Raw genomic sequence first — 114442 nt, forward strand, 5'->3', positions numbered from 1 at the left:
CATCCTCCGCTTCCGGCTGTCATCACGATGAACAAGAACAATTCATGCAGGGACAGTCGCGCGTCCCGGCCCCAGGCCTGGCTTGCCGCTTTCATGCTGGCCGCAAGCGTCCAGGTTCATGCCGAAGACAGCGTCTCGCTCGGCAGCATGCTGCTGTCGGAAAGAGCGCTGGCGCAGGCGACCGAGCGCGGCGAAGTGCTTGGCAGACGCGCGCCGGCTGCGCAAGCCGATGCGTCGGATACATCCGATGACCAAGCCTACAAGGCTTATCTGCCTGCAGCTCTGGAAATACTCGGCTTTCAGTTGCTGCTCAACCGTATCGACTACGCCTTCATCGGGCCGGCTTCGGACTACGACGTCAGCCTGCACTCGATACGCAAGAACCTGCACAGCAGCTGGCAGGTGGACCACGATCCCTTCGAAGTCAACCAGCTCGGCCATCCGTACCAGGGGTCGATCTACTACGGCATCGCGCGCAGCAACGGCCTGAACTTCTGGGAGTCCTTCGGCTATGCCTTCGCCGGCAGCGCGATCTGGGAAATCGCCGGCGAAACCACGCCGCCTTCGCGCAACGATCAGATCACCACGAGCATCGGCGGCAGCTTTCTCGGCGAATCGCTGTACCGCATGTCGAATCTGGTGCTGCAAAACGGCTACGGTCTGCCACCCGTATGGCGCGAGCTGGCGACCGCGGTACTGTCGCCGCCGGTGGCCTTCAATCGCCACTTCCGCCCGGCCAAGGGCTCGGACATCTTTGCCAGCAACGACCCGGCGCTGTACGCGCGACTGCGCATCGGCGTGGACGCTGTGCAGAACAATACGCCCGGTTCTTCGCTTTCACCGAAGCGCAACGACGTTGCCGCCGATTTCCGGCTCGACTACGGCTTGCCGGGCAAGCCCGGCTATCAATATCGCCGCCCGTTCGACTATTTCAGCTTTGCCCTGCGCGTGACGAATGTGCGCGGCATTGAAAGCCTGTCCACGCGCGGTCTGCTGCTCGGGAAGGATTTTGACGCGGGTGAACGCCTGCGCGGCATCTGGGGGCTTTACGGCAGTTACGATTTCCTTTCGCCACAGCTGTTCCAGGTTGCCAGTACCGGGCTGTCGCTTGGCAGCAATGCGCAATGGTGGCTCAGCGACAGCATTGCGCTCCTGGCTCATGCGTCGGCCGGTATCGGTTACACCTCGACCGGCACAGTGCGCAGCGCCTCCAATGAGGAATACCACTATGGTTTTGCTCCGCAGGCGGCGCTGTCGTTGCGGCTCATCGTCAATAACCGGTTCTCCGTCGATGTGAATGCGCGCGAATTCTTTGACGGCAAACTCACCATCCCGGAAGCCGGTGGCACCGACCGGGTGCTGCGCGGCTCGGCGGCGCTGACCTGGCGCATCCATCGCAACCACGCGCTCGCGCTGGAATACATCACTTCGCGCCGCAAATATGCTTTTCCCGACAGCGAAGCGCAGAAGCAGCGGGAAGACAGCATTGGCGTGTATTACACTTGGCAACCGGCGGACGGGTTTGGCGCGGTGCGCTGGTGAACTGAAGCGAATAGGCTCCAGGTCACGGCGAAATGATTGCAAACAGGAAATCTCTTGTGGGATACTGCTACAACTATTAAAACAATTACATCCCCGAAGACAATCACCATGGCGTTCAGACTGGACCCGGCGACGCTGATGTTCGCCACTGCGATGCTGGCGTTTCTGTCGAGTGGCTTTTCCTTCCTCTTCGCCAATGGCACGCCGGGCAGGCAGCGCGAGGGTGTCGAGTGGGGGCGGGCGATGCTGGCCCTGGGCGGTGCATGCATGCTGTGGTTCCTTCATCCCATGGCATCGATGCTGTTCACCTTCTTCTTTGCCAACGCGCTCGCTGTGCTGGCCGGAGTATTCGTCACACGCGCCTTTCTGCGTCTGGTTGAGCGGCCGTCTTCGCGCGCGGCCAGCATCGGCCTTGCGGCGCTGGGTATGTCGGGCATCATCGCCACCTATGATTTCGGCGCACCGCGTCTAGCCACGGTATTGAGCATCGCGCTTTGCCACCTGGCGATGGTGGCGATTTGCATGCGGCGGCTGATGCAGGGTCGGAACAAGCTGCCGCTCTCGTATTGCCGGGTCATGCTCGCAGTGCTGTTCCTGCTTGGCGTCACCATCGTCTGGCGCCTGTGGGTGGCGCTGTTCGGGGCCGGCGCGCTGGCGGTCTCGCCATTCGCTTCCACCGATGCGGTGCTCGCCACGATCGCGGCCTGCTGCCTGTTGATCGTTGCCGGCAGCTTCGGTTTCTTCGGCATGCTCAGCGACCGACAGCAGCAACTGCTGCTGGAGATGGCGCGTCGCGATGCGCTCACCGGTCTGTACAACCGCGGCGCGTTTTTCGAATTGGCGCAGCAGTCGCTGGAGAAGCCCGGCGCATCCTGCGCGCTGCTGATGATCGATCTCGATCATTTCAAGACCATCAACGATACCCATGGACATGCCGCCGGCGACGCGGTGATACGGCATGCGGCGCGCCTGGTGCAGCAGCACATACGGGTTCAAGATATCGCCGGACGTTACGGTGGCGAGGAGCTGTGCGTATTCCTGCCCGGCTGCGGCGCGGATGCCGCGCGCGACATCGCCGCACGCATCCATGCCGAGATCGCCAGGCAATCGGTGCGTCTGACTACCGGCGGCAATATCAGTTACACCGTATCGCTCGGCTATGTAGCGCAGGAAGCGAGGGCCACACAGGCAGAGGAGCGCGCGCCAACGCTCGCTGAGCTGCTTGGTTGGGCCGATGCGGCGCTGTATCAGGCCAAGCGGCTCGGCCGCAATCGCATTCATGCGGCGTCGACCGCCGAGCGCGGGCTGGCGTTCTGCCTGGCCGGACAGTGATGGATGTCGTTCAGCAGCGCGCAGCATGCTCCGCAGCTGCTGAACGCTGACTGCATGGAAGCGACCACGTGCCGTGCAGCGTGCTTAAACGCTGGTTGATCTCGACGCGTTGCGCTCGTTATCCGCGTCGTCGCAATACGCGCTAACGCTTGCCCATCGCATGCCGCCGCGCTTCATCGAAGCGCGCGCACAGCTGCGCAACGCCATCGATCATGCGCGGTCCGGCGCGATTGAGCAGGATGCCATCCACTGTCAGCAGATTGCCGAAGCGCACCGCGCGCATGCCGGGATAGGCGCGCCACATCGCCAGCGCGCCATCCGGCGCATCCGGCCCGGCGCTGCCGATGATCACGTCCGGATCGGCCGCCAGCACCGCTTCGATGCCGACCGCCGGCGCCGCCGCTCTTTCGCTGGCGAAGATGTTCTCGCCGCCGCATAACCGTATCGCATCGCTGACGATGTGCGCGCCGCCCAGCGTGTACAGCGGCTTGTTCCACACCTGGTAGAACACCCGCAAGCTGCGGCGCTCGCCATCATGGTCTGCGAGCGCGGCCAGCCGCGCGCGCAGCGCCGCGGCTGCCGCATTGGCGCTGGCATCGACGCCGGCGAGATGACCGAGACGCCCGATGCTGTCCGGGATATCGTCGAGCCGGCGCGGATCGTTGAAGTACAAGGGAATGCCGAGCCGGCGCAATTGTTCCACCTGGCGTTCCGGGCTGCCGTGGCTCCACACCACCACCAGATCCGGGCGCAGCGCCACGATGCGTTCCAGGTCCAGCTGCAGCGCATCGCTGACGCGCGGTATCGCCCTGGCTGCTTCGGGATAATCGCTGTAGGCGACGGCGCCGACGATCTGCGGGCCTGCGCCCGCGGCAAACAGCAGCTCGGTCACATGCGGCGCCATCGAGATGATGCGCTTCGCGGGTTGCGGCAGCGTGATGGTATGACCCGCGTCGTCGCGTGCGCTGACAGCGGCGCAGGCTGGAAGCGTGAGCATTGCGCACAGCAGTGCGGCGAGGACGTGGCGCATCTTCATACGCTTTGCCTTGCGCCGAACAGCGCCGCGGCAGCCGGCGGGCAGGAAGGAAACCAGGCATGGAAATACGAGGCTGCCAGCGTGCCGACCCGGTACAGCGCCGCGCCCGGCACGCCGGAAGGATGGGCAAGGGTGTGCGTGGCTGGCTCAAGCGCGGTTTCCAGGCGCGAGTAATGAAACGCATGGCCGCGCAGCTGGCCCTGCGGCAAGGGCAATGCCTGGGGGCCGAGCCCGCCCAGACGCGCTTGCATCATCGCTTCGCCCGGCAGCAGGCCTGCCATGGGCCAGCGTTGCGCCGCATGGTCGACGATGGCATCAGCCAGCGCCATCATGCCTCCGCATTCGGCCCAGATCGGCAGGCCGCGCGCATGGAAGTCGCGCACCGATGCCTGCCATCGCGTGGCAGCGGCCAGCGTTGCGCCATGCAGCTCGGGATAGCCGCCGGGCAGATACAGCGCATCGGCATGCGCCGGCACGGCTTCATTGGCCAGCGGTGAGAACGGGCACAGCGTCGCGCCGAGCGCGCGCAGGCAATCGAGGTTGTCCGGATAGAGAAAGCAGAATGCGGCATCCTGCGCGACCGCGATGGTTTTGCCGCGCAACGAGGGCGCCGGCGCCGTCGTGGCCGCGGCTTCGATGCGCACCTCGGGCAGCGCCTGCCAGATCGACGCATCGAGCGACAGATCTTGCGCAAGACGCTCGAGCCGGGCATCGAGATCGGGCAATTCCGTGGCGGGGACGAGGCCCAGATGCCGTTCGGGCAGCGCCGCGTCCTGCGCGGTCAGGCTGCCCAGGAGCGGGATGTCGCGCAGCGATGCTGCCACCATGGCCGCATGCGCCGGGCCCGCGACGCGATTGGCGATAACGCCGGCCAGCCGCACCGGGCCGTAATCGCGCAAGCCCATAGCCAGCGCGCCGGCGGTTTGCGCGAGCGCTGAGGCATCGATGACCGCGATCACCGGCACATGGAAAGCCCGCGCCAGGTCCGCGGATGAAGGAGAACCATCATAGAGACCCATCACGCCTTCGATCAGCACGATGTCGGCATCACTTGCCGCATCGGCCAGCGCGCGGCGGCATGCGGCTTCGCCATTGATCCACAGATCGAGATTGGACACCGGCGCGCCGCTGGCAACTTGCAGCAGCATCGGATCGAGGAAGTCGGCGCCAGTCTTGAACACGCGCACGCGCTTGCCTTCATTGCGCCAGCGCCGCGCCAGGGCAGCTACGACCGTGGTCTTGCCCTGGCCGGAAGCGGCGGCGGAAATCAGCGCGATGCGGGAAGGCATGGAGGGACGTGGTGGATGCGAAGAGCGCGATTATAAACACGTAGGGTGGGCGCAGCCCACGCGTTGCTCGCGATCCGGACATTCGACCTTGATCGTAAAAACGCGTGGGCTGTGCCCACCCTACGCAATGCAAGGCGGCACGCGAGACTTTTCGTCCCGCGCAACAGCCTTACAGCCGTTCCACCACCGCCGCAATACCTTGACCGCCGCCGATGCACATCGTGATCAGGCCATAGCGCTTGCCGGTGCGCATGAGCTCATAGATGCACTTGACGGTGATGATCGCGCCGGAAGCGCCGAGCGGATGGCCGAGCGCGATCGCGCCGCCGTTCGGATTGGTGCGGGCCGGATCGAGGTCCAGGCCACGGCAGACGCCCAGCGATTGCGCGGCGAAGGCTTCATTGGACTCGATCACATCCATTGCCGACAGCTCCAGGCCGGCGCGCTGCAATGCCAGCTTCACTGCCGGAATCGGGCCGGTGCCCATTACCGACGGGTCCACGCCAGCCACCGCATACGACACCAGCCGCGCCAGCGGCTTGACGCCAGCGCGCGCCGCGGCCGAGGCTTCCATCAGCACGCAGGCGGCCGCGCCGTCGTTCAGGCCCGAGGCATTGCCGGCGGTGACGGTGCCGTTTTCCTTCTTGAAGGCGGCGCGCAGTTTGGCCAGCGTTTCCATGGTGGTATCGGCCTTCGGATGCTCATCGGTGTCGAACAACACCGAGCCCTTCCTGCCCTTGATCTCGACCGGCACGATCTGCGACTTGAAGTAGCCGTTGGCGATGGCATTCAATGCCTTCTTCTGGCTTTCGACGGCGAAGGCGTCCTGCTCCTCGCGGGTAATGCTGTAGAGCTGCGCCACGTTTTCCGCAGTGATGCCCATGTGGCCGGCGCCGAAGGGATCGGACAGCGCGCCCAGCATCATGTCCACCAGTGAGAAGTCGCCCATGCGCGCGCCCCAGCGCGCGGTGGTGGAGGAATAGGGCGCGCGGCTCATGGTTTCCACGCCACCACCGATGGCTACATCGGTGTCGCCAAGCTGGATCGCGTTGGCGGCGCTGACGATGGCCTGCAGGCCCGAGCCGCACAGGCGATTGACCGTCAGCGCGGCCGATTCCTTGGCCATGCCGGCATTGATGCCGACCACGCGCGACACATACATGTCGCGCGGCTCGCACTGGATCACGTTGCCGAATACGATCTGGCCCGCCTGCGCCGGATCCAGGCCGGAGCGCTCCAGCGCCGCCTTGACCGCGACCGTGCCCAGGTCACAGGCCGCCACATCCTTCAGCGAGCCGCCGAAAGTGCCGATCGCGGTACGTGCCGCGCCGACAAAAACCACATCTCTTCCACTCATTCTTCATCTCCTCTGCGCTGTTGCGCCATGGCTTACATGCGTTAGGGGAAGACAGGGCTTCCCCGTGTCCGATGCTGCTTTCCGCGCGGAATAGTACGATCGTTTGCTTTCCGCGCAGGCGGCCATTGTGCACTGCATCGCAAGCGGATGCCAGAGCGTATTTTTACGTGGGGAAGGGGAAGCGGATGCGGTGCGGCAAATGCGCCCGCAGGCCAAGGGATGCGTAGGTTGGGCTGACGAAGGAAGCCCAACATGCTCACGGGCTGCGGGCGCTTGATGTTGGGCTTTCGGCCCAACCTACGAAGAAGCCCGACGGGAGTTTGCGCGGTATCGAGCTTTATGTTGGGCCTGGCAGCCCAACCTACCGAAGGAAGCCCTACAGAAGTCCGCACGGGATCGAACTTCATGTTGGGCTTGGCAGCCCAACCTACGCATTTTCCAGGCGGATGCGCCGTCTCAAATCGCCGCGGCGATCGCCTGGCCGACTTCGGTGGTATTGGCCGTGCCGCCCAGGTCCGGCGTTCTGAGGCCGGAAGTCAGCGACTTTTCGATGGCCGCAAGAATTGCGTCATGCGCCGCAGTGTAGTTGGCGTCGCCCCGGCCGAGGAAGTCGAGCATCATCGCGCCGGACCAGATCATCGCGATCGGGTTGGCAATGTTCTTGCCGTAGATGTCCGGCGCGGAACCATGCACCGGCTCGAACAGCGACGGGAACTTGCGCTCCGGATTCAGGTTCGCCGAAGGCGCGATGCCGATGGTGCCGGTGCAGGCCGGGCCGAGGTCGGACAGGATGTCGCCGAACAGATTCGATGCCACCACCACGTCGAAGCGCTCGGGGCTCATCACGAAGCGGGCGCACAGGATATCGATGTGGTACTTGTCCCAGCTCACGTCAGCGTAGGACTTCGCCACTTCTTCGACGCGCTCGTCCCAGTAAGGCATCGTGATCGAGATGCCGTTGGACTTGGTGGCCGAGGTCAGATGCTTCTTCGGACGCTTCTGCGCAAGCTCGAAGGCATACTTCAGCACGCGGTCGGTGCCATGGCGGCTGAACAGCGATTGCTGCACCGCGAATTCGCGTTCGGTGCCGGCGAACATGCGGCCGCCCACCGATGAATATTCGCCTTCGGTGTTTTCGCGCACCACGTAGAAATCGATGTCGCCGGGCTTCTTGTTGGCCAGTGGGCAGGGCACGCCGGGCATCAGGCGCACCGGGCGCAGGTTCACGTATTCATCGAAGTCGCGGCGGAACTTGATCAGCGAGCCCCACAGCGACACATGGTCGGGCACCGTCGCCGGCCAGCCCACCGCGCCGAAGTAGATGGCCTCGAAGCCGTTCAGTTGCTCGAACCAGTCGTCCGGCATCATCTGGCCGTGCTGCGCGTAGTAATCGCAGTTGGCCCATTCGAAGGTAGTGAACTCGAGATTGATCTGAAATTTGCGCGCTGCTGCCTGCACCGCGCGCAAGCCTTCGGGCATGACTTCCTTGCCGATGCCGTCGCCGGCGATAACCGCGATTCTGTGTGTCTTCATGAGTCGATAGCCTGTTGGAGTTGGGCAGGAGCATTGCCTGCGAACGGTGCGAGCCGATGGCTTTCACAGCGCGTCACTATAGGCCAAACCGTTCCATTTACAATACCGAAAATTGTGAATCGACCATGCACGCTCCGTGAACGACAGTCTCTCCAATGCCGACCTGCGCGTCTTCGTGCTCGTGGCCCGCAAGTCGAGCTTTGCCGGCGCCGCCCGCGAACTCGGCATGTCGGCCGCCTACATCAGCAAGCGCATCAACACCCTTGAAGCCGATCTTGGCGTCAAGCTGCTGCACCGTACCAGCCGCCGCGTCGTGATCACCGAAGAAGGCGAGCGCGTCTACGCCTGGGCGCAGACCATCCTCGACAATATCGACCGGCTTTACGACGATGTGTCTTCCTCGCAGCGCACGCCCAGCGGCGCGCTGCGCATCTGCAGCAGTTTCGGCTTTGGCCGCAAGCGGGTGGCGCCGGTGATTGCCGAGCTGGCGCAGGCGTATCCGGCGCTGCAGTTGCGCTTTGAAGTCTTCGACAGGCTCATCGACATCGACAGCGAAGGCTTTGATCTCGACATTCGCGTCGGCGACGAGATCGCCTCGCACCTGATCGCCAGGCCACTCTTTTCCAACCATCGTGTGCTGTGCGCGGCGCCGCAGTATCTCGAGCGCCGCGGCATGCCGCGCAGCGTGCAGGAACTGGCCAACCACGATTGCCTGGTCATCCGTGAACGCGACCATCCTTTCGGCGTATGGCGGCTGCGCAGCAATGCCGGCGAGGAAACGGTGAAGGTGACCGGCCCGCTGTCGTCCAACAATGGCGAGATCGTGCTGCAGTGGGCGCTGCAGGGCGGGGGCATCGTGCTGCGCTCGATGTGGGATGCCGGGCCGCGCATCGAGCGCGGCGAGCTGGTCGTCGTGCTGCCGGAATACCGGCAGGATGCCAATGTGTGGGCTGTCTATCCGCCGCGGCTGATGCGCTCGGCGAAGATACGCACCTGCGTGGACTTCCTGCGGCAAGGCTTGCAGCCGCGCTAATGCTCATCGTTGCGGTGAGTTTCGTATCGACATTGCCGCGCCCACCGGCCATGCGCTGGTCGGGACCAATCACTCGCGGCAAGCAGGCGGCAAGCAGGCGGCATGCTTCGGAACAAACCCTGCGTTGAACTCGCCCAGCCTCGCGCTTCTAAGCCATACCGGCAGCATCGTTTGCAGCGGCATGCCTGGTGTTTCCATCCTTTACAACCCGCATGGAGAGGTCGTGATGAACAAGCTATTGATAACCCTGCTGATGGCTGCAGTCGGCGCAGCAGGCAGCGCTTACGCGCAATCCTCGCCCGGTGGCGCCTCGGGAAGCTCGGGTGGTTCGAGCTCGATGAGCAGCGGCGATTCGGGCACGAGCGGCTCGACAGGAAGTGGCGACATGCACGGCAAGTCGTCGAAGTCGCATCGCCGCATGCCAGGCAACGATGCGAGCAACAGTTCCTCCGGCGGCTCATCGAGCAGCATGTCGGGCAGCGGCGGCGCAGGCGGATCCTCCAGCGGCATGTCGGGCGGCGGCATGTCGGGCGGCACTTCGGGAGGCACTTCAGGCGGATCATCAAGTGACATGGGCAGCGGCGCCGGCTCTTCGGGCGGCATGTCTGGCGGCGGCACCTCGGGAACATCCGGCGGCACGAGCCACTGAGCAGCGCATCCGAGCCTTCCTGGCAGCGCCCGAGCCGATGATGGTGCTCGCCACCTATCCGCGCAAGCCTGCCTGTCGGACCCCGCCATTTCGGCCGGTCAGGGCGGGCTCATGACTACGGGCGGCTGCCGTTGAGCCGCCTGCCTGAGCGGTTCGAAAAGGCATGCTGATGTGCGTGAGCCTGAGATGCGCGCATCGCCAGCCCCGGCCGGCGGCGTTACGCGCGGCTTGACGCCGTCGCCGGCATGGCAAAAATTTCGGTCTTTACAAGACTTTGCATGACTTTACGCGTGGCACCTGATATTTTTCGTCCCGCTTGCCGATAATCCACGCGCCCTCCGGCGTCGTATTGGCACAATCCAAGCCCGACTGACTTCCCAATTCACGGTGACATTGCTATGCGTTCCTCTCTGATTTCCTGCCTCGCGGCCGCGGCTGTACTCGCTGGCTGCGGCGGCAGTACCGACAATTCCGCCAGCGGTCTGCGTTGGCTGCCTCCGACGAAACTGGTCACCAATATCGTGAACGGCACCGATTTCCGTTTCGGCACCGGCGCTGTATTGGGCAACCGTTACTACCTCGCCGACCGCAACAATGCCGCGATCGATGTGTTCGATACGGCGACCAGCAATCTGCTATCCCAGATCAAGGGTTCGGGCGCGAATGCGTTCACGGGCCTGCGATCCACCAGCGGCGCGCCGGACGACACGATTTCGGGACCGAGTGGCGTTTATGCAGTAGGCAATCTGCTGTATGTAGGCGACGTCAATTCGGTGAAAATCGTCGATCCGGCCAGCCAGCAAGTCGTCAAGACGATACCGGTCGGCGCGCAGGGCAAGCGCGCGAACAAGGCTTGCGTAGACACGGCGCACAATCTGTTCGTCATCGCGACTCCCGAAGCGGCCACGCCTTATCTGACGATGATCGATACGACCACCCAGGTGGTGGTGGGCACGATCAGCTTTACCGATGCGAGCGGCGCGCGTTCCGCCGGACTGGGAGCCTGCCAGTTTGACGCGGCCGCGGACACGCTCTATGTCAACAATGCCGGCACCACCGCCAATCCGCATGGCGAGCTCGTCGCCCTGCCTGGCGCCTCCCTGCGCGCGATTCCGAGCGGCGGCACCGTGAATTACACCGATCTCGCCGGCCTGCGCGCCTATGCATTGGGCAACTGCGACCCGACCGGCCTGGCGCTTGGTCCGAGCAATCGCGTTGCCGTCGGCTGCCGTGAAACGACGAGTGGCGCATCGCTGCTGGTGCAGATCCTGGACCGTACGAATGGCAATCTGATTGCCTCGGTGAACGCCGGCGGCGGCGGCGACATCGTGTACGACGCTGCCACCAACCGCTACTACAACGCGGCGGGCCGCTGGACTTCGGGCGGCACCGCGGCGACAAGCGGTGTCTGCAGCTCCTCCTCGACGTGTAATCCGATGCTGGCCGTCATCGATGCCAACACCCATGCCATCGTGGCGACGCTGCAGACCGGGAACAGTGCGCATTCGGTAACCGTGGATCCGGTCACCGCGAAGGCTTTCGTGCCCGTGTCCTCGGGCGTTGCGCCGCAAGGCTGCGGCAACTGCGCGAACGCGACGCCGGGGCTGCTGAGCTTTGCCCTGAAGTAATCGCAGCAAGCCATGTCTGCGTCACGATGCGGCGGTGCCGGCTCTTCCTCGGCCGGCACCACTGCATTGCAAGCGCGCAGACATCATCGATCAGGCCCTGTTGCAGGCGATCTCATGCCGGACCTTGGGACGACGCGGCATACCAATCCGCGTAGGGCGTATTGGTGACGAGTCGGCGGTTGAAGTCCGGAGCGCCATCGGTCCACCACACCGGTCCGCGTTCTCCCAGCGAGCGCTTCGTTTCATCCACGGTGGCGCGCGCTCGCCGCTCGGCTTCGCCATCGCCAGCCTTCTTCGCCGCGGCTATCCTTCTGCGCGCATCCATCAGCCGATCAACCAGTTGTTGCCTGATCTCCGGATCAAGCGCGGGATCGCTCATGCGCCAGAGACGGCCCGCTACAACGAAGTAACGTCCGTCCGGTGTCACCGGATGAGGAGGCACAGGCGGTCTGAGCTTGCCGTGCTTGATGGACATGAGGCTGCGAGCTGCCGGGACATCAGGACTTCTGCGGGTCATGTCCCCAATTCATGAGCGAATAGCGCCAATCGCTCGTTGCCGGATCGCTCTTGGTCGGCCCTTGCGCCAGATGGCGATGGATATAGCCGATGACCTTGCGCATGTGCGCGAGGTCATCCTCGCTCAACTCCCTGTTGGGACGATGCAGCAGCTCGACAATGCGCCGACCTGAGTGGTGGCCAACCGATTCCGCATCGCCATGCTTTTGTCCCACGCGCCTGGAATCATCGCTGGCCAGCCATTTTTCGAGTTCGGCGGCGCTCATGTTGACGCACTCCCTGAAATCATGAATGGTCTGGCGACGCAGATCGTCGCTGTCTTCTGTCTTGCTGCTCATGTTCATCTCCGCTCGATGGTTACGAAGCCTGTCATTGGCATTGGACAGGTTTTGGCGGAAACGTTTCCAGGAATTCGCACCGGACATTTGCGCTTGCCGCGCTCATGCGGGAAACCGCAACGTAAGACATGCACGCAGAGCCCTGCGAATGACGGTTCCTTCGCAGCCGTGACTGCCTGCGTGCTTGTGCCCATGCCGCCACTGTCATGAAATGGCGGCTAATCAATGGCCTCTACTGCATGAACCAGCCATGGCTGACCACCAGCGATTGCCCGGTCAGCGCATTCGAGCCAAAGGCGGCAAACATCAGCGCGATTTCGGCGACGTCTTCCATGGTGGTGAACTCGCCATCCACGGTTTCCTTCAGCATCAGCTTCTTCACGACGTCTTCCTCGCTGATGCCCAGTTCCCTGGCTTGCTCGGGAATCTGCTTTTCCACCAGCGGCGTGCGCACGAAGCCCGGGCAAATCACATTGGCGCGTATGCCGTGCGGCGCGCCTTCCTTTGCCGCCGTCTTGGCCAGCCCGATCAGGCCATGCTTGGCGGTGACATAGGCAGACTTGAGCATCGAAGCTTCCTTGGAATGCACCGAGCCGATGTACAGAATGCTGCCGCCTCTTCCCGAGGCCTTCATGTGCGGCCAGCAGGCGCGGGTGGTAAGGAAAGCCCCATCCAGATGAATAGCCAGCATCCTTTTCCAGTCCGCAAAGGGAAAAGCTTCGATCGGATGAATGATCTGGATGCCCGCATTGCTCACCAGCACATCGACCCCGCCCCAGGCAGCGACGACTTCATCGACCGCGGCCTGCACCTGCTCCTCGTCGCCGACATCCATGCCGACCGCCATGGCCTTGCCATCGCCTCTTTTGATTTCATCGGCCGCGGCTTGCGCGGCTTCCCGGTTCAGGTCGGCAACGACGACCCGGCCGCCTGCGCCGGCATAGCGCGACGCGATCGCCTTGCCGATGCCGCTGGCCGCGCCCGTAATGAGGCAGATCCTGTCTTGCAGCTTCATGGTGAACTCCTTGTTTGCTGAAAAAAGTCAGCCTGACCGGTGGCTTCGAAATGAGGATAGAGTGCCTGCCGCGAAAGGGATATGCGCCCTTGGCCCGATCCGCCTGCCTGCTGCCGCATCGCATTCCTGAAGAGGCCATGGCCGGCGGACGCAGCATTGGACCAAGGTCCCATCGCAGCGGCGCTGTGCGCGGCATAACATGGCGCGCATCGTGGCGGTGTTACGGCTTTTGCGGCACCGCATCTCTGTCGGAAATGAAAACATTCGATGAACATCCAGAGGCTTATTGCCGTCAGCCTGCTGCCGCTTGCCCTGGCGCTTGCGCCACTCTGGTCGATGGCGCAGGCATCGCCGCAGGTAAGCGCCGCGCGCGCGAGCTTCTCGCCGCAGGAGATCGAAGCCTTGCTCGCGCCGATTGCGCTCTACCCGGATGCCTTGCTCGTGGGAGTGCTGATGGCCTCGACGTATCCGCTGGAAGTCGTGCAGGCCGAACGCTGGGTGAAGGCCAATCCTGGCCTGAAGGACAAGGCGCTCGAAGACGCGCTGCAGCCCTTGCCCTGGGATCCCGCGGTCAAGTCGCTCGCTGCCTTCCCTCAGGTGCTGCAGATGATGAGCGAGCAGATCGACTGGACCCAGAAACTGGGGGACGCGTTCCTCGCGCAGGAAAAGGAAGTGCTGGCTGCGGCGCAGCGACTGCGCAAGCGCGCAATGGACCAGGGCCAGCTTGTCAGCTCCAGCGAGCAGCTGGTCAAAACCGAGTCTGCCGCCGGTCAGACCGTGGTTCGCATCGAGCCGGCCAATCCGGAGGTAGTGTACGTGCCCACCTATAACCCGACCACGGTCTATGGCGGCTGGCCGTATCCCGCCTATCCGCCTTATGCGTACTACCCACCCGGCTATACCGCGGGCGCGATGTTCTTCGGCTTTGCCGCTGGCGCCATCGTCGGCAGCGCCTTGTGGGGCAACTGCGACTGGCATGGCGGCAGCGTCAACATCAACACCCAGCGCTACAACAGCTTCAACCGCAGCAATGTGCAGAACCGGACCTGGTCGCACAACGCCGCCCATCGCGGCGCGGTGCCGTATCGCAGCCAGCAGGTGGCGCAACGTTACGGCCGCACGCAGCCGCCCAGCGCCGCCGCGCGCGACCAGCGCTATCGCGGCCGCACGGACACGGCTCCAGGCGGGACACAGAGGCGCAACGCCGGCGGAGTTGGCGGTGTTGGCGGCGCGGGTGGCATAGGCGGCGTCGGTGGCGTCGGCAGCCCCGGTGGCGTCGGTGGACCTGGCGGCGTCGGTGGGCGCGGCAACGCCGTAGCAGGCGCTGACAGGCGCAGCGGCAGCAGCGCTGGCGGCAACTTCAGCAGCGGCATGCACAATGCCTCAGCTTTCGATACCAGGCGCGGCACGCAGACGCGCGATTACAGCAGCCGTGGCGCGTCGAGCCTGAACAGCGCGCGCGCCTCAGGCAACTTCGGCGGCTCACGCGCTGCCGGGAGCGGCGGTGGATTCGGAGGTGGCCGCGGCGGCGGCGGCCGGCGCTGATAGCGCGTTGGATAGGTAAGGAGGAGAACGCAATGGACGCCAGGCGTGGCAGCGACAACGCAAAACGCAAAGGCTGGCGGGGAATCGTAGCCCTCTGCGCATGCATCGCGCTGCTCGCGCATGCCGTCGATGCGCAGCGCAACTTCGCTTCGCCGCAGGAAGCGGCGCAGGCCTTGATCAAGGTGGCGAAGGCGAATGACCGCGATGCCGTGCTCTCGATATTGGGCCCGGATGCCGCAGAGTGGATGTCTTCCGGCGATGAAACCGCTGACCGCCAGGCTGTCGCACGCTTTGTCGCCCACTATGAGACGCAGCATGCCATCGAGCTTCACGAGGGCAGTGCTGACCTGGTGATCGGCAGCGAGCGTTTTCCCTTCGCCTTTCCGCTGGTGCGCGAGCAGGGGCGCTGGCGCTTCGATACCGCTGCGGGCAAGGAGGAAATGCTCAGGCGGCGCATCGGCGAAAACGAGTTGAGCACGATCCGGGTGTTGCGTGCGATCGTCGCGGCGCAGCAGGAGTACGCGGCAGAAGACCGCAATGGGGACGGACTGCGGGCCTATGCGCAGAAATTCGCGAGCAGCCCGGGGCGGCACGACGGACTCTATTGGCCAACGCAGCCTGGCGATACGCCGAGCCCGCTTGGCGAGCTGGTAGCGCAGGCGAGCAGCGAAGGATACGAGCGCAAGGGTGAAGGGCCATCGCCTTATCACGGCTATTTCTATCGCATGCTGCAAGGGCAGGGCAGCCATGCCGTTTCCGGCGCCTACGACTACGCGGTGAAAGGCAGAGCGATTGGCGGCTTCGCCGTCATTGCCTATCCGGCGCGCTATGGCAATTCGGGAATCATGAGTTTCATCGTCAACCAGGACGGCAAGATCTACCAGGCCGACCTCGGTCCGGAAACGCAGGAACGGGCACTGCAAACGCAGCGCTTCGATCCCGGTCCCGGATGGTTGGAAACCCATGTGCGCTGAGGCGGGTTTTTTGCATTACCGGTCCGGTAGCGGCGTGGTGCGGATCGCCGGATCGCAAAGTTCCGAAGCTGGATGGCCAGCGCAGTCGCGTCTGTCGTTCGAATGGATTGGCAAGGTGCTTGAGCCATACATGCGTTATTGGCGCGGCCGGATTAAAGGGATTACCGGCCCCCGACATGCTGGTGAGGAGATAGGCGATTTCGCTCCATTAACTGAGCATTGCATTTCGGTTCTGAAATGGTTTGACAAAATATGGCTGCCTTGGAAACGCCATGAATTCATACCGCAGAGCTCTTGATATTCGCTAAATACCTTCGGATTTCGAGTAGGAGAATATGTATTCGAATCGACATCTTATTGCACTGGCTTCTCAATGAAAGAAATATACGAGGCTAATGTGTATTGGTAATGGTTTCCTGCGGCAATGCTATTGGATATATCGAGCGATCATATATAGCGCGCTCCTTCGCTCCATTTGCGTCGCATTTCAAGTTCAACCTGTGCATCAAACGATAAAGCAGCGATTTCCACTTATATCAATAGAGGGGTATGCGGCATGAAAAATCGCAATCTGGTTTTCGTTATGGCAGCACTGGCCGCTACAGCAGTCGCAGCGCCAGCGACAGCGCAATCGCCAGGCTTCAGGCCTGGTTTCTACATTGGGGCCGGTCTTGGTCAATCCCGTATTAGCGGCGATCAGTCTGGCAGTGTAAGAGGTGTTCCCTATAGCACCACGGGATTTGACGACAGCGAAACCACCGGGCAGATAAATGGCGGTTATCAATTCACGGAAGTGTGGGGCGTCGAACTGCAATACACCGACCTTGGCAGCCGCAGCGGTACGGTGACATCGCGCGGCACTACGGTGAGAACGCCGGATATCAAAGCGTATCAATGGGGTATCTCCGGTACGGGCACTTACATGTTCGCCCCTACCTGGTTCCTGCGCGGCAAACTCGGCGTTTCAAGCAATCATATCGACAACACCGATGTCAATGTTCGCGGAACTACGTTCGAAATCGGTGGCAGCGACAAAACCGACGTGCTGGCGGGTCTCGCTATCGGCCATAAATGGACTGAAAATTTCTCGTCGCGGCTGGAATATGAATATTTCGGTAAATTCGAAGGGAGAAATGGAAATAGCTCAAATGGCTCGATCAGCAATATAGGATTGCGCATGCAGTATAAGTTCTGATCCGCTGTTTATGACTGACAGGGCTATTGAGCCCTCACGCTTTCACACAGTCTCGGCCATAACCGAATGTTCGAATGCTGATAAGGTCTATTAAATGTCCTCGCAATCGGACGTACAGCAAACATCCGGCGCGGCCGCTCGGAAGATCGGAAGGAATTCCTGTCGTCCCTCATGTTGGACTGAAGTCCAATAGTCGAAGTGTGCTTCAGGGGGCAAGCTGATTAATTTCCCAGACGCGGGGCTTTAATGCAGTTTCCGCCCGCCTTGCTCCATTCAAGAGTCGCGGCATGCAACCATGGACGCACAGCGATACTACGAAAAGGAACAATTGCGCAGCGGTCAGGAGGTGGTCATCAGGGCAGCGCATCCCGATGATATGGAACGTCTTGTCGAGGCATTTGGGAAACTGGAAGCCAACTCCATTTACATGCGCTTTTTTGGTCCAAAAAAGGAAATCACTGCTGCAGAACTCCAGCGCTTCAGGGATACCGATTTTGAAACCTGCGTCAGGCTACTCTGCACCATCATTCGAGATGGGCGGGAAATTGCGATCGCGTCCGGACTCTATGTCCGGGTGGCGCAAGATGCTGCTGAGGTGGCGATGATTGTGGAAGAAGATTACCAAAGGCAAGGTATCTCAAGCTGCCTGCTGAGCCATCTTGGAAAAATCGCGCGTGCCAAGGGAATCAGGAAATTCACTGCCGAAGTCCTTCCTCATAATTCCGCCATGCTCGGCGTGTTTCGGCGTTGTGGATGGCCAATGAAGGCGCGTACATCCGAAGGGACGGTCCATATAACACTTGTCCTCGAACCTGGATAAGTCCGAACGGTCTCCTGTGATTCGCCAAGCGCCTGCTTTCCTGACCTTTCTCAATCCGGTCGTGCTGCATCGGTAGCAGCGAGTACCTGGCCTGCGGCAGCGCGAATTTCCGTATTCTGCTGCCCACCTTTCCGCAGAAGAGCGGTGGAACGCGCCATGATCTCTCCAACGATGCCGCGCCGGAATGCCAGCACGCACACGATGAAGATAAAGCCGGTAACGATGGTGACGGAATCGCCCAGCGTGTTGAACCAATCGATTTTCGTCAGCCCGGCGAGGAAGCTGCCCAGATCGCCAAGCTTGTTTTCCAACGACACGATCAGGATCGCGCCAACGATCGGCCCCACTACGGTGCCCAGCCCGCCGACCAGCGTCATCAGCACCACCAGGCCCGACATCGCCCAGTGCGCATCGGTCAGGGTCTCGAAACCGAGTACCACCGACTTCGTCGAACCCGCCAGCCCGGACATCGCCGCAGACAGTACAAAGGCCAGCAGCTTGTACTTGTCTACGTCGTAACCCAGCGAAATCGCGCGCGGCTCGTTTTCCTTTACCGCCTTGAGCACTTGCCCGAATGGCGAATGAATGATACGCACGATCATCGCAAACGCCGCCACCAGCTGGACCAGCACGAAGAAGTACATCGTGATGTCGTTCTCCAGATTGATGAAGCCGAACAGCCTGCCGCGCGGTATGCCCTGCAATCCATCTTCCCCACCGGTGAACGGCGCCTGCAGAAACACGAAATACAGCATCTGCGCCAGCGCCAGCGTAATCATCGTGAAGTAGATGCCCTGGCGCCGGATCGCCAGCAAGCCCATCACATAACCGATGGCCGCAGCGAAGGCGGTACCGAGCAAAATGCCGACTTCCACCGGCAAGCCCATGTCGCGCAGCAGATAGCCGGTGAGATAGCCGGCGCCACCGAGAAACGCGGCGTGGCCGAAGGACAAGAGACCCGTGTAACCGATGAGCAAATTGAAGGCGCAGGCGAACAGCGAAAAGCACAGCACCTTCATCAGGAATACCGGGTACAGGAAAAAGGGCGCAACGATCGCCGCGATCAGCGCGATGCCATAGCCGACTTGCTTGTTCATCACAAAACTCCGATCACTTTTCTTTGCCGAACAGGCCGGCGGGACGGAACATCAGCACGATTGCCATGATGATGAAGACCACGGTTGCCGACAGCTGCGGATAAAACACGCGGGTAAATCCCTCAATGATGCCGAGCCCGAGACCGGTCAGGATGGAACCCATGATCGAACCCATGCCGCCGATGACGACCACGGCAAAGACGGTGATGATCAGGTTCGACCCCATCAGCGGCGACACCTGGATCACCGGCGCGGCCAGCACGCCGGCGAACGCGGCAAGCGCCACGCCGAAGCCGTAGGTCAGCGTCACCATCAGCGGCACATTCACGCCAAAGGCTTCCACCATCTTCGGGTTCTCGGTTCCGGCGCGCAGATAGGCGCCCAGCTTGGTTTTCTCGATCACGAACCAGGTGACGAAGCACACGGCAAGCGAGGCGACCACGACCCATGCACGGTAGTTCGGCAGGATCATGAAACCGAGATTGGTGGCGCCGCCCAAGCCGTCCGGCACCGAATACGGCTGCCCCGAGACACCGTAGAAGGAACGGAACAGGCCTTCAAGCATCAGCGTGATGCCGAAGGTCAGCAGCAGCCCGTACAGGTGATCCAGTTTGTACAACCAGCGCAGCATCGTTTTTTCGATCACGATGCCAAAGATGCCGACCAGGACGGGCGCCAGGATCAACATCACCCAGTAATTGATGCCGAAATAGTTCAGACCCATCCATGCGATGAATGCGCCCATCATGTACAGGGCGCCATGCGCGAAGTTGATGACGTTGAGCAGGCCGAAGATCACCGCCAGGCCCAGCGAGAGCATTGCATAGAATGATCCATTGACCAGGCCGAGCAACAGCTGGCTCAACAGCGCCTGCAGCGGTATGCCGAAAATTTCCATTGCGCTTCACATGCCCTGACGGCTCTGCAAGCGCGGACTTGCGATCACTGTTGTTGCCTTGAGATCCACTGTCTTCTCCTTTGATGAATGGTTTGATGCCATCTTCTGTGCGCTGCGTCAGACCCCGAGCAATTCGTTCAATACCGGCATCTTGGCTTGCAACTGCGATGCAGCGAAGGTTTCCACGATCTCCCCGTGCTCCACCACATAAAACCGGTCCGCCAGCGGCGCGGCGAAACGGAAATTCTGTTCCACCATCACGATGGTGTAGCCCTTCTCCTTCAGCGTGGTGATCATGCGCGCCAGCGTCTGCACGATCACCGGCGCCAGGCCTTCGGAAATCTCGTCGAGCAGCAGCAAGCGCGCGCCGGTGCGCAGGATGCGCGCCACCGCCAGCATCTGCTGCTCGCCACCGGACAGGCGTGTGCCCTGGCTGTGGCGCCGCTCAGCCAGATTCGGAAACATTTCGTAGATTTCCTCGATCGACATGCCGCGATCGGTCTTGGACACCATCGGCGGCAGCATCAGGTTTTCCTCCGTCGACAGCGAAGAAAAGATGCCGCGCTCTTCCGGGCAGTAACCCAGGCCGAGATGGGCGACCTTGTACGTGGGCAGGCCAATCGACTCGCGGCCGTTGATCTTGATCGACCCGCGACGTGCACCGGTCAAGCCCATGATCGCGCGCAGCGTCGTGGTGCGGCCAGCGCCATTTCGGCCCAGGAGCGTCACGACTTCGCCCTTGTCGACCGAAAAGCTGAGGCCATGCAGGATGTGCGACTCGCCGTACCAAGCGTGCAAGTCAGCGACTTCTAGCGCTTTTTCCATATCGATTCCAAAGGCGGCGAGCGGCCGCCAGGCTGTTGATCAATGCGCGCCTTCGAGCACGCCGCTGCTGGTGCCCATGTAGGCTTCCATGACCTGCGGATTGGCCGACACCTCCGCATAGGTGCCTTCGGCCAGCATGGCGCCGCGCTGCAGCACCGAGATGCGATCGCAGATGCCGGACACCACGTTCATGTTGTGTTCCACCATCAGGATCGTGCGGCCGGCCGATACCCGCTTGATCAGCTCGGTGACGCGGGACACGTCTTCGTGACCCATGCCCTGGGTCGGCTCGTCGAGCAGCATCAGCTCGGGCTCCATGCCCAGCGTGGTGGCAATCTCCAGCGCGCGCTTGCGGCCGTACGGCAGATCGACGGTCATCGTGTCGGCGAAGCTTTCCAGGTCCACCTGCGTGAGCAGTTCCATGGCGCGGTCGTTCAGGCGCGCCAGGCTACGTTCGCTCTTCCAGAAATGAAACGAGGTGCCGAGCGCACGCTGCAGGCCGATGCGTACGTTTTCCATCACGGTCATGTGCGGAAAGACGGCGGAAATCTGGAAGGAGCGGATGATGCCCTGACGGGAAATCTGTGCCGGCTTGGCCGCAGTAATATCGCGGTTGTTGAACAGGATTTGTCCCGCCGTGGGAACGAGGAATTTGGTAAGGAGATTGAAGCAGGTGGTTTTGCCGGCGCCGTTCGGGCCGATCAGGGCATGGATATGACCGCGTTGCACACGCAGGTTGACGTCATTGACGGCGGTGAAACCCTTGAACTCTTTCGTCAAGTGCTTCGTCTCCAATATCGTGTCGCTCATGATCTTCTCCGCCGATCCTTGTAGGCGGACCGATCCGTTATGTCTCCGGGGCTTCATGCAGCCATAAGGCCGCATGAGCGATGCGGATCATTGTAGAAGCGGATCGTGGGCGCCCAACTGTCTTTCGCGGCCAATCGAATGGCGAATCGAGCCATACGTCCCGTTCACGCGCCTCATGCCGCATGATTACGCGCACGCCGCTAGGAGCAGGCGCAGCAGAGCGCTATGATAGGGCTTGCATTTCGCCAACAGTCGCAGAGCCCCATCGGCAAACAGCATGTACATGCGCTGCGTATTCATGAGTTTCTATACGGCTGAACAATAACGAATCAAACGGGACAAGAACCGCCATGCATTCCATCGACCAGGCTTGCGGCGCATCCGAAGCGGAAAAATATCGACGGATCTTTCATGCGACGCCGGATTACGCAACGTTTTCAACGCTGGAGACGGGCATCTATCTCGACGTCAATCCGGGTTTCGAAAGGATGACGGGATACCGGCGCGATGAAGTCATCGGTCGCAGCTCCTCGGACATCGACCTCTGGGTGGATCCGGTCGACAGAAATTCCGCGGTAGCGCGCCTGCGCGAACAGGGCAGCCTGTTCATCACCACGCGCATGCGCATGAAGGATGGCGGTGTGTTGCTGGTCGAGGCGTCGCTTGCTGCCTTCGATGCCAATGGCGAGGAGCTGCTGATCGCCGTGGTGCGCGATATCACGGCGCGCGACGCGCTGGAGCGCGAGCTCGTCGGACACCGCCGCCACCTCGAGCGGCTCGTGGCGCAACGCACTGCCGAGCTCGAAGAGGCGATGCGCAGGCTGGAGGAATTGACCGTTACCGATGAGCTGACCGGCGCAGGAAACCGCAGGGCTTTCACGCGGCGGCTGCGCGCACGCTGCGCCGAGTCCGACCGGACCGGTATGCCCTTCTGCATGGCGGTGCTCGATCTGGATCACTTCAAGGCAGTCAACGATCGATACGGGCATGCGGTCGGCGACCAGGCCATCCAGGTGTTTGCCTCATTGGCGCTGCGTGAAATGCGGGCAGTGGATTATCTGGCCCGCTATGGTGGCGACGAATTCGTGCTGCTGCTGCAGGACGCCACGAGCGAGCAGGCCATTCAACCCGTTGAGCGCATCTGCCGCGCGGTCGCGCATTATCCATGGGCACGCATCGCGCCGGGCATGGAGCTGACTGCGTCAATCGGGGTGACTGCTTACCGAAGGGAGGAGGGTGACGACGCCGTGTTCCGCCGCGCCGACCACGCGCTCTACGAAGCGAAGCGGCGCGGAAGGAACCAGGCGCTCATTGCATGAGCGCCTGGTTCCTCAAGAGGGATGCCTTATTTCTTCACAAGCGGGCAGGTGCTCTGTGACAGCGGCTGGAAGGCCTGGTCGCCGGGAATGACTGCCTTGATGTTGTAGTAGTCCCAGGGTCCCTTCGACTCCGACGGCTTCTTGATCTGTACCAGGTACATGTCGTGGACCATGCGTCCATCAGCCCGGATCCTGCCGTTCTTCGCAAAGAAGTCATTCACCGGCATTTCCCGCATCTTCGCCATCACAGCGCCGGCTTCATCCGTGCCGGCGGCCTGCACCGCCTTCAGGTAGTGGATGGTGGACGAGTACACGCCGGCATGGATCATGTTGGGCATCTTGCGATTGTGCATTTTGGCGTAGAAGCGCTTGGACCAGGCGCGCGTCTCATCGTTGTAGTCCCAGTAGAACGCATCGGTGGCATACAGTCCCTGGGCTGTCTCCAAACCGACGCTATGCACATCGTTGATGGTCAGCAGCAGCGCCGCCAGGCTCTGCTTGCCGGACTTGGTAATGCCGAACTCGCGCGCCGCCTTGATCGCGTTGTCGGTGTCGCCGCCGGCATTGGCCAGCGCGATCACCTTCGCGCCCGATGTCTGCGCGCTCAGCAGAAAGGAAGAGAAGTCGGATGCATTGAGCGGATGGCGCGATGCGCCGAGCACCTTGCCGCCGTTGGCCTTCACCACGTTGCCCGCATCTTTCTCAAGCGACTGGCCGAAGGCGTAATCGGCGGTCAGGAAGTACCACGAGTCGCCGCCCTGCTTCACGACGGCATTGGCGGTGCCATTGGCCAGCGCATAGGTATCCCAGGAATACAGGATGCTGTTGGGCGTGCAGTTTTCATTGGTGAGCTTGCTTGATCCGGCGCCATTGACGATGGCGATGCGGTTCTTCTTGTGCGCGACGTCGACCACGGCTAGCGCGGTGCTGGACGTGACGAGATCCGTGATCATGTCGACCTTCTGGGCATCGAACCATTCGCGCGCGCGGGCGGCGGCGATGTCGGACTTGTTCTGGTGATCCGAGGAGATGACTTCGATCGGTTTGCCGAGCACCTTGCCGCCGAAGTCTTCGACCGCCATTTTCGCTGCGGTCACCGAGCCTTCGCCGCTGAGGTCGGAATACAGTCCCGACATGTCGGTGAGCACGCCGATCTTCACGACATCGTCGGAAATCTTGCCCTGTTGTGCCGCGGCGGGCAGGGCGGGCACGAGCGCGGCGATGGCGGCGAGCGCGATGGTTTTCAGCTTCATGGATGGGTTCCTCTTGATGGTAAGGCAGGGATGCGGCGGTCCTGCGCGGCGCCGGCTCTCGCCAGTCACCGCGGCCAGGATGCCGTCGGATGGATGGCGCCCCGCAATCGGGGGCGCCGGGAAGAATTACTGCGTGCTGATCTGACGCTTGGTCGGCGTCGCATCGAAGATCAGCTTGCGCGGCCAGGGTTGCCACGGCACGCCCAGCGTCGCGTTGTTCGGATCGCCATTCTTTGCGAAGGCCGCGATCGAGGCCATCATCGCATCGGACAATTCGAGGCGGCCGGGCTGATTGGCGCTGCTGTTCATCACATTCGAGAACAGCGAAGGGCCGAAGGTACGGAAGATGAAGGGCAGGTCGAAGGCATGCGCAGCACCGTACACCACGTTCCAGGGAGCGGGCTCCTGGGCCCAGTTGAACTGGTAGTACCAGATATTGGACTGCTGGCTCTTGAGCGCATTGAGCACATTGTCGCGGCTGGCGCCGAAGAAGTTCGTGGTGAAGAAGGCTGCGGTCGCGTTGTAACCGGTGGCCGCTGTGTCCGGCGGCAGATATGACGGGTCGATCAGGTCAGACAGGGCGACCGCCGGCGGGGCATCCGGTCGGTAATTCATCATCAGCGCGAAACGGTCGGCATCCGAGATGATGAATCCCGGCTTGTGCCCGGGCAGCAGGCCGAATAGCGATTGAAACAGTTTTCCCTCTTCCGCCGTATTGCTGGCCAATACCGGGATCCTGCGGTAATTGCCGGCCGAGATCGCCGCGACCGGGTCGGTCGGCAGCACTGCGCCATCGGGAATCGGGCCCGAGCTGTTGAGCCCCTTGCTCAGCACGGTGGTGAGTATCGTCTTCGCATCCTTGGAACGCAGGTAATCAGCGATCTGCGCATTGCCTTGCGTGGCCGCATAGGCCTGCGCCGATGCGGTGTCGGTGGCCTTGCCGTCGGCAATCAGCAGGTTGTAGAGCAGCGCATTGCCTTGTGCGGCATACGTCGATGCGGGGTTCAGCGTCGGCAGTGTTCCGGATGGCAGTTCCGAGGCGAGTGAGATGCCGCCGGATAGCGGCGCGGCTCGGTGCATCAGGCCTGTGGTCAATGGAGAGGTCAGCAGTGCCCATGTGTTGATGGCACCCGCAGACTGGCCCATGACAGTCACGTTGTTCTTGTCACCACCAAAGCCCGCGATGTTCGACTGGATGAATTTGAGCGCCTGCACATTGTCGAGCAGCGCGAAGTTGCCCGAATCCGCAATCGGGTCGGTGCCGTTCTTGAGCTGGGCGAGATTGAGGAAGCCGAACACGCCGACCCGGTAGTTCGCCGTCACCACGACCGCATTCGCCGTACGGGCCAGGTTGGCGCCGTCATACATCGGGTCTGCGGTGTAGCCGGAGATATTGCTGCCGCCATACAGGAACAGGATGACCGGCAGGCCGCTTGTGTCGGAAGCGGGCCGCCAGACATTCAGCGTCAGGCAGTCTTCGCTGCCAACCGGCGTGTTGAGCGTGGTGCCGATGCTCGCGTCATAGGTATTGTTCAGCCCGGGGCCGTAGACGCGGCCGTTCTGGATGCAGGCGTTGCCGAACTTGCTTGTTGCCAGCGGCTGGCTCCACGCATCGGGCTCCGCCGGGGGCTTCCAGCGCAGCGAGCCGACCGGCGGCTTGGCGAAGGGGATGCCCTTCCAGTAATAGGTGCCGGATACGCTTGCGTCATTGACGCCGACGATGGGGCCGTAGCTTGTCGTGCGCCCTTCGGGGGCATTATCGGCGTCGTTGCCGCCGCAGCCCGCGAGCAGGATTGCGGCGAGCGCCATGGCGCCAAGCCCGGTCAGATGGCGATGCTTCATTGCTGTCTCCTCCGATGTGATCAGATGTGTGGTCGGGCAAATGCCCGACCTTGTGTTTTGCTCCACTCTAATCAATGCGGATCATGGCGACAGTTGCGCAAGGGGCCAAAGTGCTGGCGTGCCGAGACAAAATGCGCGGCCCGGCAACGCAGGCCCACGATGGCTCGCGCTCAATCCAGCGTGAAAGCCTCCACTTTGTGCAGCAGGCTGCGGGACTGCTCCTGCATGCTCAGCGAAGCGGCTGCGGCCTGTTCCACCAGGGCGGCATTCTGCTGTGTCGATTGCTCCATTGCGCTGATGGCTTCATTGACGTCGGCAATGCCCTGCGCCTGCTCCCCGGAAGCACCTGCAATGTCCGAGACCAGTTCGCTGACCCGCGTGACGCTGGCGAGGATTTCTTCCATCGTCCTGCCGGCATCGCCAACGAGGCGGCTGCCCGCCCGTACCTGTGCGACCGAGCTTCCGATCAACTCCCTGATTTCCGTGGCAGCCGCGGATGAGCGCTGCGCCAGTTGCCTCACTTCGGCGGCGACCACCGCGAAGCCGCGGCCCTGTTCGCCTGCACGGGCCGCTTCCACCGCGGCATTGAGCGCAAGGATATTGGTCTGGAAGGCGATGCCATTGATGACGCCGATGATGTCGGCGATGCGATCGGAGCTGGAGCGTATCGCTTCCATCGTCGCGATGACATCCCTGACGACAGCGCCGCCATCACTGGCGACCATGTGTGCCTGCTGCGCAAGCTCGCGCGCATTCCCGGAGTTGCCGGAGTTGCGGTTCACGGCCGCGGTCAGCTCCTCCATCGTCGATGCAGTCGCTTCCAGGCTGGAGGACTGCTTTTCGGTACGCACGGAGAGATCGCTGTTGCCCTGCGCGATTTCCCGGCTCGCGGCATCGATGGAGGATGCGGAATCGCGGACTTCTCCAAGCAGCTGGCGCAACTCGCCGATCATTGCCTGCAGCTGAGACAGCAGGCTGCCGCGGTCGCCGCGTTTGAGCGCGATGCGCGCGGTGAGGTCACCCGAAGCGACCTGGCGCATCACTGCTGCCGCATAGGCGGGCTCGCCGCCGAGCTGCGCGACGATGCTGCGCGCGATCAGGGTCGCGGCCGTTCCGATCGCGCAGAGCACAGCCACCGCGATCAGGATGTCAATGCGCGCGGCCGACCAGAATGCCGCATCCACGTCGTCGACATAGACCCCGGTGCCCAGCATCCATTTCCACGCGGGGAAATAACGTATGAACGCGATTTTGGGCGCGAAGGCGGTCTGCCCGGGGCGCGGAAAGGTGTAATCAATGAAGCCGCTGCCCTGCGATACCGCGAGGTGGATCATCTCCTGCAACATCAGCTTGCCGCTGGCATCGGAAAGGTCCTTGTAAGGCTTTCCCTCGGTCTCGGGAGCGGGAGGCAGCATCACCCGCACATAGTCAGTGTCGTAGATGAAGATGTAATTCGATCCTTCATAGCGCAGTTGGCGCAGGCTGTCGACGGCGAGCTTTTTGGCCTGCGCTTCGGTGAGCTTGCCGTCGAGCTGCTGCTTGTGTGCGGCGGCGAGAATGCTGCTTGCACCATCGACCAGGCTCTGCACCTTGGCGCGCCGTTCAGCCATCATCTCTGTGCGCAGCTTGATCAGGGACATGGTTGTGACGGCGGCAAAACCGATCAGCACAAGCATCGTCAGCAGCAGCAGGCGCCGGCCCACGCTGGCGCGCACGGAAAATCTCTTGAACATCTTTCACCCTTCAGATTGCGGGCCCGAAAGCCCAATGGACGCGAGAAAGTCCGCGCGCCGCGCGGTGGCCGTCTCCATGGTTTTATTTATCGTCGGCTGCTGCCGTAATGTTTCAAATAGGAAATTTAATCCGTATGCCGATCGGCGTCACTTGCGCGGCGAGCCAAAATGCATGGCTTGGCAAGCCAGGCGGCGATATGCGCCGCCCGGCTGTGCCGCGGCGAGCTACTACCAGGCGCTGTCCGGGAAATGGAGCGCAAACGATGCGCCGGACATGATAGAGGCGGCCAGTCCCGGGATGCGGGAGAGCGCATGCTCGGCGAAATAGCCGGCTGACATGGCGCTGGCATCGGGCAGCGTGCCCGCGTCCGCGAGCGTCGTCGCAGCCAGCAGACGTCGCGCATGCATCCAGCCACCGCACAGCAAGCCCCAGCATTCGAGATACGGCACCGCGCCGGCATACACCGCGCGCGCATCGGTAGCCTGGGTTTCGCGCATCCAGAGCAGCGCCGCGCGCAAGGCCGCGCACGATTGCGCCAGCGCCGCACGCAGACTGGCTGCCGCGCGGCCGTCAACCGCTTCGAGCCTGCGCGCGTCCGTTTCGATGGCATCGAGCAGCGCCGCCGCCGTCGCGCCGTCATCGCGCAAGGTCTTGCGGCCGACCAGGTCGTTGGCCTGGATCGCGGTCGTGCCTTCATAGATGGTCAGGATGCGGGCGTCGCGCAGATACTGCGCCGCGCCGGTTTCTTCGATGAAGCCCATGCCGCCGAAGACCTGCAGCGCATCGCTGGTGATGTGCTGCGCATTCTCGGTGAACCAGCCTTTCACGATGGGAACGAGGAATTCCATGCGGCGCTGCGCTGCGTCGCGTTCGCCCGCGTCGTTGTCCGGCGCATGGGCGATGTCCTTTTGCATCGCGACGTAGACGGCCAGCGCGCGCATCGCATCGATATGGCTGCGCATGCCGAGCAGCATGCGTCGCACATCGGGATGGCGCAGGATGGACGTTCCCTGGCTGCCGTCTTCGCCGAGCGCTTTGCCCTGAACGCGCTCGCGCGCGTAGGCCAGGGCATGCTGGTAGGCCCGTTCCGAGATTGCCAGTCCCTGCAGCCCGACCGCGAAGCGGGCTTCGTTCATCATGATGAACATGGTTTCCAGGCCGCGGTTCTCTTCGCCGACGAGATAACCGATTGCGCCTTCGTGCTCGCCGAACAGCATCACCGCGGTCGGACTGCCATGGATGCCAAGCTTGTGCTCGATTGAAGCGCAGCGCACATCGTTGCGGGCACCGAGTCTGCCATCCGTACCAACCAGGAACTTCGGCACCACGAACAGCGAGATGCCCTTGACGCCGGCGGGCGCGTCCGGCGTGCGGGCCAGCACCAGGTGGATGATGTTCTCGGCCATGTCATGCTCGCCGTAGGTAATGAAGATCTTCTGGCCATGGATGCGATAGCTGCCGTCGGCTTGCGCAAGCGCCCGCGTTTTTACCGCGGCCAGATCGGACCCTGCCTGCGGCTCGGTCAGGTTCATGGTGCCGGTCCAGGCGCCGGACACCAGCTTCTCGAGGTAGGTCGCCTTCAGCGTATCGCTTGCCGCCGTGAGCAGGGCTTCGGCCGCGCCATTGGTCAGCATCGGGCACAGCGCGAAACTGATGCTGGCCGCATGCCACATTTCATCGACGACCGCGGATATCGCCATCGGCAAACCCTGGCCGCCATATTCCTCCGGAAAGCGCAGCGCACTCCAGCCGCCTTCGCGGAAGGCGCGCCAGGCATCGGCGAAACCCGGCGCGGTGCTGACTTCGCCGTCCTTCCAGCGGGCGCCGTGCACATCGCCGGCACGGTTGATTGGGTCGATCCGGTCGCTGGCGAGCCTGCCGGCTTCCTCGGCGATCGCCAGCGCCGTGTCCAGGTCCAGGCTGGCGCCGGTGGCGCGCGAGTGCGCATCGATGTCGAACACATGCTGCAGCAGGAAGCGGATATCGCTTAGGGGAGGGCGGTATTGGCTCATGGACGGTCTCCGTGGAATGGCGGTTGATGGAATGCATGGCTGGATCCGGCCGGCGCAATGCGCGCATGGCGGACTGTCGGCGCATTGTAGGTAGCGCGGATGCGCTTGTGAGCCGCTGCCGTGCATTCTGTCCCGCCAAGCCATCAAATTGGCTCGCCATGTCAGTGAGCGGCAAAGGCCGGCGCGTTACATTGCGGCCAAAGCGCGGCGCTCCCGTGGGCAGCGCGCGCGACATTCAAAGAGGAATCAAGGAGAAGACCATGCCGCAACTCGCAATGAGCCCGCTGATGGGACAAATGATGGACCAGCCGCTGCTGGTATCGAGCATCATCCGGCATGCAGACCGGCATTTCGGTGATATCGAGATCGTGTCCCGCCGCGTCGAAGGAGACATCCACCGCTACACCTATGCCGAGTGCCATGCGCGCGCGCGCAGGATGGCCAATGCCCTGAAGGCGCAAGGCGTACAGATGGGCGAGCGCGTGGCCACGCTGGCCTGGAACGGCTACCGCCACCTCGAGCTGTACTACGCGATCTCGGGTTCGGGCGCGGTGCTGCATACGGTGAATCCGCGCCTGCATCCGGACCAGGTCGCCTATATCGTGAACCATGCGGAAGACCAGCTGCTGTTCTTTGATCTGAGCTTCCTGCCTCTGGTGACGCAGATTGCGCCGCGCTGCAAGACCGTGCGCGCCTTCGTGCTGATGTGCGATCGAGCAGCGATGCCGGCGCAGACGGGCATCGCGAACCTGCTGTGCTACGAAGACCTGATCGACGCCAACGACGACAACTATGACTGGCCCGAGTTTGATGAGCGCTCCGCCTGCTCGCTGTGCTACACCTCGGGCACGACCGGCGACCCGAAGGGCGTGCTGTATTCCCATCGCTCCACGCTGTTGCACTCCTATGCAAGCGCGCTGCCCGACGCGCTCGGCGTGTCGGGACGGGATGCGGTATTGCCGGTAGTGCCGATGTTCCATGTGAACGCCTGGGGCCTGCCGTATTCGGCGCCGCTGGTCGGCGCAAAACTGGTGTTCCCGGGCCCGGCGTTCGATGGCCGCTCGCTCTATGAATTGATGGAAGCCGAGAAGGTGACGTTTTCCGCCGGCGTGCCCACGGTCTGGCGCAGCCTGCTCAACCATGTCAACGAGCACGGTCTCATCTTCACCAGTTTCGAACGCGCCATCGTCGGCGGCGCCGCTTGTCCGCCCGCGATGATCGAGGCGTTCCGCGACAGATACAAGATCGAGGTGGTGCATGCATGGGGCATGACCGAGATGTCGCCGCTAGGCACGACGGGCACGCTGCAGCGCCGCCATTTTGCGCTGTCGCCGGAGGAACAGATGGCGGTGCTGGTCAAGCAGGGGCATGCGCCTTTCGGCGTGGACATGAAGGTCGTGGATGACGCGGGCGAGGAACTGCCCTGGGACGGCAAGTCACCGGGACGCCTTCTGGTAAAGGGGCCATGGGTCATCGACAGCTATTTCAAGGGCGAGGGCGGAAACGTGCTCGAGGATGGCTGGTTCCCGACCGGCGACGTGGCCACCATCGATGCCGACGGCTACATGCAGATCACCGACCGCAGCAAGGATGTGATCAAGTCCGGCGGCGAATGGATAGGCTCGATCGACATCGAGAACATCGCGATGGCGCATCCGGCAGTGGAGCAGGCGGCCTGCATCGGCGTTTTTCATCCGAAGTGGGACGAGCGGCCGCTGCTGGTCGTGGTGCCGCGCCGCGACCAGCAGATCGACAAGGTCGAGCTGCTGCGCTTCTATGAAGGCAAGATCGCCAAATGGTGGACGCCCGACGATGTGGCGGTGGTGGATGCGCTGCCGCTCGGCGCCACCGGCAAGGTCCTGAAGAACGAGATACGCGCGCAGTTCCGGGACTATCGCCTGCCGACGGCCTGAGGTCGGCATGCCTGCCGCGGCGCGGCAGGCATGCCATCAGCGCGTGGCGCGAGTCTGCGCTAATGCAGATACTCCGATGCCGGCATCGGGTTGTTGCCGCCGGGCGCATCGGCGCAGACGAAGTTCGCGGCATCGTTCACATCGCCGCTGCCGGAATACTTCGCTACCTTCGGATACGGGCACAGCGGCCGGCTCATCTGCACGCCGAGCGCCGGTTGGTCCTGCACATACTTGGTGGCGATGATCCTTTGCGGCGGCACGCCGGCCTCGACCCATCGCTGCAGCGCGGTGAAGGCGTCATGATCGGCATCGTTCGAAGGCGGCGGCGGCGCGACGGCCTGGCCGCTGAAGAGATTGCCGAAGGCGTTCGGCCCGGGACCATAGGCGCAGTGGTACATGCCCGGCACCATGAACAGGCGGAAGAAGTTCTGCGTTTTCTGCAGCTGCACCTGCGCGCTGCCGTTCTGGGTCTGCATCGCGCGCAGGTAGTAGTCGATCGAATCCTGCGGCGTGATCAGCGGATCGGCCCAGCCGTGATAGGCGAGCAGCTTGCCGCCGGCGCTGTTGAAGCCGGACAGGTCGGCATTGTTCGCGTTCAGCATCGGGGCGAGCAACTGGTCGACCTGGGCCAGGTTCTGGTCGAAGTCGAAGCCTTGCCACAGCCAGGTCGGGCCGAATGTCCACTTGAACAGCGAGTCGAATGGTGGCTCGGGGTTGGCCTCGATGCCGAACCAGCCGAACTGGCTGTCGCTTTCGCCGCCCTTGACCGAACCGGGGAAGATCAGGTGCCCGGTAACCGGGTCATGCGCGCCGGCATAGATCTTCCGCGCCGCTACGATCTGGTCCGGTCCGAGGCAGCTCGTGCCGATGCCGGGCACGCCGCAGGCCAGCGCGGCCGGATCCCAGTCGCAGGAGCGCGGGTCGGTGAGGAAGGAGTCCGTCGCGAGGCCGCCGCTTTTCACCGCGCAGGCTTGCACTACCGCATTCGTAATCGCCTGCACCTGGTCGCTGGTGAACAGGCTCGTCGGCGTCGCATGCATCGCCGCGTAATTCCAGAGTGCAGCGGTATGCACATGGGTGCGGTTCGCCGCCGGGTCGCCGGACAGAATGCCGTTGTAATCCGATGGATAGCGCTGGGCCGTCACCATCGCCTGCTGGCCGCCGGTCGAGCAGCCGTTGAAATAGGAGTACTGCGGACCCTGGTCATAGTAGGACGCCATCAGCTGCTTCGAGATGGTCGTCATGAGGTGGGTCGCGCGGCTGCCGAAGTCGGTCCATTTCTCGGGGTGGCCGATCAGGGCATCGCCATCGTTATTGGTCGATGGCGCGGTGCCGAGGTCGGTGGTGGCGACCGAGAAACCCTGCTTCAGTCCCGCAATCATCGCCGGCACGCCGAGCGCGACCGTGCCCGCATAGCCGCCATTGCCCACGCCTTCGAAGCGTCCGTTCCAGGAAGCGGAGGGCATCCACAGCTCGATGTTGATCAGGGAGTCCGGCGTTGGCGTAGCGGTGACGCCGACGCGGCAGAATGCCGGCACGTCGGCGTAGGTATTGCCGTCGGGCGCCGTGAATGCGGGGCCGGGTACTGCGATGGACCAGGCGACGCGCGCGCCGTCGATCGCGATCGCTGTCATCCCGTCGCAGGGCGTGGCCGCATGCGCCGCGGACAGGGATGCCGCGCCACATGCCGCAAGCAAGGCATGCCGGATGAAGCGCCGCTTGCGCGGGGAAGAACGAAACGCTGTCATGGAATCTCCTCCTTTGATCTGCTGCGTGGTGTGGACGCTTGCCGATGGCCGAGATGCCGCGCCGCAAGGGGCAAGCGCATGGTTTCCATTCTTCCCGGGAAGAGACGCGATTCAATGGCTTTCGCGGCCAAGCCGCTGGCTTTGCGGGACAACGCGAATCGGATTTGTCCGGAATCGCCTCCTTCGGCGCGGGTTGCGCGACCGTGCCGGAGGATGTTGTTGAAGAAACCGCGTGCAGCTTGTATAAGGGCAGCACGGCTGCAAAGGCCGAAAAGCGTATCCGGGCTCCATCGTGCGGGACCCGGACGCCACCTATAAGCATGGAGACAGCCGGAGTTCCCGCAGGGGCATCCGGTGGACTGGAAGGGCGGGAAGCATGGAAGGCGTACGGACCGTTGGTCACGCATGGATGAAAGGCATCGTCGAGCTGTTCGAGGCGGTCGGCCTGGATGTGGCGGCGCTGTTCGCGCAGGCCGGGCTGGACATGACCCAGCTCACGGTGCGCGAGGCGCGCTTTGCTCCCCAAAAGATCAGCGCGCTGTGGGAATTGGCGGTGGAGCGCTCGGGCAATCCCTGTCTTGGGCTGGCAATGCCGGAGCTGGTGCATCCGGCCAGTTTCGACATGGTGGTCCATGTCATGATGACCAGCCTGAATCTGCTCAACGCGATCGAGCGCCTGTTGCGCTATATCCGCATCGTCAGTGATGCGGCGGATATCCGGCTGCAGGAGGAAGCCGATGGCTATGGGCTATCGATCGTGCTCGATGGCGGCGGCCAGCCGGTGCCGCGTGCCCGCGTGGAATACGTGGTCGTCACCATCTTCAACATCCTGCGCTGGTTGAGTGGACGCAGGTTGCGTCCGCTGTCCGTGGATTTTCCCTATCCGGCGCCCGCCGACCTGGAACCCTACCGTCAGGCATTCGGCGCTCCGCTGAATTTCGATGCGCAGGTGCATCAGCTCCATTTCGCCCGGGCGGACCTCGCTGCACCGCTTCCCATGGCCAACCCCGAACTGGCTGCCCTGCACGACCGGGTTGCCGGCGAATATCTGACGCGGCTGGACCGGGCAAAGACTTCGGCTCGCGTGCGGGAGCTGGTCATCCCGCGCCTCCCGGATGGAGACCCGCTGCGTGCCGATATCGCGCGCCAGCTATGCCTGAGCGAGCGCACTCTGCAACGCAGGCTGCAGGAAGAGGGCACTTCGTTCAATGAACTGGTGGACCAGATTCGGTGCGAACTCGCAAAGCAATACCTGAGTGAGCGCAGGCTCACCATGGCGCAGGCGGCATATCTGCTCGGCTTTTCGGATCAAAGTACCTTTTTCCGCGCGTGCAAGCGCTGGTTTGATACCTCTCCTGGAGAGTATCGGCAAAGGGCCGGGACCTGTATTTAGCGATGCCGTTCCAGGAAGTGTGCCTGCGGGAAAGCGCCTCTGGCCGTTCAGATCATCGAAACGCCAGTGACGAATTATCCAGAGGCCAGTGTTTCATGCATGAATGCGTTATGCCTGCGCCGCCAGTTTGTGTAGCGATGCAAGCAATTGCTCGCGGACTTTTTCAACGCAATCGGCCGACGGCGGGCGCTTGAGCGACTTTGGCGAATGAAAAATAGCTTCACACCGGCAAATGGCGCGAAACAGCCAGCATCGCCGGAGTCATTCTCATCGATAGACCGTTTGCGTTCCTTTTTATTGTGCATCCATATCCCGGAGCAGACTTTCCGGCGAAGCGATCACCTGTTGCCGCAGCCACTTCTGTGCCGAATCATTGTCGGCCCGCGGATGCCATCCCATCTGCACGGAAAAGGATCCAAGTTCGCACGGCGGCGCCACCAGGCTTATCGCCTCACCCGTAGCGCGTGCGAGGCGCGCCGGGACCGTACAAATCATGTCGGTCCGTGCCACCAGTGAAGGGGCGAGAAGAAAGCTGTTCAGCGATGCAACGACCCGCCGCTTGCGCCCCATCTGCGCGAGCGCTTCGTCGACAGCACCACGGAAGCCGCCTCCGGACGGCGAAACCAGGATGTGCTCCAGCTGGCAAAATGCATCCAGGTCGAGCGGCCGCTTGCTGTATGGATGATCCCGCCGTAAGAGGCAGAGGAAGCTTTCCTCGTAAAGCATGCGTGCTTTCACAGACGGCGGTAGGCTCTGCCGCGTTCCCAGCACCAGGTCCAGTTCGCCGCTCGCCAGCTTTTCTCCTACGGCCTCTCTGTCCGCGGAAAAGAGTGCCAGCCTGATGCCCGGCGCGTACAAGCGGATTTTCGTGATCAGGGGCACGCAGACCGCGGCATGGATCGAGTCGGTCGCCGCGATGCGGAAGGTATTGGTTGCCATCGCCGGGTCGAAGGCCTGCTGACCGGTGACGAGCCGATTCACCGAAGCGAGCAATTCACGCAATGCATCCTGCATCTCGATGGCCCGCAGCGTCGGCGTCATGCCGCGCGCAGCCGGGACGAGAAGAGGATCGTCGAACAGCTCGCGCAGTTGTCGCAGCTGCGCCGACAATGCCGGCTGTGACATCGACAGTCGGCGTGCTGCACGGGTGACATTTTTCTCGGCAAGCAGCATGTCCAGCGATACGAGCAGGTTCAGGTCGATACGATGCAGGTCCACAGCAATCCAAAATCAATATACGTGGAATAAGGATAATCCATTTGTTCAATGGAATACGCATCGCTACAGTGAAGCGACTCACTCAACCACATGGAGAACAGCATGTCGCTCGCACAACAACGCATCCTCATCATCGGCGGATCCAATGGCATGGGGCTTGCCGCAGCACGTCAGCTTGCCGCAATGCAGGCGGAAGTCCTCATCGTCGGCAGGTCACAGGAAAAGCTGGACAAGGCGCTGTCCGGCATTGAGGGCCGCGCATCCGGGTATGTCGCTGACTTCACTGATGCGGAGGCATTGAACGCATTGTTCCAGCGCATCGGTTACATCGATCACCTGGTGCTGGCCGCCTCGGCCAATGCCGCCTGGGGGCCGTTCTCTTCGATCACGACCTCCATGCTGCGATCCGCGCTGGAAGGGAAGCTGCTTGGATACTGGCAGGCCCTGCAAGCTGCGCTACCGCATCTGCGTCGCGACGGCTCGGTCGTGATGCTGTCCGGCGCGGCTTCCCGCACCGCGATGCCAGGCACAGCGGGTCTGTCGGCAGTGAATGGCGCCATCACGCAGATGGCGCAAACCCTGGCCAGGGAACTGGCGCCGTTGCGCGTGAATGTGGTCTCGCCCGGACTTGTCGATACGCCGGCCTACGATGCGTTGCCCGCCGATGCCAAGGCCGGCATGTTCGCTGGCGCCGCCAAGTCTTTGCCCGTAGGCCGCACGGGCACATCCGAAGACATTGCGCAGGCGATCGTCTATCTGCTCGCCAATGGCTTTACAACGGGCGCGGTCCTGGACGTCGATGGTGGCGCCCGGATGGCACTTTGATGGAGATGGAGAACAACAATCCATGAACATACTGATTGTGTTCGCGCACCCGGAACCGAAGAGCTTCAACGGCGCATTGTTCAACATTGCAGTCCGGGCGCTGGAGGAAGCGGGCCATACGGTTGCCACCAGCGACTTGTATCGCATGGGCTTCGATCCGGTCTCGGACCGTCACAATTTCACATCGGTCAAGGATGCAGACTATCTGAAGCTGCAGGTCGAGGAGACCCATGCAACGGAATGCGAGGGCTTCGCGCCGCAGATCGAGAACGAACTGCGCAAGCTGGAAGCATGCGATCTGCTCATATTGCAGTTCCCGATGTGGTGGTTCGGCATGCCCGCAATACTCAAGGGCTGGGTCGATCGCGTCATGGCCATGGGCCGCACCTATGGCTATGGCGCGATCTATGACACCGGCAAATTCCGGGGCAAGCGGGCGATGCTGTCGCTGACCACCGGAGGGCCGGAAGCGTCGTATCTGGAGGATGGTTTCAATGGTGATATCGCGGCCATTTTGCGCCCCATCCATCGCGGCATCCTGAGTTTCCTCGGATTCGACGTGCTTGCGCCGCAAATCCATTTCGGTCCGGTCCGGGCAAGCGAGGAAAGCCGCGAGCGTTGGCTTTCCAGCTATGCGCGCCGCCTGAGGGAAATCGGCAACGAAGCGCCCATCGAAGTCGGGCGATATTGATCGTCACGCGCTTTTACGTCTGTTGACGCCTCGCTAACCGGGTCGATTGCGGGATCCGAACCTGAAAAAACGGAAAGGCCAATCCGAAGATTGGCCTTTCCGTTTCGATTCTCTTGGTCGGGGCGGGGAGATTCGAACTCCCGACCCCTTGCACCCCATGCAAGTACGCTACCAGGCTGCGCTACGCCCCGACGAGCCAGCGATTATAGCAGAGGCTTATCGCTTCGCGTATCCTTGCGGCATGCAAATTCCTTATTTTTTCCAAGACCATGCCTATCCGAATCAGCCATCAATTCGATAGCGGCGCGATTGACCTTGTTCGTGCCGAACATCCCGCCGATATTGAGCTGCGCCTGCGCAGCGATAATGCGGCCGATTTCTCTCAATGGTTCCATTTCAGATTGCAGGGTGCGCGCAATCAGCAGTGCACGATGCGCATCGTGAACGCCGGTGGGAGCAGCTATCCCGACGGATGGCGCGGCTATCAGGCCGTGGCGAGTTATGACCGCGAACACTGGTTTCGCGTACCCACCAGCTTTGATGGCCAGACACTGACCATTGCACACCTGCCCGAGCGCGATAGCGTCTATTACGCTTATTTCGAGCCGTATTCCTGGGAGCGGCATCTGGCACTGCTGGGTCGTGCAGAGCGCAGCGACCTGGTCCGCATCGAAGATCTTGGCGCGACCGTGGATGGGCGCGATATGAACCTGGTGGTCGTCGGCAACCCAGACGCCGCAAGGAAAATCTGGGTCATCGCGCGTCAGCATCCAGGCGAGACCATGGCCGAATGGTTTGTCGAAGGCATGCTCGAGGCTTTGCTCGACGCCGCGAATCCGCATGCGCGCAAGCTGCTGCAGCGGGCAGTCTTCTATATCGTCCCAAACATGAATCCCGATGGCTCGATACGTGGCAATCTGCGCACCAATGCCGTCGGCGCCAATCTGAATCGTGAGTGGATGGCGCCTTCGCTGGAAAGCAGCCCCGAGGTCTTTCATGTACGTCGGCGCTTGCACGAAACCGGCTGCGATCTGTTCCTCGACGTGCATGGCGATGAGGGCTTGCCCTATGTGTTCGTGGCCGGCAGTGAGATGCTGGAAGGCTTCACCGAGCAACAGCGTGTTGAGCAGCAGGCTTTCGTCGATGCATTCAAGACCGCCAGTCCGGATTTCCAGGATGAGCACGGCTACCCGAGCGGCAAATATCGCGAAGAGATACTGAAGCTCGCGTCGAAGTATGTCGGCCACCATTTCAAGTGCGTGTCCCTGACGCTGGAGATGCCGTTCAAGGACAATGCGCAGCTGCCGGCGCCGGATGTCGGTTGGGATGGCAGGCGCAGTGCGCGGCTTGGCGCTGCGGCGCTGCAGGCAATGTGGGAGGCGGTGAAGGGAAAGGACTGATGCGACCGGAAGCGCCGCATCGTGCTGATGCGGCGCGCTTTTCGAGTCAACGCTGCGCTGATGCCGCAGGGCCCTGTGGCATCAACAACATCAGTGCCAACGACGATGCGCTTGCCGCCGGCAGAGCCTCAATGCAGATGCCCGGACATCTGCTCCGCGTCTTCCGGCATCTCCGCATGCACCAGTTCCGCTTCGCGGTCGCAGAACAGCGGAGCGCCGCAATCCTCGCAGAATTCCATTTCGAAGCGCTCGTGATGACGCACGATATCGGCAACGCCATTGGCGCGCAGGGCAAGCACCACCTGCGCAATCGGCGGCGCGCCTTCCAGTTCGGCGAACTGCGTTGGCAATGGGGCGCTGGCCAGCAACGTCACCGAGTCATCGCTGTCTTCTTCCTGGCCATACAGCGGCCACACGATGCCATAGATCACTTCGGGCTGACCTTGCAGCGTGAAGCTGATCCGGTATTCATCGATGCGGCCTTCGCCGCCTTCCTCGCCGAACGCGCCAATGATGGCGGCCAATCCGTTCGGTTCCACCGACAGCACATGCGTGAGGTAATGCACCGCGGCATGTACCGACATCGGCCGGATCGCGCGATCCGCTTCGCGGCAAGCCACGTAGTAGGCCTCGGGCATCATCAGCTCGACGCCGCAACCCGGCAACAGGCGCTCGATCGTTGGCTGCGCCTGGGCGCGCAACTGCTCCATCGTCGACTGGCGCAGCGCGACGATATCGAACGGCATCTCGGCCTGTTGCCAGCGAAACAGCGGGCCGCCTTCCGGCGCAACCACCGTGGCCAGCAGATAACGGGTATCCGCCAGAAAGGGCGCAGTTTCGGGAAGATGCGCGATCGGCTTGATGACCGGGCCGCCCAGCGCGGCGCGGCCGATACGCTGTGTTAATGCATAGGTTTCCGCATGGGTGCGCGGCAACTGATCGATCGAATACAGCGTGGGCGCGATCGCGATGCGAGCCTCATCCGCCAGCAGATGTCCATGCATCTGTGCAGCCAGGGTGATCAGCACGTCGCCGCCGATGTTGCCGGAGGCAATAGCGAAACGGGTCCAGGCCAGGATGGGGAAGGCGATCAGCAGGCCATCGTAACGCTTGCCGTCTTCTTCAATGACGCAGCTCGAGCTTATCGCTTCGACTGCTTCCATCAAGGTGTCATAAGCCGGGGGATCGGTGTTGAACAGCTTGTCCAGCGCGCTGTCCAGGGTGTTCTGATGATCGTTGCGCAGCAGTTTCTGGATCAGCGCATCCAGCTCTCGTTCCCAGGCACGTTCTTCCTGACGGCTGCTCGCAAGCGACATCGCCTGCGCCAGCGACGAGAGGCGTTGACTGTCCGGCGAGATACGCGGGGTACGGCTTTTCGAGGGACGACGCATCGTTGTGGCGGTTCGGAAAACAGGGAGAGGTATTGTAGTGGATTCGACCGGGCGTCACGGAAATAGTTTGGACAGCTGCGGGCCGGTTCCGGAAAGCGCAAAACGCCGAGTTGCCTCGGCGTTTCAATGCCGCATGTGCGGCTGGCAGCGCATGATGCTCACCGTCGCGTGCATCATGCGCATCGAACGCATCAGGCTGCCATGCGTTCGCCTTCGGCAGCCAGCAGCTGGCGCAGCACGAAAGGCAGGATGCCGCCGTGCTTGTAGTAATCGACCTCGATCGGCGTATCGATGCGCAACAGCACCGGCACCTGCTGGGTTTCACCGTTCTCACGGTGGATCACCAGCGTGGCCTGCTGCTGCGGCGTGATTTCACCCTCGATACCCTTGAGGTCATAGGTTTCCCTGCCCGTAATACCGAGCGATTGCACGCTGTCATCGCCCATGAACTGCAGGGGCAGTACGCCCATGCCGACCAAGTTGGAGCGGTGGATGCGTTCGTAGGAGCGGGCAAACACTGCCTTCACGCCGAGCAGTTGCGTGCCCTTGGCCGCCCAGTCGCGCGATGAGCCGGTGCCGTATTCTTCGCCGGCGAAGATGAATGTCGGCACGTTATCGGCGATGTACTTCATTGCGGCATCGTAGATCGGCATCTGTTCGCCGTCGGGCTGATGGATCGTCAATCCACCTTCGACGCGCGAACCGTCTTCCCGCGGCGGAATCATCAGGTTCTTGATGCGCACATTGGCGAAGGTGCCGCGCATCATGACCTCATGGTTGCCGCGGCGCGAGCCGTAGGAGTTGAAGTCGGCCTTCTGCACGCCATGCTCGAGCAGCCATTTGCCGGCCGGGCTGGTGTCCTTGATCGAGCCGGCCGGGGAGATGTGGTCGGTGGTGATCGAGTCGCCAAACACGCCGAGCGCGCGCGCGCCTTCGATGCCGCTGGCGGCGGCCTTCGGCTCCATGCCGAAGTCGGCAAAGAAGGGCGGCTCGGCAATGTAGGTCGATTCGGGCCAGTTGTAGACCTGGCCGCTGGCCACGCCGCTGATCTGCTTCCACAGCTTGCCGGGCGCGGCTTGCACATCGGCATAGTTGTCCTTGAACACCTTGGCATTCATCGCGAACTTCATCAGCTTGGCGATTTCCTTGCTCGAAGGCCAGATGTCGCCGAGATAGATGTCGCGGCCTTTTACGGTGCCGACCGGCTCGGTCATCAGGTCGCGCGTGATGTTGCCGGCGATGGCGTAGGCGACCACCAGCGGCGGCGACGCGAGGAAGTTCGCGCGAATGTTCGGGTGAATGCGCGCCTCGAAATTGCGGTTGCCCGACAGCACGGCGGCGGCGACGATGTCGTTCTGCACGATGGCTTCATTGAACGCTGGCGTAAGGTCGCCGGCATTGCCGATGCAGGTGGTGCAGCCATACGCAGCCACGCCGAAGCCGAGCTTTTCCAGATAGGGCAGGAGGCCCGCGGCTTCGAGATATTTCGTAACCACGCGCGAGCCCGGGGCCAGCGAAGTCTTGATGTGCGGCGCAACCTTCAGTCCTGCTTCGACCGCCTTCTTCGCCAGCAGACCTGCGGCGAGCAGCACGCTCGGGTTCGAGGTGTTGGTGCACGACGTGATTGCGGCGATCAGCACATCGCCGTTCCTGATCTTGATGCCGTCCGCGGTTTCGTAGGCGGTGTCGAGGTCTTCCGGCTTCTTGTTGAAGCCGTTCTGCGATACCGGCTTGGAGAAAAGATCCTGGAAGGTGTTCTTCACATGGCCGATCTCGATGCGGTCCTGCGGGCGCTTCGGGCCAGCCAGCGAAGGCGCGACCGAGCCAAGGTCGAGCGCGACCACGGTGGTGTAATCGATTTCGCCGGAGCGCGGCACGCCGAACAGGTTCTGCGCGCGGAAGTAGCCTTCGAAGGCATCGATCTCGGCGCGGCTGCGGCCGGTGCCGCGGAAGTACTCGATGGTCGCTTCATCGACCGGGAAGAAGCCCATGGTCGCGCCGTATTCGGGCGCCATGTTGGCGATGGTGGCGCGGTCGGTGGTGGACAGCGATTCGGTGCCATCGCCGAAGAACTCGACGAACTTGCCGACCACCTTCTCCTTGCGCAGCAATTCGGTGATAGTGAGCACCAGGTCGGTCGCGGTCACGCCTTCGCGCAGCGCACCGGTCAGGTTCACGCCGACGACATCGGGCGTGAGGAAGTACACCGGCTGGCCCAGCATCGCGGCTTCGGCTTCGATGCCGCCGACGCCCCAGCCGACTACGCCGATGCCGTTGATCATCGTGGTGTGGGAATCGGTGCCGACCAGCGTGTCGGGATAGTAGACGCCGTCGCGCTGATGCACGCCGCGCGCGAGATATTCAAGGTTGACCTGATGCACGATGCCGAAGCCCGGCGGCACCACGCCGAAGGTGTCGAAGGCTTGCATGCCCCATTTCATGAACTGGTAGCGCTCGTTGTTGCGCTCGAATTCCAGCCGCATGTTCAAATCCAGCGCCTTCTTGTCGCGGTAGTAATCGATCTGCACCGAGTGATCGACGACCAGATCCACCGGCACTAGCGGCTCGATGTTCTTCGGGTCCGCATCCATGCGCGAGGCGACGCCGCGCATCGCGGCCAGGTCGGCAAGCAGGGGCACGCCGGTAAAGTCCTGCAGCACCACGCGGGAAACCACGAAGGGAATCTCGCTGGTGCGCGCCGCGTTTGGCGCCCAGTTCGCAAGCTCGCGCACGTGCTCTTCGGTGACCTTCTTGCCGTCGCAGTTGCGCAGCACGGATTCCAGCACGATGCGTATCGAGACCGGCAGGCGCGACAGGTTCACGCCCAACGCCTGCTCGAGTGCGGGCAGCGAATGAAACTGCCCCTTCCTGCTATCCGAAATCCTGAAGTCCTTGAGCGTATTGAAGGTATTGCTGGACATTGCCTGTTCTCCTTGTATTCAGCGATTCAGCTTGCAAAACGAAACAGAGTCATCGCCCGGCGTCCTGAGCCGCGGGTGAAAAGAGGCTCAGGATACCAATTCGCCGTGCTTACTGCGTGATCAGCGTCGAACTCGGTGCCGGTGCGGCATTGACGGTCTTGGCCTGATCCGGGTTCTTGCAATCGTTGGCGAGCTGCTCACCCTTCTTCGAGTCGAGCAGGATGCCCTTGGCCGGGATGCCGATCCATACCAGGCCCTGGCGACGGTTCTCGAAGCGATGCGCGCCGGTGGTGGTGTCGACCTTGGTCAAATGATGCAGCTTGGATTTCCAGCGCAGTTCGATGTGCTTGTCGTCCTCGGCTTTCGCGAAGATGGTCAGCTTGTCGCCAAGGGCGCAGTCATAGTCGACGCCAGTGGCGCCGGCGATGTCGGAAGGGCGATCGTCTTCGTCATTGCCGGTCGCTGCCGCTGCGGCGGGTTTTTCCGATTTCTTTGCGGCGTGATGCGCGGCAGCCTTGTGGCTGGCTGCCTTTTTGGTGGTCTTGTGTTTCGGCTGGCTGTCGGCATCGGCCGCGTGCGCGGCGTTGGCGGACAGGAATGCGCCCATCAGGAACAGGGCGGTCAGGCTTTTCTTCATCGATGATTCTCCGTGGTGCGCCCGATGATGATGTCGAGCGTCTTATGAAAGGGATTGCGCATCTGCGGGCAGCGGCTGCCCGGCGAGCCGGGCGCGCTGCAACACGGTCCAGTAATAGCGATAACTGGCTCGGTCATGCAAATTGCCCGCGTATTGTATCGGACCCCAGTCGGCTGCCTGCGCTCGGGAAAGTATGGCGGCAGCTTCTTCGACTTCGCCGGATGCGGGCGCGTAGGCGGCGACGATGGAGGGAATCTGGTCCGGATGGATGCTCCACATCCGGCTATAGCCGAAATCGCGGAAGGCGCGCGCGGCATCTTCAGCGACGACACTCTTGTCGCGGATTTCGGTGGTGACGTTGTGCGACGGGCATTTGCCGTGCGCATGACAGGCTGCCGCGATCTCGAGCTTGGCGCGCGCAATCAGCGGATGGTTGAATTGCCCGGGCGAACGCATGGCTGTCGCCGGTATCGCGCCGTAGTGGTCGGAGACGAAATCCATGATGCCGAAGGACAGGCATTCGACCTGGGGCAGGGCGGCGATGTCATGCACCGCCTCCAGCGCGCCATGGGTTTCGATCAGCACATGCACTGGCAGGTCGTCGCGGCCGGCGGCGCGCGCATGGCGCTCGATCACGGCTATGGCCTGCTGCGTCTCGGCGAGGCTTTCCACCTTGGGCAGCACGAGATAAGCCAGGCTCTTTGCCGCGCCTTCGCAGATGATGGCGACGTCGCGCTCGAAATGCGGATGCTGTACATCGTGCACGCGCGCGCCGATGCGGCGGTGCGCGTTGTCGGCGCTGTCGAGCAGCGTGGCGACCAGGCGCGCATGCGCTTCCTCGTTGCCGGCTGCGGCGCCATCTTCGCAGTCAAAGGTAATGTCGAATATCGGGCCAAGCTGCTGCTGAAGCGCCATCGATTTGCGCATCAGCTTTTCGGAGCCGGCGTAGTGGTCGCAAACCGGAATCGCCACCGGCTGGCGCTTGCCCTGGAACAGGACTTCGGAAGGATGCATGACGGCGATGCTGTTGAATGCTTGCGGGGAACTTGCTGCTGGATGCCGGCGGGCGCAGGCCCGCCGGTGTGGTCATGGATGCGGAATCAGCCGACCAGGTGCTTGACGCCGTTGCGCTCTTCCATCAGCTCATTGAGAGTGACGTTGATGCGCTCCTGCGAGAAGGCGTCGATGTCCAGGCCCTGGACGATCTTGTACTCGCCATTCTCGGTCGTGACCGGGAAGCCGAACATGGTGCCTTCCGGAATGCCGTAGGAGCCGTCCGAAGGAATGCCCATCGTGGTCCATTTGCCGTTGGTGCCGAGCACCCAGTCGCGCACATGGTCGATTGCGGCATTGGCGGCGGAGGCTGCGGAGGACAGGCCGCGCGCTTCGATGATCGCGGCGCCGCGCTTGCCTACCGTCGGCAGGAAGGTGTCGCGGTTCCAGGCGTCGTCGTTGATCATTTCCTTGACCGATTTGCCGTCGATGGTGGCGTAGCGGTAGTCGGCGTACATCGTCGGCGAATGGTTGCCCCAGACGAACAGCTTCTCGATCGCGGACACCGGCTTGCCGGTCTTGGCGGCGATCTGCGACAGCGCGCGGTTATGGTCCAGGCGCAGCATTGCGGTGAAGTTCTTGGCCGGCAGGCTCGGCGCGGAACGCATGGCGATGTAGGCATTGGTGTTGGCCGGGTTGCCGACCACGAGCACCTTCACATTGCGCGAGCCGACGGCGTCCAGCGCCTTGCCCTGCACGGTGAAGATCTGCGCATTCGCTTCCAACAGGTCCTTGCGCTCCATGCCGGGGCCGCGCGGACGGGCGCCAACCAGCAGGGCGACATCGGCATCCTTGAACGCGGTCATCGGATCGCTGTGGGCGGTCATGCCGGCCAGCAGCGGGAAGGCGCAGTCGTCGATTTCCATCATGACGCCCTTCAGCGCCTTCTGGGCCTTCTCGTCCGGAATTTCCAGCAGTTGCAGAATGACCGGTTGATCCTTGCCGAGCATGTCGCCGTTGGCGATGCGGAAAAGCAGCGAGTAACCGATCTGGCCAGCGGCGCCGGTGACGGCAACGCGCATTGGGGCTTTAGCCATGTTGAATCTCCAAAGTGGTAGAGGAATTGGCGGGTAAGGCCGTGGAAGTGTGCGAGAAGGATGTCAAAATCGAAAGACCGTAATAATACCGTCGAATGTCAATGCCGTCAGCCGCGACGGCCAACTGCAGCGCATAATGCGCCCGCGTTCCGCCGGCAGCCTCGCCGCAAGTTTGCGAAGGCTCGAATGCGCTTTGTGTTGCGGTGCAAACTGATTCGCCGCGAGTGTAGGCTTGCATAATATCTATGTCAACGGTTAACTTATATCTTATATAAGACATATCAGTAGCATGGTTTTTCTGGACGGCAAACGAACTTTTATGGTGAAATAGCGTGTTATGAATTCCGCAACCTCCAACTCTTCCGGAAATGCCGCGCCCGGCGCGTCAGCGGGGGTTGCTTCCTCTGCCTCTCCCACCTTCAGCCCGCTGTATCAGCAAATCAAGGCGCTGATCACCCAAAGTCTGCAATCCGGCGAATGGAAGCCGGGTGAGCTGATTCCCAGCGAAGTCGAGCTTGCCGCCCGGTTCAAGGTCAGCCAGGGCACGGTGCGCAAGGCCATCGATGAGCTTTCCGCCGAAAACCTGGTCGTGCGTCGGCAAGGGAAGGGCACTTTTGTTGCTACGCATCACGAAGAGCGTGCCCATTACCGCTTCCTGCGCCTGATGCCTGACGCCGGCGAGCCGCGTCAGGCGGAAAGTCGTGTTGTCGAGGTCAAGCGCCTGCGTGCGCCTGCCGAGGTCGCGCGCATGCTCGAGCTGAAGGGTGGCGATTCCGTGATCATGATCAAGCGCGTGCAGTCCTTTGAGGGCGTGCCGGCGATTCTTGAGGAAATCTGGCTGCCCGGCGCGCTTTTCCGCGGGCTGACCGCAGAGCGACTGATTGAATACAAGGGCCCGATGTACGGTTTGTTCGAGACGGAATTCGGTACCCGCATGATCCGCGCCACCGAGCGCGTCAAGGCGGTGTCAACCGAAGCTGCCGTCGGTGAACTGCTCGCCGTGGCGTCGGGAACGCCGCTGCTCAGCGTGGAGCGCGTCTCCTTTACCTATGGAGACAAGCCGGTGGAAGTCAGGCGCGGGCTTTACCGCACCGATAGTCATCACTACCAGAATGAATTGAGTTGATCTGGGCAGTGCTGGCCGATGCCGGGCCGCAAACGCCGGCGCGGCGCGCGGAGCATAATGTGCGCTTTGGTGTGCTGCACAAAATCCGCGACAATTCGATGTTTATTTTGTAATGAGAGGTGTCGTATGTCAGAAGCGGCAAAGAAAAGCCGGCCCCAGTTCAGCAACATTCACGTCACGCAGATCATGAAGTACCGCATGCCGCTGGCGGCGTGGGTATCGATCCTGCACCGCATCAGCGGCGTGCTGATGTTCCTGCTGCTGCCCTTTGTGCTGTACCTGCTCGAGCAAAGTCTGACCTCGGAATCCACCTTCGCCACGCTGCACGGCATCGTCGCTCACCCGATCACCAAGCTCATCATCCTGGCGCTGTCCTGGGCCTACCTGCATCACTTCCTGGCCGGCATCCGCCACCTGTTCATGGACGTGCACATGTTCCTGTCCAAGGATGGCTCGCGCCATTCCGCCTTCAGCGTGCTGGCAGTCAGCCTGGTGCTGACGCTGGTGGTGGCCCTGAAACTGTTTGGAGCGTTCTGACATGGCAATCAGCAAGAACATCGGCGCCAAGCGCCTCGTCGTCGGCGCCCACTACGGCTTTCGCGACTGGCTCGCCCAGCGCGCCACGGCCATCATCATGGGCGTGTACACCATCATCCTGCTGGCGGTGTTCCTGGGCGGACGCAACTTCAGCTATGAAGGCTGGGCCGGCCTGTTCGCCCACGAGTGGTTCAAGATCGCCACCTTCGTCACCTTCGTATCCCTGGCCTATCACGTCTGGGTCGGCATGCGCGACGTGTGGATGGACTATGTGAAGCCGGTGGTGCTTCGGCTGTTGTTGCAAGTGGCCACGATTGCGTGGCTGATCGGCTGCGCCGGCTATGCCGCGCAGATCCTGTGGAGAATCTGAACGTGGCTGCAATCCAATCTTCCCTTCCTTCGCGCCGCTTCGACGTCATCATCGTCGGCGCCGGCGGCTCCGGCATGCGCGCGTCGCTGCAACTGGCCGAGGCCGGCCTGAACGTCGCGGTGCTGTCCAAGGTATTCCCGACGCGCTCGCACACCGTGGCCGCGCAGGGCGGCGTGGGCGCCTCGCTGGGCAACATGAGCGAGGACAACTGGTACTGGCATATGTTCGACACCGTCAAGGGCGGCGACTACCTCGGCGACCAGGACGCCATCGAATTCATGTGCCGCGAAGCGCCGAAGGTCGTCTACGAGCTCGAGCACTTCGGCATGCCCTTCGACCGCAACCCGGACGGCACCATTTACCAGCGCCCGTTCGGCGGCCACACCGCCAACTTCGGCGAAAAGCCGGTGCAGCGCGCCTGCGCCGCGGCTGACCGCACCGGCCACGCGATGCTGCACACGCTGTACCAGCGCAATGTGCGCGCCAAGACCCATTTCTTCGTCGAGTGGATGGCCATCGACCTGATTCGTGATGCCGACGGCGACGTGCTCGGCGTGGTGGCGCTGGAGATGGAAACCGGCGAAGTGATGATCCTGGAAGCCAAGACCACGGTATTCGCCACCGGCGGCGCGGGCCGCATCTGGGCTGCATCGACCAATGCCTTCATCAACACCGGCGACGGTATGGGCATGGCCGCGCGCGCCGGGCTCGGCCTGCAGGACATGGAGTTCTGGCAGTTCCACCCGACCGGCGTGGCCGGCGCGGGCGTGCTGATCACCGAAGGCGTGCGCGGCGAGGGCGGCATCCTGATCAACAGCCAGGGCGAACGCTTCATGGAGCGCTATGCGCCGACGCTGAAGGACCTGGCGCCGCGCGACTTCGTGTCGCGCTCGATGGACCAGGAAATCAAGGAAGGCCGCGGCTGCGGTCCGAACAAGGACCACGTGCTGCTGGACCTGCGCCACATCGGCGCGGACACCATCCGCAAGCGCCTGCCGTCGATTCTCGAGATCGGCCACAAGTTTGCCAACGTCGATGCGACCAAGGAACCGATCCCAGTGGTGCCGACGATCCACTACCAGATGGGCGGCATCTCCACCAACATCTATGGCCAGGTGGTCGCGCCGAAGAACGGCAATCCGAACGAAGTCGTCAACGGCCTGTACGCGGTGGGCGAATGCGCCTGCGTGTCGGTGCACGGCGCGAACCGCCTGGGCACGAACTCGCTCTTGGACCTGCTGGTGTTCGGCCGGGCCGCGGGCAACCACATCGTGCACAGCGCCCTGAAGAAGCAGCTGCACAAGCCGCTGCCGGCGGACGCGGCCGACCTGGCGCTGCATCGCCTGAACCATCTCGAGACGTCCACTGGCGGCGAGCGGGTGCAGGACGTGGCCAACGCGATCCGCGGCTCGATGCAGCACTTCTGCGGCGTGTTCCGCACCGACGAGTTGCTGCAGCAGGGCGTCAAAGCCATCATGGAACTGGACGAGCGGCGCAAGCATGTGTCGTTCAAGGACAAGTCGAAAGTGTTCAACACGGCGCGGGTGGAAGCGCTGGAGCTGGACAACCTGATCGAAACGGCCAAGGCAACGATCATCTCGGCGGCGGCGCGCAAGGAATCGCGCGGCGCGCATGCGCATCGCGACTATGAAAAGCGCGACGACGAGAACTGGATGAAGCACACGCTGTTCTTTTCCGAAGGCAACCGGCTGGAATACAAGCCGGTGAACCAGAAGCCGCTGACGGTGGAGACGTTCAAGCCCAAGGCCCGCACATTCTGAGAGAACCCGCAAAATGGCACGCACTCTGAAATTCAAGATATACCGCTACGACCCGGACAAGGACGCCAAGCCGTACATGCAGGACTACACGGTGGAGCTCAAGGACACCGACAAGATGCTGCTGGACGCGCTGCAGCGCATCAAGGCCGACGTGGACGATTCGCTGGCGCTGCGCCGCTCCTGCCGTGAAGGCGTGTGCGGCTCGGACGCGATGAACATCAACGGCAAGAACGGTCTGGCCTGCACCACGAACCTCAACGAGCTGAGCCAGCCGATCGTGCTGCGGCCGCTGCCGGGGCTGCCGGTGATCCGCGACCTGATCGTGGACATGACGAACTTCTTCAAGCAGTACCACTCGATCAAGCCGTACCTGGTGAACAATTCGATCCCGCCGGAGAAGGAGCGCATCCAGTACCCGGCCGAGCGCGAGGAGCTCGACGGCCTGTACGAATGCATCCTGTGCGCGTGCTGCTCGACGTCGTGCCCGTCGTTCTGGTGGAACCCGGACAAGTTCGTCGGCCCGGCCGGTCTGCTGCAGGCTTACCGCTTCATTGCCGACAGCCGCGACGAAGCGACCAACGAGCGCCTGGACAACCTGGAAGACCCATACCGGCTGTTCCGCTGCCATTCGATCATGAACTGCGTGGACGTGTGCCCGAAGGGCCTGAGCCCGAACGCAGCCATTGGCCGGATCAAGGAGCTTCTGGTCCGTCGCGCGGTCTAAGGCCGCAACCTGCCCGGATGGCAACATGCGTCCGGGAATCAACCAACCGAGTGCCATCATGTCCGTCAATCATCAAAGCGATCCAGTCAAACGCGCGCGTCTGCGCTGGCGCAGCCGTCGCGGCCTGCTGGAAAACGACCTGATCCTGACCCGCTTCCTCGACGCCAATGAAGAAGCGATGAGCGATGACGAGGTCGATGCCTATACCCGCCTGATGGAGCTGTCCGACAACGACTTGATGGGCCTCTTGCTTGGTCAGAAGGAACCCGAGGGCGAACTCGACATGCCACAGGTGCGCGCGCTGCTGGCGCGCCTGCGCGAGGCTTGATCGCCAGTCTGGAACATCGCGGCCCGTTCGCCACGAGCGAATGGGCCGCCTAGGCAAATTTTGAACACCCGCCCCCTGAAGGAAGAGACATGACCCAATCCGAAAACAAAGCTACGCTGTCGTTCTCCGATGGCACGACCCCGTCGATCGACTTCCCGATCTACAAGGGTACGATCGGTCCCGATGTCGTCGACATCCGCAAGCTGTACGGCGCCACCGGCACCTTCACCTATGACCCGGGCTTCATGTCGACCGCCTCGTGCAATTCGTCGATCACCTATATCGACGGCGACAAGGGCGAGCTGCTGTACCGCGGTTATCCGATCGAACAGCTCGCGGTGAATTGCGACTTCCTCGAAACCTGCTACCTGCTGCTCAACGGCGAGCTGCCGAACGCAAAGCAGAAGGAAGACTTCAGCGGCACCGTGACCCGTCACACGATGGTGCACGAGCAGATGCAGTTCTTCTATCGCGGTTTCCGCCGCGATGCGCATCCGATGTCGGTGCTGGTCGGCACCGTCGGCGCACTGTCCTCGTTCTACCATGACTCGCTGGACATCAATGATCCGCATCACCGCGAAGTGTCGGCAATCCGCCTGATCGCGAAGATGCCGACGCTGGTCGCCATGGCCTATAAGTATTCCGTTGGCCAGCCTTTCGTTTATCCGCGCAACGACCTGTCCTACAGCGCCAACTTCATGCGCATGATGTTCTCGAACCCGTGCGAGGAGTACAAGGTCAACGACGTGCTGGTGCGCGCGCTCGACCGTATCCTGATCCTGCATGCGGACCACGAGCAGAACGCTTCCACTTCCACCGTGCGCCTGGCAGGTTCTTCCGGCGCCAATCCGTTCGCCTGTATCGCTGCCGGCATCGCCTGCCTGTGGGGCCCGGCGCACGGCGGTGCAAACGAAGCGGCGCTGAACATGCTGCGCGAGATCGGTTCGGCCGACAAGATCGGCGAGTTCGTCAAGCAGGTGAAGGACAAGAGCTCGGGCGTGAAGCTGATGGGTTTCGGTCACCGCGTGTACAAGAATTACGATCCGCGCGCCAAGCTCATGCGCGAAACCTGCTACGAAGTGCTGAACGAACTCGGCCTGCAGAACGATCCGCTGTTCAAGCTGGCGATGGCCTTGGAGAAGGTTGCGCTGGAAGACGATTACTTCGTATCGCGCAAGCTGTACCCGAACGTCGACTTCTACTCGGGCATCGTGCAATCGGCACTGGGCATCCCGGTCTCGCTGTTCACCGGTATCTTCGCGATGGCCCGCACCATCGGCTGGATCGCGCAGTGGAACGAGATGATTTCGGATCCGGAACAGAAGATCGGCCGTCCGCGTCAGCTGTACGTCGGCCCGACCCGTCGCGACGTGCCGACGATGGATAAGCGCGCCTGAGTAAGTAGCGGCTTGCCGACGCTGCGACAGGTCGGCTTGATGACAAACGTCCCCTCCCATGAGGGGACGTTTTCTTTTGGCGCGTCGTATCGACGCGATGCGACATGTCAAACCGGCAGCCCGGCCGATGAAAACCACTGGTGACGAAGCCTATCAAGTCGCGCTGCCCGGATGATGTCGGTCAATCCAGGCATTGATCTTGACCAAGTTTGCCGAACTCCCGCCAGCAGCCTGCAACAGGCTGTCCTTGCTCACCGGAGAGGACAGGAAATGAACAACTTCCCGCAGAAACATGTTGCTAATGCCATGGTCTCGCAAAACATCTTCCAGGGGCTCAACGCGTCCGTACTGCGGCTCGTGGAATCCTTCCTGTCACAGCAGGATGCATGCAGCCTGCGCTTGAGTTCAAGATATGTGTATGCCCAGTTGGCGGCGATGGCTCCGGAAAATCCGTTCCTCGCCGCGTGCTCGCCTGTCCGGCTGACACAGGGTGTGAGCGTTGTCGCCGGCAGGGCGCGGAATTCGTCTGTCCATGCCACACAGCGGCGCACGCATGCAGCGTCACTGCCAGCAAATATTGAGGTGGAATTCAAGGCCTTATGCATGCCCGCGCACAAGGAGGGAAGCAGCAGTCACGCTATCCGCGGGATGCTGGTGAGGCTGTCACAGTTAGACGAGGTGAGCCGGGAGGAGGGCGTGCGCGTGATCTGTGAGCGTTTGTTTGAAGCGAGGCCTGGGGCGCGCCCGGAAATCGTATGGCAACTGCGTGAGCGCTTCGAGGACGCATTCGGCGATTCGAAGCTGTTCACGCGGATTCTTTCCTGGTTGACGCGCAGTCTCGATGCGCACATACGGGCGCTGGCAAGGCATCAGTCCGACGTCGAGGCGTCGGTGCTGGCGACGCAAACGGCGTCTCATGTAGAAATATGCATCTATGTGGTCCGCTTCTCGTCAGGGCTAGAGGATGAGGAGTGTGCTCGCACTCTGCGGGGCCTGCTGGGCGTCGCAGGCCGCTTGCCCGCCCAGGAGCGACCCAGGGTGTACGCATGGATCGTCGAGATTGCCAGAGTGCTTCCCGCCCGCTGCCTCGATGAGGCGTTGAACCAATGTATCCATGAATACTGAATCAAACATCGCCGGGCTCGGCAGTGGGCACCTTTTGCCGCCCCTGCTGATGAGCAGGTGCGCCGATATCAACGTCGCGCCTACTGCGTCCATGCGCGCATCTGGCGAGTGCCGACGACGCTTGTGAAAATGCGTAACAGCAAGCCGCTCATGCTGGGTTTGTATGTTATTCTTTCGCCCTTGATTTCCTCGGCTCAGGTCGAACAGGTCCTTCCCCACAACTTGATGTCTCGTAAGTGCAATCCGCTATCCGGTCAGGCCGTGTCGCGGAAGGTTTTGATAACCCGCCAATTTCGCGAAGCGCGAAGAAAGGTGAGCAAAAGATGATGCAGCAATACTCTTCCAATTCGTATCTGTTTGGAGGTAACGCGCCCTACGTTGAAGAACTGTACGAGGCCTACCTCAACAATCCCGGATCTGTTCCCGATAACTGGCGTGCGTATTTCGACGCCATGCAGCATGTTCCAGCCGTCGATGGTTCCAGCCGTCCCGACGTTCCCCACGCCCCCGTCATCGCATCCTTTGCCGAGCGCGCCAAGCAGGGTCCGATCCGTACCGTCACCGCCGGTGACGATGCCGACATGGGCCGCAAGCGCGTCGCCGTCACCCAGCTGATCGCCGCCTACCGCTTCCTCGGCCAACGCTGGGCCAATCTCGATCCGCTGCAACGCCAGGAACGTCCCGCCATCCCTGAACTCGAACCCTCGTTCTACGGCTTCTCCGATGCCGACATGGACACGGTGTTCAACATCAGCAATACCTACTTCGGCGGTGAAACCGCAAGCCTGCGCGATCTGCTCAACGCGCTGCGCGACACCTACTGCCGCTCGATCGGCGCCGAATTCATGTACGTGACCGACCCGACCGAGAAGCGCTGGATGCAGGAGCGCCTGGAATCGGGCCGCGCCACGCCGAGCTTCTCCGGCGAGAAGAAGCGTCACATCCTCGAGCGCCTCACCGCGGCCGAAGGCCTGGAGCGCTATCTGCACACCAAGTACGTCGGCCAGAAGCGCTTCTCGCTCGAAGGCGGCGAAAGCTTCATCGCCTCGCTCGATGAAACCGTGCAGCGCGCCGGCGAAAAGGGCGTGCAGGAAATCGTCATCGGCATGGCCCACCGCGGTCGCCTGAATGTGCTGGTCAACATCCTCGGCAAGATGCCGCAGGACCTGTTCGCCGAATTCGAAGGCAAGCATCCGGACGACCTGCCGGCCGGCGACGTGAAGTATCACCAGGGCTTCTCGTCCGACGTCACCACCCCGGGCGGCCCGGTCCACCTGTCGCTGGCCTTCAACCCGTCACACCTTGAAATCGTCAACCCGGTGGTCGAAGGTTCGGCCAAGGCGCGCATGGACCGTCGCGGCGACAAGGATGGCTCGCAGGTGCTGCCGGTGCTGGTGCACGGCGATGCTGCATTTGCTGGCCAGGGCGTCGTCATGGAAACCCTGAACCTGGCGCAGACTCGCGGCTACGGCACGGGCGGCACGGTGCACATCGTCATCAACAACCAGATCGGCTTCACCACTTCCGATCCGCGCGACACCCGCTCGACGCTGTACTGCTCGGACGTGGTCAAGATGATCGAGGCGCCCGTGCTGCACGTGAATGGCGACGATCCGGAAGCGGTTGTTTTCGCGACCCAGATCGCCATCGACTACCGCATGCAGTTCAAGAAGGACATCGTGGTCGACATCGTTTGCTACCGCAAGCTTGGCCACAATGAGCAGGACACCCCGGCGCTGACGCAGCCGCTGATGTACAAGAAGATCGCCAAGCACCCGGGCACCCGCAAGCTGTACGCCGACAAGCTGGCCACGCAAGGCATGATCCCGGCCGAGGCTGGCGACGAGCTGGTGCGTGCCTACCGCGACGCGATGGATGCCGGCCGCCACACGGTCGATCCGGTGATCTCGAACTTCAAGAGCAAGTACGCGGTCGACTGGATGCCGTTCCTGAACCGCAAGTGGACCGATGCCGCCGACACCGCGGTGCCGCTGGCCGAACTGAAGCGCCTGGCTACGCGCATCACCTCGGTGCCGGAAAACTTCAAGCCGCATCCGCTGGTTGAAAAGGTGCTGGCCGACCGCGCCGCAATGGGCCGCGGCGAGCTCAACCTCGACTGGGGCATGGGCGAGCATCTGGCGTATGCATCGCTGGTATCTTCCGGCTACAGCGTGCGCCTGACCGGCCAGGACGCCGGCCGCGGCACCTTCGTGCATCGCCATTCGGTGTTGCACGACCAGAACCGCGAGCGTTGGGATGCGGGCAGCTTTGTGCCGCTGCAGCATGTGTCCGAGCAGCAGGCGCCGTTCACCGTGATCGACTCGGTGTTGTCGGAAGAGGCAGTGCTCGGTTTCGAGTACGGCTATTCCACCGCCGAGCCGAACACGCTGACGATCTGGGAAGCGCAGTTCGGCGACTTCGCCAACGGCGCGCAGGTCGTTATTGACCAGTTCATCAGCTCCGGTGAAGTGAAGTGGGGCCGCGCTTCGGGCCTGGTCATGATGCTGCCGCATGGTTATGAAGGCCAGGGTCCGGAACACTCGTCCGCGCGCCTGGAGCGTTATCTGCAGCTGTGCGCCGACAACAACATGCAGGTGGTGCAGCCGACCACCGCGGCGCAGATCTTCCATCTGCTGCGCCGGCAGATGATCCGTCTGTTCCGCAAGCCGCTGGTCATCATGACGCCGAAGTCGCTGCTGCGTAACAAGGATGCGGGCTCGCCGCTGACCGATCTGGCCAAGGGCTCCTTCCAGACCGTGATCGGCGAAGTCGACGACAGCATCGACGTGCGCAAGGTCAAGCGCGTCGTCGCCTGCTCGGGCAAGGTGTATTACGACCTGGTGAATGCGCGCAAGGAGCGTGGCGCGGCCGATGTCGCCATCATACGCGTCGAGCAGCTGTATCCGTTCCCGCACAAGGCTTTCGCGACCGAGTTGAAGCGCTTCCCGAACTTCACCGAGCTGGTGTGGGCGCAGGATGAGCCGCAGAACCAGGGTCCGTGGTTCCAGATCCAGCACAACATCTTCGAGAACCTGGATGAAGGTCAGCGCCTGGCCTACGCCGGCCGTCCGGCCAGCGCTTCGCCGGCCGTCGGTTACTACGACAAGCACTATGCGCAGCAGAAGGCGCTGCTCGACACCGCCTTCTCCAAGCTCAAGGGCTTCATCCTGACCAAATAACCCTGCGATACAGCGCAAGTGGCGGGCATGCGACATGCCCGCCGCGCTTACCCGCTGCATTTACCCGATCTACACGGAGTCATACATGGCAATTCTCGAAGTCAAAGTCCCGCAACTGTCCGAATCCGTCGCCGAAGCGACGCTGCTGCAATGGCACAAGAAGCCCGGCGAAGCCGTGGCCCGCGATGAAAACCTGATCGACATCGAGACCGACAAGGTCGTGCTCGAGCTGCCGGCGCCGGACGCTGGCGTGATTACCGAAATCATCAAGGGCGATGGCAGCACCGTCGTCGCCGGCGAAGTGATCGCCAAGATCGATACCGAAGCCAAGGCCGGCGCTGCCGCTGCACCGGCTGCAGCCGCAGCGCCTGCGGCCGTCGCTCCCGCCGCGCAGGAAGCGACCGCCGCGATCGCCAGCGCAGCATCGAAGGCGTCTTCCGGCGTAGCGATGCCGGCCGCAGCCAAGATGCTGGCTGACAACAATCTCGCCGTGGCAGATGTCTCCGGCACCGGCCGCGACGGTCGCGTGACCAAGGGCGATGTGCTGGCCAAGCTGGAAAGCAAGCCGGCCGCAGCCCCGGCCGCCGCTCCGGCTCCGGCCGCCAAGCCGGCGCTGGCGCAAGTCGCCGCGCCGACGCAGCTGGCCCTGGGCGACCGCCCCGAGCAGCGCGTGCCGATGACCCGCCTGCGCGCGCGCATCGCCGAGCGCCTGCTGCAATCGCAATCGACCAACGCCATCCTCACCACCTTCAATGAAGTCAACATGAAGCCGGTGATGGACTTGCGCAACAAGTACAAGGACAAGTTCGAGAAAGAACACGGCGTCAAGCTTGGCTTCATGGGCTTCTTCGTCAAGGCCGCTGTTGCCGCGCTGAAGAAGTACCCGATCATCAACGCCTCGGTCGATGGCAATGACATCGTCTACCACGGCTACTTCGACATCGGCATCGCGGTCGGCTCGCCGCGCGGCCTGGTTGTGCCTATCCTGCGCGACTGCGATCAGATGTCGATCGCCGATATCGAGAAGAAGATCGGCGAATTCGCGACCAAGGCCCGCGACGGCAAGCTGACCCTGGACGAGCTGTCCGGCGGCACCTTCTCGATCTCGAATGGCGGCACCTTCGGCTCGATGCTGTCGACCCCGATCATCAACCCGCCGCAATCGGCCATCCTCGGCATCCATGCGACCAAGGACCGCGCGGTGGTGGAAAACGGCGAGATCGTGATCCGCCCGATGAACTACCTGGCGATGTCCTACGACCATCGCATCATCGACGGCCGCGAAGCGGTTCTCGGTCTGGTGGCGATGAAGGAAGCGCTGGAAGATCCGGCACGTCTGCTGCTCGACCTGTAAGCGTCGGGCAAAAAACGAATGGCGGCGCAAGGCCGCCATTCTTTTGTGTAAGAACAGAGGAAATCTATGTCCAAGAATTTTGATGTGGTGGTCATCGGCGGCGGTCCCGGCGGCTATATCGCGGCGATCCGCGCGGCGCAGCTCGGCTTTTCCGTCGCCTGTATCGATGAATGGAAGAACGAGAAGGGCGGCCCGGCTCCCGGCGGCACCTGCACCAACGTTGGCTGCATTCCGTCCAAGGCCTTGCTGCAATCGTCTGAAAACTATGAAATGGCCGGCCATGCCTTCGCCGATCACGGCATCGAGGTCAAGGGCCTGTCGCTGAACCTGCAGCAGATGCTGGGTCGCAAGAACACCGTGGTCAAGCAGAACAATGACGGCATCCTGTTCCTGTTCAAGAAGAACAAGGTCAGCTTCTTCCACGGCCGCGGCTCCTTCGCGAAGGCAGCGGAGGGCGGCTATGAGATCGCTGTTGCCGGCGCGGCCAATGAGTCGCTCGTGGCCAAGCACGTGATCATCGCCACCGGCTCGAATGCCCGAGCGCTGCCGGGTGCGCCCTTCGATGAAGAGCGCATCCTGTCCAACACCGGCGCGCTGGCGATCGGCGAAGTGCCGAAACGGCTGGGCGTGATTGGCGCCGGCGTCATCGGCCTGGAAATGGGCAGCGTGTGGCGTCGCCTCGGCGCGGAAGTCACCGTGCTCGAAGGTCTGCCGACCTTCCTGGGCGCAGTGGATGAGCAGATCGCCAAGGAAGCCTACAAGCTGTTTACCAAGCAGGGCCTGGCGATCAGCCTGGGTGTGAAGATCGCTTCGGTGACAAAGAGTGACAAGGGCGTGACCGTCGAGTACACCGATGACAAGGGCAATGCGCAGAAGGGCGAATTCGATCGCCTGATCGTCTCGATTGGCCGTGTGCCCAATACCATCGGCTTGGGTACCGATGCGGTTGGCCTGAAGCTCGACGAGCGCGGCGCCATTGTCGTCGACGACGAGTGCCGCACCAATCTGCCCAACGTCTGGGCCATCGGCGACGTCGTGCGCGGCCCGATGCTGGCGCACAAGGCCGAGGAAGAGGGCGTGGCTGTCGCGGAACGCATTGCCGGTCAACACGGTCATGTGAACTTCAACACCATTCCGTGGGTCATCTATACATCGCCGGAAATCGCGTGGGTCGGCAAGACCGAGCAGCAGTTGAAGGCCGAAGGCGTGGCCTACAAGGCCGGCACGTTCCCGTTCCTGGCCAACGGCCGCGCACGCGCTTTCGGCGACACCACCGGCATGGTGAAATTCCTGGCCGATGCCAAGACCGATGAGATCCTCGGTGTGCACATCATCGGCCACATGGCGTCCGAGCTGATTTCCGAGGCGGTGGTGGCGATGGAATTCCGCGCATCGTCGGAAGACATCGCGCGGATCTGCCATGCGCATCCTTCGCTGTCCGAAGCGACCAAGGAAGCGGCGCTGGCGGTGGAGAAGCGCTCGCTCAATTTCTGAACGAGCCGGCAGCGTTGACTGAGAGAGGCAAGCATGCGCAGGTTTTCGATGGCGGCAATCTCGGCAATGGCCGGACTGGCCGCCGTGCTGGAAGGCTGCGCAAGCGCCCCGATCAGTAACGATGTGATTTTCGAAGCCGTGAGCCGCGGCCAGCCCGTTCCTGACGTTAGCTGCCTGGTGCGGACCGTGGAAGGCAGCGCGCAGATCACCACGCCGGCGCGGCTGCCGGTACGCAACACCGCCGGCGATCTGCGCGTCGTGTGCGACAAGCCGGGCTTTCGAACTTCCGAAGTGATCTACCGTGCCGGCGTGTATGGCGGTCCGGCTAGCAGCGTCGGACTGGGCGTGGCCTCGGGTGGCTCGGTCGGCGTCGGGCTCGGCTTTGGCGTGCCCATCGGCGGCGCTTATCGTGGAAGCGGCGTGCCCGAACGTGTCGTGATTGAAATGAATCCGCTATAGGGCGCGCATGCGCCATCTGCGTTTATAAGTTATAGCAGCCTGCGTCTGCAGCACCCGCGAGATGGCGCAGGCGCGTGAATCCACGGGCGAGCAAGGTCTCGCCTTTTTTGTGAGCGCATGCGAAGCATGCGAGGGACCAGGAATATGGATGTCCGTGAATACTATGAACACGCGCTGAAGGAACGCGGCTTCCAGGCTGACCCTGCACAGCGCGCCGCGATCGAGCGCCTGCAGCGTGCCTATGAAGAGTGGGTTGCGTACAAGGGGCAGCGCTCGAATGCTTTCAAGCGCCTGGTCAGCCGTCCTCAGGTGCCACGCGGCGTCTACATGTGGGGAGGCGTCGGGCGCGGCAAGTCCTTTTTGATGGACAGCTTCTATCTGGTGGTGCCCGTGGTGCGCAAGACGCGGCTGCATTTCCATGAGTTCATGCGCGGCGTGCATCGCCAGCTCGATGAATTGAAGGGCGTGGCCGATCCGCTGGATGAAGTGGCGCGTCGGATTGCGAAGAAATACCGGCTGATCTGTTTCGATGAATTCCATGTGTCGGACATCGCCGACGCGATGATCCTGTACAACCTGCTCAAGGCGCTGTTCGACAATGGCGTGTCCTTCGTGATGACCTCTAACTACGAGCCGAGCACGTTGTATCCGAATGGTTTGCACCGCGATCGTATGCTGCCGACCATCGAGTTGCTGAAGGAGCGCATGGATGTGATGTGCGTCGATGCCGGCATCGATTACCGTAAGCGCGCGCTGGAACAAGTCGAGGCTTATCACACGCCGCTCGGACCCGAGGCGGACCGCGCGCTGCGTCATGCCTACGCCAGCGTTGCCGAGACCGAAGATGAGGAGCCGCGCATACGCATCGAATCGCGCGAGATCGTTTGCCTGCGCCGCGCCGGCGGCGTGATCTGGTTTGATTTCGCATCGCTGTGCGGCGGACCGCGCTCGCAGAACGACTATCTCGAAATCTCCAGCCGATTTCACACGGTGATACTGTCGGGCATACCGCGCATGTCGGCGGCAATGTCTTCTGAAGCGCGGCGCTTCACCTGGCTGATCGATGTGTTTTACGATCACAAGGTCAAGCTGTTGATGTCGGCCGAAGTGCCGCCCGAGGAGCTCTATACCGAGGGCATGCTGGCCAACGAATTCCACCGCACCGTTTCCCGCATCATCGAGATGCAGTCGCGTGAATACATGGACTCGGAACGGCGCAAAGTCTCGGAGTCGCTTTCCTGATGAATCATTCTTCGATGCCGCGCTCGCGCGCTGCGCAACTGCTCGCGGCATGTGCCGCGTTGACCACCACGTTGCTGTTGACGATGAGCAGCGCTTCTGCCACGCCGCAGGAATTGGCGCAGCGTTATCCGAAAGACGGCTTCAACACGGTCGAGCAGGCCGATCAGGCCTTGAACGAAGTACGGCAGGAGCGCGCGGCGGTGGAAGCCGAGTTCGCCGATGCGCAATACGCCTGTTACAGCAAGTTCTTTTCCAGTCCCTGCGTCGAGCATGCGAAGGAGCAGCGGCGTGATGCGCTGAAGACGATACGCGCGGTGGAAGTTGACGCCGAAGCGTACAAGCGCCGGCAGACCGTGGTTGAGCGCGACCGGGCACTGCAGCAGCAGGCCGAGCGCGACGCGGCAGAAGCGCCGGAACGCGCGGCCAGGGAAAAGGAAAACGCGGAAAGGGCGGCGCAACGGGAGGCGGATCGCGCTGCCCGTGCTTCGGCGCAGCCTCCTGGTACGGGAAATCCGCCAGCGACCGCAAAACCGGAACGCGCAGCGCCGGCTCCCGGACGGGACCGCGTTGCCGAGCACGAGGCCAAAGCGCGCGAACAGCAACGCGAATCCGAGGCGGGCGCAGGGCAGCGCGCGCAAAACATCGCCGATTACCAGCGCAAGCAGGAAGAAGCGAAAGAGCGTCAGCGCCACGTTGCCGAAAAGGTAGCCGAACGCGAGCAGAAGCTGAAGGAAAAGGCGGCGCAGGGCGGCGCGGCGACTACGCCAGCGCCGGCTGGAGCCAAGTAATCAGCGTCGCGCGGCGGGCGGGCTCAGTTTGACGATCGCCAGCGAGCAGTTGTCAGCGGACTTGCCGGCGCTGCGCTCGCGCGCCTTGCTGATCAGCATTTCCGATGCTTCGCGCGGCACACGTGTCGCCACTACCGCGCCGAGTTCGGCCGGAGTGAAATATTTCCACAGCCCGTCCGAGCACAGCACGAAGGCGTCGCCGGTTTTCAGCCCTTCATGCTGACCGAAGCTGAGAAAGCTGGACTCGGCGCCGCCGCCCAGCGTGTTGACCAGCATATTGCCCAGCTTGTCGCCAGCACGATCCCCGCGCGACATGCGGCCTTCGGCAATCAGGCGTTCCTGCAGGGTGTGATCGGCGGTACGTTGCGCCGGGTTCGGGCCGTCGAAGCGGTAGAGGCGCGAATTGCCGGCATGCGCCCAGTGGGCGATGCCATCCGGCGTGATAACCAGAGCGACCATCGTTGCGGCTGGCCGTACTTCGGAAGTGATTCGGTACAAGTTGATGACCGTGTGCGCTTCGCGCGCAATGCTTTCGAGCATCGATTGCACTGTGTCGGTCAGCGGAGAAAATCCCTCGAACATCTGGCGCGCGGTGCGCAATACCTGTTCGGCGGCATCGGCGCCGGCCTGGCCCGTGCCCCGGCCATCGGCCAGGATGGCCATCACGGTGCCCGGCGCCCGTGGGGCGGCGAACAGGGCGACGCGGTCCTGCTGTTCCTCCCGGTCGCCGATATGCTGGCCGGTTGCGGCTTCGATCTTGTATTGGCTCATGGTTCGGCTTCGATTACACTTGCGGGCTGTCGAGTTGCCACCGCATTATCACACGAAAGTGCCGCACGGAAACATTTTCCGCGCCGGTACGGAAAATATCATGACTCCCGAAGAAATCCGCAGACGCATCATCGAACTGGAAGTGGAACACCGCGATCTGGATTCCGTTATCGATATGCTGACCCGGGAGCCGTTTCATGAAGAATTGCAGCTGCGCCGGCTCAAGAAGCGAAAGCTGCAACTGAAGGACCACATCACGCTGCTGAAGATGCAGCTGGTGCCTGATATCCCCGCCTGATGCCTGGTGCCGTGCCGTTTCCGCGGCACGGAGCGCAAGTCAAGCTACGGTACAATGGCGGGTCCGACGCCGCTGCATTCGCGCGGCGTTCATTCTTGTACCGACTCCCTTTCTTCGCCTTGACTACCGAGATTTCCCAACACGAAACGCCGGACGCCACCGGCGCGCATGATGCCGAACTCGAGCAATTGTTCGGCACAACCGGTCCGCTTGGCGGCGCTGTTGGCGGTTTTCGCCCGCGCCGACCGCAGATCGAAATGGCGAAAGCGATCGCGGATGCGATTGCCAACCACAAGACGCTGATCGCCGAAGCCGGCACCGGCACCGGCAAAACCTTCGCCTACCTGGTTCCCGCGCTGCTGTGGGGCGGCAAGACTATTGTGTCGACCGGCACCAAGAATCTGCAGGACCAGCTGTATCTGCGCGACATTCCCACGGTGCGCAAGGCGCTGAACGTCCCGGTTTCCGTGGCCTTGCTGAAGGGGCGGGCGAACTACATCTGCCATTTCCATCTCGAGCGCACGCTGCAGAACGGCCGCCTGACTTCGCGCACCGATGTCGCCGACCTGCGTGAAATCTCGCGCTTCATCAAGATCACGTCGACCGGCGACAAGGCCGAGCTGTCGAAGGTGCCGGAAAACGCTTCCGTATGGAACCAGGTGACTTCCACCCGCGATACCTGCCTGGGTAGCGATTGCCAGTACTACAACGATTGCTTTGTAATGAAGGCGCGCAAGGAAGCGCAGCAGGCAGACGTGGTGGTGGTGAATCACCATCTGTTCTTTGCCGATGTGGCACTGCGCGACAACGGCGTGGCCGAGCTGCTGCCGTCAGCCAATACCGTGATTTTCGACGAAGCGCACCAGCTTCCAGAAACCGCAACGCTGTTTTTCGGTGAAACGGTGTCCACGTCGCAACTCATCGAGTTGTGCCGCGACACCCAGGCCGAAGGTTTGGCGCATGCGCGTGACGGCGCGGACTGGAGCCAGGTATGCGGCGCCGTGGAGCGCGCGGCACGTGATTTGCGGCTGGCATTTCCGCAGGATGCCATCCGGCTCGCCGCGCACCAGATCGCGTCCGACAGTCCGTTCTTCGAAGCGCTCGAAGCGGTGCAGGATCAGCTCGCCGAACTGATCGAGGTGCTGGACAGCCAGGCGCAGCGGGCCGAGACACTGGAACAATGCCGGGTGCGCGCGGTGGAACTGGCTGCGCGCATGGGTGCCTGGAGCGCTGCCGGTGGCGGCGAATCCACCTCGGCCAGTGATCCGGACAAGGTGCTGTGGGTCGAAGCCTTCGCCTCATCGCTGCAATTGCATCAGACCCCGCTGTCGATCGCGCCGATTTTCAGCCGGCAGCGTGAAGGCCCGCCACGCAGCTGGATCTTCGCTTCAGCGACTCTGGCCGTGAAGAATGACTTCACTCACTACGCGGCGCAGATGGGTTTGCTGAACGAACCGGCGCGCTCCTGGCCGAGTCCTTTCGATTACGGCAGCCAAGGCTTGCTGTATGTGCCGAACGGTTTGCCGCAGCCGAATTCGCCGGAATACAACGATGCGGTGATCGATGCCGCGCTGCCGGTGATCGAAGCGGCCGGCGGTCGCACCTTCCTGCTATGCACGACGATACGGGCGGTGAATCGCGCGGCCGAGCGGCTGCGTGAGGAGTTCGAGCGGCGCAAGCTGCCGTTTCCGCTGATGGTGCAGGGCGAAGCCGGGCGCACCGAATTGCTCGACCGTTTCCGTGCCGCCGGGAATGCGGTGCTGATCGGCAGTCAGAGTTTCTGGGAAGGCGTGGACGTGCGCGGCGAGGCGCTGTCACTGGTGATCATCGACAAGCTGCCGTTCGCGCCGCCGGACGACCCGGTGCTTGCTGCGCGCATTGCCGCGCTGGAAAAGAAAGGCATGAACGGCTTTGCGCATCACCAGTTGCCATCAGCGATCATCAACCTGAAGCAGGGCGCCGGGCGGCTGATTCGCGACGAAACCGATCGCGGCGTGCTGATGATTTGCGATCCGCGCCTCATCAACAAGCCGTATGGTCGTCGCATCTGGCAAAGCCTACCGCCGTTCAAGCGCACCCGCGAGCAGGACGACGTGTGTGCTTTCTTCGCGCAGGACCGCGAAGAAGATCCGCCGCTGGCCGTGGCCGCCGGCTGAGCGGCGGCGCCGTGCGGCTGTCCTCAGCGTTGCGGCTGGATCACGACCTTACCGGTGACCTTGCGCGCGGCCATGTCGTTCAGCGCTTTCGGCGTGTCGGCCAGCGCATAGCGTCCGGAAATGTGCGGGCGGATCTTGCCTTCGGCGAGCCAGCCCATCAATTCGGCCATCGCCGTCGCGTTGCCTTTCGGCTCCCGCCGCACAAATTCGCCCCAGAACACGCCAACGATCGAAGCGCCCTTCAGCAGGGGCAGATTCAAGGGGAGTTTCGGGATCTCGCCATTGGCAAACCCGATGACGAGGTAACGGCCGCGCCACGCGATCGATCGGAATGCCGGCTCAGCATACACGCCGCCGACCGGGTCGTAGATCACATCCGGACCCTTGCCGTCGGTCGCGGCCTTGATCGCTTCCCGCAAGTCCTGGGTAGAGTAATTGATCAGCGCGTCGGCCCCATGCTGGCGGCAGACTTCGAGCTTTTCATCCGAGGAGGCGGCAGCGATGACGCGTGCGCCGAGGGCCTTGCCGATCTCGATCGCCGCCAAGCCAACGCCACCGGCGGCGCCGAGCACCAGCATGGTTTCGCCGGCTTTGAGTTGCGCGCGGTCGACTACCGCGTGATGCGAAGTGCCATAAGTCAGCGTAATGGCAGCAGCGATGTCGAAATCCATACCGGGCGGCATCGGCATTACCGACTTCATGGGCACTGCGATCTGCTGCGCGAACGCGCCCTGGCCGACGAAGGCAATCACCCGGTCGCCCACCTTGTAGCGGTCGACGCCGGCGCCGACCGCAGTCACCGTGCCGGCCAGTTCGCCGCCCGGGGTAAACGGCAGTTCCGGTTTGAACTGGTACTTGTTCTGGATGATCAGCACGTCCGGGAAATTGACACCAGCGGCTTCGACCCGAATGGCAACCTGGCCTTCGCCGGGAACCACATCGGGCAATTCATCCACAACCAGCGTATCGGGCAGCCCCCAGGTTTTGCAGACGACAGCTTTCATCTTGTCTCCTCAAGTTATCAATCGCGTTATCAAAATAGTACGGTCGTTTGGTTTTCCGATTATGCCGTAAAAAATCCCCCACGGTGGGCGAATTCGGTCGAAGGGCTTCGGTTAGAATCTGCGCATGAAAATTCTCGTAAGCAACGATGACGGTTACCTCGCGCCCGGTATTCGGGCACTGGCCGAGGCAATGTCGACAATTGCCAGCATCACGGTGGTCGCTCCGGATAGCAATCGGTCCGGTTCGTCGAACTCGCTGACGCTGGACCGTCCACTGCGGGTGGTGCAGTCCGAGACGAATGTGTATTCGGTCAATGGCACACCATCGGACTGCGTGCATGTGGCTCTCACCGGCATTCTCGATTACCGACCGGACCTGATCGTTTCCGGCATCAACCAGGGGCAGAACATGGGTGACGACACCCTGTATTCGGGCACGGTTGCGGCGGCTACTGAAGGTTTCCTGTTCGGTATTCCTGCCATCGCTTTCTCTCAGGTCCATCACGGCTGGGCGCATCTGGACGCAGCGGCGCGAGTAGCGCGCGAAATTGTGTTGCGCCGCTTCGACGAATTGCAGAAACCCTGGCTGCTGAACGTGAACATCCCGAATCTGCCTTACGAAGACATCGGGCCGCTGACGCCGACGCGCCTCGGCAAGCGGCATCCATCCGCGCCAGTGATCCGCGCCAAGGATCCGCAAGGCAATGACATCTTCTGGATCGGCCCGCCCGGTGCGGCGCTTGATGCGGGGCCGGACACCGATTTCCATGCCACCGCAAATGGCAATATTTCCATCACGCCGCTGCGCATCGACCTCACCGATGCCGCCCAGCTTGCTGCGCTGAGAAGGGCATGCACATGAGCGAAGGCAAACGTTTTCCACTGTCGCTGGAGTCGCTTGCGTCCCGTGGCGAGCGCAATGGCGCGCAGCGTATGCAAACACCGCAGACCGCCACGCGTAACCGGGTGCAGACTGTCGAACAGCGTCCGCCAGGCGATGCCGCGCGACCGATGTCCATGGTGTCCGACGGGGTGCGCACCGCCATGGTCGGGCGGCTCGCGAAGCAGGGCATACGTGATGAGGCTGTCCTTGCCGCCATGAATGCAGTTCCGCGGCACCTGTTCCTGCAACCGGCGCTGGCGAGCCAGGCGTATATCGATGCCTCGTTGCCGATTGGGCACCATCAAACAATTTCTCAGCCTTACATCGTCGCGCGCATGATCGAAGTCATGCGTGCCAACACCCAGGGCGGCATGCTGAGCCGGGTACTGGAAATTGGCACCGGCTGCGGTTACCAAGCCGCGGTGCTGGCGCAACTGGCAGGCGAGGTCTACTCAGTGGAGCGCATCCGTTCACTGCACGAACTGGCGCGCACCAACCTGCGGCCCATGCGTATTGGAAACATCCGGCTGCACTATGGAGATGGTATGCTTGGCATCCCGCAAGCCGCGCCGTTCGATGGCATCATACTGGCGGCTGCTGGTCTGGAAGTTCCGCAAGCCCTGCTCGAACAACTCGCTGTGGGCGGTCGTCTGGTAGCACCGGTCGGCGCGCGTCACCAGGTTCTCCAGCTTATCGAGCGCGTCGGCGCACAGGCCTGGAAAACCTCAACACTGGAAAATTGTCACTTCGTGCCGCTGCGTCCTGGAACCGTCGGCTGAGTGGCTTTCTGATTGCAATGATTGAAACATGGTAAGAATGAAATTGAAGCGCCTGGCATGGATGGTTGTTCTGGCTGCGACGCTGGCTGCCTGCGGTACGACCAGAACAGTTGCGCCGGTTGTCGAACGTACGCCGGTACCACGCACCGCTTCCGTGCCCAAGCCGCGCCCGGTGGAAGCCGGCCCCGGGCAGTATGTCGTCAAGCGCGGCGATACGCTGCACAAGATCGCCCAGGAATACAACCAAAGCCTGCGCGATCTCGTAGTTTGGAACAATCTGTCCAGTCCGAATGACATCAAGGTGGACCAGGTGTTGCGGGTCGCGCCACCGGATGCCGCGCCTGTCGCTGCCGGTTCACAGGCCGGCGGCATTCCCCCTTCATCCGGCGTGGAAGTGCGTCCGCTGGGCACAAGCCCGGTGCCGACCGCTCCCGCGTCGACAAGCCCGACGGTAGCCAATTCCGCCAATAAGACCTGGCCGCATGGCGAGAAGCGTCCTTATTCCGATGCCGCGCTGGCGGAATTGCAGAAGCCGGACGCGCCACCCATGGTGCAGGCTACGCCGGTGGTGGCTGCCGCGCGCAGCGATGTAGCGCGCAATGCTGAGAAGACCGCGGACAAGACTGCGGAAAAAGCGCTGGAATCCAAGCCGGTGCCGGATAGCGCGGGCACGTGGATGTGGCCGGCGGATGGCAAGATCGTTGGCACCTTTGAAGGTGGTCGCAAGGGCATCGACATTGCCGGCAAGATGGGGCAGCCCGTGCTCGCAGCGGGCGCCGGCACCGTGTTGTACGCGAGCAGCGTGCGCGGCTATGGCAATCTCGTCATCGTCAAGCACAGCAGTAACCTGTTATCCGCCTATGCACACAACAAGGCGATCCTCGTCAAGGAAGGTCAAACTGTCACCAAGGGGCAGCGCATCGCGGAGATGGGGAATTCCGACAGCGACACCGTGAAGCTGCATTTCGAAATACGTCAGCAGGGCAAGCCTGTCGATCCGGCCAAGTTCCTGCCCGTCAGATAGGGTGAGCCATGAATTCCGACCCGCGCAATATGCTGGAAGATGAGGATCTCCCGGGCCCATTGCCGGAGTCGGTAGCCGACGCGGACACGGACGCGCCGGAAGGCCGCGAGCCGGCCGATGGCGAGACGCCGCCGCAACTCGACGAGCTCAAGCATGTGCTTGCCGCCGAGCTTTCCACCGATACAACCCAGCACTATCTGAACCGCATCGGCATGCATCCGCTGCTGAGCGTGCAGGACGAGGTGCGCTACGCAACCCTTGCGAAGGCAGGCGATTTCCCTGCGCGGCAAAAAATGATCGAGCACAACCTGCGGCTGGTGGTGTCGATCGCCAAGCATTACATCAACCGCGGCGTAGTGCTGCTCGATCTGATCGAGGAAGGCAATCTGGGCCTGATGCGCGCCATCGACAAGTTCGAACCCGAGCGCGGCTTTCGGTTTTCAACGTACGCCACCTGGTGGATACGGCAGAGCATAGAGCGGGCCATCATGAACCAGGCGCGCACGGTGCGTCTGCCGGTGCATATGGTGCGCGAACTCAATCAGGTCCTGCGCGCGAAATATCACCTTGAAGCGCAACACCACGACGGCAAGGAAGCGACTTGCGAAGACATCGCGCATCTGGTCGACCGGCCGGTCGATGATGTGCAGGACATTCTGGCGCTATCTGAACATGCGACCTCGCTCGATGCGCCGCTGGACAACGATCCGCAAGCCAGTCTGCTGGATATGCTGCCCGGGAATGCCGACGACGCGCCGGATTCGCGGGCGGAACATCAGGAAATAACGATACTTGTGCGGGAGTGGCTCAAGCATATGCCGGAAAAACAGCGCGTCGTGATCACGCGGCGCTTCGGGCTGGACAACGAGGATCCGGCAACTCTGGAAGAATTGGCGGTGGATATGGGCGTCACACGCGAGCGCGTGCGCCAGATTCAGCAGGAAGCATTGATCAAGCTGAAGCGCGCACTGGCCGCGCGCGGCGTCGGCAAGGATGCGCTGCTATGACGCCGGTGCTGGTGTTTGATATCGAGACCATTCCGGATGTGGCCGGTTTGAGAACGCTGAACGGGCATGATGCCGCGCTCTCGGATGAACAGGTCGCCGAACTTGCCTTTGCAGCACGCCGGGAGAAGGGCGGCTCGGATTTCCTGCCGCATCACATGCATCGTATCGCTGCGATTTCCTGCGTGTTCCGCGACGACGAGGGCTTTCGCGTACGCTCGCTCGGTAGCCTCGAGGATGGCGAAGGCAAGCTGGTGACGGATTTCTTCCGCATCATCGAGCGCTATACGCCGCAGCTGGTGTCATGGAATGGCGGCGGCTTCGATCTGCCGGTGCTGCATTACCGGGCGATGATCCATGGCGTGCAGGCGCCACGTTACTGGGACATGGGTGACGAGGATCGCGACTTCAAGTGGAACAACTACATCAGCCGCTACCACCACCGCCACCTCGACCTGATGGACCTGCTTGCGATGTTCACCGGTCGCGCAAATGCGCCGCTGGATGACCTCGCCAAGCTGTGCGGCTTTCCCGGCAAGCTCGGCGTCGACGGCTCGCAAGTCTGGCGGCTGTATTGCGAAGGCCGGCTCGATGAAATTCGCAATTACTGCGAAACGGATGTCGTCAACACCTACCTGGTCTATGCCCGCTTCCAGATGATGCGCGGCGCAATCTCGCGCGCGGACTATGGCGACGAGGTCGCGTTGGTGCGCTCGACGCTGGAGACGATGGATGCGCCGCACTGGCGCGAATACCTGGACGCTTGGCCGAAGCCGCAATTGCGTCCATAATCGTGCCCTTTTGCGCGGCAGCTACGGCTGCCCATCCATTTCCGAGCATGTCTCTACCCCTCATTACCATCGAATCCCTCGACATGGAGGCGCGCGGCGTCGGCCATCTGCAGAACGAGGATGGCACGCCCGGCAAGGTGATCTTCGTTGAAGGCGCGCTGCCCGGCGAACAAGTCAGTTTTCAGTCGTTTCGGCGCAAGGCGAAATGGGAAGCGGCGACCCTGGTCGAAGTGCATCGCGAAAGCGCGCTGCGGGTTAAGCCGCGCTGCGAGTATGTTGGCACTTGCGGCGGCTGTGCGATGCAGCATATCGATCCCGCCGCGCAGGTCGCGGCCAAGCAGCGGGTGCTGGAAGACAACCTGAAGCATATCGGCCGCGTGAGGCCTGAACTGATGCTGCGGCCCATCCATGGTCCCACTTGGGGCTATCGCTACCGCGCCCGGTTTTCGGTTCGCTACGTGGCCAAGAAGGGTGGCGTGCTGGTCGGCTTCCATGAAAAGAAGTCCGGGTTCATTACCGACATGCGCTCCTGCGAGGTCGTGCCGCGTCATGTTTCGGATCTCCTGGTACCGCTGCGCGCGCTGATCGCCTCGCTGTCGATTCGTGATCAGGTTCCACAACTCGAGCTTGCCGTCGGCGACAGCGAGAACGGCATGATCACCGCGCTGGTGATGCGCAACATGGCGCCACTGTCTGAAGCCGACGAGGCAGCGTTGCGCGCTTTCGCGGATCGACATGCGGTGCAGTGGTGGCTGCAACCGAAGGGTCCGGACACCGCCTACCAGTTTTACCCGACCGACAGCCGCCTGCAGTACACGCTGCCGGAGTTCGGCGTGGTGATGCCGTTCAAGCCCACCGATTTTACCCAGGTGAATCACCAGATCAACCGTGTGCTGGTGGCGCGCGCGCTGCGGCTTCTGGAAGTGCAGCCGGGCGACCGGGTGCTTGACCTCTTCTGCGGCCTGGGCAATTTCACGCTGCCGCTCGCGACCCAGGCGCGGGAAGTCGTCGGTATCGAAGGCAGTGCGGCCCTGACCACGCGTGCGATGGACAATGCCCGCGTCAACGGCCTGGCGGAAAAGCTTTCATTCCAGACGCGCAACCTGTTCGAGATGACGGCGCAGGATTTCATCGACCTTGGTCGTTTCGACCGGATGCTGATCGATCCGCCGCGCGACGGTGCGATGGCAGTGTGTGAGGCGCTGGCCACACTGAGGGAAGGTACGCCGGAGTTGCAGCCGCGACGCGTCGTCTATGTGTCTTGCAGTCCGTCAACGCTTGCACGCGATGCCGGCATCCTGGTTGCCGGCGGCTATGCGCTGAAGATGGCAGGCGTGGTCAACATGTTTCCGCATACCGCGCATGTGGAGTCGATCGCGGTGTTCGATCGTATCGACTGAACCTTCGGCTGGCCGGTTCGCCAAAGAAAAAGCCGGCTTGCGCCGGCTTTCGATTTTTCTGAAAACGGATCAGTCGCGCTGGCCGCCGAAAATGCCGAGCAGCGACAGCAGGTTGGCGAAGATGTTGTACAGGTCGAGATAGATCGCCAGGGTAGCGGAAATGTAATTGGTTTCGCCGCCGTTGATGACCTGCTGCACATCGAACAGGATATAGGCCGAAAAGATGGCAATCGCCAGCACCGACACTACCAGGTACAGCGCCGGCAGTTGCAGGAAGATGTTCGCCACGGCAGCCAGCAGGATCACCAGCACGCCGGCGAAGAGCCATTTTCCCAGGCCGGAAAAATCCCGACGCGACACGGTTGCCACGGTTGCCATCACCGCGAAGATTGCCGCGGTGCCGCCGAAAGCCATCATGATCAGCGCCGCGCCGTTGCTGTAGCCGAGCACATGGCCGATCAGGCGCGACAGCATCAGACCCATGAAGAAGGTGAAGCCCAGCAGTACTGCAACACCAAGGCCGGAATTCTTGGTGCGCTCGATCGCGTAGAAGAAGCCGAAGGCAATGGCCATGAAGGCGATGAAGCCGATGAAAGGCTGGCCGGTGAACAGGCTGAAATTGAGCTGCACGCCGAGCCATGCGCCGAGGATGGTCGGCACCATCGAGATCGCCAGAAGCCAGTAAGTGTTACGCAGCACGCGATGGCGGGCCAGTGACGCGCCGGCGGTGCCGGCATAGGTCGGTTGCATTCGGGTATCCATGCTGAATTCCTCCGTGGTCGTTGTACCTGTGACTGATGCAGCGGGCAGCATAGCATGCCTTGTCGTATTGGCACGTCTCTCTCGGCGGCGCTGGCGTCGCCTCGCAGAGAGGAGGGCTTTCGTGCTAGAATCACCGGTTCATCGTATTGACGAATCGTTTCTTTAACCCTTTATTTTCATTGGAGTTTTTTAACATGGCTCTCGAGCGCACCCTGTCGATCATCAAGCCGGACGCAGTCGCGAAAAACGTGATCGGTCAGATTTACACCCGTTTTGAAAACGCTGGCCTGAAAATCGTCGCCGCCCGCATGGTGCAACTGTCCCGCGCCGAAGCCGAAGGTTTCTACGCCGTGCACCGCGAGCGTCCCTTCTTCAAGGATCTGGTCGATTTCATGATTTCCGGCCCGGTGATGATCCAGGCGCTGGAAGGCGAGGGCGCGATCGCCAAGAACCGCGACCTGATGGGCGCCACCGATCCTAAGAAAGCTGACAAGGGCACCATCCGCGCCGATTTCGCCGACTCCATCGATGCCAACGCCGTGCACGGCTCCGACGCCGCTGAAACCGCCGTAGTTGAAATCGCGTATTTCTTCCCCAGCTTGAACGTCTACTCCCGTTAATCTCCCGACGGACCGACGTTAAACATGCGCATCGCCAGCGGCGGTGCGCCTCTTCCGGATAGACCCTGACCATGACGCAACTCACCAATCTGCTGGACCTCGATCCCGCGCAGCTCGTCGCCTATTGCGCCGAACTCGGTGAGAAGCCGTTTCGCGCCAAGCAGCTGCAGCGCTGGATACACCAGTTTGGCGCCAGCGACTTCAATGACATGACCGACCTTGCCAAGTCGCTGCGCGACAAGCTGGCAACGCGCGCGCATATCGTCGCACCGGCGGTCATCAGCGATCACACCTCGTCCGACGGCACCCGCAAGTGGCTGGTCGACGTCGGCAACGGCAATGCGGTCGAGACGGTGTTCATTCCGGAAGAAACCCGCGGCACGCTATGCATATCCACGCAGGCGGGCTGCGCGGTCAATTGCCGTTTCTGTTCCACCGGCAAGCAGGGCTTCAACCGCAATCTGACGGTTGGTGAAATCATCGGCCAGTTGTGGATGGCGGAATTCGCGCTGCGCAAGTCCAAGGGCGTCGCGCCCGGACCGAAGGGCGAACGCCAGATCACCAACGTCGTGATGATGGGCATGGGCGAGCCGCTGCTCAACTTCGAGCCGACAGTCACTGCGCTGAAGCTGATGCTCGACGACAATGCCTATGGCCTGTCGCGGCGCCGGGTCACGGTATCTACCAGCGGCGTAGTGCCGATGATCGACAAGCTCGCCGCCGAATGCCCGGTGGCCCTCGCCGTGTCGCTGCATGCGTCCAACGATGCGCTGCGTGACGAGCTGGTGCCGCTAAATCGCAAGTATCCGCTGGCCGAACTGATGGCGGCCTGCCAGCGCTATCTGGAATTTGCGCCGCGCGACTTCATCACTTTCGAATACTGCATGCTGGACGGCTACAACGATGGCGACCAGCATGCGCGCGAGCTCATCGAGCTGGTGCAGCGCGGTCCGCACCCGGTGCCGTGCAAGTTCAACCTGATTCCCTTCAATCCGTTTCCGGAATCCGGCCTGAAGCGTTCCAAATCGGAGCGCATCAAGTCCTTCGCGAAAATCCTGATGGATGCCGGCATCGTCACCACGGTGCGCAAGACCCGCGGCGATGACATTGATGCCGCTTGCGGCCAATTGGCCGGCGAAGTACAGGATCGCACCCGGGTGCAGGAAAGAATGCAGCGCATGGAGCAATACCAGAGCAAATTCGGCAAGAACTTCGGCCGCATCGTGGAGATCTCTTCGTGAGCGCTGGCTTGCGTGGCATCTCGTCCGCGTGTGCGGCCGCTTTGCTTTTCGTTCTGGCGGGTTGTTCCAACATGCCGCAAGCCCCGCAGCAGGACGTGCCGACAAGTTCGGACCGCACCGATGCGCAGAAACGGGCGCAGATACGGCTGCAGCTTGCGGTCGGTTACTTCGAAGCGGGACAGATCGCGACTGCGCTGGATGAAGTCAAGCAGGCGATCCAGATTGATCCGACGCTTGCCGATGCGCACAGCATGCGCGCGCTGATTTATATGGACATGGGCGAGACCGCCCTGGCCGAGGAAAGCTTCAAGCGTGCGATGCAGCTTGCGCCGAACAATCCGGATTTTTCCAATAATTACGGCTGGTTTTTGTGCCAAAACGGCCGCGTGCGTGAATCGATCAGTTATTTCGAGGCGGCTTCCAGGAACCGCAGCTACGCGTCGCCGGCGAAGGCACTGAACAACGCCGGCGTATGCAGTCTGAAGCTCGGCGACGCCGTCGCCGCCGAACGCTACTTCAATGAAGCGTTCAAGAGCAATCCTGGCAATCTGGACACCAGCCTGAATCTCGCCCGCCTGTATTACGGTCGCGGCGACTTTCAGCGTGCGCGCTTTTACATAGGCCGCGTCACGCGCAGCGACAACCCTGGTGCGGCAGCCCTGTGGATGGCGATCCGCGTGGAACGCAAGCTCGGCGACCGCGATGCGGAAGCCGGTCTCGTCACCGAGCTCAGGCGCCGCTATCCGGATTCCAGGGAATATGCAGCCCTGTCACGCGGGGCCTACGATGAGTGATTTAGCAATGACAGAACCGATGCAGGATGCAGCCGGCCAGCCGGACCCAGGCATTGCGCAGCCGTCGCCCGGCGCGCAGCTCGCAGCCAGGCGGCAGCAGTTCGGCTGGACCGTGGAGCAGGTGGCAAGCCAGATCAATCTGGCGCCACGCCAGATCGAGGCCATCGAAGCCGACAACTACGCCGCCTTGCCCGGCATGGCGGTGGCGCGCGGCTTCATCCGTGCTTATGCCAAGCTGCTGAAGATCGACGCTGCGCCGTTGATGGCGCAGATAGGCAATGCGCCGAGTGCCACCGAACATGCGATCCCGGAGCGGCGTACGGTAGCCGCGGCCAGTTTCACGCCGCACCGCCCGGCTACCCGTGCGCGCCGCGGCGGCACAGGCAAGCTGGTCGTCGGCGCGGTAATGATTGCCCTCATCGGGGCAGGCGCTTATGCGGCGATGCGCAGCGGCGTGGGCACAACGCTGGTGGACCGGATTGCGCAACATATGCCCGGGGCTAAAAAGAAGGATGCGCCTTCCGACGCATCCGCCGGCAACGCCGCGTCGGAATCGGTGGTGGAAACGCCGGCAGCGCCCGCAGTACCAGCGGTGGGTGAAACGAATGGACCGGCGTCGCCCGCGGCCGTCTCGCCGGCAGTGCTCGGTACGCAGTCGCCTGCTGCGGCGACCGCTCCCGCGCCTGCAGCGCCGGCCGCAAGCCTGACGCCATCCCCAAGCCTCGAAGCTGCGCCTGCGCCAGCCGCGGCCGACAAGGCATTGGTGCTGAATCTGCGCGAGGACTCCTGGGTTGAGATCCGTCGTGCCGATAACAGCACGGTAGTGTCGCGTGTCATGCGCGCCGGCAGCAGCGAGCGCTTCGACGTCGCTGGCCCGGTGACGCTCGTTGTCGGCAATGCGCGCGGCGTTGATGTCACCTATCGCGGCGAGCCGGTCAGCCTGAAATCCGGCGCAAAGAACAACGTCGCCCGCGTCCGGGTGCAGTAGGCGTTTGTCGTTCGAAGCGCTTGATTGGCGGTGGCGAGCATCGCAGTCCTGCCATCGTCAGTCTTTTAGCCACGGAGAAATTTCTCATGTCTCTACCCTGCGATCCCATCGCATCCGGCCCGCTCGCGCGGCACCGCACCCGCCGTGCGGTAATTCGTTACGGCAGTCGCGAAGTCATCATGGGCGGCGGGGCGCCGGTCGTCGTGCAATCGATGACCAACACCGATACCGCGGATGCGATCGGCACTGCGATTCAGGTCAAGGAACTGGCGCGCGCCGGTTCCGAGGTCGTGCGCATCACGGTCAATACGCCCGAAGCCGCCGCGGCGGTGCCGGCGATACGCGAGCAGCTCGACCGCATGGGAGTCGACGTGCCTCTGGTAGGCGACTTCCATTACAACGGCCACACGCTGCTGAAGGACTTCCCGGAATGCGCGCAGGCGCTGTCCAAGTACCGGATCAATCCCGGCAACGTCGGCCAAGGTGCCAAGCGCGACACCCAATTTGCGCAGATGATCGACATCGCTTGCCGGTACGACAAGCCAGTGCGCATCGGCGTGAACTGGGGCAGCCTGGATCAGGCGCTCCTGGCGCGCATCATGGATGAGAACGCGCAGCGCACGAATCCGTGGAGCGCGCAGGCGGTGATGTATGAAGCGCTGGTGACTTCTGCGATTGAAAATGCGCAGCGCGCCGAAGAGCTTGGCATGGCAGCCGATCGGATCATCCTGTCCTGCAAGGTGTCCGGCGTGCAGGATCTGATCGCCGTATATCGTGAACTCGCGCGCCGCTGCGACTACCCGCTGCATCTCGGTCTGACCGAGGCGGGCATGGGCAGCAAGGGCATCGTCGCCTCCACGGCGGCCCTGTCCGTGCTGCTGCAGGAAGGCATAGGCGATACGATCCGCATTTCACTGACGCCGGAGCCGGGCGGCGACCGAACCAGGGAAGTAATCGTCGGCCAGGAAATCCTGCAAACCATGGGCTTGCGCAAATTCACGCCGATGGTCATCGCCTGCCCGGGCTGCGGCCGCACCACCTCGACGGTATTTCAGGAGCTTGCCGACGATATCCAGACTTTCCTGCGTGAGCAGATGCCGGTCTGGAAGACGCAGTATCCGGGAGTCGAGGAAATGAACGTTGCGGTCATGGGCTGCATCGTCAATGGTCCCGGCGAGTCCAAGCATGCGAACATCGGCATCAGCCTGCCCGGCACTGGCGAATCGCCGGCCGCGCCGGTGTTTGTCGATGGCAAGAAAACCGTGACCTTGCGCGGTGAGCGCATCGCCGAAGAATTCCAGGCAATCGTGCTCGATTATGTGAAGACCCGCTACGGCCAGGCCGAAGCCGCGGGAATCGAAGCGCTTTGAGCGTACCCAATCCGAACCAGTCGTAGAAACCATGTCAGAAAGCAAAAAAACCGAGAAGATCGTCGGCGTAAAAGGAATGAACGATGTCCTGCCGGCCGATGCGCCGCTGTGGGAACTGTTCGAAAACACGGTGCAGAGCGTGTTGAAGAGCTATGGTTTCCAGCAGATCCGCACGCCCATCGTCGAGCCGACGGCCTTGTTCGCGCGCGGACTGGGCGCGGTCACCGATATCGTCGAAAAGGAGATGTATTCCTTCACCGACAGCATGAACGGCGACCAGCTTACGCTGCGTCCTGAGAGCACTGCCGGCGTGGTGCGCGCCGCGCTCGAGCACAATCTGACCTACGACGGTCCGAAGCGGCTGTGGTATGCGGGTCCGATGTTCCGCCATGAGCGGCCGCAGCGTGGCCGCTATCGCCAGTTCCACCAGGTCGGCGCCGAAGCGATCGGCTTTGCCGGCCCGGATATCGACGCCGAACTGATCATGCTGTGCCAGCGCCTGTGGGATGACCTCGGCCTGGAAGGCATACGCCTGGAAATCAACTCCATCGGTGACGCCGAGGAGCGCAAGCGGCATCGCGACGATCTGATTGCCTATTTCGAGCAGCATCGGGAACAACTTGATGCCGATGCACAGCGCCGCCTGTACTCGAATCCCTTGCGCATTCTGGATACGAAGAATCCGACGATGCAGGAACTGGTGAATGCCGCGCCCAAGCTGCTCGACTATCTGGGCGAGGAATCGCGCGCGCACTTCGAAGGCGTGCAGCGGATTTTGCGCAGCAGCAATATTCCGTTTACCATCAACCCCCGCCTGGTCCGGGGCATGGATTACTACAACCGCACCGTGTTCGAGTGGATTACCGATCAACTCGGCTCGCAAGGTACAGTCTGCGGCGGCGGCCGCTACGATCCGCTGGTCGAAATGTTTGGCGGCAAGCCGACGCCATCCTGTGGATTCGCGATCGGCGTCGAGCGTCTGCTGGAATTGATGAAGGCGTCCGGCGAACAGTTTCCGCCGTCGCAGTGTGACGTCTACCTGGTGCACCAGGGCGAGGCGGCGCAGCTTGAAGCCTTCGTGGTCGGCGAGCGTTTGCGCGATGCGGGTCTCGATGTGGTGATGCATTGCGCCACCGCGGCCGGCGCGGGCAGCTTCAAGTCGCAAATGAAGCGGGCTGACGCCAGCGGCGCGGCGTTTGCGGTGATCATCGGTGAAGATGAAATCGCTTCCGGCACCGCCAGCGTCAAGCTCATGCGCGCTGCCGAAGGCGAAGCCAACCAGCACAGCGTCGCGATCGACTCGGTCGTCGAATTCCTGGTCGAACAGATCGTCGGCGGTCACGACCACGATCATGACCACGAGCACGTCCATTACAAACATTAAGCAGGGATAGTCATGGCATACGATCTGGAAGAGCAGGAACAACTCGCGTCGCTGAAAGCCTGGTGGAATCAGTACGGCAATCTTCTGAGCTGGCTGGTGATCGCCGCACTGGCTGCGTACACCGCCTGGTCCGGCTGGAATTACTACCAGCGCAACCAGGCGGGTCAGGCCGCACAGCTGTACGAAGAATTGAACCGTGCGCTCGCCACCAAGGACGCGCCGAAGGTGCTGCGCGCGGCGACCGATCTGCGCGATCGTTATGGTCGTACTGCCTATGCCGAAATGGGCGCGCTCAATGCCGCAAGGGTAGCGTTCGATGCCAATGACCTGACCGGCGCGAAGGCGCAGCTGCAATGGGTAGTGGACCATGGCCGTGACGATGCTTTCCAGGCACTGGCCCGCATCCGTCTGGCAGGCGTGCTGATGGATGAGAAAGCGTATGAAGAAGGCCTGAAGGTGCTCAGCGGCGACATGCCGGCAGCCTATGCCGGGCTGGCCGCCGACCGTCGCGGCGATCTGCTGGTCGCGCAGAACAAGCTCGATGAAGCCCGTGCCGCGTACAAGCAGGCGCTGGAAAAATCTGATCCGAAGAGCCCGGACCGTCAGCTGATTCAGATCAAGCTTGACGCCATAGGCGGCACCAACGCCGCAGCATGATGCCTTCCACGTCGTTCCCCAGGGAGAAGAACAAGATGCACATTGCAGCAAGGATCGCGGCCGCCTGCGTCGCGCTGACGGTGCTGGGCGGATGCTCAACACTGCAGTCGATCAACCCGTTCTCCAGCAAGGTGCCACGCAATCCGCCGGCGCCGCTGGTGGACTTCAAGCCGCAGATGACGGTGCGCACCGCGTGGACTGCAAACATTGGCAAGGCTGGCAATGCGTTGTTCAATCCGGCAGCGGTCGGCAGCAGTGTCTATGTCGCCGCGGCCGACGGCACCATCGCGCGCTTCGACGCTGAGAGCGGGCGGCAGATCTGGCGCATCAATGCCGGCATGCCGCTGACAGCCGGCGTCGGCACCGATGGCGTGACGGTAGCCGTCGGCGCCGCGCGCGGCATGGTGCTGGCTTTCGATGCCGACGGCAAGCCGATCTGGAAGGCGCAGGCCAGTAGTGAAATCCTGAGCGCGCCCGCAGTCGGACAGGGACTCGTCATCGTGCGCAGTCTGGACAATCACATCGTCGCCTTTGACGCGCTCGGCGGCAGCCAGCGCTGGACGCTGGAACGCACCACGCCGGCGCTATCCCTGCGCAGCGCGCCCGGCATCGCGGTGGATGCACAGTCCGCCTACGTCGGCCTGCCCGGCGGTCGCCTGCTGGCGCTGACGCTGACGAATGGCGGTCCGCGCTGGGAAATCGCTGTCGGCGATCCGCGCGGCGCCACCGAACTCGAGCGTATTTCGGATGTCTCCGGATTGCCGGCCCTGGTCGGCAGCGCGGTGTGCGCGGTGGCGTACCAGGGGCGTATCGGCTGCGTCGATGCCGCCAGCGGCACGACGCGCTGGGCCAAGGAGTTCTCCAGCACGGTTGGCGTTGGCGCCGACGAGCGCTTCGTATTCGGCGCTGATGAGCGAGGCAACGTGACCGCGTTCACACTGGATAGCGGCGCCAATGTCTGGCGCAATACCCAGCTCGGCAATCGCGGTCTGGCTACGCCGGTGTCGTATGGCCGCGCGGTTGCCGTCGGTGATTTCCAGGGCTACATGCATTTCCTGTCGCGCGAAGACGGCGCGCTGCTCGCCCGCAGTGCCAGCGATGGCAGCCCGGTCATCGGCACGCCGGTGGTTGCGCGTGACAATCTCATTTATCAAACCCAAGCAGGTACTCTGGTCGCCTTGAAGGCCGAGTAAGACAACATCATGAAGCCGGTCATTGCACTTGTAGGTCGACCCAACGTCGGCAAATCCACGCTATTCAATCGCCTGACGCGTTCGCGTGATGCCCTGGTTGCCGACCTGCCGGGTCTGACCCGCGACCGGCACTACGGCGAAGGCCGCATCGGCGAGAGGCCTTTTCTCGTCATCGACACCGGCGGTTTCGAGCCGGTGGCCAAGGACGGCATCCTGCATGAAATGGCCAAGCAGACCAAGCAGGCGGTCGCCGAAGCGGATGTCGTGATCTTTCTGGTCGATGGTCGGCAAGGCATGACGCCGCACGACAAGACGATCACCGATTTCCTGCGGCGCTCAGGCCGCCCGGTATTGCTGGTGGTGAATAAGGCTGAGGGCATGAAGTACACCTCGGTGACGGCCGATTTCTATGAGCTCGGCCTTGGCGACCCCTATGTCATTTCCGCTGCCCATGGCGATGGCGTGATGGACCTCGTCGACGAAGCGCTGGACAGCGCGCTGGCGCGCCAGGAAGAGCCGGAAGAGGAGGTCGAGCCCGAGGGGCGCGACATTCGCATCGCCATTGTCGGCAGGCCGAACGTGGGCAAGTCAACGCTGGTGAATACCTTGCTCGGTGAAGAGCGGGTGATCGCTTTCGACATGCCGGGAACCACGCGCGATTCCATCGAAATTCCCTTCGAGCGTGATGGCAAGCGCTATTCGCTGATCGACACAGCCGGCATACGCCGTCGCGGCAAGGTATTCGAGGCGATCGAAAAATTTTCGGTGGTGAAGACGCTGCAGTCGATTTCCGAGGCGAATGTCGTGATCCTGCTGCTCGATGCGCAGCAGGATATTTCCGAGCAGGATGCACACATCGCCGGCTTCATCCTGGAAAGCGGGCGTGCGCTGGTGGTCGGCGTGAACAAGTGGGATGGCTTGCAGAGCGACCGCCGTGACGAGATCAAGATCGACCTCGAGCGCAAGCTCAGCTTCCTGTCCTTCGCCAAGTTCCATTTCATCTCGGCGCAAAAGGGCACCGGCATTCCGCAGCTGATGAAGTCGGTTGACGCCGCCTATGCCGCCGCGATGGTGAAACTGCCGACGCCGAAGCTCACCAGAGCGTTGCTGGATGCGGTGGAACATCAGCAGCCGCGCCGCAAAGGCACCTTCCGTCCGAAGCTGCGCTATGCGCATCAGGGCGGACAGAATCCGCCGATTATCGTTATCCATGGCAACGGGCTGGAAGGTATCGACGCCAACTACAAACGGTATCTGGAAAAGCACTTCCGCGAAACTTTTTCCCTGGTCGGCACTCCACTGCGTATCGAGCTCAGGTCAGGAAAAAACCCCTTTGCGCAAACCGGGTAATGCCGGTTAGCTGTTTGGCAAACCCTTTGGAAATCGATTACATTCTTGCTACACCTGCCGCCAGGGATACTTGAATCTGATCGAATCGCCTCCAACTCCCGATCACAACAACACAATGGAGCTTCCATGAGCAATAAAGGGCAACTTCTACAAGACCCCTTCCTTAACGCCTTGCGCAAAGAACATGTCCCGGTATCGATCTATCTGGTCAACGGGATCAAGCTTCAGGGACACATCGAATCTTTCGACCAATATGTGGTGCTGCTCCGTAACACAGTGACTCAGATGGTCTACAAGCATGCCATCTCCACCGTTGTGCCGGCCCGCGCGGTCAATCTCAATCTGGAGTCCGACGCTGAATAAGCTTTCCTCTTTTGGAGGTTCGATTGGCAGGTGCTGAAATGCGCGCCGCGCTCGTCGGCCTCGACTTCGGTAAAGGCGATTTCGCCGCGAGCCTCGAAGAACTCGGTTTGCTTGCGAAATCCGCCGGAGCCCTTCCGGTTGTCACCATCATCGGCAAACGCAGCAGTCCGGACCCGGCACTGTATGTCGGTTCGGGCAAGGCACAGGAAATCCTTCAGGCGGTCACCGATAACGGCATCGAGATCGTCATCTTCAACCATGCGCTGTCGCCGGCGCAGCAGCGTAACCTCGAGCGCGTGCTCAAGGTGCGCGTGGTAGATCGCACCAGCCTGATCCTCGACATCTTCGCCCAGCGCGCGCAAAGCCATGAAGGCAAGGTGCAGGTTGAGCTTGCTCAGTTGCAGCATCTCGCGACGCGGCTCATTCGTGGCTGGACTCACCTGGAAAGACAGAAAGGCGGTATCGGCTTGCGCGGCCCTGGCGAAACCCAGCTCGAAACCGACCGCCGACTCATCGGTGAGCGGGTCAAGATGCTGCGCGCCAAACTCGGTCGACTGCAACGGCAGCATGCGACGCAGCGCCGCGCACGTAATCGCAACAAGACACTGTCGATCTCGCTGGTCGGCTATACCAATGCCGGCAAGTCGACGCTGTTCAATACGATGACCAAGGCAAACGTCTATGCCGCGAACCAGTTGTTCGCGACGCTCGACACCACCTCGCGCCGCGTCTATCTCGGCGAGGTCGGCAGCGTGGTGCTGTCCGATACGGTCGGCTTCATCCGCGAGCTGCCGCACCAGTTGGTTGCCGCATTCCGCGCCACGCTTGAGGAAACCGTGCATGCGGACCTGTTGCTGCATGTGGTCGATGCCGCCAGTCCAACGCGCCTGGAGCAGATCGAGGAAGTGAACGCGGTGTTGCGGGAGATAGGCGCCGACCACATTCCGCAGATTCTGGTCTGGAACAAGATCGATGCAGCCGGCCTGGATCCCGCGGTCGAGCGTGATGAGTATGATAAAATCCGCCGCGTTTTCATCAGTGCCCAAACCGGCGAAGGCCTCGATCTTCTCAGAAGCGCCATCGCCGAGTTCGCGGAAAGCTCGCAGGCTGAAGAGCCGGATGATGCGCACGTCATGGATGGCGACGATCTGCGCTTCAATGCGTACCGGCAGCATACAAACCAATAACGATACTCCCGCCGGATCGCGACAGCATGGCACCACACCTTTTGAAAAAACTCGGCCTGAAGTTTTCGCTCAACGATCCGCGCTGGGGGCGCGGTTCGCAGAACGATGAGCAGTCGTCGAACCAGAATGGCAAACAGCCAAGCGACGGCCCTCCGGATCTGGACCAACTCTGGCGTGACTTCAATCAGCGCGTGAATCGCTTTTTCGGCCGACGCAGCAGCGGTGGCGGTGGCAGCAGTGGTGGCGGTTTCCGCCCCGATATGCGCGGCATGAAGATCGGCGCCGGGATCATCGTCATCATCGTTCTTCTGCTGTGGCTTCTGAGCGGTTTCTTTATCGTGCAGGAAGGCCAGACTGGCGTGGTAATGACCTTCGGTCGCTACAGCCACATGGCCAATGCCGGCTTCAACTGGCACTGGCCGGCGCCGATACAGAAGCACGAGATCGTCAATGTCTCTTCGGTTCGCACAGTGGAAGTCGGTTACCGCTCCAGCGTGCGCAACAAAGTGCCCCGTGAAGCGCTGATGCTCACCGAGGACGAAAACATCATCGACATCCAGTTTGCGGTGCAATACAAGCTCAAGGATGCGTCGGACTGGGTATTCAACAATCGCGACAAGCAGGACACGATCAAGCAGGTGGCGGAAAGCGCCATTCGCGAAGTTGTAGGTCGCTCGCAGATGGACTTCGTGCTCTACGAAGGCCGCGAAAAGGTGGCGCAGGAAGTCGCGCAACTGATGCAGCAAATTCTGGATCGCTACAGTTCCGGTGCGCAGATCACCAACGTGACGATGCAGGGTGTGCAGCCACCGGAGCAGGTGCAGGCGGCATTCGATGATGCGGTCAAGGCAGGCCAGGACCGTGAGCGGCTGAAGAACGAAGGCCAGGCGTATGCGAATGATGTCGTTCCCCGCGCGCGCGGTACTGCTTCGCGTTTGCTGCAGGAGGCTGACGGTTATCGCGCCAAGGTGATTGCCAACGCCGAGGGCGAGACTGCGCGCTTCAAGCAAATCCTCACGCAATACCAGAAAGCCCCCGCCGTGACCCGCGACCGGATGTATATCGACACCATGCAGCAGATTTTCTCCAGCACGACCAAGCTGATGGTCGATGCGCGCACCAACAACAGCTTGCTTTATTTGCCGTTGGACAAGCTGATCGCGCAATCCGCTGCCGCAGAAATTGCGCAACCGCACGCTGCTGCGCCTGCTGCAACCGCTGCGCCCGCCACGCCGGCTCCGGCATCTACAAATAGTGCCGCCTCGGAGAGCCAGCGTCAGATCGATGCGCGCAGCCGCGAGAGCCGCGATTCGCGTGACAGGGAGGGCCGCTAATGAACCGCCTGATTGCGATTCTGGTCGTCGTCGTCGCAGCGCTTGCCGTCCTGTCATCCACGCTGTTCATCGTCGATCAACGGCAGTTTGCAATCGTATTTGCGCTGGGTGAAGTCAAGCAGGTCATTGCCGAACCCGGCTTGCACGTCAAGTTGCCGCCGCCGTTCCAGAATGTGGTGTTCCTCGACAAACGCATATTGACGCTCGATACCCCCGAAGCCGACCGTTTCATCACCGCCGAGAAAAAGAACATTCTGGTGGATGCTTTCGTCAAATGGCGCATCACCAACCCGAAGCTGTATTTCATCAGCTTTGGCGGTGACGAACGCCGCGCCCAGGATCGCATGGCGCAAATCATCAAGGCTGCGCTGAATGACGAGATCACCAAGCGCACGGTACGGGAAGTCATCTCCGGTGAGCGCGGCAAGGTCATGGATGCGATTCGCAACAAGGTGGGCGCGGAAGCGAAACAGATCGGCGCCGACATCGTCGATGTTCGCCTGAAGCGCGTCGACTATGTGGAGCAGATCAACAACTCGGTCTACGACCGGATGAAATCCGAGCGGGCGAGGGTGGCGAATGAATTGCGTTCCACCGGCGCGGCAGAGTCGGAAAAAATCCGCGCCGATGCTGATCGGCAGCGTACCGTCATCCTCGCCGAAGCCTATCGCGAGGCAGAAACCGTGCGTGGCGACGGCGATGGTAAGGCATCGCAGATTTACGCCGACGCTTTTGGCCAGAATCCCGAATTCTTCCGCTTCTATCGCAGTCTGGAAGCGTATCGGGCCAGCTTCCACAATCGCAGCGACGTGCTGGTGGTCGATCCGAATTCAGAATTCTTCCGCTATTTCCGCGGGGCGGACGCCGGCGCGAAAAAGTAATGCTGGCAAGTTTTGCCAAGCTCGTGGAAAATAGTGCGTTTGTCGGCGCCGATTGAACGGCGCCGTTTCCGATTTATGGATGGCAACGGACGGCTGCCGAAGTATCGGAAAAACATGGCCGGCGACGGAAGCTCCGGGTCGCCGGCATTGTCATGATGGCAGGCCTTTTCAACGCGGCCGCCATTCTTCTATAGATCACGCTTTCTTTTCTCATGCCCAGTTGGCTTCTTCCTGAAAACATTGCCGACGTTTTGCCGTCCGAGGCGCGCAAGATTGAAGACTTGCGTCGTGCGATCCTCGACAATTTCCGGCTGTACGGCTACGAGCTTGTCACGCCGCCCATGCTCGAGTATCTCGATTCGCTGCTGCCGGTTGGCGGTCACGACATGGATCTGCGCATGTTCAAGCTGGTCGATCAGCTTTCCGGCCGCACGCTCGGCCTGCGCGCCGACATGACGACCCAGGTGGCGCGCATCGATGCGCATCTGCTGAACCGTCCCAGCGTTACCCGCCTTTGCTATGCCGGCAGTGTCCTCCACACCCGGCCGTCCGGTCTGCATGCGACCCGTGAGCCGCTACAGATCGGTGCGGAAATCTATGGCCATGCCGGTCTCGAAGCCGATGCGGAAATTCAGGAGCTGGCGCTGGCGTCTCTGGCGCTGGCTGGCTTCACCGAAGTGCGCCTCGATCTCTGCCATGCGGGCTTGCTGCGTGCGCTGATCAGCGCTGATGAAAATGCCCGTGAAGACGAGGCAGCCCTGATCGCGCTGCTTCGGGCCAAGGATATTCCCGCACTGTCCGTGCTGGTCGAAGACTATGCGCCGCTCATCCGCGATGCGTTACTGAAGCTGCCGGACCTTTACGGCGATGCGAGTGTGATCGCACGTGCGCGTGCCGTACTGCCGACATTGCCCGCTGTCGAAAAGGCATTGACCGACCTGGAAGTGTTGCTCGATCTGGCTGGCGATGCGCAGGTCACGGTCGATCTGGCCGATTTGTCCGGATATCAATATGAAAGCGGCGCGATGTTCGCGCTGTATGTGCCCGGCTTGCCGAACGCAGTTGCACGCGGTGGTCGCTACGACCATGTCGGCGAAGCTTTCGGCCGCGCCCGGCCCGCGACCGGCTTTTCCATGGATTTGCGCGAGCTGGCGCGTCTGTTGCCTGGCGCCGCGCCGAAGGCGGCGATCCGCGCACCGTGGAGTCGTGATCCGGAATTGCGCCGGCGCATTGCGGAATTGCGCAATGCCGGTGAAATCGTGATCCAGCATTTGCCCGGTCATGACACGGAACAGCAGGAATTTGAACATGATCGGGTGATCGTGTTCGAAGGCGGTAATTGGATACTCAAATCTCTAGGTTAGTGATGTCACAAAACAGCATGGCAAAAAACGTGGTGGTCATCGGCACCCAGTGGGGCGATGAAGGCAAGGGCAAGATCGTCGACTGGCTTACCGATCATGCCCAAGGCGTGGTTCGATTCCAGGGCGGTCACAATGCCGGCCATACCCTGGTCATCGGCGGCAAGAAGACCGCGCTGCAACTGATTCCGTCGGGCATCATGCGCGTAGGCGTGGCCTGCTACATCGGCAATGGCGTGGTGCTGTCCGTGCCCGACCTGCTGCGCGAAATCGACAAGCTGCAGAACGCTGGCGTCGAAGTGGTGTCGCGACTGAAAGTGTCCGAGGCTTGCCCGGTCATCCTGCCTTATCACACTGCTCTCGACGCAGCGCGCGAAGCAGCCCGCGGCGCGGCCAAGATCGGCACCACCGGCAAGGGCATCGGCCCGGCCTATGAAGACAAGGTGGCGCGCCGCGCGATTCGTGTCGCCGACCTGCTCAATGAAAAGCGCTTTGCCGAAAAGCTGAAGGAAAACCTCGACTTCCACAACTTTGTGCTGGTCAATTACCTCAAGGCTGCGCCGGTCGATTATCAGCAGACGCTGGACAATGCGCTGGCCGACGTGCCGCGCCTGGCGCCGATGGTCACCGACGTGTCGAGCGCGTTGCATGCGTCCTATCGCGATGGCGCGAAGTTGTTGTTCGAAGGAGCGCAGGGCAGTCTGCTGGACGTGGATCACGGCACCTATCCGTACGTCACCTCGAGCAATTGCGTTGCCGGCAATGCGGCGGCTGGTTCGGGCGTTGGTCCGGACATGCTGCATTACATCCTCGGCATCACCAAGGCTTACACCACCCGTGTCGGTTCGGGCCCGTTCCCGTCGGAGCTGGGCACGGATGAGGGCGTAGGCAAGCATCTGGCCAGCGTCGGCCATGAATTCGGCACGGTCACCGGACGCGCGCGTCGCTGCGGCTGGTTCGATGCCGCGCTGCTGAAACGCTCGGTGCAGATCAACGGCGTCTCCGGCATGTGCCTGACCAAGCTCGATGTGCTTGACGGCCTCGAATCGCTGAAGCTGTGCACCGGCTACAAGCTCGACGGGAAAACCGTCGACATCTTCCCATCTGGTGCCGAAGATGCGGCCCGCTGCGAACCGATCTACGAAGAGATGCCGGGTTGGAAGGAATCGACCGTGGGCGCGAAATCGCTGGACGCGCTGCCGGCTAACGCCCGTGCGTACATCCAACGCATCGAAGATCTCGTCGGCGTGCCGATCGACATGGTTTCCACCGGTCCGGACCGGGAAGAAACCATCGTCCTGCGCCATCCGTTTCAATAAGTCTGCAGTAAAGGAATGCAATGATGCCGGTATCAACGGACAAGGACCTCTGGGTATCGTGGGATGACTATCACCATGCGATCGAATCGCTGGCGCTGATGGTGCATGAGTCGGGCTGGAAGTTCGACCATGTGCTGTGCCTGGCGCGCGGTGGCATGCGTCCCGGCGACATCTTCTCGCGCATCTTCGATGTGCCGCTGGCGATCCTGTCGACCAGTTCCTACCGCGAGGAAGAGGGCACGGTGCGTGGCGACCTGGATATCGCCAAGTACATCACCATGACGCGCGGTACGCTGTCCGGCCGGGTGCTGCTGGTCGATGACCTGGTCGATTCGGGCGTCACGCTGGAGCGGGTACAGAGCCACCTGAAGACCAACTTCCCGGCGGTTCAGGAAGTGAAGTCGGCGGTGATCTGGTGCAAGGCCTGCTCATCGGTGCGGCCGGATTTCTATCTGCAGTATCTGGAGTCCAATCCGTGGATTCATCAGCCGTTCGAGGAATACGATGGATTGCGGCCGCATCAGCTGGCGGCAAGGCATCGGAGGAATCAGCAGGGGTGATTTGTTTGCCCGCTTGCGTATAGGACCCGCTAAGAAATTGGCGGGTTTTTTGTTGGGTGAGAGATTGAGGATGCGCTTTGCGCATTCTTGGGTTTGAGGTGAGGTTTTTAGTCGTGTTCGACTGAAGACTTGATTGTTGAACCACGGAGGGACTCGGTCACGTTCCGCGACCCCGCCCGGCCTTGCAAGGCCGGGCTTTCGATCGAAGCGGCTTGCAAGCCGCTTCGGTTCGGCCGGCGCGAGGCGGTGCCTCGGGAAACCCCGGCCTCACTCCCTCGCGCAAAGCCCGCAGGGGCTTTGCTCGTGGGCACCGCTTGAAGAATTCGCTTCGCGAATTCTTAGGTAGGAAAAGCGAAAGGCCGGTTGATTGCTCAACCGGCCTTCCTAATTTTGGTGCCCACGGAGGGACTCGAACCCCCACACCTCGCGGCACATGGACCTGAACCATGCGCGTCTACCAATTCCGCCACGTGGGCTACGCTGCTCGCTGCATTTGTTACATCGCAGCGCTTGCGAGAGCCAGAACTATATAGACAATCACCACCTCGGTCAATGCCTCGGCAATATTATTTCGAAGAATCTGTTTCGATGAACGAACGACGCACCAAGGGCACTGCCAGCTCATGGCCACCGGTCGGGTGAGTGAGGCGCGGGTAGGGCGGTTTCGGCCATTCCCATCGACCCGAGGGGAACAATGCGCGCATCGCGCGGATGTCGCAGTGGTAGGGTGGTCCTTCGATGATGCCGGTCGTAGCCGCTTCGCCGGGCGTCTGCATGAACATCGCGTAAAGCATGCCGCCCGGCCGCAGCCAGCGATGCAGCTGACTTGCATAAGCAAGCCAATGGTCCGGATGCAGCGCGCACAGGCAGGTCTGTTCCCAAATCGCATCCGCCGGCATTTCGGGCTGCCATCCCAGCACATCGGCCTGCACCAGCTCCGCCTCGAGACCGCGCTCGGCCAGCAGCGCCGCGCAGGCATCGATTGCGCCAGCTGCGTAATCGATGCCGGTCACGCGCATGCCGGCCGCCGTGAGTTCGGCGACTTCCCAGCCACGTCCGCAGCCCGGCACCAGGATGCGCGCGCCAGGTTCGATGGCATGCGTAGCAAGCCAGGCATGCAATTGCGGATTTGCTTCGCCACGATCCCAGGGAAGCTCCTTGCGCGCGAAACGGGTTTGCCAGAACTCCTGCGTTGGTCCAGCCATGATGGTGTTTTCCAGAGCGATCAATGACCCGGCGCATGATACATCGTCAATTCCCAGGCATCGATCGCATAGTCATGCCGCACGATGTAGGTCGCATCATCGGCCAGCAGCTTGAAATAGGTGTACTCGGCCGATGGCCAGCGGTCGATGATTTCCTGAACCGGTATACGCCGTTCGCCCAGCCAGAAGGCTTCCGGCTCGCGTGCGCCAGCATGGCCAATCACGGTCTCGACCCGTAACAACATCCGCCTTCCTCCCTTGACCGCAGCGAAAACGCAAGCGCTGCGTCTATTTTCGGCGAGCGGCGTTGAAGAGATCAGTCGCCATCAGCCCGAGCGCCAGCATGCCGTAGGTTGCCGCGAGCGATCTACCCGACAGACGCTTTTCCCAGCCCGGCGTAAAACGCTTGGGCACCAGGTAGTAATCGGTCAGGTAGGCGCCGGCGCTGACGACGACTGCGCCCAACACTGGCTTCATCAGCGTTTTTGTCGCGCCACGCGGCGTGCCACGGCGGCTGAACCAGGCTTCGTAAAAGCTTGCCCAGAATACGGCAGAGAAGTGGTTGAGCAGAAAGCCCGGCACCGTGTACTTCAGCGATGCCTTGTCCTGGCGGCCAGCGGCATCGCCCCAGAGGATGTGGCTGGTGGCATTCACCGGCCCCAGCGCGGAGCCGGCTTCGCATTTGCCCGCCACGGCGACTGCAGCCGTCGTCGCAAGCCCGGCCACGCTGCCTGAGGTCAGTGCGCGGACAAGCGTCCCGACCAGGGTATTAGCCAGTCTGTTGGCCATGAGGGACTCCGGTAATCGGCTGGCCGGTAGTATTGGCCGAGCCGTAGACAAGCGGCTGATCTTCCACCGAGAGGGCCGTGCGTATCGCAACGACCACCTCGTTCAGCGCTTCGTGATGCAGCATGTGCCCGGCACCCGGAACGACCTGGAGCGTGCTTGTGCGCAGCAGCCCGTGCAGCCTTTCAGTCTGTGACTGAGTCGTGACCAGACGGTCGGCTTCGCCAGCCAGAAGCGTTACCGGCACCTTCAGGCGCGCATACTGCTGCGTCAGTTCGCGCGCCGCGCCGATCATCATCATGCTTTCGCTGCCCGAAGCCTCGAGTTGCGTCGGACGCAGCGCCATCCAGGTTGGATATTCCCGCTCAAAGCGTTGTGGCGTCGCCGGTGGACCGAACAGTCGGCGCAGGATGGGGCGCCACATCAGCCGCGTAAGTACTGGCGAAAGACTGTAGCGCATCAGCGTGCCGATACCCGGAACGGCGGGGATAGACGCGAACGGCACATCGAGCCTCAGCGATGGATAGTAGTAGCCGGACATCAGCACCAGCCCTCGTACATCCGCTGGATTCATCAAACCCATCCACATCGCCACCATGGTGCCCCAGGAGTGGCCGACGATGACCGGCCGCGATATCCGTAGGCGCAGCAGTGCCTGACGCAACAGCGCGGCCTGCGCGCGCGGATCGTAATTGCGGTAATCGGGGCGATCGCTGTAGCCGTAGCCCGGGCGGTCAAACGCGATGACGCGGTTGGTCTTCGCCAGCGCATCGATCAGGCCGCTGCTCTCGAAGTCCTCGATCATGCTGCCATTGCCATGCAGCAGAACCACCGGCGGACCTTCACCGCGATCAATGTAATGCAGTCTCACCCGGTCGACTTCGATGAACTGACCATGCGGCGGATGCTGCCTTTCCGCCTGCCTGGTGCGCCACCTGGTGTACAAGGCCGAAGCGCCAAGAGCTGCGCCGGTTGCCAGGAATCCGATCGCGGCATTCCTGGCCGCGCGGCTGTGCTTCAGATTCGCCATGGAGTAACCCGTGTATGCAATGCCCATGTGACACTTGCGATATGAGCAAGTTCCTGATTGCCGGCGCCAGTCACGAAGCGCTCAAACCCTTGCCGTCGACTCGGTCGCGGATGCGCCGGCCTCCAGTTCAGGCGCATCGGCATTGCGCGCTACCAGCATTGCTACGCAGCTGAAAGCAGGCAGATCGCCTTCCTCGAGGCCCTGCAATGCACCGGGCGTTTCAAACACCAGGTCGGCGCCGCCATCGCGCGGATCTGGCGTGAAGGCGATCGGCTGCGCGCCGAGGTTGACGGCCAGTTCCAGGATGCTGCCGTCGCCCATGCGCCAGCGCGCCGCAACGGCATGATCGGACAACGCCCAGGCCCGTATCGCGCGACAGCCGGGCAGGCGCGGAACGATGGCCGCATGCCGGGTCCGGAGCAATTGCGCGATCCAGGCCAGCCAGTCTTGCGCTTCCGGCTTCATCGCCGCGTTACCAATCGCGGCCGGCACCGAGGCGGCGAAGGTATCCGGATGGTTCGGATCCGGTATGGCGTCCCGGCTGGATTGCTGTGCGAACTCGGCGAAGGCGGCGAACTCATTACGCCGTCCCTCCCGCACCGCGGCGGCGAGGTTCTCATCCTGGAAATCGGTGAAGTACAGAAACGGCTCGGTCGCGCCCGAAGGTTCCCCCATGAACAGCAGCGGAATCTGCGGCGACAGCAGCAACAGCGCCATCGCCGCGCGCAGGGCGGCCGGATCGGAAAGCGTTGTCAGGCGCTCGCCCAGCGCCCGGTTGCCGATCTGGTCATGGTTCTGCAGGAACAGCACGAAGGCCGACGGCGGCAGATGAGCGCTCGGTTCGCCGCGTGGCTTACCACCGCGATGCGCGGAAGGGTCGCCCTGGTAGATGAAGCCTTGCTCGAGGCAGCGGGCCAGGCGCTGTGCCGGCTTGTCCGCATAGTCGCTGTAATAGCCGTGCGCCTCGCCGGTCAGCAGCACATGCAGCGCATGATGGCCATCGTCGTTCCATTGCGCATCAAAAGCGTCGCCGAGCAGATTGGCCGCGTTGTCCTCGTGTTCCATCACCAGATGCGGCCGTCGATGCGCGCGAGCGCGGATTTGTGCCGCCATTTCAGACAGCCATTCCTGGTCGGCGATCGCATGCAGGGCGTCAAAGCGCAAGCCATCCAGGTGGAATTCATTGAGCCAGTACACCGCGTTCTGGATGAAGAATTCCCGGACTTGCGGCTTGCGAAAATCGATGGCCGCGCCCCAGGGCGTCTGTATATCGGTACGGAAGAAGTCACGCGCGTAACTGTTCAGGTAGTTGCCGTCGGGGCCGAAGTGGTTGTACACGACATCGAGGAACACCATGATTCCCTGCGCATGAGCGGCATCGACCAGCGCTTTCAGTTCGTCGACGGAGCCGTAGCTGTTATCGGGCGCATAGGGCAGCACGCCGTCATAGCCCCAGTTGTGTTTGCCGGGGAAGGCGGCGATCGGCATGAGCTCGATGGCGGTAATGCCGATGGCGGCCATCTCGGGCAGGCGCGCTGCCACGCCCTTGAAACCGCCGAAGGCGCCGACGTGCAATTCGTAAATCACCGCTTCTTCCCACGGCCGGCCCTGCCAGTGCTCGTCGTGCCAGGCGTAGCTTGCCGGATCGGTCACCATGCTCGGGCCGTGCGGATCGCCATGCTGTGCGTGCGAAGCCGGATCCGGAACCTGCATGCCATCCTCGAGCCGGTAACGGTAGAGCGTGCCGGCGCCGCAATCGGCTTGCGCTTCGAACCAGCCATCGTCCAGGCGCGTCATCGGCACGGTTCGCCTGCCTTCGTCGAGCACGACATCGATCGCATTCGCATTCGGCGCCCACAGGCGAAATTCCGTACGGTTGGGGCCGATCAGCGTGGCGCCGAATTCGGCCGTGCCCGGTTCCCGGCTGCGGCTACCCGCGTCTTGCGCTGCACTCATGAAATCTTCCTCTTCTGAAAACGCATTTGGCTCGGCTTAAAGACCGGCTTGTCCGGACCATCAGTCAGCCAAGGAGTGTAGCGAGCGCGTGGATGCGGGCCGCGCAATGTCGGAATCTCATCTCCGTTTTGATCAATCGTGGCGCAACTGTCACCAAGCACCAGTCTTGCACGATAAAAATCGTTTCAAGAAAGAAATGATACGGAGAAATGTTCCGTAAAATTGGCTATGATTGTTGCACTGGATTAATTAAGGGGGAATTCCATGTTCAAGACGGCGGTGTTGGCGGCACTGATCTGTTTGGCGAGTTCGGCGCATGCCGTCAATCTCGGCTCGAAGCATGCCTTGCTGATTGATGAAGACACCGGCGCCGTGATGCTGGAAAAGAATTCGAACGACATCGTGCCGATTGCTTCGCTGACGAAGCTGATGACGGCCATGGTGGTGCTGGATGCGCATCCGGACATGGATGAGAACATCACCATCACCGAGGACGACGTCGACATGCTCAAGCACAGTTCCTCGCGCGTGCCGGTGGGCACCAGCTTTACACGCGCAGCGCTGCTGGAATTGGCGTTGATGTCCTCGGATAATCGCGCCGCGCATGCGCTGGCACGCAGCTATCCCGGCGGCATGGATGCCTTTCTGAGCGGAGTGCGCACCAAGGCTATGGAGCTCGGCCTGCGTCGTACCAACATCGAAGAGCCTACCGGACTGTCGCCGCACAATACCTCGACCGCGGTCGACCTTTCCAGGATCGCGATGGCGGCTTCGCGTTATCCCGAGATCGCGCGCATCACCACGTCTTCGAACGATCTGATCGATGTCGATGGCGCGCCCACGCAGTACCGCAATACCAATCACCTCGTTGGTCATCACGGCTGGGACATCCTGTTGTCCAAAACCGGTTTCACCCGCGAAGCCGGCCGCTGCCTGGTCATGCGCGTGCAGGCGGCTGGCCGCCACGCGATCATGGTGTTGCTCAACGCCAGCGGCAGCGCCGCTCGCACGATGGATGCGATGAATCTGCAGCGTGTAATTACCGGCGAACCGATGATTGCTGCTGCTGTGCGCGTCAAGCATCGCAAGCCCGCAACCCGAGTCGCCCGCGCGACAGCACGTCGCGGACACGGCCACCGCCTGAGCTGATCAAGACGCCGCGGGCTCCGTCCGCCGGCGCAGCGCAGTCTGCGCCGGCTTCTCCTTTCCGGCGAGCGGCCGGGCATTACTCCTTGAAATACACCACCTGCTGGCTTACCGCGAGCAGCTTGCCGTCACCGCTCCAGATTTCCGCGCTCTGATCGAAGAAACCGTTGCCGAAATGACCGGCGCGCGCCACGCCGAGCACCGGCTGCGTGCCCTGTGCGGCAAGCTGTGCGGCATCCGCGTGGAACAGCGTGGTCAGCGCTACTGTGCCGACCGGCACCCAGGCCGGACGGCGCACGAAAATCCGCGGAAAGAAGGCGTCGCACAGCGAGGCGAGGGCGGGGTAGTCCAGCGCACGCGCGGGTTGGTCCCGCATCCAGACCTGTGTCAACGAATCCGGTTCGCGATTTGCTTCTGTTTCGCCGAGCGCTCCGGTGACGAAGCGCATCTCGTAGCGGCGCGTCCATGCGGCACGCGGATGTGCCGGCGCTACCGGCACCGTCTCTGCCGCTGGCGGCGCCGGAAAGCGCAGCTCAGTCGATGTCCAAGTGTCGCGCCTCGTGGCGAATACTGCAGTGGCGAACGCGGCAACCGCACCGGCCTGCGTCAATTCGATCAGCCAATGCTGGGTGCTGCGGTTGGTGCGCATAGGCCTTGCGCGAACATCAAAACCGCCGTCGGCGATCGGCGCTGCGTAATGCACCGTCAGCGACAAGGGATCGCCCAGCCGTTCCGGGTGCTGCATTGCACCGTTGAGCAGGGTGGCAGCAATCACGCCGCCGAAAGGGCCGACCATGTTGGCATAGTCAACGCTGGTCTGGCCGCGGTATTGGTGCGCTTCGGCTGGCTCGAGTGCGATCGCGGCATCGAGCGGATGCCCCTGTTCTGTCTCCATGTGATCCTCGTTCGTTTGTCGAATTGAGCAGAAATGCTGCCCCGGCATTCTATGCTCGCGAACGGGTTTTCTGCCGGCGTGCGCCGGCGGGGGAGTGTGGGCAGGTACGGAACCGGGCAACGCCGAACGCGAGCAAAACCGCTGTACCGAAAGCGGAGGGGCCCGCCTCAGACTGCGGCTTCAGCACCGATCGCGTCGCGCAGGAAGGCTTCGAAGTCCGGGACCGACAGCGGCTTGCTGCGCAAATACCCCTGGTATTCATCACAGTCGAGCGATTCGAGGAAAGCAAGCTGCTCCGAAGTCTCTACGCCTTCGGCGATGACGCCAAGCCGCAGGCTGTGCGCCAAAGCGATCACCGAACGTACGATGGCGGCATCGTCGGCATCGGAACTGATATCGCGTACGAAGGAACGGTCGATCTTCAGCGTATCAAGCCGGAACTGCTTCAGATAGCTCAGGCTGGAGTAGCCGGTGCCGAAATCGTCGATCGAGATGTGTATGCCCTGCGCATGCAGTTTTTCCAGGATCTGCGCGGCTTCCTTGGCGTTGTGCATTACCACGCTTTCGGTGACTTCCAGCTCCAGGCAGGAGGCGTCCAGGCCAACGTCCTTCAGCACGCCGGCGACGAATTCGGGCAGGTTCTGCTGCCGGAACTGCACCGCAGACAGGTTCACCGCCACGCGCAGCTTGGGCAAACCCTGCTGCTGCCAATCCCGGTTTTGCCGGCAAGCGGTTTCCAGCACCCACGCGCCGATAGGCCCGATCAGGCCAATTTCCTCGGCGAGTGGAATGAATTCCGCCGGCGGCACCAGGCCGCGCTCCGGATGACGCCAGCGCAGCAGCGCTTCCATGCCGAGCACCTGGCCGGATTTCACATCCACCTTCGGCTGGTAATGCAATTCGAACTCGCGCTGATCGAGCGCGCGGCGCAGCGCCTTTTCCAGAGCCAGGCGCGCGCTGGCCGCCGCATTCATCTCCGGCGTGAAGAACTGGTAATTGCCGCGGCCCATGCGCTTGGCGTGGTACATCGCGCTGTCGGCATTGCTCATCAGTTCGCGCAGTGTGCCGCCGTCTTCCGGGTAAAGGCTGATGCCGAGGCTGGCCAGGACATTCTGTTCCTGTCCATCGACTTCCACTGGCAAGGTTAGGGCCGACAAGATGTTCTGCGCAATCTGCGCCGCCGCCTGCGGATTGAGGATGTCGCCAGCCAGCACGACGAATTCATCGCCGCCGATGCGTGCGACCGTGTCGGTGTTGCGCAGGCTGGCGGAAAGCCGCGCGGCAACTGCCTGCAGCAGTTTGTCGCCGTAGTGATGACCAAGCGAATCGTTGATCGTCTTGAAGCGGTCCAGATCGAGAAACATCAGGGCAAAGCCACGGCCTGAGCGCGAGGAAGCGGCGATCGCCTGGCAAATGCGGTCTTCGAGCAGGCTGCGATTCGGCAACTGGGTCAGCGCATCATGCAGCGCCTGGTGATGCAGTTGCTGATTGGCGTCGGACAGCGATTTCACCAAGCCGGCGGTGCGCTGGGCGATACGCGAATCGAGCACGGCGAGCATCAGCGCAATCGACAGTACCGACAGCGAGCCGACGCCGACCGACAGCGCCAGCCAGCCGCTTTCGACGCCACCTGCGGCCATGCAGAAGCTGCCGGTCGGGAAACTGGCAGCCGCCATGCCGGTGTAATGCATGGCGGTGATCGCCAGGCCCATGACCACCGCGCTGCCGCCTTTCTTCAGGTTGGCCAGCATCGAATCATCGGCGCGCAGCGTAAAGGCGATCCACAGGGCGACAATCGATGCCGAAATCGCAATCGCCACCGAGGCCAGGAACAGGAGCGGATCGTACTGGATCGCCGGACTCATGCGCATGGCGGCCATGCCGGTGTAATGCATGCCGCAGATGCCGAAGCCCATCAGCGTGCCGGCCAGCACCAGACGCGCGATGCCGACCGTTTTACGGCTGACGATAAACAACGCGAAGGCCGAGACCATCACCGCGAACAACAGCGAAAGAAAGGTCAGACCCAGGTCATAGGACATGCGGATGGGCAGGCTGAAGGCCAGCATGCCGATGAAATGCATGGACCAGATGCCCACGCCCATCGCGATCGCTCCGCCAGCAAGCCAGAACGTGCTGACCTTGCCCTCGGTGGCACTGACTCGGGCCGCCAGGTTCAGGGCGGTGTACGAAGCCATCATCGCAACCAGGATGGACAGGCCGACAAGCTGATGATCGTAAATACCGGTCAGAAAGGACAAAGTGAGCTCGCTTGATTTTTAAGTTATTGTCTAACGGCAACATTCTCGCCGAATTTAGGGCTGGGCGGGGTGATGTTTGGTTCGTCGGGGAAAGCGCTGATTGGTTTTCTATCGATAACCTCCGGTTTTCCCCAGCCGTGCCTGCGGGAAACCTTGGTTCGGACCAGCGCTGCGAATGTTATAAAATCCAGCACGCAGTGCAGGCTGCGACGTTGACAATCACTCCAGGGGACAAGAATGAGGATCACAGTAGCCGGGGCCGGCATCGGCGGCCTCGTATTTGCGCTGATGCTGCACAAGCGCGGCATCGAAGTCGAGGTATGGGAATCGGTGCAGGAGATCCATCCGCTGGGCGTCGGTATCAACCTGTTGCCGCATGCGGTCAAGGAATTGGCCGAATTGGGACTCGAAGAGTCGATTGCCGAAATCGCGATCAAGACTTCGCAGCTCGCCTACTACAACAAGTTCGGCCAGCAGATCTGGGTCGAGCCGCGCGGCCGCGCCGCAGGCTACGACTATCCACAGTTCTCGATTCACCGCGGCGGGCTGCAGATGCTGTTGTTGCGCGCCGCGCAGCAGCGTCTGGGCGCCGACCGGGTGCATCTGGGCCATGCGCTGGAATCCTTCACCCAGGACGCGGACAGCGTCACCACCGTAATGCGCCGTCGCGCTGACGATACGCTGATCGAAACCCGTTCCGACATGCTGGTTGGCGCTGATGGCATCCACTCCGCGCTGCGCAAGCTGATGCATCCGATCGGTGATGCGCCGCGCTTCTCCGGGCGCATGCTGTGGCGTGCGATGACCGAAGGCCAAGCATTCATGGATGGCCGCACCATGTTCATGGCCGGCCATCAGGACCAGAAATTCGTCGCTTATCCGATTTCTGAACCGCTGCGCCAACAAGGACGTTCGCTGATCAACTGGATCGCCGAGCTGCGCGTGCCCGATGGCGCACTCGCCACGACCGACTGGAACCGCAAGGTCGACAAATCGGTCTTTGCGGATGCCTTCGCCTCCTGGAAGTGGGATTGGATCGACATTCCGGCGCTGATCGATGGCGCGCCGGTCATCTATGAATTTCCGCTGGTGGACCGCGATCCCTTGCCGCGCTGGACCGATGGCCGCGTCACGCTCATGGGCGACGCCGCGCACCCGATGTATCCGATCGGATCCAACGGCAGCGCCCAGGCCATCCTCGATGCGCGTTACCTGGCCGATTGCCTGGAAGACGCCAGAGCCAATCGCTGCAGCCTGCCTTACGCGCTGAAGGAATACGAAGCCGAGCGCCTGCCGAAGACCGCCGGCATCGTGCTGCGCAACCGCATGAATGGGCCAGAGCAGGTGATGCAACTGGCCGAAGAGCGCGCACCGAACGGTTTCGACGATATCAATGCCGTGTTGCCGCTGGCCGAGCGCGAAGCGATCTCACAGCGCTACAAGCGCCTGGCCGGCTTCGACAAGCAAACCCTGGCCGCGGCGCCGCAGCGTTGACTGGCGCCGCGATGACGATCTGGAAACGCGCGTTCACCCTGGCCGACCTGGACCGGCTGCATGCCGACACCGCGGTCGAGCGGCTCGGTATCGAATTTATCGGCGCGGGCGACGACTGGCTTGCCGCGCGCATGCCGGTGGACAGCCGCACGGTGCAGCCGTTCCGCATTCTGCATGGCGGCGCCTCGGCGCTGCTAGCGGAAACCGTCGGCAGCTGCGCCGGCAACCTGTGCCTGGCGCCGGAAACCGAATACTGCGTTGGCCTGGATATCAATGCCAACCACATGCGCGCGGCATCCGGCGGCTGGGTCATCGGCACGGCCCGGCCGCTGCATCTTGGACGCACCACCCAGGTCTGGGAAATCCGTATCACGGACGAGGAAGACAGGCTGGTCTGCATGTCGCGGCTGACGATGTCGGTGCTGCGGCGCGCAGGGCAGGTTGACAAGCAGAACTCACCATAACAAGCAAGCCGATAACCGGAGGAGACAAGCATGAACCGCAATCACCCCAATACCCCGATCCCGAAACTCGCTGCGCTGGCGGTGCTCAGCGCCACGCTCGGCATGAGCCTGCCGGCCTGGGCCGATATCACCGTCGGCATCTCGGTTTCGGCCACCGGCCCGGCGGCATCGCTGGGCATCCCGGAAAAGAACACCGTGGCGCTGTTGCCAACCACGATAGCCGGACAAAAGGTCCGTTACATCGTGCTCGACGACGCAACCAACCCGACCGAAGCCAACAAGAACGCCCGCAAGTTCGCCAGCGAAGACAGCGCCGACATCATCTTCGGATCCTCCGCCGTGCCGACCTCGCTGGCCATTGCCGAAGTCGCCGCCGAAACGAAGACGCCGCAGGTCGCGCTGGCGCCGGTCGAGATCAACGATGCCAAGAAGGCCTGGGTGTTCGTCGTGCCGCAACATAACGCGCTCATGGCGCGCGCGCTGGCCGATCACATGAAAGCCCATGGCGTGAAGACGCTCGGCTTCATCGGCTTTGCCGATGGCTACGGCGAAGGCTGGCTGAGGGAAATGACGCGCGCGGCCGAAGCGGCCGGAATCAAGATGGTCGCGGTCGAGCGCTACAACCGCACCGACACCAGCGTCACCGGTCAGACGGTAAAGCTGATTGCGGCCAAGCCGGACGCCATCCTGGTCGCCGGTTCCGGCACGCCGGCGGCCTTGCCGCAGATCGCGCTGGTGGACCGCGGCTACAAGGGTCCGATCTATCAGAGCCACGGCGCGGCGAACAAGGAATTCATCCGTGTCGGCGGCAAGGCGGTGGAAGGTGCGGTGCTGCCGGTCGGCCCGGTGGTGGTCGCTTCGCAGCTGCCGAGCAGCCATCCGTCCAAGGTGGTCGCTATGGAATACACCAAGGCCTATGAAGAGAAATACGGCGCCGGCACTGTCTCGCAATTCGGCGGCCATCTGTTCGACGCCTACAAGCTGCTCGAAGCTGCGGTGCCGACCGCCTTGAAGAAGGGCCAGCCCGGCACGCCAGCCTTCCGCCAGGCGCTGCGCGACGCGATCGAGACCGACCGCGAAGTTGTTGGCGCGCACGGCGTGTTCAACATGAGCCCGACCGACCACTATGGCCATGACGAGCGCGCGCGGGTGCTGGTGAAGATCACCAACGGCGACTGGAAGCTGATCGAGGCGGGCGCAAAGTAAGCAGCGCTGCCTGAAAATTCCCGGAAAACGAGGCGGCTTGCGGCAATGTTCGCAGGCCGTTTTCTTTTCCGGTCAGCGTATAGGCGGCGAATGATGGGGAACCGGGACTTTTCGATCGCTACACAGGCTTCTTTCATCGAAAAGGAGAGATGGTGATGGACGCAATCCGTTATAGCCAGCGAAGTACTGATGTGCCGGGCAGCGCACAGGATCCGGGGGTTTACACCTCGAAGTTGAGCGAATGGGCGCGGCACACCACATGCAGCCAGGCGCAGGAAGTCGTCAAACGCATACAGCAATGGCGCGGCGGCGACCCCTCGAGCCAGCTGGATCTGACGCACTGCGATCTTGACGAATGCCCGCCGCTTCCTTTCGATCTGCAGAATGTGAACCTGTCCTGGAATCCGCGCCTGAGCGCTTTGCCGCAAAGGCTGCCCGATTCCCTGGTATCCCTGGCTGTCATGTTCTGCAATCTGAGCGCCTTGCCTGCGCAATGGCCGCCGTGTCTTGAGAAGTTGATCATCGCAAGCAATTGCGTCGCTGCCTTACCTGAGAACTTGCCCGACAGCGTGCGCACGATTGGGGCCGCGAACAATCGCATCGAGCAGGTGCCCGCGCATTTGCCGGCGCGACTGGAGTCGCTGGGCATAGGCACCAATCGTATCGCGCACGTGCCCATGGGCCTTCTGTCGATGCCGAATCTGAAGGAACTGGCGTTGGCCAACAATCCCCTGACGCCAGCGTGCATACAGGAATTGCGACAGGCGAGCGCACTGCCTGACTATGCGGGACCGACGATAACGATAGGCGAGATAGGCGAATACTACGATGCCTCGGAAATCCTTCCGGCCAGTCGAGCTGCCGATACGGTGAGGATAGTGCCAGCGCATCCTGCGCGCGCGCAGGTAAATCGGCACTTGCAGCAAGGTGCGCAATATGTGGCGTGGTATGCGGACAGTGAACGCACCATCGTTCGGCCGTACTATCGCGACACTACGAACGTTTCGCTTGCCAGTGCGCTAATGGCATTGAATTTATCCGACGAGTCGTCCGAGGAATCCTGATAGGTGCAACGGCTTGCCGCAGTTACGGCAAGCCGTTGCACTTCCATGCACTCCTGTTGTGACGCGGTCCTTCAATCTAGTAAAAACTTTCCCATACCGGCCAATTCCATTTCGCCCGCAGAACGGGATCGCCCTGCGATGCCATCGCGCCTTCGTTGATCAGTTTCACGAACAGCAGGCGCTTGACGCCATTCCAGGTGGCGATTGCATAAAAGTCAGCTTGCACACCCTTGTTGCCGCAGTCTTCGCCGGGCTTGCAGCCGAAGGGCTGATAGTCGTAGACGCGCGAGGTCCAGCTCACGGCGCCCGGATAGCGGCCGCCGGATCGGTTCAGCATTGCCACCGGCCCGGATTGACCATGCCCCTGCTGATCGCCCAGCGATAGGAAGGGTTGAACGAAGTTGCGCCGGCTGCGGTCGTAGCGGCAGCGAAAATCATGTTGGCTGGCATTGATGATCAGGTGCGCGCGCTTGGCGCCGCCGGGCAAGCCTTCCATCGCCAGCTTGTACAGATTCGGCGTTGGATCTGCGATTGGATCGGTGATGCGATGCGAAAACCCGGGCGGACCATCATTGCATTGATTGAAGGAAGGTTCGCTGTTGGCCACCGCGACCCAGTATTGGTCGAGCGGGCGGTTCAGCGAGAAGAAGCGGCTGCTGGCGTAACTGATGCAGCCGATCCAGCTGTCGCCGATGAGCGTGCCATCGCCACCGCAGGATGGCTCGACTTGCAAATAGCCGCGCCATCGCCCCAGGTCGCGTCCATAGGGATCGCGCCAGGCCAGGCCGGGGCAGCCGAAAGGATTCAGCGGATCTCGCGCATCGAAGCGACAGCCGGCCACCGGTGTTTGATACCAAAGCGTGAGCCATTGCGCGCCGCTGCCGACGCCGGGCGCATAACTGCTGCGCACGCGGCCTGCGACAAGGCCGCGGTCATCGAAATCCGCGTGGGCCGATGGCGCCGCGGTCAGGCAGATAAGGCAGGCGAGGGCGGCAATGGGCAAAAGGCGGCGGAGGAAACGGAAGAAGGCGGATACGTTGTGCATGGCGTTCGGGCTCCTGATCCAGGAGAGCACGATGCTGACGCACGACGACGGCAGCGGCGAAAGAGAAGACAGCGCGCTTGGACTTATGGGTACATTGCCGAACCGAAGTGCTGTGACGGAATGACGCCACTGGATAAATCGACTGTCGATTCGGGCAGCGGATCCTCAAAAGCTGGCGGCGGATTGCGCCAGGGGCGCGGCGCAATCCGCAGATACACGCGCAGGACTATTTGCCCGCTGCCCGCTCCACCCCTGCGTTGGCGCCAGCCACCGCGATCGCCGTCATGTTGACGATGCGCCGCGAGGTCGCCGCCGGCGTCAGGATGTGCGCCGGCTTGGCCGCACCGAGCAGGATGGGACCGACGGTCACGCCCTGGCCGCCGGTAATCTTCAGCAGGTTGAATGCGATATTGGCCGCGTCCAGCGTCGGCATCACCATCAGGTTCGCGTAGCCGCTCATTGCGCTGCCTGGCAGGAAATGACGGCGTACTTCTTCGACCAGTGCAGCATCGCCCTGCATTTCGCCTTCGACGGCAAGCTCGGGATTATTGGCTGCCAGCAGATCGTGCGCCGCACGCATTTTCTTCGCGCTCGGGCGCATGGAAGAACCAAACATCGAGTGCGACAGCAGCGCCACCTTGGGCTGCAGGCCGAAGCGCCGCACTTCTTCGGCGGCAAGGCGCGCAATCTCGGCCAGTTGCTCCGCGCTCGGATCCTCATTCACATAGGTGTCGGTGATGAACAGCGTGAACTTTTCCAGCATCAGCGCGTTCAGCGCGGCAAAGGTGCTGGCGCCGGGAGCCATGCCGATTACATCGCGGATGTGCTCGAGATGATGCTCGAAGCGGCCGACCGTGCCGCACAGCATCGCATCCGCGTCGCCCAGGCGCAGCAGCATCGCGGCGATCAGCGTGTTCGAGCGCCGCAGTGCCGACTTCGCCATGTCCGGCGTGATGCCATTGCGGCCCATCAGCGCATGGTAGGCCTCGTGATAGCTGCGATAGCGCGGATCGTCTTCCGGGTTCACCGGGTCGAAATCCACGCCGGCCTTCAGGCGCAGGCCAGCCTTTTCGATGCGCATGGCGATCACATGCGGCCGGCCTATCAGTATCGGCCGCGCCAAGCCTTCATCCACCACCGTCTGCACCGCGCGCAGCACGTTCTCCTCCTCGCCCTCGGCATAGGCCACCCGCTTGGGAGCGCGCTTTGCGATCGAAAACACTGGCCGCATCATCAGCCCGGTGTGATAGACGAGGTTGTTGAGTTGCAGCCGGTAGGCGTCGAGATCCGCGATCGGCCTAGTCGCCACGCCGGACTCCGCAGCGGCCTCCGCCACCGCCGGTGCGATTCGCTCGATCAGCCGCTGATCGAAGGGCTTGGGAATGATGTAGTCCGGCCCGAAGCTCAGATCCTGTCCGGCATAGGCCGCGGCCACGGTGTCATTGACTTCGGCTTCCGCAAGCTCGGCAATCGCCTGCACGCAGGCCAGCTTCATTTCCTCGGTGATCTTGGTCGCGCCGCAATCGAGCGCGCCGCGAAAGATGTAGGGAAAGCACAGCACATTGTTGACCTGGTTCGGATAGTCCGAACGGCCGGTGGCGATGATGCAATCCGGCCGAGCGGCCTTTGCCACTTCGGGGCGGATCTCGGGCTCGGGATTGGCCAGCGCCAGGATGATGGGCTTGTCGGCCATGGTGGCGACCATCTCGCCGGTCAGCACGCCCGAGGTGGAGCAGCCAAGGAAGACATCGGCGCCGCGCACCACATCGGCCAGCGTGCGCGCATCAGTCTGCTGGGCATAGCGCGCCTTGTTGGCTTCCATGTTTGCGTCACGGCCTTCGAAGATCACGCCGCGCGAATCGACGACGAAGATGTTCTTGCGGTCCAGGCCCAGCCGCGTCATCAGATCCAGGCAGGCGATCGCCGCCGCGCCGGCGCCGGAGACCGCCATCTTCACCGTGGCAATGTCCTTGCTGACCACCTTCAGCGCATTGAGCAGGGCGGCGGCCGAGATGATGGCAGTGCCGTGCTGATCATCGTGAAAGACCGGGATGTTCATGCGCTCGCGCAGGCGCTTTTCGATGGCAAAGCATTCCGGCGCCTTGATGTCTTCGAGGTTGATGCCGCCGACCGTGGGCTCCAGCATGGCGATCGCATCGACGAGCTTGTCGACATCGTGTTCAGCAAGCTCGATGTCAAACACATTAATGCCGGCGAACTTCTTGAACAGGCAACCCTTGCCTTCCATCACCGGCTTGGCCGCGAGCGGGCCGATGTTGCCCAGGCCGAGCACGGCGGTGCCGTTGGTCACCACGGCGACGAGGTTGGCGCGGCTGGTGTATTCAGCCGCGAGGCTTGGGTCCTGATGAATCTCGGTGCAGGCATAGGCCACGCCCGGTGAATAGGCCAGCGACAGATCGCGCTGGTTCGACAACGGCTTGGTCGGATTGACCTGGATCTTGCCGTGAGTGGGGCTGCGGTGATAGTCGAGCGCGGCTGCGCGCAGCTCCTGTTCCTTGCTGGTGGTCTGGTCCATGGTGAAGGTCTCCGCGGTTGGACTGGGATGACGTCGATGGCTACGCGGCGCCGGGCAGAAGAGCGCTGGCTGTTAGGGGACCGGCTTGGCGGTTCAGCACTATACCGCCAAGCGACGAGCGGACGACAGCCTGTTTAGCCGCAAGCAGGCGTCATGTCGTTGCTGACGACGCGGCTTGCTATTCAAGTCGTGTGAACCTTGCATGCGCGTCTCGCAATTCCTGGCCTCTTTTTGCATGCAGGCGCACGACTTCGTTGCCCAACCAGGCTTGCAGAGTGTCAGGCATACCGTCAATCAGGATTTTCGTGAAACGCGAGGACTGCAATACTCGGGTGTCAATTTCGTCTTCGATTTGTCTACGCGCTTGACTCGGCGTCATCGATCCCGCATGAACTGCATCCTCGAGCTTGCTGATGTTGCACTGGTCACGCAGTCCGATACAGAAGGGGCGAAAAGCTTCATTGGCTTCGATCAGCGCGCCGGCCTGGGCTTTTGCCGCTACCTTGCTTCTGGCAACCTCAGAACTATCACCCGTTTTGGGCGCGAATAATCCTTTAACGTCGTTTGCAATGCTGTGAAGACGCTCGTTGTGGCTCACATCAATCGCAACGAACTGAGCCTCGATTAATGCCTCGTGATTTGGCTGCTGGAAATTAATGGGTGCACCGTATTCATCTTGAAGGCATAGACCGAGTTGGTCATCGTCAAGGATTTCCCGCAGGCGACTGACTAATTGTCCTTCCTCGCCGGGCATGGCAAGCAATGCCATCACGATGCCGCTCTGCCAATTGCCGAAAAACTCGTTGGCGTTTCCGCTGACAGCCAGTTTTGGCAGCGACTGCAGAAAACGTGCGACGGGATGGGCCGGACGGCGTCCCGGGTTTACTTCCAGACGCCATTGGTGCGTGTTCGGCTTGCGATTCTGCGGTGCACGTGGCGCTGTGGATTGCTCCATCCCTAGCGTTTTCCACGGATCGCGCAGACCAAGCGGGTTGTCGTCGTCCTGCGCCGGCGCCTCGAAACCGGCAACGACCAGAGGCGTTTCTTCATCCCAGAGCGCGTCCATGATAATTGCGCTGTTTGCCCGGTTATTTCCGCGCTCTAGCAAGGTTTTAAACCTTGAATCTACGACAAGCGATTTAATTTGCTCTGGCGTAGGTGAAATGCCCGCATTGAGCAGTGCTTGAACTTTGTATCCAAGCTTGGGGTGAGAAAATATGTTTGTGAAATGCTCCGGATCGGACAGCACCGTCTTGACTTTCCGTGCAACGAATTCGATCACGTCCGATTCCTTTGTTTCGACGGCCAGTCTCAGGATTTCCTTCGCGTCGTCGACTGATGGCTTAAAGTGTCTGGACAGGTCCGCGATGGCATTCCTGTTTTTGCTCTCAACGGCGTAATGAATGGCCTGCTTGTTCTGATTGTCCCGGAGCGAAATGTTCGCACCTTTCAAGATGAGAGCCTTCACTATCTCGTGCTGCCCGGCCTTGGCGGCGATCATCAATGGTGTGCTTCCATCTTCGGCTTGCTGATTCAACAGTTCTGGCGCGCCGCCGGCGATGTCCTCAACCAATTTTCCTATGGCGTCGCAGTATTGATGGGAACACAGCCAATGGAGGGCGTTGCGGCCTGCCCTATCCTTGATGCTTCCAACACGGGCGCCAGCCGCGCTTAGGATCTCGACCATTTCCATGCGTCCCTTTATTGCGGCACTCAAAAGCCATTCGTCAAGATTTTTGCTTTCTTTCGGAATTGCTGTACCCGCTTTTTTCGCGTGAAATAAGACTTTTTCAATATTGTTGTTATCTATCGCACCTAGAACATTCGGTTTTCCTTCCCGAATAAGTCTTTGCCCTTCATTGGAAAGCTGGAAAGACTTTATGAGGTTTTCCTTTTCCGATGGATTTAATTCAAGCCCGCCGTCAAGCAGGGCCTGAATCTGCTGTTCATTCCCTGCACGCAATACCACGCTGAAGAGTTCATGGCTTGATATTTTCCGACTGTTCGCCATGCTCGCTACTCGCGCCAAACGTTCTATGACATTCGTCATTTTTTTCGACGCAGCATCCTGAAGAAGCTCTTTTAGAGTGGCATTGTTGATATGCGGTTTCCAGTGTTTGAGGATCTCTTCGGCCAACTTGTCTTCTTCAAGTTCAATGGCATTTTTTAGCGCATCGTTACCTCTCATTTCATGTGCGCCCGTGAATATTTTTGCTCTGCGCACGAGCTCTATTGCACTTTCAGTCCAGCCTGTGGTCGTCTTGTCAACGACTATTGAAGAAATGAGATTTCGCAAAACGGAAGGATGTATTTTGATTTTCCCAGAGCTGATTAAGTCCTGGAGAATGTCTTCCATTTCCGCGTACACGATTCTATGCAAAAAATCACGGAGCCTGTTTGGGTCCGGATAGGCTTTTTGGTATATATCGGGAGCAATACTGCGCAGTGCTGCTTTTGAAAATTGTTGCATGCTGCCTTTGCTTCCGTAGTAGATCAATTTCCCCAGTATCGGCCGGTTTTTTTTATCTTTTTCGGTATAGAGAATTTCGGGCTTGCATTTATTTATTGCCTCGAACAACATTGCGACGTTTTGTGCATTTCGCATTTTCATTTCGGTTTGCAATGCTGCGCTAAAAGCCTTGGCAACCATCCCGCTTGTATTCGTTGCGTGAAGCATGGCTTCCAGCGCACCTGTGTCGTTTGCGCCGAGCAACTCGGTGATAAGGCTGGCGAGTTCTTTTTCTGTTGTTATCTTTTCGAGCACACCGCGATGAATCAGGCTGCTGGTGTGCTCGATTTTATTGAGCGTAATTGCGCACAGAAATGCGAGGTAAGCTACGTTCAATTTGAATCCGGACAACTTATTTGGTCCAGCTTGCTTCAGCAATCCATCCGATTTTGTACGTGACCACACATTCGGTAACGACGCAGTGTCGGTGTTGACCGAGCTGCTCGAACTTTGTGGCACGGGCAGCGTTTTCACAATCCCGGCGGCATCCAAATTGAGTTTATTGTTCACGCAAGAAGTCCTAAATTTTTGGTGGCAATGGAATGCGGGCTAGCTGTGGTGTACCTATGCCCGAGCTTCAACACGTTTCTACGTGGACTTCGCACGCAAAATGTTCCTTGATCGACCAGCACGTGCTGGCAAGGCTCGCATTTGATCGTTTTCCACCTGCCTTGCCGTTCCTGAAATCCGCAGGAACCTCCCTCACACACCTCCTGCCTAAACGTTTCCATTGCGGCGAGCCGTATTTCCGGCCGTCGCCGCAGCCACCGTCACCAATCATCCAACACTGGAGCCCGCAACATGAAAACATGGACCACCACCGCAGGAACCGCAACGACGCAGGCGAGCGCCATCGCGCAAAAGGCAAAGAACATGGTGCTGAACCGCTATGCGTCGCCGCTCACGAATTTCCTCGGCTGGTTTTCCATCGGTCTGGGGCTGACCCAGTTGCTTGCGCCGCGGCAGACCTGCGAAGCGATCGGCGTAGGGAATCACAGCACGCTGATGCGCACTCTCGGCCTGCGCGAGATGAGCGCCGGCGCCGGCATCCTGATGGCGGAAAAGCCGTCGTACTGGCTGTGGAGCCGGGTCGCCGGCGATGCGATGGATCTGTCCCTGCTTGGCGTGTCGCTCAAGGACGGTGGCGGGCGTGATCCGAGCCGCACGGCTTGGGCGAGCGCGGCGGTGGCGGGCATTGCCGCGCTGGACCTGTACGCCGCGGTGCGCCAGATGGGCGAGGAAAGGATCTGAGGCATGAGCGAACCATCCTCGCAGCAGGTGGACTGCCTCATCATCGGCGCCGGTCCGGCGGGCCTCACCGCGGCAATCTACCTGCGCCGCTTTCATCGCGACATCGCCATCTTCGACAAGGGTGAAAGCCGGCTGTCGCTGATCCCGGTCAGTCACAACTACCCCGGCTTTCCGGATGGCATACCGGGGGTGCAGCTTCTGGATAATCTGCGCCAGCAGCTCGGACGCGCGGGCGCCGAAGTCACACGCGGCGAAATCACCAGCCTGGAGCGAGACGGCGAGGAATTCCATGCCGCCTGGGAAGGCGGCGCAATTCGCGCGCGCCGCGTGATCCTCGCCACCGGCATCGTCGACTTCAGCCTGCCCACCGAGAACTGGCGCGCTGCGGTACGCGCCGGCGCGATCCGGCTATGCCCGATCTGCGATGGCTACGACGTCACCGACAGGCGCATTGCAGTCGTCTGCGGCAAGGACAACCGCGTGCCGCATGCGCGCTTCATGCGCACCTTCAGCCCGCGGGTGACGCTGATGCTGCCCGAGGACGCGCCGCCGCTGACGGTCGAGGAAAAGACCGAGCTGTCCGAATGCGGCATCGACTGGCTCGATGCGCCAGCCACCGATGTCTCCACCGCTGACCGGCGCACGCCGCTGGTCCACACCGCCGACGGCGGCTGCCATGCCTTCGATGTTCTGTATCCGATGCTTGGCGAAACCGCGCGTTCGCGCCTTGCAATCGGCCTGGGCGCGGAAACCGCCGATTGCGGCGAGATCGTGGTCGATGGGCATCTGCGCACCAGCGTGCCCGGGCTGTATGCGATAGGCGACGTGGTCTACGGCATCAACCAGATCAGCGTGGCGACCGGCCACGCGGCGGTGGCGGCCACCGATGTGCACAACAGCCTGCCGGCGCTGATGCGCGCCAGCTGAGGCAGGGCGCTTGTCAGCGCGCATGCGCGGCGGATCCGCGGTTCGACAAAGCCGTGCTTATCCGCTAAGGTTTCGCCGCGACAGATTTCCATTCCACCAAGGGAGAGCACAGATGAAGAAGCATGCCTTTCTGGCCGTTGCCGGCCTGTTCGCACTGTCGGGTTGCGCAATGATGCGGCCGGTGCCGATTGCGGTTGCCGATGTGCAGCCCACGCAGGGCAATAGCGCGCACGGCACCGTCACTTTCGTCGAGCGCTCGGGCAAGATCATGGCCGATGTCGAACTGCAGGGCTTGAGGCCCGGACAGCATGGCATCCATATCCATGAGAAGGGCGACTGCAGCGCGCCGGATGCCACGAGCGCCGGCGGCCATTACAACCCGACCAACGAACCGCACGGCGCGCCGGACGCGGACAAGCGCCACGCCGGCGACTTCGGCAATGTCACCGCCGACGCCAGCGGCAACGTGTCGCAGAAGATCACGGTCGACACCTGGCGCCTGGGCATGACCAAGGTCGCGCAAAACACCATCGCTGGCCGCGCGCTGGTGGTGCATGCCGATCCGGACGATCTCGCCAGCCAGCCGGCCGGCAATTCCGGCAAGCGCGTAGCCTGCGGCGTGATCACGATGCAATAAGCCTACGGCCGCCGGCATGCGCGCATGCACAGCTCTGCACCTGCCGGCGGCCATTTTTCTCCTTCTCTCCTACAGCATCATCGCCGTCTTTCCGACTGCGAAAGCGCATGGCGCAGGACTATGCTCAAAGCGTGGGACTTCTCAGCCAAGGAGAGATCATGAAACCCTTCCATACGCGCCTGCCCGGTTCGCGCAGAGAGCCGCCCGGTTTCGAGCGCATTCTGCTTCGCCGCCTGCCTGGGCTGCTCGTCGTCGGCACGCTGTTGCCGGCGCTGTATGCGCTGGCCGTGCAATGGCTCGCGCCGCACACCGCTGCAGGGTTGCACGACATGCAGACAGCGCAATACACCGCCATCGGCGTCGTCCTGTTTCACTGGATGGCGGTGATGATGACCTCGCTCATCTGCGCCATCGTGGTCGTGATGAAAGGCCACGCAGTGGTGGCCGATGCCTATCCGTTGCCGGACGCCGAGCGCTGCGAGCGCGACAGGCTGCGCCGCTAAAGCGGTCGAGCTGCCAGAGGTGAGCGACTCAGCGCGCGCCGAGCCGGCTGCACGCCCAGCACAGCATGCGTGACAGCAGCGGACTGACCAGCGCCACGGCGGCGCAGGTCAGCGCGAAGCCTTGCCAATCCGGCTGCGCGCGGGCGATCACGAACGGGAAGAGCAGCGCGATAAGAAGAATTGCGGCGATGACGTAGACGGTGTCGCAAACCGTTTGCTGTAACGCATTCATGTTGCCAACCTCATCGTTGAAACTTGTCCTGTTTTGTTGAAAGCTAAGCGCCTTGAATTTTATCGAATAGCCAACATTTGGCTTTGCGAGCACTCAAGGGCGCGGCGCGTCAGGACAGCGGGTGCATCGACTGTCATTGCTCCGCCGATGCGTTCAACCCATGCGGGAGGCTGATGCATGAAATACAAGGATTACTACGAGATTCTCGGGGTGGCGCGCGAGGCCGGCGCCGACGACATCAAGAAGGCGTATCGCAAGCTGGCCCACATGTACCACCCGGACGTGACCAAGGATCCGGCGGGCGAGGAAAAATTCAAGGAAATCCAGGAAGCCTACGCCACGCTGAAGGATCCGGAGAAGCGCACCGCGTATGACCAGCTTGGCCGCCGTGCGCCGGGCGAAAGCTTCGAGCCGCCGCCGGACTGGCAGGAGTTCTATCACACCGACACCTCGTTTTCGGACGTCGACCTGGCCGATCTGCTGGCGGCCTTCGCCGGTGCGCGCGGCGCAGGAGGCGCGGGCGGCACACGTGGCGCGCGCAGACCGCGTCATGGCCAGGACATCGAAGCCTCGGTGCCGGTGACGCTGGAGCAATTGCACGATGGCGCCGAGATCGAGGTCAGTCTCAATCTGCCGCAAGCCGATGCGCAAGGACTGGCGCACCATGCGCCAAAGACCTTCCGCGTGACGATTCCCAAGGGCGCCGCCGATGGCCAGCGCCTGCGCCTGGCCGGCAAGGGCGGTCCGGGCCTGCACGGCGGACAGCCGGGCGATTTGTACATCGTGCTGAAACTCGAGCCGCATGCGCTGTATCGCGTCAGCGGTCGCGATCTGTATCTGGATCTGCCGCTAACGCCATCCGAAGCGGTGCTGGGCGCAACGGTGGAAGTGCCGACGCCGCGCGGCAGGGTCGAGCTGAAGATTGCGCCCGGCACCGCGAGCGGCCGGCAGCTGCGCCTGGGCGGACGCGGCATGCCCGCGCCGGGCGGTGGCAATGGCGACCTGTATGCGGTGGTCCGCATCGAAGTGCCGAAGACGCCGAGCGAGCGCGAACGCGCGCTGTATGCCGAGCTGGCGCAGGCATCGAACTTCAATCCGCGCACGCATCTTCGTTAAGGGGCGACAACACATGATGCAGGAGACGATACACGCGGTCTGGCTGGATGAATCCGGGGTCTGCAGCCTGACGCATTTGAGCGAGGTATCCGGCCTGTCCGCGGCCGAAGTGCAGGAACTCATCGACAGCGGCGCGCTGGTGCCAGCGCGGCTCGAGGCCGGCGCGCCGGTGTTTGCCAGTGCGACGGTGGTCGTCGCACGCACCGCGCGTCGGCTGCGCGACGACTTCGAGCTCGACATGTCCGGCCTGTCGGTGGCGATGAGCCTGCTGCAGCGAATTGAGGCGCTGCAACGCGAACTCGATCATTTGCGCGCTCGGCACGGTTGAGCCGAACGCGTCCACCGCTGCGCTGTGCCGACTTATGCAGAATCAAATGCGATGCGAAATCGTGATCATTATTGAAACAATTTCGACATAGTCCAGTTACACTTCCGCCAAGCGGTTTTGAGGAGGGGGCGGAATGAAAATGCGTGGACTTGCGCTCGCGCTGTGCATGCTCGCGGCCGGTGCACAGGCGGCATCGCTGGGAGACATGGTTGGCATGCTGGCTGGCTATCCGAACAGCCGCGGCGATGACCGCGGCATAGACGAGGCGCTGGCCAACTTGAGCATGCACATGAACCGCAAGGTGCCGCTGATGGTGGATGCCGATACCCGGCTGGATCGGGTAACCGCCGAGCCTGGGCACAAGCTTTCGTATCACTACAGCTTGACCGCGCCGCCGAAGAACGCGATGAGCTCGAAGGAATTCGTCAAGCTGATTCGGCCTATGCTGCAGCAGCGGCTGTGCGCCAGCGGCGAGATGAAGGGATTCCTGGAGAATGGCGTGACGATCGCCTATGTCTACCGTGGCATCGATGGCAGACCGTTGGGCGCAACACAATTCCAGCCGTCCGACTGCGGTTATCCGAAGACCTGATTTCGCGCTGTGCCGGCCGCCGACGCGTCAGGGGAGAGGCTGCGGCGGCCATTATCCATATC

Annotated in this window: 102 protein-coding genes and 2 tRNA genes; 65 read left to right on the forward strand and 39 right to left on the reverse strand. The window is 62.1% G+C overall.

Translation table 11 applies throughout. The annotated features are described in order from the left end of the window. Positions 1-93: 93 nt before the first annotated feature. Together JJB74_RS07240 and JJB74_RS07245 are read left to right on the forward strand one after the other, a co-directional pair. A complete protein-coding gene (locus JJB74_RS07240) occupies positions 94-1542 on the forward strand; it encodes a DUF3943 domain-containing protein (RefSeq protein ID WP_200591142.1) in 1449 nt (482 codons plus the stop codon). Between the two features lie 108 nt (positions 1543-1650). Continuing rightward, positions 1651-2874 (forward strand): GGDEF domain-containing protein, encoded by a 1224-nt coding sequence (locus tag JJB74_RS07245; protein WP_200591143.1) that lies wholly within the window; start codon positions 1651-1653, stop codon positions 2872-2874. 142 nt (positions 2875-3016) lie between these two features. Here JJB74_RS07245 and JJB74_RS07250 read toward each other — a convergent pair whose 3' ends face one another. The 4 genes from JJB74_RS07250 to JJB74_RS07265 form a co-directional block, all read right to left on the reverse strand. Next, positions 3017-3910, reverse strand: a complete 894-nt coding sequence (locus tag JJB74_RS07250) for a cobalamin-binding protein (RefSeq protein WP_325170103.1) — start codon at positions 3908-3910, stop codon at positions 3017-3019. Further along, a complete protein-coding gene (locus JJB74_RS07255; protein ID WP_200591144.1) occupies positions 3907-5199 on the reverse strand; it encodes a cobyrinate a,c-diamide synthase in 1293 nt (430 codons plus the stop codon). Before JJB74_RS07255 ends, JJB74_RS07250 begins: the two co-directional genes overlap by 4 nt. 169 nt (positions 5200-5368) lie before the next feature. Continuing rightward, a complete protein-coding gene (locus JJB74_RS07260; protein ID WP_200591145.1) occupies positions 5369-6556 on the reverse strand; it encodes an acetyl-CoA C-acyltransferase family protein in 1188 nt (395 codons plus the stop codon). A gap of 456 nt (positions 6557-7012) precedes the next feature. Then, complete coding sequence (locus tag JJB74_RS07265; protein WP_200591146.1) at positions 7013-8089, reverse strand: tartrate dehydrogenase; 1077 nt, start codon at positions 8087-8089, stop codon at positions 7013-7015. A gap of 136 nt (positions 8090-8225) precedes the next feature. Here JJB74_RS07265 and JJB74_RS07270 point away from each other — a divergent pair, with 136 nt between their 5' ends. From JJB74_RS07270 to JJB74_RS07280, 3 genes are all read left to right on the forward strand, one after another. Continuing rightward, complete coding sequence (locus tag JJB74_RS07270; protein WP_200591147.1) at positions 8226-9122, forward strand: LysR substrate-binding domain-containing protein; 897 nt, start codon at positions 8226-8228, stop codon at positions 9120-9122. A 226-nt stretch (positions 9123-9348) separates the two neighbouring features. Beyond that, entirely contained in the window at positions 9349-9771 is a 423-nt protein-coding gene (locus JJB74_RS33650; protein ID WP_200591148.1) for a hypothetical protein, read from the forward strand. A 398-nt stretch (positions 9772-10169) separates the two neighbouring features. Continuing rightward, a complete protein-coding gene (locus tag JJB74_RS07280) occupies positions 10170-11399 on the forward strand; it encodes a YncE family protein (RefSeq protein WP_200591149.1) in 1230 nt (409 codons plus the stop codon). Positions 11400-11511: 112 nt separating this feature from the next. On the opposite strand, the gene JJB74_RS07285 is transcribed toward JJB74_RS07280, so the two are convergent. The 3 genes from JJB74_RS07285 to JJB74_RS07295 form a co-directional block, all read right to left on the reverse strand. Continuing rightward, on the reverse strand, positions 11512-11874 hold the full coding sequence (locus JJB74_RS07285) for a hypothetical protein (protein ID WP_234484022.1): 363 nt from the start codon (positions 11872-11874) through the stop codon (positions 11512-11514). 22 nt (positions 11875-11896) lie between these two features. Beyond that, a complete protein-coding gene (locus JJB74_RS07290; RefSeq protein WP_200591150.1) occupies positions 11897-12253 on the reverse strand; it encodes a DUF3140 domain-containing protein in 357 nt (118 codons plus the stop codon). A 232-nt stretch (positions 12254-12485) separates the two neighbouring features. After that, on the reverse strand, positions 12486-13268 hold the full coding sequence (locus JJB74_RS07295) for a 3-hydroxybutyrate dehydrogenase (protein ID WP_200591151.1): 783 nt from the start codon (positions 13266-13268) through the stop codon (positions 12486-12488). Positions 13269-13535: 267 nt separating this feature from the next. Here JJB74_RS07295 and JJB74_RS07300 point away from each other — a divergent pair, with 267 nt between their 5' ends. From JJB74_RS07300 to JJB74_RS07320, 4 genes are all read left to right on the forward strand, one after another. Next, on the forward strand, positions 13536-14813 hold the full coding sequence (locus tag JJB74_RS07300; RefSeq protein WP_200591152.1) for a DUF3300 domain-containing protein: 1278 nt from the start codon (positions 13536-13538) through the stop codon (positions 14811-14813). A gap of 32 nt (positions 14814-14845) precedes the next feature. Next, on the forward strand, positions 14846-15787 hold the full coding sequence (locus tag JJB74_RS07305) for a DUF2950 domain-containing protein (protein ID WP_200591153.1): 942 nt from the start codon (positions 14846-14848) through the stop codon (positions 15785-15787). Positions 15788-16343: 556 nt separating this feature from the next. After that, positions 16344-16982 (forward strand): outer membrane protein, encoded by a 639-nt coding sequence (locus JJB74_RS07315; RefSeq protein ID WP_200591155.1) that lies wholly within the window; start codon positions 16344-16346, stop codon positions 16980-16982. A gap of 295 nt (positions 16983-17277) precedes the next feature. After that, positions 17278-17802: a GNAT family N-acetyltransferase gene (locus JJB74_RS07320; RefSeq protein WP_200591156.1), complete on the forward strand. Its 525-nt coding sequence runs from the start codon at positions 17278-17280 to the stop codon at positions 17800-17802. Between the two features lie 50 nt (positions 17803-17852). On the opposite strand, the gene JJB74_RS07325 is transcribed toward JJB74_RS07320, so the two are convergent. From JJB74_RS07325 to JJB74_RS07340, 4 genes are all read right to left on the reverse strand, one after another. Beyond that, positions 17853-18899 (reverse strand): branched-chain amino acid ABC transporter permease, encoded by a 1047-nt coding sequence (locus JJB74_RS07325; protein ID WP_200591157.1) that lies wholly within the window; start codon positions 18897-18899, stop codon positions 17853-17855. A gap of 13 nt (positions 18900-18912) precedes the next feature. Beyond that, positions 18913-19797: a branched-chain amino acid ABC transporter permease gene (locus JJB74_RS07330; RefSeq protein WP_200591158.1), complete on the reverse strand. Its 885-nt coding sequence runs from the start codon at positions 19795-19797 to the stop codon at positions 18913-18915. 117 nt (positions 19798-19914) lie between these two features. Next, a complete protein-coding gene (locus tag JJB74_RS07335) occupies positions 19915-20622 on the reverse strand; it encodes an ABC transporter ATP-binding protein (RefSeq protein ID WP_200591159.1) in 708 nt (235 codons plus the stop codon). Positions 20623-20661: 39 nt separating this feature from the next. Further along, entirely contained in the window at positions 20662-21432 is a 771-nt protein-coding gene (locus JJB74_RS07340; protein ID WP_200591160.1) for an ABC transporter ATP-binding protein, read from the reverse strand. A 350-nt stretch (positions 21433-21782) separates the two neighbouring features. Here JJB74_RS07340 and JJB74_RS07345 point away from each other — a divergent pair, with 350 nt between their 5' ends. Then, on the forward strand, positions 21783-22751 hold the full coding sequence (locus tag JJB74_RS07345; protein WP_200591161.1) for a sensor domain-containing diguanylate cyclase: 969 nt from the start codon (positions 21783-21785) through the stop codon (positions 22749-22751). Between the two features lie 26 nt (positions 22752-22777). Here the strand turns inward: JJB74_RS07345 and JJB74_RS07350 are convergent, their stop codons facing one another. From JJB74_RS07350 to JJB74_RS07365, 4 genes are all read right to left on the reverse strand, one after another. Further along, the gene (locus JJB74_RS07350; protein ID WP_200591162.1) at positions 22778-24004 is read right to left on the reverse strand and encodes an ABC transporter substrate-binding protein; all 1227 of its coding nucleotides are present in this window, start codon (positions 24002-24004) and stop codon (positions 22778-22780) included. A 126-nt stretch (positions 24005-24130) separates the two neighbouring features. Continuing rightward, positions 24131-25846: a carboxylesterase/lipase family protein gene (locus tag JJB74_RS07355; protein WP_200591163.1), complete on the reverse strand. Its 1716-nt coding sequence runs from the start codon at positions 25844-25846 to the stop codon at positions 24131-24133. A gap of 170 nt (positions 25847-26016) precedes the next feature. After that, the gene (locus tag JJB74_RS07360) at positions 26017-27579 is read right to left on the reverse strand and encodes a methyl-accepting chemotaxis protein (RefSeq protein ID WP_200591164.1); all 1563 of its coding nucleotides are present in this window, start codon (positions 27577-27579) and stop codon (positions 26017-26019) included. Positions 27580-27807: 228 nt separating this feature from the next. Beyond that, on the reverse strand, positions 27808-29592 hold the full coding sequence (locus tag JJB74_RS07365) for an acyl-CoA dehydrogenase (RefSeq protein ID WP_200591165.1): 1785 nt from the start codon (positions 29590-29592) through the stop codon (positions 27808-27810). A gap of 260 nt (positions 29593-29852) precedes the next feature. Here JJB74_RS07365 and JJB74_RS07370 point away from each other — a divergent pair, with 260 nt between their 5' ends. After that, complete coding sequence (locus JJB74_RS07370) at positions 29853-31505, forward strand: 3-(methylthio)propionyl-CoA ligase (protein ID WP_325170104.1); 1653 nt, start codon at positions 29853-29855, stop codon at positions 31503-31505. A gap of 59 nt (positions 31506-31564) precedes the next feature. Here JJB74_RS07370 and JJB74_RS07375 read toward each other — a convergent pair whose 3' ends face one another. After that, a complete protein-coding gene (locus JJB74_RS07375) occupies positions 31565-33253 on the reverse strand; it encodes a tannase/feruloyl esterase family alpha/beta hydrolase (RefSeq protein ID WP_200591166.1) in 1689 nt (562 codons plus the stop codon). 376 nt (positions 33254-33629) lie between these two features. Between JJB74_RS07375 and JJB74_RS07380 the strand changes: the two genes are divergently transcribed. Beyond that, a complete protein-coding gene (locus JJB74_RS07380) occupies positions 33630-34646 on the forward strand; it encodes an AraC family transcriptional regulator (protein WP_200591167.1) in 1017 nt (338 codons plus the stop codon). 294 nt (positions 34647-34940) lie between these two features. On the opposite strand, the gene JJB74_RS07385 is transcribed toward JJB74_RS07380, so the two are convergent. Further along, on the reverse strand, positions 34941-35864 hold the full coding sequence (locus tag JJB74_RS07385) for a LysR family transcriptional regulator (RefSeq protein WP_325170105.1): 924 nt from the start codon (positions 35862-35864) through the stop codon (positions 34941-34943). A gap of 102 nt (positions 35865-35966) precedes the next feature. Between JJB74_RS07385 and JJB74_RS07390 the strand changes: the two genes are divergently transcribed. Next, the gene (locus tag JJB74_RS07390; RefSeq protein ID WP_200591169.1) at positions 35967-36689 is read left to right on the forward strand and encodes an SDR family oxidoreductase; all 723 of its coding nucleotides are present in this window, start codon (positions 35967-35969) and stop codon (positions 36687-36689) included. Positions 36690-36711: 22 nt separating this feature from the next. Next, on the forward strand, positions 36712-37380 hold the full coding sequence (locus JJB74_RS07395; protein ID WP_200591170.1) for an NAD(P)H-dependent oxidoreductase: 669 nt from the start codon (positions 36712-36714) through the stop codon (positions 37378-37380). A gap of 114 nt (positions 37381-37494) precedes the next feature. On the opposite strand, the gene JJB74_RS07400 is transcribed toward JJB74_RS07395, so the two are convergent. Next, positions 37495-37571 (reverse strand) — tRNA-Pro (locus JJB74_RS07400). Between the two features lie 12 nt (positions 37572-37583). Then, positions 37584-37775, reverse strand: a complete 192-nt coding sequence (locus JJB74_RS33890) for a hypothetical protein (RefSeq protein WP_325170112.1) — start codon at positions 37773-37775, stop codon at positions 37584-37586. Between JJB74_RS33890 and JJB74_RS07405 the strand changes: the two genes are divergently transcribed. Beyond that, on the forward strand, positions 37689-38780 hold the full coding sequence (locus tag JJB74_RS07405) for a M14 family metallopeptidase (RefSeq protein WP_325170110.1): 1092 nt from the start codon (positions 37689-37691) through the stop codon (positions 38778-38780). The genes JJB74_RS33890 and JJB74_RS07405 overlap by 87 nt on opposite strands. A gap of 128 nt (positions 38781-38908) precedes the next feature. Here the strand turns inward: JJB74_RS07405 and JJB74_RS07410 are convergent, their stop codons facing one another. The 5 genes from JJB74_RS07410 to JJB74_RS07430 all read right to left on the reverse strand — a co-directional run bounded on the left by JJB74_RS07410 (position 38909) and on the right by JJB74_RS07430 (position 45819). Then, positions 38909-40171: a DUF2863 family protein gene (locus tag JJB74_RS07410; RefSeq protein WP_200591172.1), complete on the reverse strand. Its 1263-nt coding sequence runs from the start codon at positions 40169-40171 to the stop codon at positions 38909-38911. 191 nt (positions 40172-40362) lie between these two features. Next, complete coding sequence (gene acnA / locus JJB74_RS07415) at positions 40363-43092, reverse strand: aconitate hydratase AcnA (RefSeq protein WP_200591173.1); 2730 nt, start codon at positions 43090-43092, stop codon at positions 40363-40365. Between the two features lie 109 nt (positions 43093-43201). Then, the gene (locus JJB74_RS07420) at positions 43202-43729 is read right to left on the reverse strand and encodes a hypothetical protein (RefSeq protein WP_200591174.1); all 528 of its coding nucleotides are present in this window, start codon (positions 43727-43729) and stop codon (positions 43202-43204) included. A 42-nt stretch (positions 43730-43771) separates the two neighbouring features. Further along, positions 43772-44743 carry an HpcH/HpaI aldolase/citrate lyase family protein gene (locus tag JJB74_RS07425; RefSeq protein WP_200591175.1) on the reverse strand — a complete coding sequence of 324 codons (972 nt, stop codon included), beginning with the start codon at positions 44741-44743 and terminating at the stop codon, positions 43772-43774. A gap of 86 nt (positions 44744-44829) precedes the next feature. After that, a complete protein-coding gene (locus JJB74_RS07430; RefSeq protein WP_200591176.1) occupies positions 44830-45819 on the reverse strand; it encodes a malate dehydrogenase in 990 nt (329 codons plus the stop codon). A gap of 337 nt (positions 45820-46156) precedes the next feature. Here JJB74_RS07430 and JJB74_RS07435 point away from each other — a divergent pair, with 337 nt between their 5' ends. The 14 genes from JJB74_RS07435 to JJB74_RS07500 all read left to right on the forward strand — a co-directional run bounded on the left by JJB74_RS07435 (position 46157) and on the right by JJB74_RS07500 (position 61723). Next, the gene (locus tag JJB74_RS07435) at positions 46157-46945 is read left to right on the forward strand and encodes a GntR family transcriptional regulator (protein ID WP_200591177.1); all 789 of its coding nucleotides are present in this window, start codon (positions 46157-46159) and stop codon (positions 46943-46945) included. A 126-nt stretch (positions 46946-47071) separates the two neighbouring features. Further along, positions 47072-47482 carry a succinate dehydrogenase, cytochrome b556 subunit gene (sdhC, locus tag JJB74_RS07440; RefSeq protein ID WP_200591178.1) on the forward strand — a complete coding sequence of 137 codons (411 nt, stop codon included), beginning with the start codon at positions 47072-47074 and terminating at the stop codon, positions 47480-47482. 1 nt (position 47483) lies between these two features. Further along, positions 47484-47852, forward strand: a complete 369-nt coding sequence (gene sdhD / locus JJB74_RS07445) for a succinate dehydrogenase, hydrophobic membrane anchor protein (protein WP_200591179.1) — start codon at positions 47484-47486, stop codon at positions 47850-47852. A 2-nt stretch (positions 47853-47854) separates the two neighbouring features. Then, on the forward strand, positions 47855-49633 hold the full coding sequence (gene sdhA / locus JJB74_RS07450) for a succinate dehydrogenase flavoprotein subunit (protein ID WP_200591180.1): 1779 nt from the start codon (positions 47855-47857) through the stop codon (positions 49631-49633). Positions 49634-49646: 13 nt separating this feature from the next. Continuing rightward, complete coding sequence (locus JJB74_RS07455) at positions 49647-50357, forward strand: succinate dehydrogenase iron-sulfur subunit (RefSeq protein ID WP_200591181.1); 711 nt, start codon at positions 49647-49649, stop codon at positions 50355-50357. Between the two features lie 58 nt (positions 50358-50415). After that, positions 50416-50685, forward strand: a complete 270-nt coding sequence (locus JJB74_RS07460) for an FAD assembly factor SdhE (protein ID WP_200591182.1) — start codon at positions 50416-50418, stop codon at positions 50683-50685. An 89-nt stretch (positions 50686-50774) separates the two neighbouring features. After that, on the forward strand, positions 50775-52082 hold the full coding sequence (gene gltA / locus JJB74_RS07465) for a citrate synthase (RefSeq protein ID WP_200591183.1): 1308 nt from the start codon (positions 50775-50777) through the stop codon (positions 52080-52082). 270 nt (positions 52083-52352) lie between these two features. Further along, the gene (locus tag JJB74_RS07470; RefSeq protein WP_200591184.1) at positions 52353-53207 is read left to right on the forward strand and encodes a hypothetical protein; all 855 of its coding nucleotides are present in this window, start codon (positions 52353-52355) and stop codon (positions 53205-53207) included. Positions 53208-53530: 323 nt separating this feature from the next. Next, entirely contained in the window at positions 53531-56386 is a 2856-nt protein-coding gene (locus JJB74_RS07475; protein ID WP_200591185.1) for a 2-oxoglutarate dehydrogenase E1 component, read from the forward strand. Between the two features lie 85 nt (positions 56387-56471). After that, complete coding sequence (gene odhB / locus JJB74_RS07480) at positions 56472-57740, forward strand: 2-oxoglutarate dehydrogenase complex dihydrolipoyllysine-residue succinyltransferase (RefSeq protein WP_200591186.1); 1269 nt, start codon at positions 56472-56474, stop codon at positions 57738-57740. A gap of 66 nt (positions 57741-57806) precedes the next feature. Continuing rightward, positions 57807-59234 (forward strand): dihydrolipoyl dehydrogenase, encoded by a 1428-nt coding sequence (gene lpdA / locus JJB74_RS07485; RefSeq protein ID WP_200591187.1) that lies wholly within the window; start codon positions 57807-57809, stop codon positions 59232-59234. Between the two features lie 33 nt (positions 59235-59267). Next, positions 59268-59693: a hypothetical protein gene (locus JJB74_RS07490; RefSeq protein ID WP_200591188.1), complete on the forward strand. Its 426-nt coding sequence runs from the start codon at positions 59268-59270 to the stop codon at positions 59691-59693. A 144-nt stretch (positions 59694-59837) separates the two neighbouring features. Further along, a complete protein-coding gene (gene zapE, locus JJB74_RS07495) occupies positions 59838-60935 on the forward strand; it encodes a cell division protein ZapE (RefSeq protein WP_200591189.1) in 1098 nt (365 codons plus the stop codon). Beyond that, entirely contained in the window at positions 60935-61723 is a 789-nt protein-coding gene (locus JJB74_RS07500) for a hypothetical protein (RefSeq protein ID WP_200591190.1), read from the forward strand. Before zapE ends, JJB74_RS07500 begins: the two co-directional genes overlap by 1 nt. Here JJB74_RS07500 and JJB74_RS07505 read toward each other — a convergent pair whose 3' ends face one another. Next, the gene (locus tag JJB74_RS07505) at positions 61724-62494 is read right to left on the reverse strand and encodes a PP2C family protein-serine/threonine phosphatase (protein ID WP_200591191.1); all 771 of its coding nucleotides are present in this window, start codon (positions 62492-62494) and stop codon (positions 61724-61726) included. A 100-nt stretch (positions 62495-62594) separates the two neighbouring features. On the opposite strand from JJB74_RS07505, the gene JJB74_RS07510 reads away from it, so the two are divergent. Then, a complete protein-coding gene (locus JJB74_RS07510) occupies positions 62595-62792 on the forward strand; it encodes a YdcH family protein (RefSeq protein WP_200591192.1) in 198 nt (65 codons plus the stop codon). A gap of 257 nt (positions 62793-63049) precedes the next feature. After that, positions 63050-64948 carry an ATP-dependent DNA helicase gene (locus tag JJB74_RS07515; RefSeq protein ID WP_234484056.1) on the forward strand — a complete coding sequence of 633 codons (1899 nt, stop codon included), beginning with the start codon at positions 63050-63052 and terminating at the stop codon, positions 64946-64948. 23 nt (positions 64949-64971) lie between these two features. Here the strand turns inward: JJB74_RS07515 and JJB74_RS07520 are convergent, their stop codons facing one another. Then, positions 64972-65952: an NADPH:quinone oxidoreductase family protein gene (locus tag JJB74_RS07520; RefSeq protein ID WP_200591194.1), complete on the reverse strand. Its 981-nt coding sequence runs from the start codon at positions 65950-65952 to the stop codon at positions 64972-64974. A 124-nt stretch (positions 65953-66076) separates the two neighbouring features. On the opposite strand from JJB74_RS07520, the gene surE reads away from it, so the two are divergent. Genes surE through rlmD form a run of 6 tightly spaced genes read left to right on the forward strand, consistent with a single transcriptional unit; the run spans position 66077 to position 71833 of the window. Continuing rightward, positions 66077-66814 carry a 5'/3'-nucleotidase SurE gene (surE, locus tag JJB74_RS07525; RefSeq protein ID WP_200591195.1) on the forward strand — a complete coding sequence of 246 codons (738 nt, stop codon included), beginning with the start codon at positions 66077-66079 and terminating at the stop codon, positions 66812-66814. Further along, entirely contained in the window at positions 66811-67614 is an 804-nt protein-coding gene (locus JJB74_RS07530; protein ID WP_200591390.1) for a protein-L-isoaspartate(D-aspartate) O-methyltransferase, read from the forward strand. The genes surE and JJB74_RS07530 overlap by 4 nt, the downstream gene beginning before the upstream one ends. Before the next feature lie 37 nt (positions 67615-67651). Continuing rightward, positions 67652-68638, forward strand: coding sequence for a peptidoglycan DD-metalloendopeptidase family protein (locus JJB74_RS07535; RefSeq protein ID WP_200591196.1), 987 nt, complete (start codon positions 67652-67654; stop codon positions 68636-68638). A gap of 8 nt (positions 68639-68646) precedes the next feature. Then, positions 68647-69645 (forward strand): RNA polymerase sigma factor RpoS, encoded by a 999-nt coding sequence (gene rpoS / locus JJB74_RS07540; RefSeq protein ID WP_200591197.1) that lies wholly within the window; start codon positions 68647-68649, stop codon positions 69643-69645. Beyond that, complete coding sequence (locus tag JJB74_RS07545; RefSeq protein ID WP_200591198.1) at positions 69642-70433, forward strand: 3'-5' exonuclease; 792 nt, start codon at positions 69642-69644, stop codon at positions 70431-70433. The genes rpoS and JJB74_RS07545 overlap by 4 nt, the downstream gene beginning before the upstream one ends. A 47-nt stretch (positions 70434-70480) precedes the next feature. Next, positions 70481-71833: a 23S rRNA (uracil(1939)-C(5))-methyltransferase RlmD gene (gene rlmD, locus JJB74_RS07550; protein WP_200591199.1), complete on the forward strand. Its 1353-nt coding sequence runs from the start codon at positions 70481-70483 to the stop codon at positions 71831-71833. A gap of 69 nt (positions 71834-71902) precedes the next feature. On the opposite strand, the gene JJB74_RS07555 is transcribed toward rlmD, so the two are convergent. Continuing rightward, on the reverse strand, positions 71903-72595 hold the full coding sequence (locus JJB74_RS07555) for a Bax inhibitor-1/YccA family protein (RefSeq protein ID WP_200591200.1): 693 nt from the start codon (positions 72593-72595) through the stop codon (positions 71903-71905). Between the two features lie 194 nt (positions 72596-72789). On the opposite strand from JJB74_RS07555, the gene ndk reads away from it, so the two are divergent. The 16 genes from ndk to JJB74_RS07635 all read left to right on the forward strand — a co-directional run bounded on the left by ndk (position 72790) and on the right by JJB74_RS07635 (position 89197). After that, positions 72790-73215 (forward strand): nucleoside-diphosphate kinase, encoded by a 426-nt coding sequence (gene ndk, locus JJB74_RS07560; RefSeq protein WP_200591201.1) that lies wholly within the window; start codon positions 72790-72792, stop codon positions 73213-73215. A gap of 71 nt (positions 73216-73286) precedes the next feature. Continuing rightward, positions 73287-74456 carry a 23S rRNA (adenine(2503)-C(2))-methyltransferase RlmN gene (gene rlmN / locus JJB74_RS07565; RefSeq protein WP_200591202.1) on the forward strand — a complete coding sequence of 390 codons (1170 nt, stop codon included), beginning with the start codon at positions 73287-73289 and terminating at the stop codon, positions 74454-74456. Then, a complete protein-coding gene (gene pilW / locus JJB74_RS07570) occupies positions 74453-75250 on the forward strand; it encodes a type IV pilus biogenesis/stability protein PilW (protein ID WP_325170106.1) in 798 nt (265 codons plus the stop codon). Before rlmN ends, pilW begins: the two co-directional genes overlap by 4 nt. A 7-nt stretch (positions 75251-75257) precedes the next feature. Then, the gene (locus JJB74_RS07575) at positions 75258-76238 is read left to right on the forward strand and encodes a helix-turn-helix domain-containing protein (RefSeq protein WP_200591204.1); all 981 of its coding nucleotides are present in this window, start codon (positions 75258-75260) and stop codon (positions 76236-76238) included. A gap of 86 nt (positions 76239-76324) precedes the next feature. Continuing rightward, positions 76325-77608 (forward strand): flavodoxin-dependent (E)-4-hydroxy-3-methylbut-2-enyl-diphosphate synthase, encoded by a 1284-nt coding sequence (ispG, locus tag JJB74_RS07580; RefSeq protein ID WP_200591205.1) that lies wholly within the window; start codon positions 76325-76327, stop codon positions 77606-77608. Positions 77609-77639: 31 nt separating this feature from the next. Then, on the forward strand, positions 77640-78992 hold the full coding sequence (gene hisS, locus JJB74_RS07585; protein WP_200591206.1) for a histidine--tRNA ligase: 1353 nt from the start codon (positions 77640-77642) through the stop codon (positions 78990-78992). A gap of 12 nt (positions 78993-79004) precedes the next feature. Then, complete coding sequence (locus JJB74_RS07590; RefSeq protein WP_200591207.1) at positions 79005-79649, forward strand: YfgM family protein; 645 nt, start codon at positions 79005-79007, stop codon at positions 79647-79649. 35 nt (positions 79650-79684) lie between these two features. Beyond that, positions 79685-80842 (forward strand): outer membrane protein assembly factor BamB, encoded by a 1158-nt coding sequence (gene bamB, locus JJB74_RS07595; RefSeq protein ID WP_200591208.1) that lies wholly within the window; start codon positions 79685-79687, stop codon positions 80840-80842. A gap of 9 nt (positions 80843-80851) precedes the next feature. After that, positions 80852-82192, forward strand: a complete 1341-nt coding sequence (gene der / locus JJB74_RS07600) for a ribosome biogenesis GTPase Der (RefSeq protein ID WP_200591209.1) — start codon at positions 80852-80854, stop codon at positions 82190-82192. A 126-nt stretch (positions 82193-82318) separates the two neighbouring features. Then, the gene (hfq, locus tag JJB74_RS07605) at positions 82319-82555 is read left to right on the forward strand and encodes an RNA chaperone Hfq (RefSeq protein WP_136418236.1); all 237 of its coding nucleotides are present in this window, start codon (positions 82319-82321) and stop codon (positions 82553-82555) included. A gap of 38 nt (positions 82556-82593) precedes the next feature. Beyond that, on the forward strand, positions 82594-83742 hold the full coding sequence (gene hflX / locus JJB74_RS07610; RefSeq protein WP_200591391.1) for a GTPase HflX: 1149 nt from the start codon (positions 82594-82596) through the stop codon (positions 83740-83742). A gap of 26 nt (positions 83743-83768) precedes the next feature. Continuing rightward, the gene (gene hflK / locus JJB74_RS07615) at positions 83769-85076 is read left to right on the forward strand and encodes an FtsH protease activity modulator HflK (RefSeq protein WP_200591210.1); all 1308 of its coding nucleotides are present in this window, start codon (positions 83769-83771) and stop codon (positions 85074-85076) included. Continuing rightward, the gene (gene hflC / locus JJB74_RS07620) at positions 85076-85957 is read left to right on the forward strand and encodes a protease modulator HflC (protein WP_200591211.1); all 882 of its coding nucleotides are present in this window, start codon (positions 85076-85078) and stop codon (positions 85955-85957) included. The genes hflK and hflC overlap by 1 nt, the downstream gene beginning before the upstream one ends. A 212-nt stretch (positions 85958-86169) precedes the next feature. Then, entirely contained in the window at positions 86170-87321 is a 1152-nt protein-coding gene (locus tag JJB74_RS07625; RefSeq protein ID WP_200591212.1) for an ATP phosphoribosyltransferase regulatory subunit, read from the forward strand. A 2-nt stretch (positions 87322-87323) separates the two neighbouring features. Beyond that, on the forward strand, positions 87324-88637 hold the full coding sequence (locus JJB74_RS07630) for an adenylosuccinate synthase (RefSeq protein ID WP_200591213.1): 1314 nt from the start codon (positions 87324-87326) through the stop codon (positions 88635-88637). Between the two features lie 23 nt (positions 88638-88660). Continuing rightward, on the forward strand, positions 88661-89197 hold the full coding sequence (locus tag JJB74_RS07635) for a phosphoribosyltransferase (RefSeq protein ID WP_200591392.1): 537 nt from the start codon (positions 88661-88663) through the stop codon (positions 89195-89197). A 391-nt stretch (positions 89198-89588) separates the two neighbouring features. Here JJB74_RS07635 and JJB74_RS07640 read toward each other — a convergent pair. From JJB74_RS07640 to treZ, 6 genes are all read right to left on the reverse strand, one after another. Then, a tRNA-Leu gene (locus JJB74_RS07640) sits at positions 89589-89673 on the reverse strand. A 90-nt stretch (positions 89674-89763) separates the two neighbouring features. After that, a complete protein-coding gene (locus JJB74_RS07645) occupies positions 89764-90402 on the reverse strand; it encodes a methyltransferase domain-containing protein (RefSeq protein ID WP_200591214.1) in 639 nt (212 codons plus the stop codon). Between the two features lie 20 nt (positions 90403-90422). Further along, a complete protein-coding gene (locus JJB74_RS07650; RefSeq protein WP_200591215.1) occupies positions 90423-90647 on the reverse strand; it encodes a hypothetical protein in 225 nt (74 codons plus the stop codon). A 43-nt stretch (positions 90648-90690) separates the two neighbouring features. Further along, positions 90691-91191: a hypothetical protein gene (locus tag JJB74_RS07655; protein ID WP_200591216.1), complete on the reverse strand. Its 501-nt coding sequence runs from the start codon at positions 91189-91191 to the stop codon at positions 90691-90693. After that, a complete protein-coding gene (locus tag JJB74_RS07660; protein WP_200591217.1) occupies positions 91172-92218 on the reverse strand; it encodes an alpha/beta fold hydrolase in 1047 nt (348 codons plus the stop codon). Before JJB74_RS07660 ends, JJB74_RS07655 begins: the two co-directional genes overlap by 20 nt. A gap of 81 nt (positions 92219-92299) precedes the next feature. Then, the gene (gene treZ / locus JJB74_RS07665; protein ID WP_200591218.1) at positions 92300-94174 is read right to left on the reverse strand and encodes a malto-oligosyltrehalose trehalohydrolase; all 1875 of its coding nucleotides are present in this window, start codon (positions 94172-94174) and stop codon (positions 92300-92302) included. Between the two features lie 264 nt (positions 94175-94438). Between treZ and JJB74_RS07670 the strand changes: the two genes are divergently transcribed. After that, a complete protein-coding gene (locus tag JJB74_RS07670; protein ID WP_200591219.1) occupies positions 94439-95323 on the forward strand; it encodes a D-alanyl-D-alanine carboxypeptidase family protein in 885 nt (294 codons plus the stop codon). 76 nt (positions 95324-95399) lie between these two features. Here the strand turns inward: JJB74_RS07670 and JJB74_RS07675 are convergent, their stop codons facing one another. After that, the gene (locus tag JJB74_RS07675; RefSeq protein ID WP_200591220.1) at positions 95400-96215 is read right to left on the reverse strand and encodes an acyl-CoA thioesterase; all 816 of its coding nucleotides are present in this window, start codon (positions 96213-96215) and stop codon (positions 95400-95402) included. Positions 96216-96382: 167 nt separating this feature from the next. Continuing rightward, positions 96383-98476: a putative bifunctional diguanylate cyclase/phosphodiesterase gene (locus JJB74_RS07680; RefSeq protein WP_234484023.1), complete on the reverse strand. Its 2094-nt coding sequence runs from the start codon at positions 98474-98476 to the stop codon at positions 96383-96385. Positions 98477-98713: 237 nt separating this feature from the next. Between JJB74_RS07680 and JJB74_RS07685 the strand changes: the two genes are divergently transcribed. The 4 genes from JJB74_RS07685 (at position 98714) to JJB74_RS07700 (ending at position 102704) form a co-directional block, all read left to right on the forward strand. Then, complete coding sequence (locus tag JJB74_RS07685; protein ID WP_200591221.1) at positions 98714-99970, forward strand: flavin-dependent oxidoreductase; 1257 nt, start codon at positions 98714-98716, stop codon at positions 99968-99970. 11 nt (positions 99971-99981) lie between these two features. Further along, positions 99982-100434, forward strand: coding sequence for a hotdog fold thioesterase (locus JJB74_RS07690; RefSeq protein WP_200591222.1), 453 nt, complete (start codon positions 99982-99984; stop codon positions 100432-100434). 102 nt (positions 100435-100536) lie between these two features. Further along, positions 100537-101640 (forward strand): ABC transporter substrate-binding protein, encoded by a 1104-nt coding sequence (locus tag JJB74_RS07695; protein ID WP_234484057.1) that lies wholly within the window; start codon positions 100537-100539, stop codon positions 101638-101640. A 155-nt stretch (positions 101641-101795) separates the two neighbouring features. Next, on the forward strand, positions 101796-102704 hold the full coding sequence (locus tag JJB74_RS07700) for a leucine-rich repeat domain-containing protein (protein WP_200591224.1): 909 nt from the start codon (positions 101796-101798) through the stop codon (positions 102702-102704). A gap of 76 nt (positions 102705-102780) precedes the next feature. Here the strand turns inward: JJB74_RS07700 and JJB74_RS07705 are convergent, their stop codons facing one another. From JJB74_RS07705 to JJB74_RS33895, 3 genes are all read right to left on the reverse strand, one after another. Next, positions 102781-103749 (reverse strand): hypothetical protein, encoded by a 969-nt coding sequence (locus tag JJB74_RS07705; protein WP_200591225.1) that lies wholly within the window; start codon positions 103747-103749, stop codon positions 102781-102783. 226 nt (positions 103750-103975) lie between these two features. Beyond that, positions 103976-106285, reverse strand: a complete 2310-nt coding sequence (locus tag JJB74_RS07710) for an NADP-dependent malic enzyme (RefSeq protein ID WP_200591226.1) — start codon at positions 106283-106285, stop codon at positions 103976-103978. A gap of 178 nt (positions 106286-106463) precedes the next feature. Beyond that, positions 106464-109304 (reverse strand): ankyrin repeat domain-containing protein, encoded by a 2841-nt coding sequence (locus JJB74_RS33895; protein WP_200591227.1) that lies wholly within the window; start codon positions 109302-109304, stop codon positions 106464-106466. Between the two features lie 291 nt (positions 109305-109595). On the opposite strand from JJB74_RS33895, the gene JJB74_RS07720 reads away from it, so the two are divergent. The 4 genes from JJB74_RS07720 (at position 109596) to JJB74_RS07735 (ending at position 112112) form a co-directional block, all read left to right on the forward strand. Next, complete coding sequence (locus JJB74_RS07720) at positions 109596-110045, forward strand: hypothetical protein (RefSeq protein WP_200591228.1); 450 nt, start codon at positions 109596-109598, stop codon at positions 110043-110045. 3 nt (positions 110046-110048) lie between these two features. After that, complete coding sequence (locus JJB74_RS07725; protein ID WP_200591229.1) at positions 110049-110972, forward strand: NAD(P)/FAD-dependent oxidoreductase; 924 nt, start codon at positions 110049-110051, stop codon at positions 110970-110972. Between the two features lie 112 nt (positions 110973-111084). Further along, complete coding sequence (locus JJB74_RS07730) at positions 111085-111609, forward strand: superoxide dismutase family protein (protein WP_200591230.1); 525 nt, start codon at positions 111085-111087, stop codon at positions 111607-111609. 158 nt (positions 111610-111767) lie between these two features. Then, on the forward strand, positions 111768-112112 hold the full coding sequence (locus JJB74_RS07735; RefSeq protein ID WP_200591231.1) for a hypothetical protein: 345 nt from the start codon (positions 111768-111770) through the stop codon (positions 112110-112112). 28 nt (positions 112113-112140) lie between these two features. Here JJB74_RS07735 and JJB74_RS07740 read toward each other — a convergent pair whose 3' ends face one another. Further along, on the reverse strand, positions 112141-112344 hold the full coding sequence (locus JJB74_RS07740; protein ID WP_200591232.1) for a hypothetical protein: 204 nt from the start codon (positions 112342-112344) through the stop codon (positions 112141-112143). 177 nt (positions 112345-112521) lie between these two features. Between JJB74_RS07740 and JJB74_RS07745 the strand changes: the two genes are divergently transcribed. From JJB74_RS07745 to JJB74_RS07755, 3 genes are all read left to right on the forward strand, one after another. Further along, on the forward strand, positions 112522-113460 hold the full coding sequence (locus JJB74_RS07745; protein WP_200591233.1) for a DnaJ C-terminal domain-containing protein: 939 nt from the start codon (positions 112522-112524) through the stop codon (positions 113458-113460). 13 nt (positions 113461-113473) lie between these two features. Continuing rightward, positions 113474-113788, forward strand: a complete 315-nt coding sequence (locus tag JJB74_RS07750; RefSeq protein WP_200591234.1) for a chaperone modulator CbpM — start codon at positions 113474-113476, stop codon at positions 113786-113788. Between the two features lie 133 nt (positions 113789-113921). Beyond that, positions 113922-114380 (forward strand): hypothetical protein, encoded by a 459-nt coding sequence (locus JJB74_RS07755; RefSeq protein WP_200591235.1) that lies wholly within the window; start codon positions 113922-113924, stop codon positions 114378-114380. Positions 114381-114442: the final 62 nt, after the last annotated feature.

The organism is Noviherbaspirillum pedocola (assembly GCF_016632335.1).
GTDB lineage: Bacteria > Pseudomonadota > Gammaproteobacteria > Burkholderiales > Burkholderiaceae_D > Noviherbaspirillum_A > Noviherbaspirillum_A pedocola.

Coding starts and splice junctions, on each gene's coding strand:
- JJB74_RS07240 (WP_200591142.1), top strand. CDS start 94: ATGCTGGCCGCAAGCGTCCAGGTTCATGCCGAAGACAGCGTCTCGCTC.
- JJB74_RS07245 (WP_200591143.1), top strand. CDS start 1,651: ATGGCGTTCAGACTGGACCCGGCGACGCTGATGTTCGCCACTGCGATG.
- JJB74_RS07250 (WP_325170103.1), bottom strand. CDS start 3,910: ATGAAGATGCGCCACGTCCTCGCCGCACTGCTGTGCGCAATGCTCACG.
- JJB74_RS07255 (WP_200591144.1), bottom strand. CDS start 5,199: ATGCCTTCCCGCATCGCGCTGATTTCCGCCGCCGCTTCCGGCCAGGGC.
- JJB74_RS07260 (WP_200591145.1), bottom strand. CDS start 6,556: ATGAGTGGAAGAGATGTGGTTTTTGTCGGCGCGGCACGTACCGCGATC.
- JJB74_RS07265 (WP_200591146.1), bottom strand. CDS start 8,089: ATGAAGACACACAGAATCGCGGTTATCGCCGGCGACGGCATCGGCAAG.
- JJB74_RS33650 (WP_200591148.1), top strand. CDS start 9,349: ATGAACAAGCTATTGATAACCCTGCTGATGGCTGCAGTCGGCGCAGCA.
- JJB74_RS07280 (WP_200591149.1), top strand. CDS start 10,170: ATGCGTTCCTCTCTGATTTCCTGCCTCGCGGCCGCGGCTGTACTCGCT.
- JJB74_RS07285 (WP_234484022.1), bottom strand. CDS start 11,874: ATGTCCATCAAGCACGGCAAGCTCAGACCGCCTGTGCCTCCTCATCCG.
- JJB74_RS07290 (WP_200591150.1), bottom strand. CDS start 12,253: ATGAGCAGCAAGACAGAAGACAGCGACGATCTGCGTCGCCAGACCATT.
- JJB74_RS07295 (WP_200591151.1), bottom strand. CDS start 13,268: ATGAAGCTGCAAGACAGGATCTGCCTCATTACGGGCGCGGCCAGCGGC.
- JJB74_RS07300 (WP_200591152.1), top strand. CDS start 13,536: ATGAACATCCAGAGGCTTATTGCCGTCAGCCTGCTGCCGCTTGCCCTG.
- JJB74_RS07305 (WP_200591153.1), top strand. CDS start 14,846: ATGGACGCCAGGCGTGGCAGCGACAACGCAAAACGCAAAGGCTGGCGG.
- JJB74_RS07315 (WP_200591155.1), top strand. CDS start 16,344: ATGAAAAATCGCAATCTGGTTTTCGTTATGGCAGCACTGGCCGCTACA.
- JJB74_RS07320 (WP_200591156.1), top strand. CDS start 17,278: ATGGACGCACAGCGATACTACGAAAAGGAACAATTGCGCAGCGGTCAG.
- JJB74_RS07325 (WP_200591157.1), bottom strand. CDS start 18,899: ATGAACAAGCAAGTCGGCTATGGCATCGCGCTGATCGCGGCGATCGTT.
- JJB74_RS07330 (WP_200591158.1), bottom strand. CDS start 19,797: ATGGAAATTTTCGGCATACCGCTGCAGGCGCTGTTGAGCCAGCTGTTG.
- JJB74_RS07335 (WP_200591159.1), bottom strand. CDS start 20,622: ATGGAAAAAGCGCTAGAAGTCGCTGACTTGCACGCTTGGTACGGCGAG.
- JJB74_RS07340 (WP_200591160.1), bottom strand. CDS start 21,432: ATGAGCGACACGATATTGGAGACGAAGCACTTGACGAAAGAGTTCAAG.
- JJB74_RS07345 (WP_200591161.1), top strand. CDS start 21,783: ATGCATTCCATCGACCAGGCTTGCGGCGCATCCGAAGCGGAAAAATAT.
- JJB74_RS07350 (WP_200591162.1), bottom strand. CDS start 24,004: ATGAAGCTGAAAACCATCGCGCTCGCCGCCATCGCCGCGCTCGTGCCC.
- JJB74_RS07355 (WP_200591163.1), bottom strand. CDS start 25,846: ATGAAGCATCGCCATCTGACCGGGCTTGGCGCCATGGCGCTCGCCGCA.
- JJB74_RS07360 (WP_200591164.1), bottom strand. CDS start 27,579: ATGTTCAAGAGATTTTCCGTGCGCGCCAGCGTGGGCCGGCGCCTGCTG.
- JJB74_RS07365 (WP_200591165.1), bottom strand. CDS start 29,592: ATGAGCCAATACCGCCCTCCCCTAAGCGATATCCGCTTCCTGCTGCAG.
- JJB74_RS07370 (WP_325170104.1), top strand. CDS start 29,853: ATGCCGCAACTCGCAATGAGCCCGCTGATGGGACAAATGATGGACCAG.
- JJB74_RS07375 (WP_200591166.1), bottom strand. CDS start 33,253: ATGACAGCGTTTCGTTCTTCCCCGCGCAAGCGGCGCTTCATCCGGCAT.
- JJB74_RS07380 (WP_200591167.1), top strand. CDS start 33,630: ATGGAAGGCGTACGGACCGTTGGTCACGCATGGATGAAAGGCATCGTC.
- JJB74_RS07390 (WP_200591169.1), top strand. CDS start 35,967: ATGTCGCTCGCACAACAACGCATCCTCATCATCGGCGGATCCAATGGC.
- JJB74_RS07395 (WP_200591170.1), top strand. CDS start 36,712: ATGAACATACTGATTGTGTTCGCGCACCCGGAACCGAAGAGCTTCAAC.
- JJB74_RS33890 (WP_325170112.1), bottom strand. CDS start 37,775: ATGGAACCATTGAGAGAAATCGGCCGCATTATCGCTGCGCAGGCGCAG.
- JJB74_RS07410 (WP_200591172.1), bottom strand. CDS start 40,171: ATGCGTCGTCCCTCGAAAAGCCGTACCCCGCGTATCTCGCCGGACAGT.
- acnA (WP_200591173.1), bottom strand. CDS start 43,092: ATGTCCAGCAATACCTTCAATACGCTCAAGGACTTCAGGATTTCGGAT.
- JJB74_RS07420 (WP_200591174.1), bottom strand. CDS start 43,729: ATGAAGAAAAGCCTGACCGCCCTGTTCCTGATGGGCGCATTCCTGTCC.
- JJB74_RS07425 (WP_200591175.1), bottom strand. CDS start 44,743: ATGCATCCTTCCGAAGTCCTGTTCCAGGGCAAGCGCCAGCCGGTGGCG.
- JJB74_RS07430 (WP_200591176.1), bottom strand. CDS start 45,819: ATGGCTAAAGCCCCAATGCGCGTTGCCGTCACCGGCGCCGCTGGCCAG.
- JJB74_RS07435 (WP_200591177.1), top strand. CDS start 46,157: ATGAATTCCGCAACCTCCAACTCTTCCGGAAATGCCGCGCCCGGCGCG.
- sdhC (WP_200591178.1), top strand. CDS start 47,072: ATGTCAGAAGCGGCAAAGAAAAGCCGGCCCCAGTTCAGCAACATTCAC.
- sdhD (WP_200591179.1), top strand. CDS start 47,484: ATGGCAATCAGCAAGAACATCGGCGCCAAGCGCCTCGTCGTCGGCGCC.
- JJB74_RS07455 (WP_200591181.1), top strand. CDS start 49,647: ATGGCACGCACTCTGAAATTCAAGATATACCGCTACGACCCGGACAAG.
- JJB74_RS07460 (WP_200591182.1), top strand. CDS start 50,416: ATGTCCGTCAATCATCAAAGCGATCCAGTCAAACGCGCGCGTCTGCGC.
- gltA (WP_200591183.1), top strand. CDS start 50,775: ATGACCCAATCCGAAAACAAAGCTACGCTGTCGTTCTCCGATGGCACG.
- JJB74_RS07470 (WP_200591184.1), top strand. CDS start 52,353: ATGAACAACTTCCCGCAGAAACATGTTGCTAATGCCATGGTCTCGCAA.
- JJB74_RS07475 (WP_200591185.1), top strand. CDS start 53,531: ATGATGCAGCAATACTCTTCCAATTCGTATCTGTTTGGAGGTAACGCG.
- odhB (WP_200591186.1), top strand. CDS start 56,472: ATGGCAATTCTCGAAGTCAAAGTCCCGCAACTGTCCGAATCCGTCGCC.
- lpdA (WP_200591187.1), top strand. CDS start 57,807: ATGTCCAAGAATTTTGATGTGGTGGTCATCGGCGGCGGTCCCGGCGGC.
- JJB74_RS07490 (WP_200591188.1), top strand. CDS start 59,268: ATGCGCAGGTTTTCGATGGCGGCAATCTCGGCAATGGCCGGACTGGCC.
- zapE (WP_200591189.1), top strand. CDS start 59,838: ATGGATGTCCGTGAATACTATGAACACGCGCTGAAGGAACGCGGCTTC.
- JJB74_RS07500 (WP_200591190.1), top strand. CDS start 60,935: ATGAATCATTCTTCGATGCCGCGCTCGCGCGCTGCGCAACTGCTCGCG.
- JJB74_RS07505 (WP_200591191.1), bottom strand. CDS start 62,494: ATGAGCCAATACAAGATCGAAGCCGCAACCGGCCAGCATATCGGCGAC.
- JJB74_RS07510 (WP_200591192.1), top strand. CDS start 62,595: ATGACTCCCGAAGAAATCCGCAGACGCATCATCGAACTGGAAGTGGAA.
- JJB74_RS07515 (WP_234484056.1), top strand. CDS start 63,050: ATGGCGAAAGCGATCGCGGATGCGATTGCCAACCACAAGACGCTGATC.
- JJB74_RS07520 (WP_200591194.1), bottom strand. CDS start 65,952: ATGAAAGCTGTCGTCTGCAAAACCTGGGGGCTGCCCGATACGCTGGTT.
- surE (WP_200591195.1), top strand. CDS start 66,077: ATGAAAATTCTCGTAAGCAACGATGACGGTTACCTCGCGCCCGGTATT.
- JJB74_RS07530 (WP_200591390.1), top strand. CDS start 66,811: ATGAGCGAAGGCAAACGTTTTCCACTGTCGCTGGAGTCGCTTGCGTCC.
- JJB74_RS07535 (WP_200591196.1), top strand. CDS start 67,652: ATGAAATTGAAGCGCCTGGCATGGATGGTTGTTCTGGCTGCGACGCTG.
- rpoS (WP_200591197.1), top strand. CDS start 68,647: ATGAATTCCGACCCGCGCAATATGCTGGAAGATGAGGATCTCCCGGGC.
- JJB74_RS07545 (WP_200591198.1), top strand. CDS start 69,642: ATGACGCCGGTGCTGGTGTTTGATATCGAGACCATTCCGGATGTGGCC.
- rlmD (WP_200591199.1), top strand. CDS start 70,481: ATGTCTCTACCCCTCATTACCATCGAATCCCTCGACATGGAGGCGCGC.
- JJB74_RS07555 (WP_200591200.1), bottom strand. CDS start 72,595: ATGGATACCCGAATGCAACCGACCTATGCCGGCACCGCCGGCGCGTCA.
- ndk (WP_200591201.1), top strand. CDS start 72,790: ATGGCTCTCGAGCGCACCCTGTCGATCATCAAGCCGGACGCAGTCGCG.
- rlmN (WP_200591202.1), top strand. CDS start 73,287: ATGACGCAACTCACCAATCTGCTGGACCTCGATCCCGCGCAGCTCGTC.
- JJB74_RS07575 (WP_200591204.1), top strand. CDS start 75,258: ATGACAGAACCGATGCAGGATGCAGCCGGCCAGCCGGACCCAGGCATT.
- ispG (WP_200591205.1), top strand. CDS start 76,325: ATGTCTCTACCCTGCGATCCCATCGCATCCGGCCCGCTCGCGCGGCAC.
- hisS (WP_200591206.1), top strand. CDS start 77,640: ATGTCAGAAAGCAAAAAAACCGAGAAGATCGTCGGCGTAAAAGGAATG.
- JJB74_RS07590 (WP_200591207.1), top strand. CDS start 79,005: ATGGCATACGATCTGGAAGAGCAGGAACAACTCGCGTCGCTGAAAGCC.
- bamB (WP_200591208.1), top strand. CDS start 79,685: ATGCACATTGCAGCAAGGATCGCGGCCGCCTGCGTCGCGCTGACGGTG.
- der (WP_200591209.1), top strand. CDS start 80,852: ATGAAGCCGGTCATTGCACTTGTAGGTCGACCCAACGTCGGCAAATCC.
- hfq (WP_136418236.1), top strand. CDS start 82,319: ATGAGCAATAAAGGGCAACTTCTACAAGACCCCTTCCTTAACGCCTTG.
- hflX (WP_200591391.1), top strand. CDS start 82,594: ATGCGCGCCGCGCTCGTCGGCCTCGACTTCGGTAAAGGCGATTTCGCC.
- hflK (WP_200591210.1), top strand. CDS start 83,769: ATGGCACCACACCTTTTGAAAAAACTCGGCCTGAAGTTTTCGCTCAAC.
- hflC (WP_200591211.1), top strand. CDS start 85,076: ATGAACCGCCTGATTGCGATTCTGGTCGTCGTCGTCGCAGCGCTTGCC.
- JJB74_RS07625 (WP_200591212.1), top strand. CDS start 86,170: ATGCCCAGTTGGCTTCTTCCTGAAAACATTGCCGACGTTTTGCCGTCC.
- JJB74_RS07630 (WP_200591213.1), top strand. CDS start 87,324: ATGTCACAAAACAGCATGGCAAAAAACGTGGTGGTCATCGGCACCCAG.
- JJB74_RS07635 (WP_200591392.1), top strand. CDS start 88,661: ATGCCGGTATCAACGGACAAGGACCTCTGGGTATCGTGGGATGACTAT.
- JJB74_RS07645 (WP_200591214.1), bottom strand. CDS start 90,402: ATGGCTGGACCAACGCAGGAGTTCTGGCAAACCCGTTTCGCGCGCAAG.
- JJB74_RS07650 (WP_200591215.1), bottom strand. CDS start 90,647: ATGTTGTTACGGGTCGAGACCGTGATTGGCCATGCTGGCGCACGCGAG.
- JJB74_RS07655 (WP_200591216.1), bottom strand. CDS start 91,191: ATGGCCAACAGACTGGCTAATACCCTGGTCGGGACGCTTGTCCGCGCA.
- JJB74_RS07660 (WP_200591217.1), bottom strand. CDS start 92,218: ATGGCGAATCTGAAGCACAGCCGCGCGGCCAGGAATGCCGCGATCGGA.
- treZ (WP_200591218.1), bottom strand. CDS start 94,174: ATGAGTGCAGCGCAAGACGCGGGTAGCCGCAGCCGGGAACCGGGCACG.
- JJB74_RS07670 (WP_200591219.1), top strand. CDS start 94,439: ATGTTCAAGACGGCGGTGTTGGCGGCACTGATCTGTTTGGCGAGTTCG.
- JJB74_RS07675 (WP_200591220.1), bottom strand. CDS start 96,215: ATGGAGACAGAACAGGGGCATCCGCTCGATGCCGCGATCGCACTCGAG.
- JJB74_RS07685 (WP_200591221.1), top strand. CDS start 98,714: ATGAGGATCACAGTAGCCGGGGCCGGCATCGGCGGCCTCGTATTTGCG.
- JJB74_RS07690 (WP_200591222.1), top strand. CDS start 99,982: ATGACGATCTGGAAACGCGCGTTCACCCTGGCCGACCTGGACCGGCTG.
- JJB74_RS07695 (WP_234484057.1), top strand. CDS start 100,537: ATGAGCCTGCCGGCCTGGGCCGATATCACCGTCGGCATCTCGGTTTCG.
- JJB74_RS07700 (WP_200591224.1), top strand. CDS start 101,796: ATGGACGCAATCCGTTATAGCCAGCGAAGTACTGATGTGCCGGGCAGC.
- JJB74_RS07705 (WP_200591225.1), bottom strand. CDS start 103,749: ATGCACAACGTATCCGCCTTCTTCCGTTTCCTCCGCCGCCTTTTGCCC.
- JJB74_RS07710 (WP_200591226.1), bottom strand. CDS start 106,285: ATGGACCAGACCACCAGCAAGGAACAGGAGCTGCGCGCAGCCGCGCTC.
- JJB74_RS07720 (WP_200591228.1), top strand. CDS start 109,596: ATGAAAACATGGACCACCACCGCAGGAACCGCAACGACGCAGGCGAGC.
- JJB74_RS07725 (WP_200591229.1), top strand. CDS start 110,049: ATGAGCGAACCATCCTCGCAGCAGGTGGACTGCCTCATCATCGGCGCC.
- JJB74_RS07730 (WP_200591230.1), top strand. CDS start 111,085: ATGAAGAAGCATGCCTTTCTGGCCGTTGCCGGCCTGTTCGCACTGTCG.
- JJB74_RS07735 (WP_200591231.1), top strand. CDS start 111,768: ATGAAACCCTTCCATACGCGCCTGCCCGGTTCGCGCAGAGAGCCGCCC.
- JJB74_RS07740 (WP_200591232.1), bottom strand. CDS start 112,344: ATGAATGCGTTACAGCAAACGGTTTGCGACACCGTCTACGTCATCGCC.
- JJB74_RS07745 (WP_200591233.1), top strand. CDS start 112,522: ATGAAATACAAGGATTACTACGAGATTCTCGGGGTGGCGCGCGAGGCC.
- JJB74_RS07750 (WP_200591234.1), top strand. CDS start 113,474: ATGATGCAGGAGACGATACACGCGGTCTGGCTGGATGAATCCGGGGTC.
- JJB74_RS07755 (WP_200591235.1), top strand. CDS start 113,922: ATGAAAATGCGTGGACTTGCGCTCGCGCTGTGCATGCTCGCGGCCGGT.